The organism is Thalassotalea sp. G20_0, from assembly GCF_017744175.1.
Classification (GTDB): domain Bacteria; phylum Pseudomonadota; class Gammaproteobacteria; order Pseudomonadales; family Endozoicomonadaceae; genus Endozoicomonas.
In genome coordinates, this window is sequence record NZ_JAGHQV010000030.1 from 1 (window position 1) to 81,644 (window position 81,644).

Consider the following 81,644-nt stretch of genomic DNA (forward strand, 5'->3'; position numbering starts at 1 on the left):
AGAAGAGCGCTCAATACACGAGTTATTGCCAGTAACACGCCTGAGCTTTATGGGGGGAATGGTCCCGGATTCAGGTTGCTGTTGATGCGGTGGAAACGCTCCAGTGCCCGTTGTTGTCTGTTCAATCCGGCGACCTGCCATGCTCCGCTTTCTTTTGCGTTTGCGGCTGGTTGACGGCTCGTCTTTTCCAGCTTCAGTGGATGTTAACCGGGATACAGTATCTGCGGTTGCTGAGGAGGAGGGTGACTGCATGGTTTGTTTGGAGGTCCTCCCTGTTTCCAATTGGAGAATCGTTTGGGGATGACAACAATAGAGTACGACCTTGTCCGCCCGGTAAAGTTCCAGGCAACCGGTATCAGAGAAGTCTGACCTGTTTTGTCAGGCAGCCTGGCTGTGGGATGTATTACTGGATAGCGCACCGCTGCAGCTACTCCAGATGAATACACGTCAACTGCCACAGCCTGAAAACTGACGTATTCATAATTTCTGAAAACATAAGAGAGCCAGCAGCTTTCACTGCTAAGAAAAATCACTATCACTACCCTGAAAATTCTGGCTATCTTGCCAAATCATGATGTGTCAAAAGCTATCTTCTGTGCTTTAGCACCATGGGCAATGGTTTTAAATAAACTGTTCCAGCTATCAATTATTAACGTGAGAAAGAAGATTGAGGGGAACGTTATTGGCGTAGCGGAATTTATGAGTCGTGTTATTTTTCTCATCAATGACTTTGTGATGATGAACCAGGCCTTCGTCTTAAAGGGCATTCATAGCCTCAATAAGCGACTCATGGTTACCATCCTTGGCCACGATGATAAAGTGCCAGCCGTACTCTTTGATCAGAGAAATGGTAGGGTTGTCCGCATATAGGCCATCTAGTGCAGGAAAGCGCTAATACCAGTACACACAAAAATATGCTTTGATTCGCATCCTTTTTTTGAACAGTAGTAGCAAGGATGCCATCAAAGCATACCCAGCAGATTATTTTATCAGAACAACAACGTAACGCTCTGGAGCTCATTATTCGCCAACGGAAAAGCTCTCAATCCATAGTGCTCAGAGCCAAAATCATATTGGCAGGATCGGAAGGGAAAAGCCTTCTGGGGACAACAAAAGAACCAGATAGAGATATGGTTTTCGATTCTGGATAGGCGCTTTCTGAAACGAAACAGTTTTACATCGACCGAAGAGCTGAAGGCCCGTCTCTACCAGTTTGTGGACTTCTTTAATGAGAAAATGGCCAAGCCTTTTAAGTGGGCTTATAAAGGTCGACCATTACAGGTGTAATGTTGTATGGGTATTAGCGCTTGGCAGCAGTAGGAGGCTGACCGAGAATAGACTGCTCTACTACGGTGGCAGCAAATATGATTTCATTTGGTTAACTACTTACACTGATGGACATTAATAATTGGTCTTTCATCAATTTACCGCTGCACTGTTATTACATCAATGGTTCTGTGGGTTGTGAAATCTGAGAATGATGAACTTTTTTCGATATTAAGAGTCTCTAAAGGCAAAAGAGAAAAACTTATCAGGTGAATTTCATGCAAACAGCGAGACCAATAAATACAACGATTGTAACGCTTGAACCTCAGCTTATGGAAGCCAATGAGCAAATGGATAATCCAGAACCGGTATTTTGTCAGGTTCAGTTTTTGGGGCGAACGGTTTCAATGTCAAAAAAACAAGCTCTAAGTCATGCTTCTTGCCTGCCAGTTTGCCTGTCTACGGCCCTGTCGTTTTATTGTATTGACCCAAGTATTTTGTGCGGTTTGGGCAGTCTTGCCGTAGGCACTTTAATGGGTACCTGGGCTGGTAGTGTCGCCGAGGCGGTGTATCCTTGTCTGTGCCGGAATGTAACCGCCACTGCCCCATCATTGCATTTATCCATGGTTACCAGTCATACCCCTGAAGCGACTGGTAAACTCACCGAAACATTCTGTGAAGAAGGACCAATTGATTTCCCGGCAACGTTTCGGCACCCTACAGAACCGCCGCCAGCATATACTCCCGGAGAACTGCCAGCATATCCCCTCGGAGAACTGCCAGCATATACTCCCAGAGAACTGCCACCACCATACTGAGGGGATTGAATAACGTGGTGCTGAGAATCAGAAAATCTTATAAGTATTTCAATTAATTTTGATCTTCTGCCATTTCAACTTCAGAACCAGCTGCTGAGCAATGTCTCCGTTGCTCTGAGTGTTTTCTGTTTCCTCCCTAACTGTGAGATTGCAACGCCTTTTACCTTAATCTTGAACTTTTGTTTGAAGAGATTGTCTCTAACGCTTTCTAACTAATTTAGGTATTTATATTATGTATGGTGCTTCTACATCTCAGTTTTCAAGTCAGGGATTTGCTGAAGGTGCAAAAAAATGTGTTGGCTCTCAGGGTGATTCTGTTGCAGAAAGTCCGGGCGTGGCAGGTATTCAAGAGGGCGTATCAGCTTTTGGCAGGCTCGTCAAAAATGTCCTTGAACCAGTCAAAGACGTTATTAATCGAGTGAATCCTAAAAAAATTAACATGCTGGAAATTCTTGCCAGTATTGCCAGTGATGGAAAACCACCAAAAACAAATTTTGATCGAATTGTTTATGTGATTGAATCTGTACCTAATGAGAAGAGAGAGGTGGCATTGAATACATTAACCAGCATTTTTAAAGCGAATAGAGTGTTTGGTCAAAAAGAGGCTGAAGATATTAAGGCGCAGATAAGACCTCTCTTCGAGTCTCATGTTGATTTTGAAGTGCCTAATGAAATTAAGGCATCACAACAGCAACAAGAGCTATTGGCGCGACAGTGGACAAAAGAAAGATGTGAATTTTTGGGTGAATTAGAAAAATATGTCAGTGAATTAGAGCCTGAATGGTTTGAGGATAGAACCGTTGTTAATATGGATAAGGGGGCGTACACTGTCTCTATAGGTTACGGAGGCAAGGAAAAGACAACAGATTTATGTGTGCATATTCCAGAGGGGGCAATACCCGGGCTTACCCGTACTACTAAACCTGTGACATTCAAAGCAGGCGTTATGCATGGCACTACCATACAAAAGGAGGTTGGCTTACTTATCAGTTCACTTCGCAGCAAAGAACTTTCAAATGCTGAGTGTGCCAGGTTAGCGGATTATTCTACAACCAGAATTAGTATTTCCCTGGGGAGTGAATATCTATTTTCCCTGTATCTTTTACCCGAAGGTAAAGGAGTTAAGATGGAAATTCTGCAACCTGGAGAAAACAGACTGGACTTGCCAGCCAATAGTGATTTTAAGACTAACGTTCAGGTAAATATTGAGGATCAGAGAGTCTTCAGTGCTTTAAGCTATTGTCTTGGTAAGGGCGTTGAGTTCTGTGTTGATCCGATGATAAACCTGGATAACTTTCTGAAATATGAACTGATAACATTCAAGGGTGAAAAACAGGCATTCCTGGATTTGATGAGCCTGTTCCTGAATGCCAGATCTGCAGAAAATATTTCCCCTACCTCATTGATACCTCATTTTTAATAATTAAATCTGCGAAATCGAAAAAGCAGGTCATACTGATTACTCGGTTATACGATGAGGTCATATAAAATGCCACCGGTGACCAGTCAGCCTGCTGTAAAAGTGCCTCAATCTTGCAGGAGTAAAAAGCAGAAAGTCCGGGCTGCCGGAGCGTTAGCTTCCTCAGGTCATGGGCTTTCAGGTCGTTCAGGAAAACCTATTAGCACCAGAACAGTAGCATCATCGGCCAAACGAAACGCTATGAATCCAGAGCAGGCAAAGTTCAGAAAAATAGCAGTGCATACAGTAGATATATTGAACAATAAAGCGTTCAGGTTACATGGCAAAACAATAGATCTTGAAGCAACCATTGACCGGTGTATTGCCAATACCAGGTTCTATGCTGCCAGCGACGCCATTCCCCTTCAGCCCCCAGCAGATTACTTCAATCCCCGTACTGATATCCAGGTTATGCAGGAAACCTCTCTGGCAGCGTGTCACCGGCTTGCCAGGGAGAGAGGCAAAGACCGCGTGGCTTGCCTGAATTTTGCCTCTGCTGTTCAACCCGGGGGTATGTTCCGGGAAGGGACCAACACCCAGGAAGATAGCCTGGCAAGAGCCTCTGCACTGTTTGCTTCTCTGGACAGTGACACAGGAAGGCAGATGTACGTTTATAACAACCAATATCAGTACACCCATCGGGGGCTTTATTCTGATACGATCCTGTATTCACCGGATGTTCCAGTCTTTAAAGATGATAACGGCAATCCCGAAGAACCTTACCTGATCTCGTTTATCACTGCTGCGGCAGTGGACCTGCCTTATTGCAAAGGTATCCAGCAAAAGACTCTCCAGCAGACAATGTATACCCGTGCAAGAAAGATCCTGGCCGTCGCTGCCAATAATGGTGTGAAACATTTGATTCTTGGAGCCTGGGGCTGTGGGATCTTTGGCCATGATGCAGCTGATATTGCGCGGTTGTTTGCGTCTCTTTTGGCTGAGGATGACTTTAAAGAGCGGTTTGTCTCTGTGTCGTTTCCTATTACTGATCCGGAAATGCTGAAGGTATTTAAAGGCCATCTTTCGTGAACAGAGTATTAAAGCCCTGGTGTTACGCAAGTATGGGTTATCTTGTCAATGATCATGCCTCTTTATTTGGCATCGCATTTCGTGGACCCTGGTTTTATCAGTTTTCTTATGCATACACATCCACTGAATCCGGGTCTTTTACTCACGTGACCGGAAACAAAAGCAAATTTTGATTGTCTGAGCAAGCAAATAGTATCAGAGGTTTCAGGACTATGAATATTAAGGATGGCTGCCATGCTACGGCCGGTTTTTCATCGGCTGATCAAACCGGTAACAAAAAAAGAAAACGCCAGAAACCCGAAGCAAAACGCGAAACACCACTCCCACCCGAGTCTTCCGGCCAGACCACAAAGGGTAAAAAAACAAGAAAGATCACAGTACTTGAAAAAAGCACCGGGCCAGTGGCTACACAGTCGACCATTGTAAACACCTCCGAGCTGCTGAGCGAGCAGCAGATAAAGCGGAATGAGCAACTGATTGAAACGGCCCGGGCTGGCAACATTGATGACATTAAAGCATTGCTTGAACAGGGCGCAGATATCAATCTGCGTTGTGGGTATGACCACCCCATCGCCACCGCAGCCCGGGAGGGTCACCTTGACATGGTGCGCTACCTGCATAAGAAAGGCGCAATTACTGACCAATGTTTCCCTTCCCCGATCATAGAAGCAGCCCAAAATGGCCATGTTGATGTTGTAAGGTACCTGCATCGAGCCGGAGTCAGTGCAGATTCGTCCCAAAACGGCACATCCCTGATCGGTCATGCCATCATTGGGGGGCACATTGATGTAGTAAAGTATTTGATTAAACATGGTGTAGACGTCAATAGCTCTGACCAATACACAGATACCCCTATGTGCGAGGCGGCCGAATGGGGGCGCTTTGATATAGTGTCATTACTGGTTGACAAGGGGGCTGACATTGACGGTTGCAGAAAAGGTGCTCACACTCCGATCTACATAGCAGCCTGCAATGGCCACCGTGATATCGTGAAGTTTCTGGTTGCGCAGGGTGCCAACGTTAATGCGTTCCGCTCAGGCAGCAAAACGCCCATCTATGCTGCGGCCATGACCGGTGACCGGGAGCTGGTCAAATACTTCCTGGAACAGGGCGTGGATGTGAATGCCAACAGTACCGGCAGCGAGACCCCGGTCTGGGGGGCTGCCAATGCTGGCCACTATGATATGGTGCAGTACTTGCGCAGTGCAGGCGCAACCTTTGAAAAAAACAGCACAAAGTCTGAAACCCTGATCGCGGCAGCCGCCAGAGGTGGGCTTATGACACTGGTTCAGGAACTGCTGCAGGAGGGGGGGTATATCAGTACTCGTGATGACTACATTCCTCTGATCAATGATGCGAGGTTTTTCCACCACTATAAGCTGGAAGATTATCTGCGAGGACAGTTTGATCTTATGCCTGACCCACTTGGCCCCAGGCCAGGTAAAAAAAGAAAATCAAGTAAATATTAAGTGAGAATACAAAGTAGCGTATTCGAGCAACCATCCATTAATAATGCTGAATTGCTATCCTCCTCTTGGCAAAATAGTCAATAAATATATTGATTCCCTGTCTTTTATATTTTCCATTTCTATGTTTATTTTCTATGTTTATTTTGTATACAGATAACATGTGGAGACTTTATGAATATTGCAGGTGCAAGTCAAACGACATTGATCGACTATTTATCTTTAAAGGGTAGACGACAAATAATAGAGTCTGAAGATGATGGATCAGAAAAAGCTGCTGCTGTAAAGTTTCTTTCAAAGCTTGAATGCCTGTCATGTAAAGATGTATTTGAAAAACCGCTGTCTACTCGATGCTGTGACAAAATTTTATGCGCAGATTGTTACCTGTCATTTCCTGATCCAAAAAAATGTCCAATCCACAGGTTAGAGTTTTCAGGTTCAATTCAAGATGACTTAAAATGTCAAGATCGTTTAATTATCAATCAAATAGAAGAAAGTGTAGGCCTTTTTAAGGATATTCCATCGACCGAAACAAGTATCGATAAGCATAAAGGTAAGGTGCAGAATGATGCGATACAACTGATTAACTCCAGTACCACGCCAAGTACGGGTATAACCCGTCAGCCAGCCAGGCAAAACGAAATGGTGGAGAATGCTGGAGGCTATGATAATGTAAATTATTTGTCATCTTCAGAATCTGGTAATATTTCTTCTTCATTTGGCAATAGAGCCTTCAACTTTCAAGCTTCAGGCTCTTACTCTTTGAATTCTTTTCCTGACATTGGTATGAACTTCCGATCAGCTGGTAATCTTCTTCATGTAGTAGCCGGAGATGGTATCAATCTTAATGGAAGACAGATTCAAGGTTCAAATCTTGTTATTCATAATGGTGAGGTTGTGTCTGGTCACAATGTAACGGTTACAACTCCGGGCCGTCAAAGAACCCCTGTCAGGGAATATGATTTTAGAGAAGAAAATGTTGATTTTATTGATATACATACCAGACAGGGAGATATCCTTATCAAAGGACAATGCCCCGTAAACCGGCATCAGGTGTCAGTTATATCATCCAGAGAGCCAAGTCTCAGGAATAATAATCTTAACCTCAATTGTAATGAAAATGTTCAGTTGAGACTCCCGGAGTCATTTGTTGGTGGAATGCAATTACATACTAATATGGGGGATATTATTACCCATCGTAGCTACAGAATTAAATCCGGAGGAAGGCTTCACACCAATATGGGAGATATAAATGTTAAAGTCGATAGCTTGCTTGTCAATGCATGTGGAAGAACTAATATGGGGGGGAGTGTTGTAAATGTTCAGAATCATTATGTTCATTGGGGGCGTCAGGCGTTAAATTGTGAAAGCAATATGGGTAATGTTTATATATATGATCAGGGCTAAAAAAATTTCTTCTAAAAACTACAAATTACTCCAAATATTTTATACATTCTGTAACGATTCGGCTGTTTGTTTTTATCTTTCTTCTTCTTCAATGCTTTTTTCTTGTAGCCATTTCTTCCAGAAGTCCTTATTCCCACTATCTGCAAATCTACTGTTCTTTGACCATTCTTTATGTTGAGCCAGGAATTCGTTTATCATCTCGTCCACTTTTTTAGTATCTTCATCACTGCATGCTTCTGATTTTAAATTCATCATAAGAGTACTATTCGGTAGTGGGTATTCAAAATTACCATTAGTGTATAGCTCTTTGATCTGAGTTATCAGGCGAATAACTGTTGATAATTTTTTATTATTTGTTGCACCCTCTTTAATTTTTTCCAACTGGTTTTCTAATGGTTTGATTACCCTTTTGACTTTAATTCTTGCGTCAAATTGTAAACCTGCTATTGAATAGATTAGGCTTTTATCGGTGTTACGGGTAATTAATTCATCAAAGTCGTCAATGTTTTCCAAAATATCTGCAAGTTCAGCAGTAATGTTCATTTTCAGTGTTTCAATAAGATCAGATAACCGATCCAGTCGATCTTTATCGGGGATCAATTCTTCAGGATTGACAGCTTTCAGTTTTCTTATTCGGTCTTTTGCAAATCCAGTGTAGGGTAAAAAATTTGTGTAAAATGTATCTTTATGTTCTCTTAATTCTGAAAAAAAGCCGTCACTTCCCTCATATAAAACCAACTCGTCACTAATATGCAGTAAATCCAGAGCAGCAGGGTTGGAATTCAAGCACTGCCAAATAAATACAGGCAAAGAGCATATCATGGCATCGATATCTTTTTCTGTATTTTTTTCAAACCTGTGACACGTACTACGAATTTCCGGCTGATATTTTTTTGATAATCTTTTTGTATCCAAGTTAAAGTCGCAAAAACTTTTACCAGACCTGGTGTTTTTTGTAATTATATATAAATCAATATCGGAAGAAGCGGTTGTAGTACAGTGCATACTACTTCCATTAAAAGCAATTGCTACAACATCATGTATATTGATCGAATAAAAGTCTAAAAAACTGAAACTTTCAGGGTTTTGTCTACGTAATAGTGCTCTCATTTCACTTGAATAAGAGGAACAGTTATTTTTTAATTTGATGGTGCTGATTTCTCTTTGAATCAAACGGGTGTATCGTCGTATATGGTCAAGGGAGAGGTCAGTATCTTTTGGTTCAGAATCCATTAATTCAATACACATTCTTTTGGCCATTTCAAGTGTATTGGTATATTCCAAAGAGTTCGAGCTGTCAGGAATTTCTCTGTCTTTTTCAAAAAATGAAACAGATTTACTGCTAAATGCGGGTAGTAGATGCTTTTCTTTTATATGCTGTTTTAATTCGGCCTTTGATGGGAAAAGGTTATTACAAAAGCATTGAACTCCTGAAGGTGTCATATATCTGATCCTCAATATAATTACATCATTTCAAGATTGCAGAATATGCATCACATGTATTTATAGTCCAATTATCACAAAATTTACTGAGAGTTTAAGATGAATACATTAGTAATTAATGCACTGCGCCCAGAGTTTAACAGTTATCAGGATGACGAGATTCAAAATAACGCTGTTAAACTATGGAATCGGATATGTCGGGGTTATTCGCCCAGGTATCAACACATTAAAACGATTCTCACGGATAATTTGGTTGAATACTTTAACCAACATTTAACAGCTGATCACCTATCGATCAATCGTCTTGTTTTTCCTGTATCAGATGACAAGCTTAAAACTTTTCTATCACACTATGATGTCATTGAACAACGTCGGTCCGGTTGCTCCGATTATCTATCCGGACATAATTCACCTGAATCTGATTATGAAGAGGCTATTAGACAGCTGTACGATGGTGAAGAACAACCGACGGAGGTGAAAATTCTATTCGGTATCCAAGGAATGGGCAATGGTCATTTGACTCGCTCTCGTCTTCTTGCAAAATCATTGGCCGATCGTGGAGCCAAAGTTCAATATCTTGTTTCAGGTCGTCAGAAGAATAAACTTAACGATATGGAGGTATTTGGCAATTATTTACACCGCAATGGATTTACTTTTATATCGGAAAATGGCCGTTTGAATTTTTTTCAAACGTTAATACGTTTTATGCATGATAACCTTGGATTTATACGTGATGTCTGGAAGTTAAATGTGAAAGACTATGACCTTATTATCTCTGACTTTGAACCGGTCACGGCATGGGCTGGGTATTTAGCCAACAAGGCAGTTATTGGCTTTGGTCATCAGTATTCGTTTGACTACGATGTCCCCATATTGCAGAGATTTTCCATTTCAAGGTTAGCTGTGAAACTCTTTGCTCCGGCCACAGAAACTATCGGGCTTCATTGGGTTAGTTTTAACAATCAGCCCGTTTTGCCTCCGATCATCGACACAACAATGCAACCATGCCCGGATAAAAATCATCTTGTTGTCTATTTGCCCTTTGAAAATCAGGATAATGTTGCTCATTTATTGAATAAGTTTTCGGGATACCGTTTTAAAGTTTATGGTCCCAGGGCACCGGAGGTTGTTGGTAATGCGGAGTTTTTTCAAATGAGTGTAAAAGGTTTTAAAGAAAGTCTACAGTCATCCAGAGGGGTGATTTGTAATTGTGGATTTACGCTTATCGCTGAATGCATGCATATTGGATTGCCCATTCTGACTAAACCTCTCAAGGGACAAATAGAACAATTATTCAATGCCTATACACTTGAAAATCGACACCTGGCTGAAGTGTTCTATTGCCTGACTTATGAAAATCTGAAGCAATTTATAGAAACCGCCCGGCGTAAAGAGGCTAATCCATATCCCAATGTAGCGGATGCATTTGCCGACTGGGTTGTTTCTGGTCGTAAAGAGACGGTTGCTGAATTGTCTGAAAAGCTCTGGCAGAGTCAACGAGCTATTGCTGACATTCAGCAAGCGACATGAGAATTATGACATCGAAAAAAACGCAACCGATAAATGTAATAGCTGGCTTACGTTTCAAATATTTCCCTGATAAAAATCCTTCTGAGCCGTAGAGACTTTTTCCAGGTAACGCCTGCTTTCCCCTCGAGGGTGTTTCTGAGTCAGTGCCCAATATACCTGGTTTGGCTTCAGGTCATTGATTTTCTGTATGGCGCGATCACGGCTGTTGCGATCAAAGGTGGCGAAGACATTACCATCACCGCCATTATAGGCGGAGATGATCGTATATTTCCGTGACAGTGGATCACGGATCTGCTTCAGGTAATGATTTTCCAGCAGCGACAGATACGCTGTTCCGGTATCAATATTGTTATGGGGCTGGAAGAGCCAGTTTTTGCTGGGCTGGCCGGGCAGTTTTTTCACCTTGTCAAACACATCCCGACCCGCCGTTTTGGGTATGATCTGCATCAGGCCATAGGCATTTGACGAGCTGACGGCATAGGGGTTGAAGCTGCTTTCCGTGCGAATCACCGCGTAAATCAGGCTCTCTTCAACATCATAAATGCGGGCGTATTTGCGAACCAGGCTGGCGTATTGATATTGTCGTTGTGATAAGTGGTCTTCCACCAGTTCAAAGTCTACGGCGTAAATCCGTCCCTTTGGGGATCGCCGGGTGGTCAGCTGGTTTTGAATCAGGTAATCGGCATACCTCAAGGCGCGCCACTGCCAGCGGATGGGCTGCTTTTCATGATCCAGTACCTGTCCATACAGCATGGGTTGTTCACCAACGGGCACATCTCTGTCGCTGAACAGATCCACCTGATCAGGGGCATAGGGCGTCAGTAGAATAGCAGCAATCGCTTTTCTCAAGTCCGTGCGATCCAGGGTTTCCACATGAACCTTACCGGAGTCAAAATCAACAAATACCCGGGTTCGGTAGTGGTTGGTGTATTTCACATACTCTTTACTGCTGGCCTTTTTCTCATCCCCCCAGGCCACCCTGGCTTCCTTGATTAAGATGCGAACCAGTGCCTCAAAAGCAATGACGTCCTTTTCCCGGTCCATGCCAATGGCAATGGCATTACCGGCAGGGCCAAGCTCCTTCAGTGCCGCGTTAGTGACGTAATTGGCACCATGGCTATTGGCCTGCCCGGAAGAGCAACCGGTGATCAGAGGTGAGGATAATGCAGTCAATAAGATGAGGGTGCGAAGACGGGGCATTATGGCATCCATGTCGTTTATCGGTTCTGTGATTACTTTTCTGGATTTTGTAGCCGTCCGGTTCCTCTGCAATCGTTATTGCCGAATCGAATACACTAAAGCAGAAGTATTAATTTTGAGCTGGGGTTTTATCGCAAGGCATTTATAAGATATTGAAATGTTACAATGAAGTGAAATAAATCAATAAATTATTATATTTGTGGCACTGGTCGGGCATGGTTTGTCTGGAAGATACTGGTGGCCACACTTGGGCGTCCCCACCTGGAACATGGTTTCAATGAATTTGACGGGGTGTCGTGACTCCGCACTTCGTTCGTCCTGAGGCCTGTCGGAGAGCGGAAACTCCGGACTCTGATAGATCGTGCGAAGCACCCTTCGACTCCGCTCAGGGTGAACGGAGATTGTACTCGCCAAACTCATTGAAACTATGTATTAGGCGGCCCCACCTAGGCTGCCCCACCCATATTCACTCAGACACTATGCGCTATGGATTGGGAATTTCGCGGGTTTTATTCACCACCACCACAGCCACCATCACCGCCACCGCTTTCGCATCCGCCATGTCCACTGCTGTCGCATCCACCATGTCCACCATCGTAGTATCCACCGCAATAATCGCTACTCAACTGATTTGTGGCAAGTGCATGTGCACTGCCAGGATAATTAAGATGGAATCTCAAACCAAGGTCGGAAGTCAACTTCTTCACATTCACAGTCATGTGCGGCTGGTGAGTGATGACCACCCTGGAGTTAAGGGGGCGTGGATTTCGGTCACGATTGTCAGCGATATTAGTGTCGTCCCCTGGATTGTCATTGCGACAACAGGCAATGAATGCAGCGGCGACAGGGGTGGCTGAGGTGAGCCCGACTGTCGCACCCAGTCCGAAGCCGGTAGCAAATGCCTTGATCGTTTTAGCACCAGCAAGCAACGTAGTGATCCCACCGGCCGCACCACCTGCCAATACACAAACACCGGCTGTAAGCGGACAACAGGATTTGCATTCAGGGGGAAATAAATAGTGATCTATACGAGTTAATATTGGCCCCATAGTGTTTTCCTCCATCAGAATTTTATTGTTATAACTTTGCACCTCACTATATGACCTTATTTTTTCTAAAAAGTTTCAAAAACTGCCGTCCTCGCTACGGGCGGGCGCTATTCTCGAACAGCCTCTTAGCCGTTAAGCCCTTCAGAAGCGGCTTTGGCTTGAATCAGCTCGATTTTGTAACCGTCCGGATCTTCCACAAACGCTATTTCAGTGGTCCCCCCAAGCACCGGGCCCGGTTCCCGGGTAATTTTGCCGCCGGCCTTACGAATGGCATCACAGGTGGCATAAATATCATCAGCGCCCAGGGCAACATGACCAAAGGCGTTGCCAAGGTCGTACTGATCAGTGCCCCAGTTGTAGGTGAGTTCAATCACTGCCTGCTCAGACTCATCGGCATAGCCAACAAAAGCGAGGGTGTACTGGTACTGTTCGTTGTCGTGCTTTCTCAGCAGTTTCATGCCGAGAATTTCCGTATAAAACTCGATGGATCGATCCAGGTTGCCAACACGCAGCATGGTGTGAAGAAATCGCATTTCAGGCTCCTTCAGGTTGCAGATATAAGAAAATAGTGATCAGGGATGCTTGGGGCGTTCTGACAGTTTGGTGGTTTGTTTCTTTTTCAGTGGCTTGCCATCAATGGCAGCCTCTTTGATCTCAATGGTATAGGCGGTGCCTTTTTCTTCCTGCAACAGCTTTACCAGAAAGTAGTCATGGTTTTTGGCAAACCAGATCCAGGTGGCCCGTTCATCACTGTCTCTCTGTATTTTGACTCTAACGGTTTTCAGATTGCCAAGGTCCGTTTTTAATATCTCTTCGCCTTCGATGGTGAATGTGCGTTGATAGACTTCATCGTCATCGGCAACGTCATAGTTTAGCGGTTGGCCTTGGGCAGCTGCCAGATCCATACGCAGTTTCAACTGGTAACTCAGGTTGTCCAGGGTTTCCGGTTTCAGGTCCATCGACCACTGCCGGTCCCCCTGTTGCCAGTTGACCTTATTGCGGGACCAGTCAAAGGTGGCATATTCCGTTGGTTTGTTGCCCAGCCCCGTTCTTTGTTGCACGTATTGGCTGGCGATCAGTTGCAGACCTTTACTGGCAAAGTGGCTGGTCTCTTTCATCCCGAAAAATGCCGCATCGGCACTGAACTCAAGGGTCCAGGTGCCATCAGCATTTTGTCTCAGGGATCTTTCGCCGGAGCCGCCAAAGGGCATCCCCTTGATGGATGCTTTATAGGTTGCGGAGTATGGCTTAAGCGTGAAAGCGCCATCCGGTTTTTTCGTCTGGGAGGCGGCAAAGGCAGTATTGCCCACCAGCACCAGCACCAGGGTCAGGGCAAGTGCCGCTCTCAGAGCGCCCGGGCCATAGTTGCCGGGATGAGTTATTGGTTCTTTCATGCTCACTGTGTGGCGATGAAAAAGCGTATGAATCGGATTGATCATGCCAGTTCCAGGGCGTTTTCCTGCAGTTGGTAGCCCAGTGGGTCAATAGGGTGATCATCCAGTAGCACGTTGTCACCCTTCAGTTGCAGCCTGCCGGAGGTGATCAGATGTACGGCCAGGGGGTAAATCTGGTGCTCCATGGCCTGAACACGTTGTTTCAGACCCTCTTCATTATCGCCGGGCCCGACACTCATTGAAGCCTGAATGATATGGGCACCGCTGTCCAGTTCTGGTGTGACAAAGTGAACAGTACAGCCATGGCGGGGTTTTTTATCCGCAAGTACCCGACGATAGGTGCCAAGGCCTTTGTATTCCGGGAGCAGGGATGGGTGAACATTGATCAATCTGCCTGCGAATTTTTCCACAAACTCGGGGCTTAGAATTTTCATATAACCGGCCAGTACCACAAGGTCCGGCTCAAAGCGGTTAACCTCTTCTACCAGTCTCTGGTCAAAGGCACCCCGGGAGGAAAAGATTTTGTAGTCCAGGCCAAGGGCAGCCACTTTATGCTGTCTGGCCCTTTCCAGTCCGTAAGCCTCTGGTACGTTGCTGACGACCCCGACAATTTGATAACTGTAGTGATGTTCTTGATCCAGAAGTGCCTGAAGGTTACTGCCGTTGCCTGATAACAGAACGACAACTCGCTTTTTCTCGCTCACTGCTGTTTCCTGAATGCTTTCAATGGTTTTGTGATTGGAATCCGGTTGGCCAGAGTGACATGGCACCCGGGCCAGATATTGGTCAGGACGGTTATTGAAACACCACAGGATCGCTATCGCTGTCTGCGGATTCAATATGGCCGATAATGACGCTTTCCTCTCCCAGCGCTGCCAGACGCCTGATTGCCTGCTCCCGATGGCTTTGTGGGATGCAGAGCACCATACCGATACCACAGTTGAAGGTACGGTACAGTTCAAAGGTCTCAATATTGCCCTTTTCCTGCAGGAAACGAAAGATGGCCGGGATTTCCCAACTCTGCGTGTTGATCACCGCGCGACAGCCCTTGGGAATAACCCTTGGCAGATTCTCAGGCAAGCCGCCCCCGGTAATGTGGGCCATGGCGTGGATCGGCAGTTCCTTTTGCAGCTGCAGCAGTGATTTGACGTAAATGCGGGTTGGTGCCATCAGGTGTTCTGCCAGAGTCTTGCCTGCCAGCAGGGCGCTTAGGTCTGAACCGGCCACTTCCAGAACCTTGCGGATCAGTGAGTAACCGTTGGAGTGCGGTCCGCTGGATTTCAAACCGATTAACACATCACCAGGGGAGACTTTGCTGCCATCAATGATTTCAGACTTTTCAACCACGCCGACACAGAAACCTGCCAGATCGTAATCGTCACCCTGGTACATCCCGGGCATCTCTGCCGTTTCACCCCCGATCAGGGCGCAGCCAGACTGTTCGCAGCCTTTGCCAATCCCGGTGACCACGCGTTCAGCCACATCGATATTTAATTGGCCGGTGGCGTAATAGTCCAGAAAGAACAGCGGTTCAGCACCACAAACCAGCAGGTCGTTGACGCACATGGCCACCAGATCGATACCGATATGGTCATGCATCCCCAGGTCCATGGCCAGCTTCAGTTTGGTGCCCACGCCATCGGTCCCTGAAACCAGAACCGGTTCTTTATACCCGGCTGGCAGTTGGCACAGCGCTCCAAAACCGCCCAGGCCACCCATTACCTCAGGGCGGGAAGTGGCCTTTGCCACCTGTTTAATGCGCTCAACCAGAGCGTTGCCAGCGTCGATATCGACACCTGCATCCTTGTAACTCAGGGAGGTTCTGGAATCCGATTTGTTCATTGATATCAATCCGCTTGTTGCCAGAGCTTGTTACCACCGGCGGTGCCGACAGTGTTTTAATCCGGACTGTTCACTGACCGGGGGCGGTGTTCAGTCCAACACGGTTTGGGTGGATGAAGGCGGCTATTCTAGGAGGCTGCGGTATTTATCGCAATGCTGTTACCGAATTGTCGCTGATGTCTGGTGGTAATTTGGACCTTATTTCAGGTTAAGAAGTGATTACCATAGTGCGTTTTCAATGCCCGCAGTTGTCCAGACGTTGGCAAATACAGTATTTTTTGCCGGATTTATGGCAGAATGATGTTCATTTGATTTTTATGTACAGGATTTTATTGATGCCTGTGGCTAAGCGATGCAACGCTCTCCTGCAAAACCTGATCAGTCCACTGACCTTCTTGTCCGCTACTGAAGCCCGTTCAGCCGTTAAGGTGGCCGGTCTGGTGGTGGGTCTTCTGGTATTGTCCATATTGCCTGAAAATACCCATGCGGCCACGGTCAAAGGGTTATACAGTCAGGAAGTGCCAGTGTCCGGACAAGGTTACCAGGAGCGGGCTGATGCCATGTCCCAGGCTCTGGCAGAGGTGCTGGTGAAAGTGGCCGGACAACGTGAGGTGCTGGCCAACCGTGTGGTAAAAAGTGCACTGGCCAAGCCGGAAACTTACATTCGCAAGTTTGGTTTTCGCAGCTCTTCTGTCGATCAGGATTTCTCTTCCAACCGTCAGCAGTTTTTGCAGGCGGTATTTGATGAGCAGGCGATAAACCGCCTGCTGCGCAGCGCCGGTGTGGCCATCTGGGGACAGAGCAGACCATCGACACTGGTATGGCTGGCGGTGGAGAGCGGTGGGCAGCGCTCAATCGTCAATGCTTCAGGCGCTCTTCCAGCGGTGTTTGCTGAGAGCTTTCAGGGGCGGGGCTTGCCGTTGCTCTTTCCTTTGATGGACTTTGAAGATGCCGGGGCGATTTCAACCGTTGATGTATGGGGTGGCTTTACCCACAAATTGCAGGACGCTTCCCGGCGTTATGGTTCTGAATCGATTCTGACCGGGCGTTTATCCCGTGTTCTATCACCAGATGGTCTGGCGCAAAATGAACGCTACAATGGTCGGCTGACGCTGATATTCCGGGGAATGAGTCAGTCTGTGGCGGTTAATGGCCTGGATGCTGTTGCGGTGACACAGCTGGCCGCTGATCTGGTGGGGACAACCTTGTCCCGGCACTATGCCATTGATGCCTCCGATGCCAGTGGCAAGACTCTGCTGGTGGTTGAGAATGTTGCCAGTCTGGAAGATTATGCCGCCCTGAATAAATACCTTGAGCGGATGACCGCCATTCGTGATGTGTCCGTTCATCGGGTGGCAGGTTCAACGATTGAGTTGGAGCTGGTTATTGATGGCTCTGAAAGCCAGTTGGCCGATGCCCTGGCCCTGGGGCGAAACCTCCGGCCGGTTGCACCGGGTTCTGACTCTTCGGCAACTATGCGCTACAGTTGGTCCTACTGACAGGCTCCCAGGAGGCTGTCCGAGTATAGACTGCCCTACTGCGGTGGCAGCAAATTGGTCTAAAAAGTCGGAAATTTTTAGCAAATAGAACCACTATTCACTAAAAATTTCCGACTTTTTATCCTCAATTTTCTGCCATCCTCGCTACGGGCGCTATTCTCGGGCAGCCTCCAGGCTGTTTGCTGTCAGAGATACACTATGCGGTGGTCCATGTGATTAGTAGTGATAGTTCTTGCACAACCGGCTGGAGTTATTTGCGGTATCAAGGCAATACCCGGGATGCACAGGTTGCAGCTCCTGTAGCCAGAAATACCAAACCATTATCGTGTTTTAACCGATCGCTTTGGTCTCTGGAAAATACCCCGGCCTGCCTGGGCTTGAGCAATCGTTTTTCAGAGATTGGAGAACCGGTCAGAAGGTCGGTTTCCTTACCCGATTTGACCGCTTGCCCCTGTGAAAATAATGAGCCTTCCTGGTGTAGCAAAAAGATGATGCCAGCGCTTTTGCCGCAGGGGGAGGCAAAACAGTGGGGCAGGGAGTCTGAGTTAAATAGTGATGGAGGTAATGTTGCCGAATGTTTACTCACTGCTATCGAGAATAATGATAGCGAGGTGGTCCAATCCTTAATCCACGAGCCTCTTCTTGATTTTAATATGGAGGTAATCAGTAAAACTTCGCGTCGTTGGTGTACTCCTTTAATGCTGGCGATTGAAAGAAATTTCCTGGAGCTTGCCAAAATTTTACTCAAGGTTGAGACGGTTGAGATTAACAGGGGTTTGGGTTCGAATGCTTTACATGTGGCGGCACAAGAGGGTCATGCCGATGCTGTAGATCTGCTATTGCGTTCAGGGGCAGACGTTAATGCCCGGGATGTGAATGGCTGGACAAGCCTGATGAAAGCCTGCAAGACAAAAAATGAGGATATTGTCAGATTGCTGCTGGATTATCAGGCAGATGTGACATTGGTTAATCTGTTTGGATTATCGGCCCTCAATATACTGGTTAATGATTATGGTGCTGAGAGACCCGATCTATTGGTGTTGCTGATTGAACATGGGGCTCCTGTTGATCAATGCGACATGAATGCCTGGTTTCCGCTGATAATAGCCATCAAGAATGGGTGCTTGCAGTATATTCGAATTTTGCTGGGTGAAGGCTGGGAAAAAGCGACCTGTCAAAACGAAGGGCTGGTTTTTTTGTTTGCAGCTGTGTATGGGAATGAGTACGTACTCTGGTATTTGTACGACAAAATGCCGAAGAACTTTTTATCGTTTAAGGATGTCGATAAGTATTGCTCATTGCGAGGCGTTGATGTTTCTCATTACAAGACGGTATTAACCTTATTAAAAGAAAGGTATGGGGATCTTTTATCGCCTGAACTACCAAGAACTTTTTTTTCTCTGAAAAGCCAGTGTCGTCGAGTCATTCAACGACAGGTGTTGGATAGAGGTTTTGATCAGCTTCCCCTGTCGGCAAATTTGAAAAACTATTGCGCTCAGATTCAATTACCCATACTTGTGGATAACGAGGAAGAACTCCGGGCCTTTTACAGATCTGAATATGAAATTGAAGATCGTGAAGATGGGTCCCTGACATGGGGCAGTCTACCTCCGGTTGATTCGGTGGATTGGTTTCATAAAGAATCCTGGGGGTAGCTTATAGCCCCCTGCCCAAGGATGCGATAATTATGGTACTCTTGCACCACCTGTATGGAAACGACAAGGCCAGCAATCTTTGCCATGCCGGAGCAGCCGAAGAGAAAGACTGATACACTTTTGTTGTCCTGTTTTTGTCATACTCTTTTTCTGTTAACAAACAGCCCGTATAGTGTCATAGCGGTTGCAAAGCAGGGCTTAAGACAATTTATTGACCGGTCTATTGATATCAGTCAATACCGGTTGATAATTGAACGGTTTTATTGTGTTACTGTCTTTTGTAATGTTGCAGTTTCTGTTGTCAGTATCACACTACCTTTACGGATTTGATGTCCATTATGAGTTTGCCTGTGCAGCTACCGCTCAGTGTCCAGTTAAGAGACGATGCCACGTTCGCCAACTTCTACAGTGGGCGAAATGAGACGCTGGTCAATCTTCTGGATATGGATAGATCGGTTCCCGGCATCGAATCCGAGCAGTTTATTTTCCTCTACGGCCCCAAAGGGGTCGGCTGCAGCCATCTGCTTCAGGCGGCCTGTCATCAGGTGGACCGTCGCAGCGGGCGAAGTATTTATCTGCCCATGAAAGAGCTGGTTCACTACTCGCCAAAACTTCTGGAAGGTATTGAGCGGCTGCAGCTGGTGTGCCTTGACGATATTGGTGAGGTTGCTGGTATTGATGAGTGGGAAGAAGCGCTGTTTGATCTGTTTAACCGGCTTCGGGATTCCAGAACCCGGTTTCTGGTGGCGGCGGACAATCCTCCCAGGGCTCTGGGGATTCAACTTCAGGATCTGGTTTCCCGCCTGGGCTGGGGTATGGTATTTCAGGTGCACCCTCTGGATGATTGTGACAAAGTCGCAGCGCTTAAGCTTCGTGCTCATTACCGTGGCTTCGACCTGAGTGATGACGTTGCCCGCTTTATTATTCATCGTGGCTCCCGGGATATGGGCAACCTGTTTACCTTGTTGCATAAACTGGACAGTGCCTCTCTGCGCGCCAAGCGCAAGCTGACTATTCCATTTGTTAAGGAAGTCATGAGATGGTGACCATAAAATTCCGCATCTGGGGTGGTGAAAATCTTGGGGTTTGGTTGCTGCGGAATTTTTAGGGTTAAGGAGTGGTCATCAGGTTTGGAACTGGTCCATGTGGTTGAGAAAGGTTCGTGGTTTTCAGTTTGTTGCGCTTTTGGGGCTGCTTTTTCTGGGTGTTTTTTCTATTTCTGGGTGGTTGTGGTTTGCCCGGGTTTCTGATCGGGTTCTGAACAGCCTGAACCAGCAGACCGGGCAACGCTTGCCCGGTAAAGACATTACTTTTGATCCATGGCAGCGTCGACTGACCGGTAGTGATATTCGGGTGGAAGAGCAAGGGATTCAGTTTACTGCTCAAAAGGTCAGTGTCGTGTTGAACTATCGCCATTGGTGGGGGCCGTGGTTTGGTGAAAACGTTGAATCGTTAAGTGGGATTGAACTGGATAAGGTCAGCATTGCTATTGATCCGGAGTTGATTGCCTTCCCTCTGCCGAAGCACTTTCAAAGGCTGTCCATCAACCGTGGCAGCCTTTCCATCACCGGAATAGATCAGCCACTCTCTTTTGACCAGCTGACGCTGGTGAAAGAAGGGGAGGGCAGAATCAGAATTCATTCAGATAACCGTGATGGTGAGAACTGGAGCTTCTCTGGCGTTTATGAGGTCAGTAAAGGCTTGCTGGATGGTGAGGTGAGGCTGGTCGAACTGCCTTTGTCATCGCTTGTTAAGACTGTTCCCGTTGAAGTATTGGTAACGCTGAATAATGAACTGTCTGCCAGTGACCGTTTTTCAGGGACAGTAAGTGCAACATTGTCACTGTCCTGGGATAAGCTAAGCGGCCTGACCCTGAAGGGCAATGCGGAAGGACAAAGTGGGCAGCTCTTATTGTCAGGAATATCTGCCGATTGGCAGCAGTGGCATCTGAACAACCTGCAATTTCATGGCAATGATCCTGTGCAATCTACGGCAGAACTGGCTATTTCAGGTCTTGACCTGAGAGTGCCAGAAACACTGGCAGGAGAGTTTCCGGTTCAGTTAATGCCAACCTTACCTGTTGTCATTACTTCACTTGCTATTAACGACAGTCGTCTTGAACTGGCAAGCGGCTATTCGCCCTGGATATTTGAAAACATAAACGGAAGCGCAGATGTTATTTCGGGGAAAGAAACAGATTCCCGGATCTATCAGTTCAGTGCTGCACTGGCCAATATTGGGGATGTGCAGTTGAGTGGCCAATTATCCGGCTCTGGTAATGATTATGCATTTCAGCTCAACGATGCTCGACTTTCAGGTCCTTTAAAAAAGTATTCGGCTGTTGTCGGTTATGATATGCAGGGTAGCCAATTTGACTTGAGTTATAACAGTCAAAATCATACGGGTCAGCTTGATATTTCTGACTGGCAGGCAAAAAAGATCGCAAACAGCTTGCCGGTTTCATCCATCCATTTATTAAAAGCCCTGATAACGGATTCATCAGGTAGAGCGGCTATCCCGTTTTCCCTTGAGCCCGGTAAATCGAGATTAACAGAGCGTATCTATCGGGCGGTTGAGCAGCGTGTTATAACCATTGTCCAAACTCCCTTCGACTACCTTTCCCACACCACGGGTCATGCTCTTGAACCTGTGCTCTATCATGAAGCGGGTAAAGCGACATTAACAAAGCGATCACAAAAAAATCTGGTCAGCCTTAAGAAAGCGCTTATCGAGAGACCAGAGTTGAATGTGTTGATTAATGTGGGTGTTTCTGAATCCAGAGATTGGCCAGAACTCTCACGTTATGAACTGGAAAAGGCATTGCTGGAACTGTACGCAGCGACCAGTTCAGTGGAGCCTTCAGAGGTGATCACTATTCCACCCGGGGTGCGGGCATCGCTTGTGGAGCAAATGTATCTGGCTACCCGACGTCACCAGAAAATTCCTGAAGTGGGTGAGCAACCACCCGGGCAGAGGGTTCAGGAAGCCGAAAGCTGGTTACTGAAAAACTGGCCAAAGACGCCTGATCAACTGGAGAGCTTGCAAAAGGCCAGATACGACTACCTGAAAAGTGAAACTGGCACGGCGTCCGGGCATATTGAGTTGCAGTTATCATCAGGCCCGGACCGAAAAGGGGGCGAGCCTGTGTCGGTACTAACTCTCCACTAACCTGTTCGCCTGAGCCTGCCAGCGCACAAACATCATAGAAGTAATAAATAACAGTACGCTGAATCCGGTGATCAGCCAGCCCTGGGGTTGTTCCGGCCTGAACCAGGCATCAAGAACGCCACTGATAAAATAAAAGCAAAGGATAAAACAGAGCCAGGAGGCTGCTCTCAGGCCACGCTTCAAAAGGCCGGGAAGTGGCAACAGCAGTGGCAGTATCTGCAGGGCGGAGATACCAAAGATCGAACCCTGTGGCGGATTCAACCAACAGGTTTCTGCCAGCAGAGAGAGAATCAGGCCAGCATAGAGTGCCAGGCAGACTTGATAGATTTGGTTAGCTTTTTGCTGCATTGTTCTTGGTGTACAACTCTGGTTAAGGGGCCGATGGGAAAGTGATCAAGCTTATGTTGCTGGAGATGCCTGCAAATAGTCATCACTCACTTCCAGCTGGTATACGGTCTTTAATTGAACAAGACAATATTTCATTCTTTGGCGAGCCTGAAGATATAGAGCATCGGTCAGCTCATGATCCTTTTCCCATTGTTGGCGATCTGGCCATTGAGCATAACCGACCAGAATGTTTGGGTTATCTGAAGTGTGTAGTCTTGAGCCAAAGCTGCCGCAATTCTGGTAGACGGCTTTTGTCACTTCCAGCCATGCTTTGCGAAACTCAGTCTCTGTACCTTCTTTAATCTCAAATTCATAAACCGCTATGAACATGCCTGTGTCCTATCGCCAAGTATAACTGTTATTCTTTTGGCTATCTGTCAAGAATCTCAAGCACGGACTCAGGGGGGCGGCCAATTCTGGCTTTTTCGCCATTGACCACAATGGGGCGCTCAATCAACCTGGGAAACTCGCACATAACGTTGATCAGTTGCTCTTCCGTCAGGGATGGATCTTTGAGGTTATTATCCTTGAACTCCTGTTCTCCTTTACGAAGCAGATCCCGGGCATTGATGCCAAGTTTGCCCAGAATGGCTCTCAGCTGATCTGCATCCGGTGGGGTTTCCAGGTACAGTACCACCACAGGACTGATTCCCTGCTCTTCCAGAATGCTCAGGGTTTGACGGGATTTTGAACAGCGTGGATTGTGAAAAATAGTAATGCCCATGATGACCTTGCCTAGTGTATGTCACAGAACTATGGATATTTTCCGCAAAGCCTACCAATCTCTATGGATGCTCTGCAAATCATTTGTAATAGATGTCGGATGTATAGTCATGAAGTGGCATGATGCTACTACCCATGCGGTGCTGGACCTGAGGGAGAGATTATGTCTGTGATAAGAAAACTATCTGGCAGTATCATGGTGCTTCTGACCGTGATTTTGGCAGGGTGTGCATCCCAAAGCGTAGATTGGGACTATGATACTGAGCGTTCCCTGACAGGAATGAAGGCTTATCGCTGGATTGAGCCAAATCAGGAGTCCCAAAAGCTGGGATATCATTTTGAAGCCCTGATGGATCAGCGTGTTCACAATGCGGTGGATGGTGTACTGGCGGCTCGAGGGTTTCAACGGGTTGACTCAGATAAGGCCGCTGTCGATTTTCTGGTCAATTATATTGCCAGCCAGAAAACCCGCAGGGAAGAACGACAGGTGACCACTTCTTTCGGTTATGGTTTCAGCCCCTGGGGGCTCGGTGTCAGTACTGACAGCCGTGTACAGGAATATGAAGAAGGATCTCTGATTATTGATATTATTGACCCGGAGACCAGGCAGGTGGTCTGGCGTGGGCGCTCCGTGGGCAGAATTCAGGAAGGGCTTTCACCGGAACAGCGAACTGCAAGAATTAACGAGGCAGTGGCAAACATTCTGGAAGGGTTTCCAAGGCCGAAAAAGTAAACCTGTCTCTTTCAGCCTCTGAATTCGGTACACTTACCTCTTGTTTGACAGGGAGTTCATCATGGCACCGGTACTGCAATTCTGGTCATCCTTCCAGAGTTTTTTCACGACGGTTATTAAACGCTTTCTGGATAACCGCTGCATTGAAAATGCAGCGGCACTGACCTACACGACGCTGTTCGCCGTGGTGCCACTGATGACGGTCACCTACAGTATCCTGTCAGCGGTGCCCAGTCTTCAGGATGTTGGAGACACCATTCAGAACTTTATCTTTACCAGTTTTGTGCCTTCGACGGGGGAGATGGTTCAATCTTATCTGAACGATTTTTCCCAACAGGCAAGAAAATTAACCAGTATTGGTATTGCTTTCCTGCTGGTCACTTCTTTTCTAATGCTGAGAACCATTGATAAGGCATTGAATACTATCTGGCAGGTAGCGCATGTGCGCCGTGGCATGACCGGTTTCTTGCTGTACTGGGCCATCCTCAGCCTGGGGCCTGTGCTATTGAGTGCCGGGTTTCTTACGACTTCTTATCTGGCATCTTTCAAACTGGTTTCTCATACCACGGCCATGCTGGGCGCAGAGCAGTGGCTTTTGCGCCTTATGCCTGTTGTTCTCAGTACATTGGTTCTTACCCTGCTGTATACGGCGGTGCCCAACAGAAAGGTGCCGGTTCGTCATGCGCTGGCCGGTGCGGTTTTTGTTGCCATTCTGGTTGAACTGGCCAAGGCTGGCTTTACCTTATTTATTACTTTGTCGCCTACCTATCAGCTGATTTACGGTGCTTTTGCCGCTGTGCCTCTGTTTCTGCTCTGGGTGTATCTGAGCTGGCTGATGGTGCTGTTTGGTGCCGTGCTGGTTCGATCACTGGATCTTTATGGCAAACAGACCGGTAGTGAGCGGCCACACCCGTTAATCTCGATTTTATTAATCCTTAAGCAGTTGCAGGAGCAGTTTGAGCAGGGGCGGGGGTTGCATTACAGCGATGTGCGCAAACGTGATCTTCCGGTTTCTCTTGATGATTGGGAGAGTCATACCGCCCGACTGATGGCAATGGGGTTGATCAGCAAGAGCGATGACGGCGAATGGCTCCTTGCCAGGGATCTCAGACACATCAGTCTGTTTACTTTCTGTGAGCAGTTGCCCTGGCCGATGCCTCAGGATGAGCAGCTCCGGAATATTCTTATTGCTGATGATCCGAACTGGTTATCGGACTTGATTCAGAGGTTGCAGACAGTAAACAGTGCCCGCCTGGAAGCGCTGGATTGTTCGCTGGATCAATTACTGTCTAAATAGCGGGTATTGCTCTTGCCGGGCCTGATCTGAACAATCATTCATGGATCATCGTGGCTTGTGGTTCCCTGAGTCGGGCAGGGCTGCCTTTGGTCACCTTGATCAGGTGCGGTCTGTGGCTAATACTGAAGTGCGTGTAAGCCAGGGCTCCATGGAGCCCGGCGGATTGGCGTGGTTCTGGCTACTGCCGGGTCCGCTGATCTGGCTCGTGATACGGCCAGGGCGTTGGCAGGTAAAGCACAAATGAAGTGTGAATTAAACAGGGGCTGCATGACATAGTGCAGACTGCCCGATGAATGTTTTTCTGGAGGTATTCGTGAGGATAAAAAGAACATTGGAATGTTTTCTGGTGGTACTGTTGGGGGCTCTTGTGGCCTGTAGCAAACCAGTGACTTTTATGGATTTAAACGGGGATCCTGTTTCCCTTGCCAGTGATAATGATCAGTGGCTCGCGTTGAATTTCTGGGCAGAATGGTGTGACCCTTGCCGGGAGGAGATTCCTGAGCTGAATGAGCTGGCCAATGATGGTCAGGTAAGAGTGCTGGGCGTTGATTTTGACAGCAGTCAGGGGGATTCGCTAATCAATAAGGCAAAAGCACTGGATATCCGCTTTCCGGTACTTCAGGAGTCACCAATGACAGCGTTGAACGAGCCTCCTCCCCAAGTGTTACCCGCTACTTATATTATTTCACCGGAAGGCAAGGTGGTGACCAAACTGTTTGGACCACAGACCAGGAAAAGCCTTGAAGAGCAGATTAATAAGTTGAGTAAACACCAATTACAGGAAACCTCGTCCAATGGCTGATGTATGCAAAAGAGCCTTTGTTGAAGGCAGGGTGCAGGGTGTCTGGTTTCGGGGCTCAACCCAGGAGCGAGCCCGTCGTCTGGGCATCGGTGGCTGGGCAAGAAATCTGCCGGATGGCCGGGTTGAAGTGTTGATGTGTGGCTCAGAAGAAGCCGTTGCGAAGCTGGAGGAATGGCTTCATAGAGGACCGCCTCTGGCCAGGGTAGTTAATATTTCCATTGCCGAAGAGTCGCTGCAGGCGTTTGACTCGTTTACCACCGGTTAATTTACAACCCAGTGACGTTCCCAGTTGGTCAATACGCGCTCCGGATACCAGGTTTTGCCCAGGCTGCCATTATACCGGGCCAGAGCCCTGGTCAGATTGCCGTTCTCCTTCTCAAGGTAATAACTGAGAATGGTGCAGCCATAGCGCAGGTTGGTCTGGATGGTGATGAGGTTGTCCTTATCCCGGCCAATAACATTCTTCCAGAACGGCATAATCTGCATTAAACCCAGGGCACCAGCCGAAGACACAGCATACTGGTCAAAGGCAGACTCGGTATGAATCAGTGCCAGCACCAGCTCCGGTTGTAAATCTACTTTGGATGCTTCGAAGTGAATCATCCTGAGCACCTTGAGCCGAAGGTCCGGGTCTTTAATAAACCGGGCCAGACGGGCAGACATATCAACCAGCCAGACCTCGGCGTCAAAATGATCGTCAAAGCTGCTGGGTTGATCCAGTGAACGTGACAGTACTTCCTGTAAAATCGGATCGTGCCATTCCGCCTGACTGGCTGCTGGCATGACAAGAGCCATGACAAGGACGGCCACAACCCCCAAAGCCCGGAATAGGGCTTTGGGGTTGGCAGTTTTCAGCAAGCTACTTATAGCGGGTAAAAGGCTGTCAGCAGATAAAGTACCGTTAGCGTTTTGTGCGTTCTTTAAGCAGTTCGATAATTTCACTGAGCTTAATATCTTCTTTATCGTTTGCAGTCCGGTGCTTGTATTCCACCATGCCATCGGCCAGGCCCCGGTCACTCAGTACCACACGGTGTGGAATACCGATAAGCTCCATATCGGCAAACTTAACTCCGGGGCTGGCTTTTCTGTCGTCCATCAGCACTTCAAAGCCTGCTGTGGTCAGTTCCTGGTAAAGTTTTTCGGCCGCTTCACGGACTGCTTCGGATTTTTCGATCTTCAGAGGAACCAGGGCGATCTGGAAAGGTGCGATGGCTTCCGGCCAGATAATGCCGCGGTCATCGTAGTTCTGCTCAATGGCGGCGGCGGCGGTTCTGGATACACCGATGCCATAGCAGCCCATGGCCAGGGGAATGCTTTTGCCATTTTCACTGAGAACCGTGGCGTTCATGGATTCACTGTATTTGGTTCCCAGCTGGAAAATATGGCCAACTTCGATACCACGCTTGATAAACAGCTGTCCTTTACCGCAGGGGCTTGGGTCACCTTCCTGAATATTGCGCAGGTCTTCAACGCGGTTGAAGGTGCAGTCACGCTCCCAGTTGATGCCGAAGTAGTGCTTGCCTTCGATATTGGCACCGGCACCAAAGTTGGCCATTTTCGCTACGGTTCGATCAACAATCACCGGGATTGGGCAGTTAACCGGACCAAGTGAACCAGGGCTGGCACCCATGATGTTTTTAACTTCTTCTTCGGTGGCAAAGCGCAGTGGAGAAGCAACATCCGCAAGGTTTTCAGCCTTGACTTCGTTAAGCTCGTGATCACCACGGATCAACAGGGCAATGAACTCACTGTCAGCGTCTTCTGCAGCCGCAACAATCAGGGTCTTGATGGTTTTTTCAACAGGCAGGTTGAACTGTTCTACCAGCTGATCGATGGTCCGGGCATCCGGAGTGTCCACCAGTGTCATCGCTTCAGAGGGGGCAGGGCGGTCACCAGCAGGGGCAATGGCTTCTGCTTTCTCAATGTTGGCTGCGTAGTCGCTCTGGTCACTGAATACGATGGCGTCTTCACCGGACTCGGCCAGTACATGGAACTCCTGGGAACCACTGCCACCAATGGCACCACTGTCGGCCTGCACTGCACGGTATTCCAGACCCAGGCGGTCAAAGATACGGCAGTAGGTCACGTGCATATTCTGATACTCTCCCTGCAGACACGCTTCAGTTGCATGGAATGAATAGGCGTCTTTCATCAGGAATTCGCGGCCACGCATCAGGCCGAAACGTGGGCGACGCTCGTCACGGAATTTGGTCTGGATCTGGTACAGGTTGATCGGCAGCTGCTTATAGCTGTTCAACTCGTTACGGGCAATGTCGGTAATGACTTCTTCATGGGTTGGGCCAATCACAAAATCACGACCGTGGCGATCCTGAAAGCGCAGCAGTTCAGCGCCAAATTGATCCCAGCGACCGGTTTCCTGCCACAGTTCTGCTGGTTGAACGGCGGGCATCAGGGTTTCCAATGCGCCGGAGCGGTTCATCTCTTCACGGACAATGTTCTCTACTTTCTGCAGAACTCTAAGACCCAGGGGCAGCCAGGTATAGAGGCCGGATGCCAGTTTACGGATCATACCGGCACGCAACATCAGCTGGTGGCTGATGACCACGGCATCGGCAGGCGTCTCCTTTAGGGTTGGAATCAGATACTGACTGGTTCTCATGTGCTCATTTACCAGGCTGTTCAAAAAAAGGCTTGTCAAAATTTGACGTCAATTAATGCGCCATTTTAAGGCCAATCGGTTATTATACCAACCGCTGTTGCAAAATCCCCTGTTGTTGATTGGTTGTTCTGAAAAATTCCTTCTCTATTCTTATTCTCTGGATGGGCCGTGCCGTGAGTAGCTTTGAACTGGATCCCCAGCTGGCAAGAGACTGTGTGGTTATTGGTGATTTTCCTGTTTGTCGCCTTTTGCTAATGAACGATAGCCAGTATCCCTGGTTTATCCTGGTTCCCCGTATCCAGGGGGTAGAAGAGATTTATCAGTTGGATGAGGCGGCCCAGCAACAGCTGCTTTTTGAATCCTCATATCTGGCGGAAATGCTGCAGGTGCTTTTCTGTGCAGACAAGATGAATGTGGCCGCGCTGGGTAACGTGGTTCGACAGCTGCATGTGCATCATGTTGTCCGTTTCACGGCTGATGCTGCCTGGCCAGCGCCGGTCTGGGGCAGGCATCCAGCCCGACCTTATACGGATGAACAGCTCTCAGAGGTGATGCAAAAGCTGAAGAGGGGCATTACCGATATGTCTTCTTTCCAATGGGCTCAAACTGACAGGTAAGGTAAATTTGGAAGGCTGAAGCTCAAGGAGTAGACTGCGCACATTAATCTACTTCCAGTTGCTTGTAACTGATCTTTTTATGATGACTGGAAGTGATTTGGCTGGCTGCCTGTGGGAGTAACAAACGATGCAAGATGAACTGCTTGAGCTGCAAACCCAGTTGAGTTTTCAGGAAGATACGATTGCTCAATTGAATGAAGTGGTGACCCGGCAGCAGAAAGATATTGACCGGTTGACAGAAGCCATGGCGCAACTGAAAAAGCAATTTGAAGAGATGGTGGCTGAACAGTTGGAAAGCCAGGAAGAGTTACCTCCTCCCCACTATTGATGATTAGACGGCTCTGGATTCTTCTGGCCGGAATAACGCTTGCCAGCCAGAAGACCGGAATGCCTATCTTCCTTTTGGTGCGGCAATAACATCTTCCGCCTGAAGACCTTTGTCCCTTTCAACCACAATAAACTCAACCCGCTGTCCTTCACTCAGGGTTCGGTGTCCTTCACCACGTATGGCTCGATAATGGACAAAGACATCTTCACCCATATCACGGGTAATAAAGCCAAACCCTTTAGTGATATTGAACCATTTGACCGAGCCGGTTTCCCGTCCGGAGTCATCAAGCGGTTCAGCCGATGAGCCGGAACTGCCGGGCAGGTTGGCGATAACATGAAACAGGGTGCCGGTGCTGACTGAAAACAGCGTAATCTGGTCGAGAGTCACTCCAGAGATCATCAGGGTGTTGTTATAGGCGAAACCAACCGCTGCGCAGAGCGCTGAAAACAGCAGGATGGACCCGGCTATCTGCAGCCACCGTTGGAAGCCATTGCGCATGCTCAGGTAGGCTCCTGTCATTAAATTTAATGAAGCGGCCATCAGTAATAGTGCAACCACCGGGTTGGTTGGGTTGGCAGCGGCTGTTGACGGTTGGTAGAGGTTGGTCATGATGGCAATGACGAAAAAAAATGCCAGCAGGCCGGTTAAAAGATGAACTGTTTTTAAATGTTTCAAGGCATGTTCCCTTAATTTGTTATCAGTATCAGTTGAAAACATCGAGCCCTTCTACGCGTAAGCTTTTCAGAACCGCAAGCCATCCGTGAAAACAGAGTCTGGTGAAAAGCTGTCGTGCATTTTTAATCATGACCAGACAACATTGAGCCCGACAAACACATTGTGCAACTTATTATGATGGAACACATGGTTTCCCATATCAGTGTTAATGTACCTTTATGATGTTTATTTCTCAAATATTGACAGGCCTGCCTGACATTTAACATGAATCGGGACACTTCACGGACGGTGCAGGCAGGCGGGAAAGACCCTGTAAACAGCGCTATGGGCTTTCTGGTCGGTTGTTGGAAGGTTGGATTGACTCTGTTATTTGGGTGTGAATCTTTTGGTAAAAAATGCTCGACGTGGAAAAATACCGATATTATAGTGGTATTCAGTACCTTGAAAATCTACTGCTGCCGCCTTCTATTAAGCATAGTGTTCGTAATGATGTAGAAATGTTTAGAGGTTGTTAATAGATAACGTTGTACTCATGGAGTGATAAGGCAACTCTGGTAATGTCTTATTGAGAAAGGGAGGTACCAAATCCGCCTGGTGCTGTGGCAGATAATGCAGTCGCTGATGCCTGCCGTTAGCTGTTAAAAGCAGATCGCTTTAATCAGATAACAGTAGAAACATTAGCAAGCGCTCAATGCCCTCTTTAAAAGGGAAAGCCTAAAGGAAAGGCTTAAAAGGAATTTTCATCAGGAGAGTACGACTATGGCTGGGAAAAAAGCACCCGCAATCAAGGAAAAATACAGCAAAACCCAGATGCTGGCAGAAATTGCAGAAAATACCGGGCTTAGCAGAAAGCAGGTCAGTGCGGTAATGGATGAGCTGAGTGAACTGGTTGAGCGCCATATTAAAAAACGGGGGTGTGGTGAATTTACCTTGCCCGGTCTGTTAAAAATCGTGACCAAGAAAAAACCGGCGCAAAAAGCCAAAAAAGGTGTGCCAAACCCTTTCAAACCCGGCGAATTAATGGATGTGCCAGCCAAGCCTGCTTCTATTCAGGTGAAGGTAAGGCCATTGAAGAAGCTGAAGGAGTTTGCAGCATCTTAGGCAGTTTATAGGTAAAAGCTCATAAGAGCTGCAAAACCAAAGGAGCTTACCGGCTCCTTTTTTTATGGTTGCAATTTGATCAGGGTTGTAGAAAAATGATTTCTCGTTGCGAACAGGACGTATATCACCAAGGGGAACTGCTTATGTCAGTTGGTGGTAGTCGCAATAATAAACACAACACAAAGTACTCAGGGAGCATTCTGATTATGAAAACCCTCGCTAAAAGCGCACTGGGTGTAGCTGTTGCTACAGCTGTCGCCGCTACCTCTGTTCAGGCTTCTGAAGCAGTGACTATGGATCCGAGTCTGACGTTTACTTATAAGAACTACTACTGGAAAGAAAAAGCCAAAGATGATCGTGGCTATGATCGTAATGAATGGTCTCATGGTTTGGTAGCTGACTTTGACAGTGGTTATGTTAATGGTTTGGTTGGTGCGGTTGTTACCGCAGGTTATGCTGGTCCTTTGAAAATTAAAGAAGGACTTAACTATTCTGCTTCAAACGTTGCTGGCTCATATATAGATGCTGATATGGATGGAGATGATGACACATTAGTTGATTCTCACTCTATTTCAGGTTTTCAACAGGCTTACTTGAAAGCGAAGCATACTTTCAGTGGTGTCGATCTGGCGGGTACGGTCGGTGTTAAAAAGCGTAGTACAGAAACCTATGCTGACTCTGGCTCCCGTATCTTGGGTGCAAGTTCTACAGGTTACGATCTTTCTATTGGTTTTGAAGGCGCTGATCTGTATTTTACTGAAATTACTGGTTTTAGTGAGCGTAATGATTCTTCCTTCAGCAATGATCTGAGTGATGGAAATAACAACAAAGTTGATAATGTTCGAATCTTTGGTGGTAACTACAGCTATGAAGGTTTGGATCTTGTTGCTGAGTATGGCGAATCTAAAGAACTGATCAAGCAGCTCTTCCTGAAAGCAGGTTATAGCTTTGAGCTTGATGATATGAGCTCTGTAGATCTGGATGTTCGTTACGGTAAATCAAAAGCTAATGGCGATTTGGCTGATAATGAGCCTGAAATTGGGTCTGACTACAAAGCAAAGTATTACAACCTGAATGCTACTTATAATTATGGCAACGCTTACGTAGGTGTCGGCTACAACAAGACCAAAGATGGAGATTTCATTGACCAGTACGTAGACGGTAATAATGATAACTTCAACTCCAGCCTTGCTCAGTGGGAAGACTACTCTCTGGCAGGTGAAAAAGCTTACGTTGTTAGCGGGGGCTATAACTTTGCTGATCAGGGGCTTGCAGGCCTGAGCTTGGATGTCTGGTATGCCAAAGGGGATGATGCTAAAGAGATTAATGACTTCAAACGTCGTGAGTACGGTAGTTATATCTCTTATGCCTTTGATGGTTCTCTTGAGGGCTTGTCTCTTGCATGGTTGTACGTTAACTACCGCGCAGATGGAAGCGTAGATTCTCCTGCTGATGATTTCAGGCTGGGTACTTTGTATGACGAAGACATTAACCGTCTCTACCTGACTTACTCTGTCGCTGCATTTTAAGCAGTTAACTGCTTAAGTTGAAAAAAAGAGGGCAAATGCCCTCTTTTTTTGCTTAAAAATTAGTGAATCAATATTCCAGATGCCTTGTAATCAGAGTAGGTCAGTGCATACAAGTCTTTTATTATCTGAATTGCTTATTCCGGTGATAGCTTTATCAATGAGTTATTGTATGTTCTGAGGCCTCAGTCCATCTGTAAGTATCCACAAATTCCGTACGATTGATTTTTAATTCAGGTGCTGAGTGAAAAAAAGGTAGCACGGAATTTTATATAAACATTTGATTTGTAAAGTGATTGTGTCAGTTTTCAGCCTTGCTACCACTAATGATAAATAGGTATAAATATAAACTGGTTATAATGGAATAATACCTTACACAAATTTATCAGGGATGAGGCTTTTGAGGGTTATGGATAATAAGGCTGATCAGCCGTCCTCAGCGTCACTTTGGCTCGCTTATCTGGCTAAAGGTGGCACCATGAAAGAACTTCGCAATTTAGACCAATGTCAGCTTGATGCTATCTACAGGGTGGCTTTTGCCCAGTTTAATTCCGGGCATTATACCGATGCATTAAAGGTTTTCCGACATCTTTGTCTGCTTGATCATACCAGCTATTCCTATTTTCTTGGCCTGGGTTTGTCTCAGTATGAGCTTTCCCTTTTTGCCCAGGCTGCGGCAACGCTGGCTCATGGGGCAAAGCTTGATCAGAAGGATCCAAGGGCTTCTCTGATGATGGCTAAATGCTTTATTGAGATTGAGCGCTGGTCTCTGGCTCAGAAAGCCTTATCTGAGGCGGTGATAAGAGCAAGCCAGTCTGCCCGTTGGAAAGATGAGCTTCAGCAGGCGAAAAAATTGACCAGTTTTGTTCGTGGCAAATTGCAGTGAAGGTGTTTCAGGGATTGTTTGTTGTCCGGTAACGAATACCGGGCAGGGTGATTTTCAGGCGTCAGGGTCAGGGAGGGCGTTATTATGTCGAACACAGTTGGAGAACCGGGTGGTGTACAAACAGGAATAACGCCTGCTCCGGGCACACCGGGCAATGTTTCAGCAAATCCCGGGAATGGGGTAAGTAGTGGCTACAGTCCAGCAAATTCTGTCTCACAATCTGCCAGTTCCGGTCCGGACGGAAGTCAGGCGGGTGTCCATCTGAATGCTCCGTTAAATAGTGGCAGCAACGGTGTTGACTATCTGGCAAAATCCTTGCAGTCAAGGCTTGATTCGTTTCGTGCCATGATTGCCCAGAATAATGCCCTGACTCCTGGGGAGCTTGATCTTTCTGATACCCAGAACCTGCTGTTGTCCTTAAGAGGTGCGATTAATGACATTAAGGTACTTAATAGTGTGACAACCATTGAAATACGGGCTGCGGATCGACAGGCACAAGTCTCTCTTTCATCAGACATTAGTGCAATGAGAAAAACGATTGAGTCTACGCAGCATTCGATCAACAGCAAACGGGCAGAACGGGACAGGGCTCCTGATCATCAGAAGCCAGCGCTGGATGCTGAAATAGAAGTATTAAAAGGGAAGAAAATGGCCGCAGAGGTGCGACTGAATGCAAAACAGGCGCTGCTTTCGAGTTCTGATGATAATGCGGCCAGGGACCTGTCGGTCCCCCTGGTGAAGGCTATCAGTCCGGAATCTCTGGAATCCGGTGAAGAGCAGCTGGATGAACTTAAACATGAATTAAAAGTATTAGAAAAGCGTTTTGACAGTGACGAGGTTCGCTCCAGGCTGACCAGTCTTATTGCTGCTGACTATGACAGGGAGATCCTTCGGGTATCGGATCGTGACATTGAAAGTCGTCAGCCCCGGGGAGGAAAAGGCTCTCCTGAGGCATTGAAATCGCTGGTAAGCCCGGAGGTAGTTAATAGCCTGTTCAGTTTCTTTTCGGCTCGTGACACCTCTGCGCTGGACTCTGTGCGCAATCAGGCCGCTCCATCTGAGCAACAGTTAGCTGATGCGGCTGAAGGTCTGGCTCTGGTGCTGCGTGCAGAGCCTCCCGTGACAGCCCGTGAAAAAAATACCATCAATCGGTCATATCCTGGCGATAGTGCCAGTATTGAGGATGCCGATAATTCACAGGCTCCAATGCTGCGTGCAGAGCCACCAGTAACGGGCAATGATAAAAAGGGAACTGATCAGCCAAATCCTGACAATAGTCTTGAAAGCACTAAAAATGCACAGTCTCCGATACCCCCGGCAGAGCCACCAGTGACAGCCAGTGAAGAAAATCCCGTCGATCAGCCATATCTTGGCGACAGTCTCAGTCTTGAAGGGGCTAATAATCCACAGGCATTTACAATGCTCCTGTTAAAAGAGCGAATGGCGGATATGCAAGAGGCACTGGAAAAGAGATCGAATGGGGACATGGTTGATTCTGTTGGGACCAATCAACTTGCCCAGCTGCTTGAAGCAGAGCGAGAAGTCGAGACCATGGTTATCGAGGCGATCAGGGATCAGGAACGCTATGAGGCGGATATGCTCAAATCTCATCCGGTTTAAGAGGCAATATCGACGATAGACCAAAAAAGGATTCGGTGTTGTTCGTTCTATTTGATAAGCCGTACTGGTAACCAGTGCGGCTTTTTTTGTCTGGCAACGGCTGACTCTGCCGGTCTTTGGGGTATAATGGCCGTTTTTCTGCGAATCAGTAAACGTAAGCGCCCAAGTCAATGCGATATCCATGGTGCTTACTGTTGTAAGTAAAAGGGTAGGCTAGCGTCAATGCCGATCTATGAGTATCAGTGTGAGCAATGCTCCGAAGTGACTGAAGCGATTCAAAAATTCAGTGATGCACCGTTGAGTGATTGCCCTGTCTGTGGTCAGGCTGCACTGAAGAAGCTGTTAAGCGCACCGGCCTTCAGGCTGAAAGGTGGCGGTTGGTATGAAACCGACTTCAAAGGAGGCAGTAAGAAAAACCTGTCTTCCAGTGATAACCACTGTCCTGGCAAAGACAGCAAGAGTAGTTGTGCCGGTTGCCCTGCAACCAGTCAATAAAAGAGTTGCCCGGCAACCAGTGATTGATCCAAATCCTTTCAGCCCGGCTGTAGGGATGAAATCCAGTTGAATTCCTGATTTGAGGTATATTATGCGCAGCCATTATTGCGGCGAACTGAATCTTTCCCATGATGGGCAGGAAGTCACCCTCTGCGGTTGGGTACATCGCCGTCGTGATCACGGTGGCGTGATTTTCCTGGACCTGCGTGACCGTGAAGGCCTGGCTCAGGTGGTGGTCGACCCTGATACTGAAGAAGCGTTTGCACTGGCTGACAAGGTGCGTAGCGAATATGTCCTGAAAATCACCGGTATGGTTCGTCCCCGTCCTGAAGGCACCGTGAACAGCAATATGTCTACCGGTGAGATTGAGGTGCTGGGTAAGCAGGTGGAAATCCTTAACCAGGCCCAGACTCCGCCTTTCCAGATTGAAGGTTATACCGACGTGGGTGAAGATGTCCGCCTGCGTAACCGGGTCATTGATCTGCGTCGTCCTGAAATGCAGGAAAAGCTGATTATTCGCAGCAAAGCCACCGCTGTCGTGCGTCGCTTTATGGAAGAGCACGGCTTTCTGGATATTGAAACACCGATGCTGACCCGTGCAACTCCGGAGGGAGCCCGGGATTACCTGGTGCCCAGCCGCGTGCATCCGGGGCACTTCTACGCACTTCCCCAGTCTCCACAGCTGTTCAAACAGATGTTGATGGTGTCTGGTTTTGATCGTTACTACCAGATCGTCAAGTGTTTCCGTGATGAAGATCTGCGTGCTGACCGTCAGCCGGAATTTACCCAGATCGATATTGAGACATCCTTCCTGGATGAAGCTCAGATCATGGGCATCACTGAGTCCCTGATCAAAAAACTGTTCATGGAAGTGAAGAGCGTGGATCTCGGTGCTGAATTCCCACGCATGACCTATGCCGAAGCCATGAGCCGTTATGGTTCTGACAAGCCAGACCTGCGTATTCCCCTGGAGCTGGTGGATGTAGCAGACCTGATGGCTGGCGTTGACTTCAAGGTATTTAAAGGCCCGGCAGAAGATCCTAAAGGCCGTGTTGCCGCGCTGAAAGTGACCGGCGGTGCCGAGTTGAGCCGTAAGCAGATTGACGACTACACAAAGTTTGTCAGCATCTACGGTGCTAAAGGTCTGGCCTGGATCAAGGTGAATGAGCTGGAGAAAGGGGTTGAAGGCCTTCAGTCGCCAATCATCAAGTTTCTGGGTGATGATGTCACTATGAACATCATGTCCCGTATTGGTGCTGCCAATGGCGACATTGTCTTCTTTGGTGCGGATAAAGAAACGATTGTGAATGAGGCACTGGGTGCTTTGCGTTGCAAGGTGGGTGAAGATCTGAATCTTTATACCTGTGACTGGGCACCATTGTGGGTTGTTGACTTCCCGATGTTTGAAGAAACTGATAATGGTTCCCTGACTGCGCTGCACCATCCATTCACGGCACCAACCTGCTCTGCGCAAGAGCTGGAAGCTAATCCTTCTCAGGCACTGTCCCGTGCTTATGATATGGTTCTGAATGGCTATGAAGTGGGTGGTGGTTCCGTCCGTATTCATCGTCAGGAAATGCAGCAGGCGGTATTCCGTGTGCTGGACATCCAGGAAGAAGAGCAGCGTGAGAAGTTTGGCTTTCTGCTGGATTCCCTGAAGTACGGTGCGCCTCCTCACGGTGGCCTGGCATTCGGTCTGGACCGTCTGGTGATGCTGCTGTGTGGTACGACTAACATCCGTGAAGTGATTGCCTTCCCGAAAACCCAGTCAGCTTCCTGTTTGCTGACGCAGGCTCCGGGTGAAGTGGAAAGTCAGCAGCTTCGTGATCTGAATCTGCGCATTCGTCGCGATCCGGCATCTGCAACCAGTCACTGAATAATCGTGGCAGCCTCTCAGTGGAGCGGCTGCCAGCCAAGCGTTTAAATAGAGGTTTTTATGGCAGGTCATAGTAAATGGGCCAACATCAAACACCGTAAGGCTGCGCAGGACGCCAAGCGGGGCAAGATCTTTACCAAAATTATCCGAGAACTGACCGTTGCCGCAAAGCAGGGCGGCGGTAATGTTGAGGATAACCCGAAGCTGCGAGCGATCGTTGATAAAGCCCTGGCTGCCAATATGACCCGGGATACCATTAACCGCGCGATTGCTCGTGGTGCCGGTGGTGAAGATGATTCCAATATGGAAGAAGTCACCTATGAAGGCTACGGGGCCGGAGGTATCGCGGTTCTGGTTGAGTGCCTGACGGATAACCGCAACCGGACAGTGGCAGAAGTTCGTCATGCTTTTTCCAAGCATGGTGGTAACCTCGGAACCGATGGCTCCGTTGCTTATCTGTTCGAGCGTAAAGGTCAGATTTTCTTTGAAGAAGGTGTTGATGAAGAGCAGCTCATGGATGCGGCCCTGGAAGCCGGTGCTGAAGATATCGTCACTAATGATGATGGCTCAGTAGAAGTGCTGACCGAGTGGACTGAGTTTATGGCCGTCAAGGATGCTCTGGAAGCAGCGGGGCTCACTCCTGCGGGTGGTGAAGTCGCCATGATCGCTTCTACCCAGACAGAGCTTGACCTGGCAGGTGCCGAGAAAATCATGAAGCTGATTGATCGTCTGGAAGATCTGGATGATGTTCAGAATGTCTATACCAATGCGGACATTCCTGCAGAAGTCATGGAGCAACTGGGCTGAGTCCGGGTTGTGTTAACTGAAAGCCCGGATTGCTCCGGGTTTTACGGACTCGTTCCCACAGTCCGAGGCTGTCGCGAAAGCCTTACTATAAGAAATTGAAGGGACGCAAGACTAAAGCTGGTCGATGGCTGGCAAGCATTGCACAAAGAGTCCCTGGGTTTATGGTTCACTGGCAGATACGTCAGAAACTTTCTCCGGTCATTATCCCCATAATGAGTTTTTACTGGCTTTTTTTCTCTTCCTTTTTCTATTTTTTGGTTTAACTGTTTGTTCTTCTAAATATTCTTCCGCGGTAAAGTAACAGTCCTCTGAGAATTGCTCTCCTTCATCGGCAGTAACGTATGCCTCATCGTCTGTCCCCCCGCCGCTATTAAGTGACACAGAGCCATGGGGCTCTGGCAGGACTGCTAACTTTGTCTTTATTTGATCAATAACGATTTTCATTGAATTCTGGTTATCAAGCTTGTTCACCGGGATTTCAATGACATCAAATCCTAATTTTTGCAGCAGGGCGATTTTAAGCAAAGTCGAACCATTCCTGGTTTTGAAATCACCACTCACGTAATGAAAAGGTCCCTGAACATCGATAACCATGTTGTAATCTGGCAGTCGCAGGTCAACCGGAGGTAATGAGTTCAGACTCTTTTCTTCTTCAATCTTCAACGACGGAAAGCTTGATTGGAGGTGATCGCGGAAGGTGGATTGGGATTGTGAAATGATTGTTTGGTAATGGGGGATCACCGGACACGTTCTCCCTAGCCAACTTGCAGCCATGGCAATGATGTATTGATCATCTGTATTGCCTGAGGATGTATTTTCCAGGCGAGAAAATAGTTCACCTATGTGCTTTTCAAGCGAGTTTTTATCACTGCTACCTGTGTCCAGATGAAATCTGGCACAGAATACCATTACTCCCCAGAGAGACATCAATATATCATGCTCAGAGAGTTGAGGGTTTTCACTGATTCTCTCGACAAGAGAATCGAACATTGATTTTACCACTTTCAGCTCAATAGCCTCACCCAGTTTTGCCAGGGACCACAGCAGGTTGGCGACTTCCTGTGGCTTGAAATGGTCTTTCTCTTCCTTTGATTCGGCTTTGGTTAGCACATGGGGCAACAGCGCAGCCATAACCTCTTTGAGCTTCGGTGTTTTCTCCAGCTTCAGCCCATTGCCCATCAGTTTCGCCAGGGCCCACAGCAGGTTGGTGGTACCTTGATTGTTGAAGTGGTCTTTCTCTTCTTTTGATTCGGCTTTGATTTCCACATGGGACAACAGCGAGGCTACGGCCTCTTTGAGCTTCGGTGTCTTCTCCAGCTCCAGTCCGTTGTCCACCAGTTTCGCCACAGCCCACAGCAGGTTGGCGACTTCCTGTGGCTTGAAGTGGTCTTTCTCTTCTTTTGATTCGGCTTTGATTTTCACATGTGGCAATAGTGCGACCACGGCCTCTTTGAGCTTCGGTGTTTTCTCCAGCTCCAGCCCATTGTCCGCCAGTTTCGCCAAGGCCCACAGCAAGTTGGCGACACCCTGTGGCTTGAATTGGTCTTTCTCTTCTTTTGATTCGGCTTTGGTTTCCACATGGGGCAACAGCGCGGCCACGGCCTCTTTCAGCTTCGGTGTCTTCTCCAACTCCAGCCCATTGTCCACCAGTTTCGCCACGGCCCACAGCAGGTTGGCGACTTCCTGTGGCTTGAAGTGGTCTTTCTCTTCTTTTGATTCGGCTTTGGTTTCCACATGGGGTAACAGCGCGGCCACGGCCTCTTTGAGCTTCGGTGTCTTCTTCAGCTCCAGGCCATTGTCCACCAGTTTCGCCACGGCCCATAGCATGTTGGCGACATCCTGTGGCTTGAAGAGTCCTTTATCTTCTTTTGTTTCGGCTTTGGTTTTCACATGGCGCAAAAGTGCGGCCACGGCCTCTATGAGCTTCGGTACCTTCTCCAGCTCCAGGCCATTGTCCACCAGTTTTGCCACGGACCACAGCAGGTTGGTGATACCTTGAGTGTTGAAGTGGTCTTTCTCGTCTTTTGATTCGGCTTTGGTTTTCACATGGGACAACAGAGCGGCCACGGCCTCTTTGAGCTTCGGTGTTTTCTCCAGCTCCAGCCCGTTGTCCACCAGTTTCGCCACGGCCCACAGCAGGTTGGCGACTTCCTGTGGCTTGAAGTGTTCTTTCTCTTCTTTTGATTCTGCTTTGGTTTCCACATTGGGCAACAGCGCGGCCACGGCCTCTTTGAGCTTCGGTGTTTTCTCCAGCTCTAGCCCATTGTCCGCCAGTTTCGCCAAAGACCAAAGCAGGTTGGCGATATGCTGAGGAATGAAGCGGTCTTTCTCTTTTTTTGATTCGGCTTTGGTTTTCACATGGTGCAACAGCGCGGCTACGGCCTCTTTGAGCATCGGTGTTTTCTCCAGCTCCAGCCCGTTGTCCACCAGTTTCGCCACGGACCACAGCAGGTTGGTGATACCTTGAGTGTTGAAGTGGTCTTTCTCGTCTTTTGATTCGGCTTTGGTTTTCACATGGGGCAACAGAGCGGCCACGGCCTCTTTGAGCTTCGGCGTTTTCTCCAGCTCCAGCCCGTTGTCCACCAGTTTCGCCACGGACCACAGCAGGTTGGTGATACCTTGAGTGTTGAAGTGGTCTTTCTCGTCTTTTGATTCGGCTTTGGCTTTCACATGGGGCAACAGAGCGGCCACGGCCTCTTTGAGCTTCGGTGTTTTCTCCAGCTCCAGCCCGTTGTCCACCAGTTTCGCCACAGACCACAGCAGGTTGGCGATACCTTGGGTGTTGAAGTGGTCTTTCTCGTCTTTTGATTCGGCTTTGGTTTTCACATGGGGCAACAGCGCGGCTACGACCTCTTTGAGCTTCGCTGTCTTCTCCAGCCCGTTGTTCACCAGTTTCGCCAGGGCCCACAGCAGGTTGGTAATATGCTGAGGAGTAAAGTGGTCTTTCTCTTCTTTTGATTCGGCTTTGGTTTTCACATGGGGCAACAGTGCGGCTACGGCCTCTTTGAGCTTCGCTGTCTTCTCCAGCCCGTTGTCCACCAGTTTCGCCACAGCCCATAGCAGGTTGGCGATACCTTGTGTATCAATAGTCCTTACTTCAGGTTTTTGGTTGCACTGTATTGTTACTGCATCAAGTAAAGTTGACAGTAAAGCAGCTTGAGTTTCCTTTCCCAACTCATCCATGTATTTATGAGGGGTCAAAACACCCGCTGAAGTAAAGGAATGAAGCGTTGTCGTCAGGCTTCGCCAGGTCCACCCGGGTGTCGCTTTAAAATCGTGCAACAATGGTATCAGTTGGCTTTGTTCACTATGATTTAAAGGTCGTTTTGACGCCAGTGTGTATTGTTTAATTGAACTGGCAAATTGACTGTGCTTTCTACCATCATAGCGATCACCATAACGAGCAGATATCCTCACCAGGCAATTCATTTTTTCGTGTGTAATGAGAGCATTAAAATCATAAACAGGTTTTACTGAATGTCTTGGTGGATAGTGAGAGGAGCATGCGTCAGAAGTATGATAAAATGCATTACACCTTGGGATATAGGGGAGTGGAGTATTCACCTGTCTGACTGTGCTATGCTGATATCGCCCACTCCTTGAAGCATTGGTATGACCATCCGGTGGTTTATAATTATTACCTGATGTCGTGTATTTCCAACTTATACCAGCAGCGCCTCTATCCATAATTATATTTCATTAATTCATAAAAAATATAAAAAGTAGACTACTGTCCTGTATATAGTTCATCTTGCTGAAATGTCTATAAACTCTTGTTTAATTGGTGCTTGCGACGAATTTTATAGATTAAATTCGGAATTCTCTTGTTGTATGTACTTCCTTTGGTTTTGAGTGCCGAAGCCCTAAAACTTTCTCCGGTTATTATCCCCATAATGAGTTTTTACTGGCTTTTTTCTCTTCCTTTTTCGCTTTTTGGTTTACCTGTTTGCTCTTCTAAATTATTGCGCGGTAAAGTAACAGTCATCTGAGAACTGCCCTCCTTCATCGGCTGTAACGTATGCCTTATCTGCTGACCCCTCGCGCTGAAGTGACACAAGGCAATGGGCCTCTGGCGGGGTGGCTAACCTTGTCTTTATTTGATCAATAATGGGTTTTTAGACCAATTTGCTGCCATCCTCGCTACGGGCGCTATTCTCGAGCCTCCTAGCCAAAAACAATTATCAGGGAGCCTCAGGCTTCCATTAAAGATTAAAGGCCAGTGTGATTAGAAACAGCACCACAGTGACACTGGCAATGGTCAGTAATGTTTTCATTTGATTATTCATCTGGCAAGCTGACTCCCCAAAACCCACGTTCAAGAGTAAGTCGCAATCGCTGAGTTTCGTAGCCTATTTGGGTAATGTCGTGTTTCAAAATTGTAATGCTGGAAACGTGTATGTATATACAGTATTCTTTTTAACGACAGGTTTGGAACAGAAATGGAATGGCCATATTGTTGGGGATTGATCCCGGGTCCAGGATTACCGGGTATGGAATCATTGAGGAAATCGGCTCCCAATGTAAATACGTGGCATCGGGCTGTATCCGAATTCAGGATGGGCCACTACCAGAAAGACTTGCCCAAATTTTTCAGGGTATCAATACGGTGATTGAAATGTACAGCCCGCAATCTGTCGGAATTGAGCAGGTGTTTATGGCCCGCAATGCCGACTCTGCCCTGAAGCTTGGGCAGGCCCGTGGCGCGGCGATTGTTGCCGCGGTAAATCATGGGCTTGACGTTTCAGAGTACTCGGCACGACAGGTGAAACAGGCGGTGGTGGGTAAGGGCTCTGCGGAAAAGTCCCAGGTACAGCACATGATTACTTCAATTCTGAAGTTGGATAAAACCCCTCAGGCCGATGCCGCCGATGCGTTAGCAGTGGCATTGTGTCACTCCCACACACGGGCAAGTCTGGTGCGAATGGCCGGTGCAACGGGTAGAAGAAATCGTCGGTTATTAAGTAGTTAAGTCGCTAGAAGAGATACTGAATATGATAGGCAGACTTCGCGGTATTTTGCTGGAAAAAAAAGCCCCATACCTGCTGATTGAGGCAGGGGGTGTGGGCTATGAAGTTGAAGCGCCGATGTCGGTGTTTTACCGTCTGCCAGAGGTTGGTGTTGAGACAACACTTTATACGCACTTTGTCGTTAGAGAAGATGCGCAGCTGCTCTATGGCTTCAGCGACGCCCGGGAGAGAGAGCTGTTCCGTACCCTGATTAAAGTGAATGGGGTGGGTCCGAAACTGGGCCTGACACTGCTCTCCGGAATAGAAGCGTCTGTATTTGTACGTTGTGTTCATGATGGCGACAGTTCTACCCTGGTGAAATTACCAGGGGTTGGTAAGAAAACTGCGGAACGCCTGATTGTGGAGTTAAAAGATAAACTGTCAAAATGGGATAGCGCAGCTGCGCAATTTGATGGTTTGACTGGAACGCCCCTGGGGCAGGCCCTGGAAAAACAGGCCGCTGATACTGAACAGGAAGCCGTCAGTGCCCTGGTTGCCCTGGGCTATAAGCCTCAGGAAGCCAGCAAGGTGATTGGGCGGATTAAAGTAGAAGGTCTGTCCAGTGAAGAACTGATCAGGCAGGCTTTAAGAAGTATGATTTAACATCATTCCCGGGAAAAATTATGATCGAAGCGGATCGCTTAATATCAGCCAGTGAACGCCCGAGCGAGGAGGCCCAGGATCGGGCCATTCGACCCGTCCGGTTGCTTGAGTATACCGGGCAGCCAAAAGTCAGGGAGCAGATGGAGATATTTATCCAGGCGGCCCGAAAGCGTGGTGATGCTTTGGATCATACGTTGATATTTGGTCCGCCCGGGCTGGGCAAGACAACGCTTTCCCATATTGTTGCCAATGAAATGGGCAGTAATATCCGTTCGACTTCCGGGCCTGTGATTGAAAAGGCCGGAGACCTTGCCGCCCTGCTCACGAACCTTGAGCCTAATGACATCCTGTTTATTGATGAGATCCATCGTCTCAGCCCGGCCGTTGAAGAAGTGCTCTATCCAGCCATGGAAGATTATCAGTTGGATATTATGATTGGTGAGGGTCCTGCGGCACGTTCGATTAAACTGGATCTGCCACCCTTTACCCTCGTGGGCGCGACCACCCGTGCAGGGCTGCTGACTTCACCTTTAAGGGATCGGTTTGGCATTGTTCAACGGCTTGAGTTCTACAATGTGGCGGATCTCAGTACCATTGTGCTCCGTTCTGCTGGTATTCTCGGAGTGCAGATGAATAGCGAGGCGGCCAATGAAGTTGCCCGCCGTTCAAGAGGCACACCCCGTATAGCCAACCGACTGCTGCGAAGAGTCAGGGATTACGCGGAAGTAAAAGGCGATGGTTCGGTAACCCGTGAACTGGCAGACGCTGCCCTGAATATGCTGGATGTGGACGCCAGCGGTTTTGATCATATGGACCGTCGACTGTTGCTGGCCATGATTGAAAAGTTTGATGGCGGTCCAGTGGGCGTTGACAACCTTGCCGCAGCCATCAGTGAAGAGCGGGACACCATTGAAGATGTGCTTGAACCCTACCTGATTCAACAGGGTTATATAATGAGAACACCCAGAGGCAGGGTATTAACTAAGAGCGCTTATCTACATTTTGGCTATGATTACCCTTAGGGGCTGTTCAGGTCGTATTATGAACTAGACTTCAGTTCATGCTCGGAGGACCTGTCAGTCCTCTTTTTTTATCCTTACGGCATTTGGAAATATCGTAACAGGAGTACCCTGATACCCTCAGTATGCAACTAAACTTCAACAGGCCACAGTCCGGCCCTATCTAAACAGACAGGATGTATAATATGCTCCCATTTGGAACGCCTGAAACTTCCTACGGGAGGCAGGTACGCTCGAATATTGATAGACCAGAGTCAGAGTATCCATCAGGAGAGGTACAAACTGCTGCCGGTATCAAAAGACGTGTTATCCCTTTTGCAGTAGCCGAACAGGTCTTCAAGGAGAACCTGATAGAAGGATTGATTAATCACAATGGAATGGGGAGACTGGCAGGGGTAAAAGACAGGGGATGTCGCCTGGTTGAGCGTCCTGAGTTAATTCAGTGGTTAACGACTGAAGCTGCACAAAGTCGTTTATCGGCACCTGATGTCATTTGGCCTCACAGGGGGATCAAGAGACCGAAATCAGATTACAGCACTCTCAGTCAACTTGAAGACCTGGCCGTGTTGATGGGGTTTGCGAAAAGTTTAGGGTTCACCCGTCATTCAGTTCAGGATGGCAACGCACCATTATGTAGAGATCTTCATCCGGTCATGGAGAAATTTGTTGCGTTGTTCGACAGCAACAATCTCGCGTTGAATTCTTATTATGAGGTGAGCTTTTATGCAAGGGATGATGTAGATAAACTGTATTTACACCTGAAACATTCACATGCGGTGACGCTGTTAACCCCTGATATTATTCCCGATCATGAGGATCCCTTTGGTCGCCATGACTTTGATCGGGTTACACACCCTGAACCAATGTATAGTCCTGATGGTATCTACATTGAACTGGATGGTGCTGAGGGTGACAGGGCGTTTTCAGGATTGATTAATCGAGTAAGACTGCTGGATCCATTCGAGGAAAAATCCAGCATGAATTTCCTGATTCGCTTTCGGGAAAATATTCCTGAGGATCAAATTATTTCTGAAATTGCCAGCTATCGGCTGGTCACTGGAAGTGAAGACAGGAATCAACTGTATTTTTCCAGCAGTGTCCCTGTAACAACTCTGAAAAAAGGGGAATTATTTATTGAGTTGCAAGCCCCGTTTATTAACTGTCCTGAACCCGATCTTGATGAAATATTTGATGTCGAAAAGGAGTGCAAATCAACCAGGGATAAGCTGAAAAGAAATCCGGATGGCAGTATAAACAATAAAACCAACAGGGATCTTCTGCGCCAGAAGTCGATACCCATTGTCAGAAATACCAGGAAGACTACACCTGAGAAAAATGGCTTTGTTGGTGAATATCTTGGTTCAGGAATTGCACAACGTGTTTTTATCCATGCAGAGTTTAACAAATTAGCAGCAAAAGAAATCATGCGCAGCATGAACCGCCCTACCTCTGCAACAACCATCAGGACACTGGGTAGTACACAGATAATATGCTCATGTGTAATGACAGACCCCCAGCTGGGAAAAAATGGAGAAATCAAGTTTGCACTGAGTCCTATAGAATACATAGCTGTTCCGTATCGGGAGGGTACTATTGATGCTGATCAGGTTTATGAATTTGATTTTCCAGAAAAGAATGTTTCCTATGGTGTCGCTGCTTCTAATTATCCAGTGACGGTCAGGAGGATAAGAAACAGTGCATCAGAGTCCGATGCTTTCAATAACCTTGATTACCTGCCCGTCCTGCCCAGAGAAGATTGCGATGAACCGGTCTTGTCCGACCACCATTACAGGATGGAAGCAATGGATGTTAATGGCGATTCAATGAAGCCGGAGTTTTATGAACAGGACCAGGTGACAGTGTTAGGATTACAGAGGAAATACGATCAGGAAGAGATGGTTGAATATATATTGAAAGATCCTGATGAAAAACCTGAGGTTAAATTTGAAATCATTAAAGGCATTCTGGATTTGATAGACAGGTGTGACCGATTTAACAAGATGATCGAGGAGAAAGGCAATGGCTGGGTAATCAAATGTGTTATTGATGGTAATTTTGCAAATTTTGCCTATGACCGGAAGAAACATCAGCTTATTTATCTTGATGTTGCCCCGGCAACGGTTACCATCGATGGACAGATTTTGCCGGGGAATCAATTTATGATGGAATGGATTAAGGAGCGCCATGACTTTATTTCCAAAATGTCTGAAGATCCACAGATGTCAAAATTGTTTGTGCTGGTGATGCTGACCAATGATCTTCGTCAACTTGAAAAAATACAATCCAGACTGGTAAGAGAGTCGGTCAGTCATGATTCACATAAAGAGGAAACCTCTTCCCTGCGGGACGTGGTCAGCAAAGTGTCCTCTTTGCTGGCGGAAGATGATCGGTTTTTATCCTGGTGTGCCTGCCATTTTTTCTCAGGCTCTGAAATGACTATGGAAAGCCTCAGTTATAATGAAGACGCGTCTTCAGGGGGGCAGTTTTCTCAAGTTGTATCGAGTTTATTTGAACGGTATATACAAAAACCCCTGGTTGATTTTGATCAATATGTAGATAAGACTGATCCGGCTGAATCGGAAAAGATAAAATCATTACCCTTATCAAGAAGAATGGAGTTGCTTCGACAGTTGTCTGATGTGGCCTTTGGATACATGAAGCGAATAAAAAAGAGTCTGGCGGAGAAATCATCGAAGAAGTTGAATGGCAATGGTATTGGTGACCACAAAGAAGATATCTTATCCAAAATTGAATGCGAAACAATGATGAATAAGGCTATAAAAGGTGATGTTATTCATTTCTTTCCAACTACTTGCCCTAAAGAGGATATGTTTAATGAATCTGCTTTTGCCTGGCTAAAAAAATGGGAAGATGTTCATAGCTATAAACCCATAGAGGGTGGAAGCGTTGATAGTGTTTTGGGATTAAGTCATCAGTTATTGCTGGATGCCGAGTTTGACGAAGCCAGTGATTCTCTAATGATCACCATACCTTGCTTTCAACGACTGGTCAGAAGGATTTATGGTAAAAAAGTGGATGTGCTCCTGGTTGAGCCTTTTCATGGGCGTGATAAGAAGTTTCGAACGGCTTTATATCAGTGGCGGTCTATGTGTCAGGATAAATCTCTTCGCCTGGAAGAATGCACAGGGGTTGAGGCATTTCATGATACTCTGGAGAATTTGACAATGGACACAATGGTACTTGTTAATCGTCAACCGGAGCATTCCTATCTGATTGGCAATGTCAGTGAAAACCCATGGTCCAGTATTTTCGTCAAGGACAAAGGAGAGCAGGGCAGTAAGCTAAATTGCTCATTACCAGTTACCTATATGCCATGCCAGGATGGTTATGAAAAATTATTTTTTGAAAAAGTGCTTCGTGGTTTGAAAGAATTATACGAAATCAGAAAAGAAATAAGTCTGGGAAATGAAAATAATGAGAACCTTTCTGATGAAGATTTCCTTAAGAAGCTCGTCGTATGGCTCCCGGGCAGCTGTGCGGAAACCAGGAAGGTAGAACGGGATGTTGAGCGTGTCTTTATCAAAATGAACTTGTCGTCCAGTATTATGACTCGATTAAAGCCATGGCTTCGTGGTTATGTCGATATGATACAAGATGAATTTGGTCGGGAACACTCTCCAAGAGTGTACATGATGATGCCACTACCTTCAGAAGATACCAGAGAGTATGCTCGTTGGATGCTACGTCTCACGAAGGATAGAAATGGCAATGACATATCATTCATGAACTTTACCAGTGAGCTTACCATGAATATGCTTCAGGAGAAGATTAAGGCAAGGATTAATGAAACCTCATCCTCCAAACCGGACTTTATGTTTATCGAGGGAGGGTATGGGTACAGGTCGGGGCATTTTCTACTGCATGATACGCCAGTCGTCAGAGTATGCAGTGGTTATGATGAGGGCTTTTTCAAAGCAATAGACCGCATTGGTTCTGTGGAAGATCTATCCTTGAAGTCAGTATCTGTCAGTATACCATATACTTCCCTTATCAACGGGGACTCCATCAGCAGGAGTTCTATGGAGTGCCTTAATGACCCCCATGGGAGATTCTATAGTGATCGATAATGCGGGGCATGTTGGATGATGGTTGTCTGATAAACACGGCTGCAGTACCTATGAAATATTTCCGGATGTAATATGGTGTTATGGCTACATCTATCCGTCAGAAGATTACGCTGTTTAATCTGCTACCAGCGATAGTGTTCTACAGTATCATTACGTTTGTTTTTCTATATTTTACCTTTCGGACTGCCTCTGAGGAAATCGGCAGAAGGCATCTCAATGAGACGTTGCGATATGCAGCATCCGTAGATACAAGAATGAGTAAAGTGATCCTGGCTGGCAAGGCCTTATCCCTGTCTGCCAGTGATATTTCTTATCATGACCTTTCTGCAAAAGTTATTTCAATATTCAGAGATATGCCCTATGTGAAATCGGTATCCATTGTCGATTTTGAAAAGAAAGGCGGGGTGTTGATAAAAAGTAAAGAGTCTGTTTACTTTGATTGGATGGTGAAGAAATTTGTTTCTGGAGATCAAGGCTCAGATTACTCCATTCCTGATCAAATCTATTTATCAATCAACAATAATTTAGAGTATGACTGGTATGTTAATACTGAATTAACCGGGCCGGTATTTTATACCAGCTTTCTGGTCAGGGTGTCGGATGATAACCATCGGACCCGCTTTCTAAGGCTCGATCTGGATGCCGCCAAACTGGTCAATATGCCGATAAACCTGGATTTTCGGGTTCGCCTGATTATTGCCGACCCTTTCGGACACATTGTGTACGCCAATGGCATATCGCTACTGAAGTACAGAACCATTGAAAAATTCTCACGGCTTGGGCCTTGTGAGGGCAGTGGTGAACTCTATTTTCCCTCAGATAATGGCGGTTCGTTCAGGCATTTACTTTACAGCCCGATTAAACCTTCCAGGCCTGATCAACCGTGCGGTTTTATGAAGGATGTTTTGCACAATGTTGTTAAGGAGGGCAGGCTGGTCAGTGTCCGTATTCTAACCAGGGGCAGCTACAAGTGGTCGGCAGCTGTGCCTGTTAAATCCACCGGTTGGTTTTTCAGCTATAGCATCATGGAAACTGACATCATGAAGCCGGTGTATAAACAGGCCTTTTTAAGCGCAAGCCTGATTGGTCTGGCCATGGTGTTAGCCATTATATGCTTATGGGGTGTGTCTGGCAGGATTACGCGTCCCCTGAATGAATTAAAGCGTGAAATGAATACCTTTGGTTTTCTGCCCAGTGACTCAAGTGATAATTTCCAGGATTCAAAGGATGAGGCGGTTAGCCTGAACCGGAGCTTTATCCGGTTAAAGGAACGACTGTTAAACCGGGAAGAAGCTTTGCAAAAAGCCCGGGCACAAAATATGGCCAGCCTTGTCCAGCAGCTAAGAGGACGTTATTTCTATTTTCATCTGGCCACTTCGGGGGATATTACCTATGTCAGTCCATCAATAACTTCAGTACTGGGTTTCGACGAAGACGAGTTTTCTGGAAAAATTCAGGGTTTCTTAACGGATTCGGTGATTAACGATACCTTCAGAAGCGTCCTGAAGCAGTTGCCAAAAGGGGTTTGGCAGGAAACATTTGAACTGGAATTTTTCCATAAAGACGGTTCCATACGCTGTATTGAAGTGGGTTGTGCGGGGCACGCCAATAAAAGCTCTCTCACCCAGAAAAACACCGGTCAACAGCTGGATAGCATTGAGTGTATGGGAAATGATATTACCCATCTTGTTCGTGATACGGAAAAATTCAAGGCATTGATAGCCGGTTCGCCGGATGCCATTGTTATCACCGATACGGCGGGTGTCATCACCCTGGTCAACCCCAGGGTCGAAGATCTCTTTCGTTATCATGAGTGTGATTTACTGGGCCTGCCATTAGCGCTGTTAATTGATCCTGAGTACCGGTCAGATCTGATGCTGCTGAAGGAGCTCGACTCCGATGACATCGATAGCCATTGCCTGGAGGCATGGCTTTCCCGTGGGGTTGATAAGTATGGCCATGGATTTCCAGTGGAAATATCCAGCAACGTGCTGACCACAGCCGATGGTTTGCTGATCTCCATCGTTTTTCGTGACATTACCCAGAGAAAACGGATCGAAGGCGAGCTGCTGAAGGCGAAAGAAACGGCCGAAAAGGCCAGTCAGGCAAAATCTTTATTCCTGTCACATATCAGCCATGAACTGAGAACCCCGCTTAATGGCGTCCTTGGCTATGCCCAGCTGCTGTTGGCTGACAGTGATGTTCCTGATAAATACCGGGAAAGTCTGTCATCCCTTGAGGCCTGTGGTTTGCATCTTTTGACCATGATTAATGACATTCTCGATATCACCAAGATTGAAAGCGGCATTGTGAGAACCCGGGTGGTGCCTTTTAATATCCAGGTGACGCTGGATATGGTGTTTGCCAATTTTCGCGAAACTGCGAAAGTCAAAGGCCTGAACTTGCTGCTGGATATTCTGCCCAATGTGGAGCTGGAGATCGTTGCTGATAATGTCAAACTGCGCCAGGTGTTGATCAATCTGGTTGGCAATGCCGTCAAGTTTACTGACTCTGGCAGTGTCTATCTAAAGGTGTTTGTCAAAGGTGAAAAGCTTCAATTTGAAGTCCTTGATAGTGGCGTGGGCATTGTCCCATCGGATTTGGCGCAGCTGTTTCAGCCATTCACCCAGCTAAAGAAAGGGCAGGAATGTGGCGGTGCCGGTTTGGGGCTGTCTATCAGTTATCGTCTGGTGGAAGCTATGGGGGGAGAGCTTCAGGCTGAGAGTGAACCAGGCAAAGGGAGTCGTTTTTATTTTAGTATTCCCTATCAGGTTAGCCACGGGGAAAGCAGAAACGTGTTAGCCGACTCGCCCCCGGGAAACGGCGGAGCTGATTTACAGCCAGAGCACTTTAATCAACATCAAATTCTGGTGGTTGACGATAGCATTAATAATAGAGATATGTTGGTAAAGGCGCTTAAGTCTAAGTCTTTTCATGTTGAGGCAGCAGAGGGAGGGTTGGAAGCGGTGGAAAAATGCAGAACCACTCGCTACGACCTTATTTTGATGGATCTTAGAATGCCCGGCCTGGATGGCTTTGATGCTGCCAGGGCGATTCACCGTATCGGCCGACACCCATCCATTAAGATTATGGCCGTATCTGCCAGTGTGTCAGAACAGGCGAGAGTACAAATTGCAGATTCCGGTTTTTGTGGTTTTATTGCCAAACCCGTGCGCTTTGATGAACTGTTTAATTGTATTTATGACCATTTGGAAAATGATAACGGCTTGTCTCCTGATTTGCCGCTCTCCGGCGTTTGTCAGAAGGAAATGGTCACTGCTTTGCAGCGCCTGCTTGAGATCGGTGACCTGAAAACACTGGAAGAAAAAGCCGAAGGGTGGTCTGTGCAGCCGGGTTATGGCAACGTCCCTGAAAAAGTTATTGAACTGTGTAAGCTGCTGGACGTTATGGGGCTGGAGACACTCTGTAACGCTTTAGTGGAACATTCTGGCTCATAGCTTCATTGTGAACTGTGCAAAAGCGTAGTTGGGGTTTCTGTCCTTCTGTAGGGTGTCTGTAAATCTGATTTGATCTCCCTCACTGACGTGTTATCAAACAGTTATTCTCGGGATAAGATTACCCGGCTTTGATTGACCTTTATCGGGTGGTTCTGATCCCCATTGTGGTTTTTGGTGTTATGATCAGTCCTTTTTCGACTTCATAATTGATGGGTAGAGAGGTTGTCGGTGGCAGAAAGCATGTCTCTATGGGCTCTGGTGGGTAACGCCAGTTGGATTGTGCTACTGGTATTATTGTTACTGGTAGCTGCATCGGTTGTTTCATGGATGATAATTTTCCAGCGGGGAATCCTGCTGAGAAATGCGCAGCAGGCTATGATTGCCTTTGAGGATCGTTTCTGGTCGGGAATGGATCTGATTCTGCTGTACAAGGAAGTGCAACAAAATGAACAACCCGGCTCAGGGGTGGAGCACATTTTTAAAGCCGGTTTTGCCGAGTTTACCCGCCTGCGAAACCAGGGGACTGTTGATCCTGATGCGGTTATGGAAGGTGCTCAGCGGGCCATGAGGGTGGCCATTTCCAGGGAGCAGGAGCGCCTGGAAGGGAACCTTCCCTTTCTTGCCAGTGTTGGATCTACCTGCCCTTATCTTGGTCTTTTTGGCACGGTTGTCGGTATTATGAACTCTTTCCGGGGGCTGGCGGTGGTTCAGCAGCCAACCCTGGCTTCGGTTGCACCGGGCATTGCCGAGGCTTTGCTGACCACTGCTGTCGGCCTGGTTGCCGCTATTCCGGCGGTTGTCGCCTATAACCGCTATGCTTCAAGGGTTGAAGCCCTGGTGTCCAATTACGAGATATTTGCGGATGAGTTTTCCAGTATCCTTCACCGTAAAGTTTACAGCCGGACATAAAGGGATCTTACCGAAATGTCACCGATGATAAGTGGGGCAAAGATAAGAAATCGTCGTAAACCCATGTCTGAAATAAACATGGTGCCGTTTATCGATATCATGATGGTGCTACTGGTCGCTTTTATGATCACTGCGCCCATGATGACCCAGGGCGTGAAAGTTGAGCTGCCCAAAACCAGTAGCGATAATATTGCCCAGCCAGAAGATAAAGAAGTCCTGGTCATCTCTATCAAGGCGGATGGCAGTTATTATATGGACGTCGGATCTGACCATGACAAAGCCGTGAATCTTTCGTCCCTGACAGAGAAAGTCAGCAAGGTCGTGAGTGCCAGACCCGGTATTCAAGTATTGATTCAAGGAGACACCAACGTTGCTTATGGATCAGTAGTTCAATTAATGGCTGGCCTGCAAAACTCAGGTATCAGTCATGTTGGGCTGGTCACTGATCCGGTGGCGGTTGGCATGGAAGAGCGGTAGATGAAGAGATGGTTTAATATTGCTTTTCCAGCCTTTATAGCGAGGGTGACCGAAGGTTATGGGTTTGCTGTAGCCCTCTCTCTGATGCTTCATCTCATGATGTTTGGTGTGCTTTTAGTCAACTGGAGTGCCGACGCCCATCCAAAAATAGCACCACCAGTGCCCATCAGCGCAGCATTGGTATCGTTGCCTGAACCGGCGGCAAAACCGCAAACCGTTAGGAAACCTGCGCAGAATCATATGGAACAAAAGCGCAAAGAAGAGGCAAAAAGGCGGGCGGAAGCCAAGAGAATAGCAGAGGCAAAGCGCAAAAAAGCGGAACAGCAGCGAAAGGAGCAGGAGCGGCAGAAAGCCCTGGCCTTGAAGCGGGAAGAGGAAAGAAAAAAAGATGAGCTTCGCAAAAAGGAAGAAGCTGCCCGGGAACGTCAGGAGCTGGAGAGGCGTCAGCGGGAAAAGGAGCAAAAGCGCAAAGAGCAGCAAGCGCTTGAGCAAGCCATGGCAATGGAACAGCAGGCTTTGGCAGCTGCTCAGCAGCTTGAGCATGACCAGCTGTTGCAAGCACAATATGCCGAGCTGATTAAAAGCCTGACCTCCCGTTATTGGAGCAGGCCTCCCAGTGCACGAAATAATATGGTGGCAGAAATTCGAATCAGTCTTTCTCCCTTTGGGGATGTGCTGGATATTACTATGCTGAAGTCCAGTGGTAATGATGAGTTTGATCGCTCCGTTATTCAGGCTATACGCCGAGCGTCGCCCTTTTCGGAGCTGAAGGATCTTGAGCGGCGAATTTTTGAACAACACTTCCGACGAATCACCTTCCGATTCAGGCCCGAGGATCTGGTTAAATGAGGCACTTATTCAAAACCTGTTTATTATTTTACTGTCTGCTCTGGGGAATGAGTGCTCAGGCAGAGCTTGTTATTGAGGTCACCCAGGGAAATGACCAGGCTGTGTCCATGGCAGTTTCCCCCTTCAGCTGGACAGGGGGGAAAGTGTTGCCGGAAGACCCGGCGGCAATCATTGATAACGATTTGAAACTCAGCGGCCTGTTCAAGGCGCTGCCAAGAACCAGTATGCTCAGCTTCCCGGCCAGTGAGCCGGAAGTTTATTATCGTGACTGGAGGTTGCTTGGGGCTTCTTACCTGGTAACAGGGCAGGTGACCCTCAGGGACAAAGCTTACACCATGAACTATCAGCTTTATGATGTTGTCAGGGGAAAGCGCATTGCCAAGGGGGGATTTACCGGAAACAGTGCCCAGCTTCGGGAGATGGCCCATCGCATCAGCGATGTTGTCTATGAAAAGATCACGGGCCTGAAGGGCGATTTTTCCACCCGGATTCTCTACGTAACCGCCCAGAGGCATGACGCTGAAAGAACCGATTACCAACTAAATTATGCCGATGCGGATGGTAAACGTAACAGGAAGGTGTTCAGCTCCAGCGAGCCTATTTTATCGCCCAGCTGGTCGCCAGATGGAACAAGGGTTACCTATGTCTCCTTCGAGCAGGGTCGCCCTGCCATTTATATGCAGGAACTGGCAACGGGCATTCGCAAGAAACTGACCGGTTTTAAAGGGCTGAATAACTCTCCGGTATGGGCACCGAACGGTAAATCCATTGCCATGGTGCTTTCCAAAGATGGTAATCCGGACATTTATATTCTTGACCTGGCAACGAATAAAATCAGTAATGTCTCGACTCACTACGCCATAGACACTGAACCAGACTGGATGCCAGATGGTAACAGTATCGTGTTTACCTCAAACCGGGGTGGGAGTCCTCAGGTCTATCAGCAGGAGGTCAGCCGTAAAAGTGATGGTGAATTTATCACAACAGGTAAGCCCCGTCGTCTAACCTTTGAAGGGCGGTTCAATGCCCGGGCCAAGGTCTTTCCCGATGGTAAGTCGCTGGCTCTGGTGCATAAAGGGGAGGGAGCCGCCGACTTTAATATCGCGGTGCTCGACCTGGATACCGATAGACTGCGGCTGCTGACGTCATCCAGACTGGAAGATTCTCCCAGTATTGCCCCGGGTGGGCGCAGACTGATCTATTCTGTACAGGGTGGCAAGAATGGCGAGCTGGGTATTGTTTCTGCTGATGGGCGGGTGAAACAGCGATTGCCTTCTGCCAAGGGTGATGTCCGGGAGCCTGCATGGGGCCCGGCTATTGAGCTCAGGTAACGTAAAGGCAGGGTGACCGTTCTACAGTCCTGTGAAGCAGAGCGTAGACAGTCACTTTTGCCCTGCCGATTTTCCGACTTGCTGCTATGCTCGTTTAAACTGCTTTTTTCCGGTAGCCCTTTCTCTGAGGAAACCTCATCATCCCTTGCTATTCGGGCTAGTCGGGTGACTTCAGTTCTGATAGTGTACTGCACAAATCTTTGTAATCCCGTAGAGAATGATTGGAGTTAAAAATGCAAATCGCCAATGTTGTTAAAGCGGCTTCTATGGCTGTAGCCGCTCTCTGGCTGGCAGGGTGTGCTTCCAAGAAAGAGCCAACCACAGCAGAAATCCAGCCGCCGGTTGTTACTGTTGAAGAAGAGGTGCTGGTTGAAGTTCAGCCTGTTCTGGATCCTGCAGTTCAGGCAGTGATTGACAGTGGTCGAATTGATGAGTCTCCGGAAGAGATTCAGGAGCTTCTGGAGAAAAACACCTATTTCTTCCCATTTGACAGCGCCAGGCTGGATAATGATGCATACAAGGCTCTGGATGTGCATGCTGCCTACCTGACTTCTGATATGGGTTACATGAAAAATATCGTCATTCAGGGTCATACTGATGAGCGTGGTACCCGCACTTACAACCTGGCCCTGGGTGAGCGTCGTGGCAAAGCGGTGATGGATTACCTGGCCGCTAAAGGTGTAGCAGCGAACCGTATTGAAGTGATCAGCTTTGGCTTTGAGAAGCCTCTGGATCCTGAGCACAGTGAAAGTGCGTGGTCTTTGAACCGTCGTGCGGTAATTGTTACTGAGTAAGCAATAATACCAGTCATATTCCTGATGCTCTCCCGGAAAGGGCTTGCTGACTTGCTGAAAAGCAGCCCGGTGAGAAAGCCTCCTGGAATATGACTGGTATCATTATTTCGTCCGGGGGATGAATGCGTAGAGGAAACACTAACCCAAAGCTGATGGCGATGCTGGCTTTTCCAGTGTTGCTTGCTGGTGCTCTGAATGGCGTGGCAATTGCCGCCGCCCCGGTGGAAGAACCCAGGCCTCTGGGGCTTTTAGCTGAATCTCAGACGGTTGTCAGTCAGATCTCAGATGATCCTGTTGTGATTTCATCCTCATCGGATAGCGATTCTGATTTCAATGGTACAGCACACCTGCTGAATACAATTGATCAGCTTCGACAGGAAATGATGGAAATGCGCGGGCAGCTGGAAGAGCAGGCCTTTCGCATTGAGCAACTGCAGCAGGAAGGTCGGGACAGGTATCTTGACCTTGATGATCGAATCTCTCGATTGAAAGATCAGTCCGGGAAAGTACCAGTACCCCCGGCCCCAGTTGCCAACTTAAAGCCACCAATAGTGAGCGCACCAGTGGCAGAGGCGGCAGACAAAAACAATCAATCGGCCTTGAAAGCCGAGGAAGCAGCTTACCAGTCGGCATTTGCCCTGATTCGCTCCAAACAGTTTGATAAAGCGAAAAACGCACTTCAGGAACAGCTGAAAACCTATCCTGAAGGCCGTTACGCAGACAATGCCCACTATTGGCTGGGTGAAGTTGATATGGCTCAAGGGCATTACGATGCCGCCAAAGTCTCCTTCCAGATCATTTTGAATGAGTTTCCAAAAAGTCCAAAAGTTCCGGATGCCAGCTATAAGCTTGGGCGAGTGCATGACTTGCTCGGCAATCAGAAAGAGGCAAAGAGACTCCTTGAACTGGTTGTTCAGCAATATCCTGATAGCTCGGCAGCCAGGCTTTCCGATACTTATTTGAGAACCATGGGCGATTCCTGAGATCTGATGGCAGTCATCCTCAATGCTGAGAATTACCGAGATATTTTACTCATTGCAGGGCGAGACCAGAACCACCGGGTTGCCTACGGTATTTGTGCGCTTAACCGGCTGTCCCCTCCGTTGTCGCTGGTGTGATACGGAGTATGCCTTTAAGGGGGGAGAGTTATTATCCGCTGAAGAAATCCTGCAGAGAGTATCAGAATATAACCCCGGATATGTCACCGTGACGGGAGGTGAGCCACTGGCCCAGAAAGCATGCCATGGGTTGCTGAGTCTTCTGGCTGACCAGGGTTATGAGGTTTCTCTTGAAACCAGTGGGGCAATCAGCCTCTCTGAGGTTGACGCCAGGGTGGTCAAGGTAATGGATTTGAAGCCTCCAGCCTCAGGCGAGTCCCATCGTAACCTGTATGAAAATATCGGTTTTCTGAACAGACAAGACCAGTTGAAATTTGTGATTGCTGATCGTGAGGATTATGAATGGTCTGTCTCCAAATTGATCCAATACGACCTGGCGAACAGGGTTTCCGATGTTCTTTTTTCTCCGGTCAGTGGCACCATGTCTGCCCGGGTATTGGCGGGTTGGATCCTTGAAGACAGGCTGCCGGTGAGATTTCAATTACAGCTTCACCGGATGATCTGGGGTGATCAGCCGGGTGTCTAGGAGGCTGTCCGAGAATAGCGCCCGTAGCGAGGATGGCAGAAAATTGAGGATAAAAATTCCGTTTTGTGAGGTGAATAGCGGGGCTATTTGCCGAACAAAACGGAATTTTTAGACCAATTTGCTGCCACCGCAGTAGGGCAGTCTATTCTCGGTCAGCCTCCTAGCCCGGATATTTCATAAAAAAGGTGTTGCAGATGAACAGAGCAGTAGTCCTATTATCCGGAGGTTTGGATTCGGCCACCGTTCTGGCAATGGCTTCAGAACAGGGGTTTGAATGTTACTCGGTCAGTTTTGATTATGGGCAACGCCATCGTGTTGAGCTTGAGGCTTCCCGCAAGGTGGCTGAGGCTCTGGGGGTTAGTGAACACAAGGTGTTAAAGCTGGGGTTGACTGATATAGGCGGTTCAGCGCTGACCGATGATGATATTGCAGTCCCGGATTTCGACGATCCCCTCAAGGAGGCCCAGAGCCAGGTTCCGGTCACTTATGTTCCTGCAAGGAATACGGTTTTTCTCTCTCTTGCCCTTGGTTGGGCAGAAGTACTGGGGGCTCGTGATATTTTTATTGGTGCCAATATCGTAGATTACTCGAATTATCCTGACTGTCGCCCGGAGTACCTGAAAGCATTTGAAGATATGGCGAATCTTGCCACACGGGCTGGTGTTGAAGGTGATCTTTTTCGGATCAGGGCACCACTGCTGAATTTAACCAAGTCTGAAATAATATCTGAAGGTGTCAGGCTGGGGGTGGATTATGGTATGACCGTCTCTTGCTACCAGGCCGATGAATACGGCGCAGCCTGCGGTGTTTGTGATAGTTGCTGTTACCGGCGAAAGGGGTTTCTTGAAGCAGGGGTCGAGGACCCGACGACTTATCGCATTGCGGTTTAACTCGAATCACTTGTAAAACGAATTCTGGCGCGTATAATTTCGCTGATTGGGTCGTTAGCTCAGTTGGTAGAGCAGTTGGCTTTTAACCAATTGGTCGTAGGTTCGAATCCTACACGACCCACCACTTCCTGCCAAACCCTCTTGTTTACCTCTTCACCATAATTATTAATAGTGCTGATGCTGTGTTAGAATACTTGCCACATTTTTTTTAGAAAATGGCGGTGTGAAAATAGTGCGGAGCTGGACTTCCTGCCATTGTGGGGATAGCGGCAACGTCATATTTTCGGCTTATGGCTGATTGAAAGAGGAAGTTGCAGACACTTACCTGCCATGAAACAGTTCATCCTGGAAGGGTAAAGTGCTTTGCCGGATGCAAGCTTTATGAATGCAGTGATAGACAGAGAGCTCGTTCAGGGCCATTTGCAGAAGGCTCCATTAGCGGTGGATCCGGTTGCGAAGGAAGCCAAAAAAAACAGAATCAAACAGCTCCTGAAAGAGAGGGGAGCGGTTCTGGTTGCCCACTATTATACAGATCCTGTCGTTCAGGAACTGGCTGATGAGACCGGTGGCTTTATTGCCGACTCATTGGAAATGGCACGCTTTGGTGCCCGGCACGATGCCAAAACGCTGATCGTGGCTGGTGTTCGTTTTATGGGGGAAACCGCTAAAATTCTCAGCCCGGAAAAGCGGGTTCTGATGCCGACCCTCGAAGCAGAGTGTTCCCTTGACCTGGGCTGCCCTGTAGAAGAATTTTCCGCTTTTTGTGATCAACACCCTGACCGGGAAGTTGTCGTCTATGCCAATACGTCTGCTGCCGTAAAAGCACGGGCAGACTGGGTAGTAACCTCCAGCTGTGCGCTTGATATCATCGAAGATCTTGATGCCCAGGGTAAAGCCATTATCTGGGGGCCGGATAAATACCTTGGCAGCTATATTCAAAAAAATACCGGTGCCGATATGCTGCTCTGGGACAGTAGCTGTATTGTCCATGAAGAGTTCAAGGCGAAAGGTATTGAAGACCTGAAACGTGTTTATCCTGATGCTGCCGTGCTGGTTCATCCGGAGTCCCCTGACTCAGTGGTTGAGATTGCTGATGTGGTGGGATCGACGAGTCAGTTATTGAAAGCTTCTCAGGACATGCCCAACAGCGCATTCATTGTGGCTACGGACCGTGGGATTTTCTATAAAATGCAGCAGGCTTCACCTGAGAAACGTTTTATAGAGGCTCCCACCGCAGGCAGTGGTGCCACGTGCCGCAGTTGTGCCCATTGCCCATGGATGGCAATGAATACCCTTGATGCTCTGCTGGAATGTCTGGAAGCTCCAGGTGACCTGAATGTCATTGAGGTCAGTGATGAGTTGCGGGGTAAGGCACTGAAGCCCTTACAACGCATGTTGGACTTTACAGCGGCCGGTTAACATTAATTATCTTCCCGGTTTCTGATCAGGTCGTCTGAGAATGGACGGCCTCCCGAGACAGTATTATAAGCTCTTCCCGTTTCTACCCATGTAATTTATCAAAGTGGCTTGTAAATTATGTGATTCAGCTTCCGACCCAGGTGTAAACCCTGCATAGAGTTCCAGCGGCGTACCTCCTTTATAGAAATAGAAAGATTTGTTAAGCAGGTGCTGCTTGAACATATAAAAAGTGTTGTGAGATTTTGTCTCTATGTACCAAAAAAATTTGTTAATGCTGGCTTTGCCTTTATACAAATTGCCACCATTGTCGATAAGTTTGAACATTGTCAGCTGGTGGCCCTCTAAAGCGGCAAAATGCATGGGAGTCGCTTTGCCATTCCGCCGACCGGTGCTTAGGTCTATCCTGGCGTTGCGTTTTATCAGATGGTCGATCATTTCCAGGTTGCCAGACCAGGCAGCCAGGTGGAGCAGCCGAATGCCGCCTGTAATGATTGGCTTATTGACATCTGGAACGGCACTGATCAGCATGCTGATAATATCGTTATTGCCTTGCTTAAAGGCCTTATAAAAATAGGAGCTGGCGATGTTATGATAAAATCTTTTGACATTGGCTCCAGCCGATAATAGTACCCTCATTGTATCGATATCTTCGATTTCCATGCTTTTCTGTAGCGCTGTCAGGCCATCCGGGTAAAGCAAGTCCAGGTAAAGTGAGTCCGGGTAAAGCGAATTCGGGCAAGGCGAGTCCGGGTTAGCTTTACCCTCTTTGCAGAGAATCTCTACTGATTTCGATTGTCTGTTCTTCACTGCCCAGTGTAGCGCTTCTTGTTTTTCTATTCTGGCATCGGGAAAAGTTGCACACAGATAAGATAAAACTCTCTTATTACCCGATATGGCCGCCCTTGCAAAAGGATTTAAGGCAGGATTTTCGCCTGCACCCGTTGTTGTCAGGCGCATAAACGTCGAAGAAGGCACAGCTTGTGCCAGATGGTTGATGACCTTTGCATTATCGTTTGAGCATGCCCGCAGGAATAACGACTGAAAATCCTCCACGCTGATTTCCTGTCCATCATCCAGAGGTAATTTGAATGGTAATTGGGGAAAGGGCAAGGATGATTCAGAGGCATTTTCAGACGTCGTGTCATCGTCATCTAAATCGATATCAAGGCAGGGCGTGTAGGCCGCCTCCCTGGCAAAAGGAGAAAGCCGGACAATTCTCTGGAAGAGGGTCTGGATAAAAGATTCATGGGGTTGGACGGTGGGGAGATTTCCTGTAGGTGTTGTTTCGCGAACGCGCTTACCGTTGAAATTGACTCGAATGGTCTCCGGGTGTGTTCCAGAGGGGGGATTCGAACCAGGATTGCTATCTGTTCTGCGGTTAGCTGTTCTGGGATTTAATGTAAAGCTAAACTCGAATGTATATGTCCTGTAGGTTGATGGATTAGTATAGGAGAACATGGGCATTATTAGAGTCCTTCTTAAATTATTTACCTGGTCAATGTTTATCTGACCGTTTAGATAGCAGATAGTTCCCGGGGATGACGTGAACCTGATAATTATTTTGAGGTCAAACGGCGTTTCATAGTCCAGCTACAGGGCTTTATTTTGAAAGCAGCAGCATCACACAATTCTCACCTAAAGCCTGCTACCGGCCTTGTGAAATGTTCTTAAATGTCAATTTCTGCAATTGCACCAATATTTCGGTGCCTCTCTCGCTGATCTGACGAAAACAGGGATCTGTGCTTTGCAGCTTCTCCCAGGAAAACGGGGTGGCCAGCCGGGTCATACTCAACGGCCAGGCCGGATGAGGGGGGGGTGAATGCTTAATGATGCTTTGGTGAAGATAATCCCGGGCTCGCAGACGTCGTAATGCTAACTTCTGGATAATGGGTTCAAGTACGCAATGCAAATTACTATCGGTATTCTTGTTTAGCAAAATCAGTTCACTTATCAGATGACTCCAAGTGTAGAGTTGGCAGAATTTTTTGTTGGCCTTTACTAAAAAATCAGAAACAGCCTGTTCTGTCGGGGATAAGGGCGCAGGAAGCTGTTGCCATAACGTCTTATAAGTTTCAAGCTCCAGGCAAAGGGCTGATGAAGCATATTGCTTTTTGTAAACTTCAGTCGCTTCCTTCAGTTTTTCTTTAAATTTCGTGAAGGCTAATAATGATTCTGGAGGTTCCAGCCTCTTCCGTGATTCGAGGGCTGTGGAAACCCAGAGAGCTGAATCATTGATCATTTCTCCCAGCTTTCTGTTGTTTTCCCGATGGATGATTTCAGTTACTTCACGATAGGATACAAACAAAGGGCCTGTTTTTTGCCTGTCATGGTGGTCGAGCACAAACGTCCGAACATAGGGGCAGGACCGATCCCTACTATTAGCCACCTTCGATCTGCTCTCATGCACCGGGTCCGCAATAAAATACATTTGGTGAGCCCTGACATTGCCCTCAGCATCAATCACCTGTACCAGTGGTTTGCCGCGATAGAGAGTATTCAAACAACCAGGGTCGTGCAGTCTCCAGCCGGACAGCTGGCCCTTTGTCAGATAAGTTCTGAGTATATTCTCATCCTCAATGGGGTTTTCGGTTTTTTTTTGGCGAACCTCGGTTGTCCTGGGCGAGGCAAAACGTGAGTTTTTCATACAAAAAGCGCAGGTTAGTCGTTCATCAAACTCTGTTACTTCCGGAGCTGCGGCCTGAGCTTGCAGCACGGCACCGTGTGCATGACAAGGATAGTTTCCGGAAAAAAACAGGCCTTCATCAACATAGTGGCTGAGCAGCTCGGGGTTCTCCAATAACAGGCGACATAACTCCGATTCACTGTGGTGCTCGGTAAAAGTCTGGTATCGCTCCTCCACGGTGTTGGGTAGTGAGTAGCGGCCAGGGTGCCAATGATTTTCATGATTGGTTATCGCTTTCTCTCCGGGAGAGGCGATCTCTTTATACCAACGTGCTTGATATTTGGCGCGTTTCTCGTTCGGGTCTGCCATGGCATCTACTCTGCGGGTTACATCGAGCCAGCTTCGTACAACCCAGATATCCCGCTCCTGGAGCGTCCTGATCATCTGATCCAAACCCGGCGGATAGCCACTGTGCTGATCAACAAGATAAAGACGCTTGCCAGGATTCAGCGGGATGACTGTGTAACCCGGACCATTACAGGTAAGAAGAAAAAAACCAACGGCATCTGACGCAAGTTTTGCCTCCAGATAATCTCCCGGTTGATTGTCATGGAGATTTGGCTTTTTTAGAGGTATCGGTTTATGTCTGGGGTCTTGCTCCAGTTTGGCACTGGCCGGACAGCTGGCAAAATTACCATGCTGGTCCATTAGATGGTGGATTTCCGGATCAGATTTCGGTACGCATCGAACGAGCATATTCGACCCCAGGCTCATACTTTAATAAACGTTAGTGGTCATTGCATAGACTTTTTTTTCATTGGATGGTTCCACACTCTTTGCCGTATAAATTCCAGAGTCTGGCGATAATATTGTCTAATTAACGGGTAAAGCTTTTGCAGCTATATTCGTGCGTCTTCCGGATGAAAAATATTGCATTTCTCTTTATCGGGGCAGAGATCGAACAGAGTTATATAACTTGAATTCATTATTTCATACTCGGAAATGAACTCCAGAGTTGTTAACGGTCAGAGGTTCTATGAACGATAAGATTGGTGATAATGCTAATTTTTTCCCTCACCACTGCGGTGGGACAATTCCGTGTCACAATGAGGCAGGAGAAAAAACTGCAGAGAGGGTTTCGGTTGTTCCCCCGGAACAGGTGTCGCCTTTATTGGCCTTACCAAATGAAACCCTGATTAAAATTGCTGACAACCTGAGTTTCGTTGATTGGAGAAGCCTGGATTTGACCAGCAGGCGGTTAAATACACTTTTTAACACCGAAGAACGGCTGAAAATCCTATTCGCTCGATATTATGGATCTCCCTCTGAAGCCTATAGAAGAATAATTGAAAACAGGGGTATACCTGCTGTTCCAAACAATGAAATCAAGAACCCTTTTTTACGACTTGCTCATGGAAGATACGTAAGCAATGAGTACCTGGCTTCCCTTGGAAATGATGCCTCGCAAACATGTGTGATGACGCTGTCTGGGCACACTGCCGAGGTGAGATCAGTCACGCAGTTAAACGATGGGCGGCTGGCTACCTGCTCTGCTGACAGGACCATAAAGATATGGGATCTGAGCATGCCCGATGGACAGCGATGTGTGAGGACGCTGACTGGACATACTGGCAGAGTGAACTCAGTTACGCAATTGCCTGATGGGCGGCTGGTTTCATGCTCTGATGACGAGACCGTAAAGGTGTGGGATCTGAACAAGCTTGATGAGGATCCATGCGTGGCGACGTTGAAAGGGCATTACCTCCACGTGCACTCAGTTACGCCATTGGCCGGTGGGTGGCTGGCTTCCTGCGCTACTGACAAAACCATAAAGGTGTGGGATCTGAGTAAGCCTGACGGGAAGCAATGCGTGGCGACGCTGCGTGGGCATACCAAGGGGGTGAGTTCGGTCACGCAATTGCCTAATGGGCTGCTGGCCTCCGGCGCTGGTGACCAAACCGTAAAGGTGTGGGATCTAAGCAAACTTGATGATGAGCCATGTGTGGCGACGCTCAGTGGGCATACCCGCTGGGTGGAATCTGTCGCGGCATTTGACGATGGGCTGATTGCCTCTTGCTCTCTTGACAAGACCGTAAAGGTTTGGGATCTCAGCAAGCCTGACGGGCAGCAATGCGTGGCGACGCTGAATGGGCATACCAACTGGGTGAGATCTGTCACGGTATTGGTTGATGGTCGGCTGGCTTCCTGTGCTGGTGACTATCACGATGACATACTTGGTGACGGCTCTGGTGACAAGAGCATAAAGGTGTGGGATCTGAGCATGCCCGATGGGCAGCAATGTGTGGCGTCGCTCACTGGGCATAACTATTGGGTGAACTCAGTCACGCAATTGACCAATGGGATGCTGGCTTCCTGCTCTGAAGACAGGACCGTAAGGGTGTGGGATATCAAGGGGGGGGGATGCTTGTCCAGGCTGAATGGGCGTGCTGACGGAGTGAACTTAGTCATGGCAATGGCCGATGTGCGGCGGGATTCCTGCTCCTCCCCCTCTAAGGAAGAAAAATCGTTGCCTGATAATAAAAAAAATACCAAAGGTATCTGAGTAAAAGTTGTCGTGTAGGGCCGCCAGTTCTCGGACAGCCTCCTGGAGTCCCTGAAATTTTTCAGGGCCAGGCAGGAGCGTCTTCTGGTTTAAATTGATTATGAATTTCTCATTTTCTGGCGATAGTTTTGCATATCCGTCAGCTTTTGCTGAAGTTTTGATTTGAGCGAGAAGTTATCTCCTGACATCTTTAATGCATACTGCAGGTGTCTGATAGCATCGTCCAGATTGCCATTCAGAAAGAAGTACTCAGCCCTTGACTGATGCAGGCCGACAATATCCTCTGCCAGCCCCTGAACTTCCGCCAGCTCAAACCAGATGTCCGGGTCGTCCGGGCGGAGGCGGCTGAGTTTCTGCAGCTCATCCCGGGCACTGGCATAATCCTGTTGTTGCAGCAGAATTTCTGCCCGAGTGGCCAGCAGCGGGTAGCTTTGTGGGTTGGTGTTCAGTGCCTGGTCGATGCGTTTAAGGCCCTGGCTGGCTTTTCCGGACCCGGCTTGTACCAGGGACTGGGTCATAATCAGGTAAGGGTTATCAGGGTATTGTTGCAGCAAAAGTTTTATCTGCTGCTCTGCTACCGTGAAGTTTCGGGTTTTCATGCTGGCCAGCACCAAACCATATCGAGTGGGAGCCAGGCTGGCTGCTGATGTGGCGGTTAATCCGGACTCTAATTCCTTGTTCAGCTGTCTGGCCATTTCATGATGGTTGTTGCTGTTCAGGACGGCAGCACGTACTCGCATGAATTGGTAGTTTTGTGAGCCTTTCATGGTTTTTAACTGCTGGTCTGACATCTGGTCAGCCCGGGCCCGGGAGTCTGCGATACGGTTTTCTGTCACCGGGTGTGTCAGCAGGAATTCCGGAGGACGGCTGCCGTAGCGGCTGGCTTTGTTCATTTGTTCAAAGATTTCAGGCATGGCCTGTGGGTCAAAGCCCGCCCTGGCAAGGGTGGTGATGCCGATATTATCCGCTTCCCGTTCAAACTGGCGACTGAAACGAAGCCGTGCACTTTGCATTCCTGCCACCGTTGAGGTCAGTGCTGCGGCACCGGCATCTCCCCCTGCGGTGGCCATGATCAGTATGGACCCAAGAATGGCGGCGGCATTGGGGATGCTTTTGTTCCGCGCCTCTTCAACATTGCGGGCGTAGTGACGCTGGCTCAAGTGTGCCAGTTCGTGTGCCAGAACGGCGGCAAACTGTGCTTCAGTTTCGGCATTGAGAAACAGGCCGGTGTTGACGCCAACGATGCCGCCCGGGGCAGCAAAAGCATTCAGGACCGGGCTGTCAATCACCAGTGGGACCAGCCGGTGATCTTGCAGTTGGCTGGCAGCGGCCAGTCGGAAGATAAGGTTTTCCAGGTAGTCTTTCAGTTGCGGGTCAGAAACTATGGGGGTTTGATTGCGCAGGGCTTTTAACCATGACCGTCCAAGCTCGTGCTCTTCCTGTTGGGAAATAATACCCGAAGTACTGTCACCAAGGATCGGCAGGTTGAGGTTGCTGCTCATGGTGACGCTGGAGTAGGTCGACAGTAAAGTGGTCAGTGCTGTGGCTAAGATAAATACTGACAAAAAGCCCGCTCGTTTCATAGAATATCCATACCCGTGTTTTCTACAGTACACTTTATCACGAATCTGTTTATGGTTGAGCAATATAAGTAGTCATAATAGTGGTTGTTCATAGACGGGATATTTCCTCTTTTAACCAGTTGCCCGCTAAAGTGCTTAAACAGTTTTGACGTTTACACTGTCGTTGATATTAATGTTAGGTATTTATACTGTTGCAGCCTGTAAAGAATGAGTCGTTATTATGGATGTTGATCAGGAGCTTGATCTTAAAGGTATGAACTGTCCACTGCCACTGCTGAAGGCCAAACAGGCACTCAGTCGATTGCAGTCAGGTCAGGTTATCAGAGTGTATGCGACGGATCCCGGTTCGGTCAGGGATTTTGCCAGCTTTGCTAATATCAGCGGGCATATCCTGCTGGCCAGTGAAGAAGAGCACGGCGTTTATATCCATACATTGCAGCATAAGTAGTAAGGGATTTGCGTTGAATAATGAATCTTGAGTCAGTTGAATAACTAACGGAGCATTTGATGCTGAATGTAATTAAGGGATGGCTGCACAGCTATCTCTCGGATCAGGAAGCGATTGTTCTTCTGATCCTATTGCTGGTTGGCTTTGTTGTTGTGCTGACCATGGGGAAAATGCTGGCACCGGCATTGGCCGCTTTGATTTTTGCGTTTCTGATGCAAGGTCTGGTGAACTGGCTTGAGCGGCAGCGAATGCCTCATCTTCTGGCCGTTAACCTGGTTTTTATCGGATTCCTTGCCGCGTTGTTGCTGGTGATTTTTGTGGTGGTGCCATTGGTTTGGGAACAGGTGACTCATCTGTTAAATGCCATGCCAGGCATGGTTCGTCAGGGGCAGGCGTTGCTGGTGAGTTTGCCTGATTTATACCCGGGCTTTGTTTCTGAGCACCAGGTTAGCCTGTTGGTCACAACCATTAATAAGCACCTGGCTGACTTTGGTCAGTGGGCATTGTCTTTTTCGCTGTCCAAGCTCCCCGGTATCGTTGCTCTTCTGGTCTACCTGATTCTGGTGCCTATCCTGGTTTTCTTTTTTCTCAAGGATAAAGAGGTTTTGCTGGGTTGGATGACCGGTATTCTCCCTCGCCGTCGCAGGTTGATTGACCAAGTTGCTGATGAGATGAATGACCAGATTGCCAACTATATCCGGGGGAAGGCGATAGAAATTGTTATTGTCGGGGGGGTCAGTTATGTGCTGTTTGCCCTGTTAGGGTTAAGCTATTCTGCGCTTCTGGCGGTGATAGTCGGTTTCTCGGTGGTTGTGCCCTATATCGGGGCGACTGTGGTGACGATTCCCGTTGCCTTAATTGGTTTTTTCCAATGGGGATTGGATGATCAGTTTGTTATTTTGATGGTGGGCTATGGGATCATTCAGGCGCTGGATGGTAATGTTCTGGTGCCGTTGCTTTTCTCTGAAGCGGTGAACCTTCATCCTGTTGCCATTATCATTGCCGTTCTGGTGTTTGGCGGCTTGTGGGGGTTCTGGGGGATCTTCTTTGCCATTCCCCTGGCAACCTTGTTAAAGGCGGTAATGAATGCCTGGCCGACAGTGGCGGATGTGGAGTTAAGTTAAAGACAACTGCTGAAAAAGCGGGCAAGGCCCACTTTTTCAGTTCGCAAGAGAACGTTTTTATTACTCCTTTTTATTACTCCTCTTCATTGCTGTTGTCACTGCTATCGGTCTGCGCCTGAGTGTCTACCATTTGTGCGGCCTGCAGAACATCTTCAACATGCCCTTTAATGCGAACCTTTCGCCACTCGTGTTGCAGTACACCATTACTGTCGATCAGGAAGGTGCTGCGTTCGATACCCATATACTCCTTGCCATACATCTGCTTTAACTTGATGACGTCAAACAATTTGCAGAGCGTTTCATCTTTATCTGAGATCAGCTCAAAAGGGAACTCGTATTTGGCCCGGAAGTTTTCATGAGCCTTGATGCCATCTTTGGATACGCCAAAGACCAGCGTGTCTGACTCTTGAAATTGGCTGTAATGATCTCTGAAGGCCTGTCCTTCACTGGTACAGCCAGGGGTATTGTCTTTTGGGTAGAAAAACAGGACGACTTTACGGCCTTTGAGTTCAGAGAGTTTGACCGTCGTGTCACTGGTCGCTTGGGCGGTAAAGTCAGGAACGGGTTGGCCCAGAGTTACGCTCATGTTTTATCCTTAGTCGCTCTCATTAGTCATTATTAATTTCAGGGGAGTTAGTTTAAACCATCACTGAAAAAAAGGCAGGCCTAAAAGGTATTCAAATATTTTAAGCTTTTTCTCTTATTCGACTTCAGTTTTTCAACAAAGTTCAACAAACAGCCAGGCCGGGATGGATTTCGGCCTTGTGAATGTAAAAGGGCGTTAGTAACATTACGCAAGATTCTGCCTTTAGGAGTGAACTGATGATTACCGGGAGCCTGGTGGCTATTGTTACCCCCATGTATGGCAATGGTGAGCTGGACTGGGAGAGTATGCATGCCCTTGTAGAGCATCATATTGACCAGGGGACGGATGGGATCGTGGTGGTGGGTACCACGGGTGAGTCAGCCACTCTGACGGTGCAGGAACATTGCGAAGCCATAAAACGGATGGTGGACCAGGTGAATGGCCGGATTCCCGTGATTGCCGGTACCGGGGCAAACTCAACCGCAGAGGCCGTCCACCTGACGGCGGAAGCCAAGGCATTGGGCGTGGATGCCTGTTTGCTGGTGACCCCTTATTACAACAAGCCGACTCAGGAAGGGCTTTACCTTCATTACAAAACGGTGGCTGAATCGGTGGCGATTCCCCAGATCCTCTATAATGTTCCCGGCCGAACGGCGGTGGATATGCTGCCGGAAACCATTGGTCGCCTGAGTCAGCTGGACAATATTGTCGGCGTTAAGGAAGCCACGGGCATTGTTGAGCGTGGCCAACAGATCCGGGCGTTGTGTGGTGAAGACTTTGCCATCTACTCCGGTGATGATGCTACCGGTATGGAGCTGATGCTCCAGGGGGCAAATGGCGTTATCTCAGTGGTCAATAATGTTGCACCAAAGATTATGCATGAATTGTGTGTTGCTGCCACGGCGGGCGATCGCAGTACAGCGGAAGCGCTTAATGCCCGGATTGAAGCATTGAGCAGTCAGCTCTTTCTGGAAGCCAATCCGATTCCAGTAAAATGGGCATTAAAGGAGATGGGGGTGATCAAGGACGGTATTCGTTTACCATTGACGCCCCTTTCGGAGTGTTATCACTCCGATGTTAGAAGTGCACTGCAAAAGGCGGGGTTGATTTGATGGTTCCGGGTCAAAGGATCAGTGAGTTGCAAAGGTATGCCCGGTTGGGCCTGTCTGTAGTGATCAGCGCATTGGTGCTGACAGGTTGTGCCAATCCTTTTGGCCAGCAGGGGTATCTGCGGGATCGTGCCGGAGACTACACCGAGGCGCAGACCGCTAAACCCATCATCTTGCCGGAGGGAACCCGGGCCAGGGAGCTGGGGGATATTCTGGTGATTCCAGAGGCTGGCCTGACTGACCAGAAACTGCCACGGGCGTTTGAAGTTCCAAGGCCTTCCCAGCGATTGATGTTGAAAGAAGGTGATCATTACAGCCTTGAACGCAATGGTAGCCAGGAATGGTTGTCCGTTGATCGTGAACCCGGTGAAGTGTGGCCCGGTGTGCTGGGCTACATTGAAAAGCTGGAGGAAGAGCAGGGTGTTGGCATTGCCAGCACAGAGTTTGCCAAAGGCGTTGTTGAAACCCGGTGGCAGGACTTTGGCAAGGATAAAGATCACGGTGTGATGTACCGGACATTCGGTAAGTTATTGGGTGCTGATGATCTTGAGCCGATGGAAGAACGCTTTCGCTTTGAGGTTCGCAATGGCCTGAAAGGCGGGACCACGGAGGTTTATGTCTATCATCAGGGACGGCCATTGGCTAAAAAAGGGAAACCGGCTCCGGTTCCTGAGAGCTGGGATAACCTGGGAGAGCCAAGCAGGCGGAAAGCGAATGATGTGCTGGCCGAGATGCTGGTTTACCTGGCACGGGATGATGTTCAGTCATCGGTTTCTCTCCAGGCTCAGGGGCTGGATATTGCTTCAGTCACGGAAGCGGGCCGCGATGGTAATGGTAATCCGGTGCTGACAGTACGTGGGCTGTCCTATGCCCGTGTCTGGGACTCTGTTGCCAATGCTATGGATAACGCTGGACTGAAGGTTGTTGATCGTAACCGTTCCGCCGGGCTCTTCTATCTTGCTGACAGTGTTCCACAACTGGATCAGGAGCAGCAGAAAAAGAGCTTCTGGTCAGGTTGGTTCAGTGATGATCAAGACACCGAAGTGTCTGATGAGCAGAAAACGCTGACGGTCAGGGTGAGTAATTACTCTGAGGCGGTTCAGCTTTCTGTAGAAAAGGATGTGAATACCTCAGCGCCTGCAGATGTCAGTCAGAGACTGCTCAAGGTGATTCAGGACAACCTTCAATAAATAAAGCAGGCGTAAGCCTGCTTTATTACATTTATCCTTGAACGCCCATTCTTGAACGAAAGTAAATTCTTTTGATGGTTATCTGGAATCGATCAAACCATACTCCTTATCCAGAATCTCAATAATCTCGGCCTTGGGGTTGTCAGAGAGTTTGAGAGGCTTTCCGGTAATCTTTTCAGCAATCGCTGTGTAGGTTCTGGAAAGGTCCATCAATGCGCTTTCCGGCAGTGCATGATCTCTGGCAAGGGCTTCCCGCTCCGGCATTCGCTCTTTATTCAGCAGGATATCAGGCTCAGGGAAGTGATTAAGCAGAAACTGCCGGAAGCTCTCTTTTGAATTTTCAATCACCTGACCTTGACGATACGCTTCACCGTCCCAAATCCTGGAGGAGTCCGGCGTGCCAACCTCATCCATATAAATCAGCTTTTCCTGTCCACGGGCATCGGTGACGTAACCAAACTCAAATTTGGTATCGACAAATATCTGGTCAAGGGCTGTCAGGGACCGGCTGATAACCGTGAAGCCTTCCTGAAGCAGGGTTTCGTAGCGGTCAATATCTTTTGGATGTCGGAAATTGAAAGCCCTGTAATTATCTTCCAGGTCCTTACGGGTAATATTGACGTCATCCGCTTCAGGCACTCCGGGAATGCCTGTTAATACGCCCTTGGTTGATGGGGTAATCAGTAGCCCCGGCAGTGGTTGATCTTTCTCCAGTCCTTCCGGAAGTCGTATACCGCAGAACTCGCGCTCACCTTTGCTGTAGGCCCGCCACATTGAGCCGGTAATATATTGACGGCCGATGGCTTCAATCATTACCGGTTGCGCTTTCTGGACAATCCAGACCAGTGGATGAGGAATAGCCAGGATATGGCTGTCCGCCAGGCCATGTTGCTTGAAGAGATTGAACCAATGGTTAGAGATCGCATTCAGCGCAGCACCTTTGCCGGGGACACCGTCCAGCCCCCCTTCACCATGCCAGATACAGTCAAAGGCACTGATTCGGTCAGAAATAACCATAATGGCCAGTGGTGCATCGGCAGCGACATCATAGCCTTGTTCGTTGATCAGCCGCCGGCTGTCAGCTTCACTAAGCCAGTAAACGGAGCGTACCTTGCCGGAGTGAATAGGGAGGTCGGTGCGAATCGGGAGATCGTTGTTAACGGCCAGGACCTTATCAGCAAGACTCATTGCGGCTACCTGTTCTGTATTCTGTTTGGTAATGTCGATTTATCACCCATGATGGTGATACAGCTCTACCCGGCGCAAGGGGTGACCGTGGAGGTACGGGTCGAAATCATAGCAAATAACCCATGTTCTCTGTACAGGAAAAAGAAGCAAAACAACTCAGCAGATCGGGAATCTGCCCAGAGCCTGGATCGGGTTCATTAATAACTGTTTGTTATTTAGACATCGTCCCGGAGTTTTCGGCAGATGGCTCATGGCTCTTGTTCGAGGGGGCTGGAAAAATTTTTTATGCACAAATGTCAAGCGATTGACGTGTATTTTTTTTTGCTGCCATAAGTGACTGATTTTGTAAGTACTTATTCTAAGTGCATGAAAAATAAAGAAAAAAAATAGATCAAAAAATAACCAGTTTAATAAAGGGGTAGTAAACATCGGTCTTTGTGACGGGTTGTGAGTGATCATCCACAAACTTATCCACAGATTCTGTGGGTAAAGTAATGTTGGCAGTACCGGATTTAGGCCTGGTTATACAAAGTACTGTTAATTCCAAGATATTCTTAAAGAAAAAGTTTGTGCTGCCGGGTCTATTCTCCGGTGGCTTGCAGCGAAGTGTTTAATCACATTGCTTCAGGCGAAACCTGAGCGTAAAAAAACAGCGGGTCAAAAATGCCGACAAAGGCCTTATCGTCAGTTGAAAGTACCATTATTATTCCCTCATCGTTTAGTGGTCATTTCAAGGTGACAAATGTGATGAATGAGCAAAGCTTCGTGGTGGATGTAACAGAAGCGAATATTCAGGAAGTGCTCCAGCAATCCGCCGATCATCCCGTGCTTCTTTATATAGGTATGCAGAGTGATCCGGCCTGCTCAGCGCAACTGGGTGTTCTGGAAGCGCTGGCTACCGCTTATCAGGGCAAGCTGATACTGGCGAAAGTGGCCGCAGAAACCGAGCAGATGCTGGCGCAGCAGCTGGTGAGTCAACTGCAGGTAAGAGCGTTACCCGGACAGGTGGTTTTGCACCAGGGAAGACCGGTTAAGGTGTTCAGTGGGCCCCAGTCAGAAGAGCAGCTGCGTGAAGTGCTGGATCCGTTGACCATGAGTCCGGCAGACATGATTCGTCAGCAGGTTGAAGCGCTGATGGCTGAAGGCGAAGCTGGCCAGGCTTTGGAGTTGCTGCAGAATATTTTGCAGGATGAGCCTGATAACCATGCCCTGCAAGTGTTGCAGGTGAACCTGCTGCTGGAGCTGGGACGTATCGACGAAGCCCGGCAGTTGATGGCGGTGCTCCCCGCAGATGCAGAAGGCATTGCCCAACCGAAAGCGAAACTGGCTTTCTACGAAATGGTTGTGGATGCCCCTGCCCGGAATGAATTGGAAGCCCGGCTGGCGGACAATGACAATGATCATGAGGCTCGCTACCAGCTGGCGATCCGATTGGTAATTGCTGACCAGAATGAAGAGGCGCTGGAGAATTTGCTGACGATTGTTCGTCGGGACCGTGAATTCCGTGAAGACGGTGCCAGGCTGCTGATGTTGCAGGTGTTTGATCAGCTGGGGCAGGGTAATCCAATCGCCAAGCGTTATCGCGGCAAGCTGTTTGGTTTAATGCACTGATTTTGTCTCACCAAATCTTGATCCTCCACTCGCATTCCCGGACTCAGTCTCCTGGAATGCTCGTGCTATCTTTTCTGAACTTTATATTGATCCTGTGGTCAAAAAAGTAAGAGAGCCATTTTTTCACCCGGACTGGTGTCGAGATAGCAGCTGAATCAGGAGGTCAATAATGAATTGTTTGTACGATGGAGCAGCTGCAATCGGCAGTGCTGTCGCTTACGTCCTGAAACAACCTTTGCGCCTGATCAGCTATTTTTGTGGCCGAGTTGTAGCGGGATTATCAGCAGTCAAAAAAAAACTGTTTGGCACCGTCGGGGAAAGTCAGCCATCCGCCACTGACCTGAGCCAACGGTCGGTTTCAATACCAATGGCTGGCCAGTCTCCTGTGACGGGCGAGCCATCGGTAATGGTCGAGAATACTGACCGCTCAAAACCTGCTGCCGGTCACGATGCTAATCTGAAGCCTGATCCCGGGTCACCGGTTAATTTCCCCCAGTGCATCAACATAGGGTTTCTGGGTGCCAGCAGCGGAGGGAAATCGGCTTTGATTAATCTTCTGCGTGATGTGGATGTTAATGCGACCGACGCAGCCCGGGAAACCGTTGTTCGCTCCAAGCAACGGGATACCAAGCGCTACCGGCTAAATAAGACACCTGTTTATTTGTGTGAACTACCAGAGATCAAGGCAGATTATAACCCGGAGGCAATGGCCAATCGTTCAGGCCTCCTCGCCTATGATGCGGTGATTGTTCCTCATTGTTTCAACACCGTACGTTCTGATGCTCTTGCTACTATGATAAGTCAGGTGAAAGAAGCGGGTATCCCACTCTATTTCGTTTACACCAAAATGGATAACGCTATTGCGAGTATTCGCAGTGAAGAAAGAAAGTCGAGTCCCTCTTTTTATCAGGATCTTGCTACCGGGGTTAAGGCGCAGATAAAGCGTAATTTCCAACACGCCATCGGATCAGATTTCAGCGATGACAATATTTTTATCAGCGGCTTCCCTTCCGACAGCAGAGAATTTGATGTGCCACAACTAAAACAGCTTCTCGGTAACGTCCAGAAGAGAGCAGGGAATGGTTGAGGGGTGGCGCTTTTGCTACGTGGCAGCGTTAGCTGTCGTCAAAACCAGCAGGCAATTCACAGGCAAAAATCATCAAGCGCACAGAGGGAAACTCTCTAACCGTCGTGCGCTTTTCAGGTCAACCGCTTAAACGGTCTCTTTTTCCGGGATTTCCACCGAGAAGCTGGCCACCTCCTGTCTTTCCAGTGCTTCTTCGCTTATTCCGCCAAGGTTTTCCACCAGTTCATCCAGCATTTGTTGCAGCGTCAGCGTCATGATGGCGAAGTCAGCGTCAAACTGTTCGGCCGCTGTTTCAGCGTTGACTTCATCAAGCTGTTCCTGAACGGAGTCGGTGAACTTCAGTTTGCGAATGACCAGGTCATCACCCAGCACAAAGCTCAGGGCATCATTCCAAATCAGCGCCATTTTGCTGACCTGCTTGCCTGCCTGAAGGTGAACCTCAACCTCTTCACCAATCAATTCCTGTTTACTGACTCTTACCTGTCCCCCTTCATCGCCGGGCTCACGCAGCTCACACTCATCACCGAGCACCAGCTTGTCAGGCATGGGGATCTCCTGGGCCAGCCAGCGTGTCATGGCATGGGATGGCATGTTTTTCAGTGGCGGGTTAATAATCGGCAGACTGCCAAGGCATTCACGCAGACAGGAAGTCAGCTCTTCAGCTTTCTTGAATGAAGAGGCATCCACCACCAGCCAGCCTTTTGCCGGATCAATATACGCAAAGGTGTTCTGGCTTCGGCTGAATGCTTTGGGCAGCAGTTCCATCAGTACATCGTCTTTTAATGCTTTTTTCTCTTTGCTGAAAACCTGGCGGTCCTGTTCTTGTTCAATCTGTTCAACTTTTTCTTCCAGTGCTTCATTGATCACGCTGGCGGGAAGAATTTTCTCTTCCTTGCGGGCAGTGATCATAACGAACCCATTGCCGGCATGGGTCAGCAGTTCACCCTGTTTGCCCAACGGAGGAACCCAGCCATAGGTGCTCATATCCTGACTGCCGCAGCTGCGAAAGCGTTTCTGGCGGAGTTGCTCTTCAAGATCGTCAACGGACGTTTTGAATGGCTGGGTAAACCGGTAAAAGATAAGATTTTTAAACCACATGATCGTTTCAGAATCCTGATTGGTCGGAAGTTTGGCCGCTTTCCATATTGTCCCATCCCTGTTGTCCCATATAGTCGGGCTGAACTTCCGGGTATGGGCTCAAGGCCGCGATGGAAAGGCACATGTTAACAAAACCTGACCGTAAATTAGTTATTGATGTTGATAAAGAAACAGAGGGTATAAAAAAAAGTTTTTAATAACTGTTGCGTATCAACAGGTTAGCTGCTTATAATTCGCCGCGTTGTTGAGAGGGGCTCTCGGGAAGCTTGAGAGAGCACAGCAAAGTTCTCAACAATCTCTTTGATTAAGATTCAGGGTGATTAGCTCAGCTGGGAGAGCATCTGCCTTACAAGCAGAGGGTCGGCGGTTCGATCCCGTCATCACCCACCAGCTAGAAACTAGTATCTAGAGATTAGAGACTAGACAGCGGACCGGTAGTTCAGTCGGTTAGAATGCCGGCCTGTCACGCCGGAGGTCGCGGGTTCGAGTCCCGTCCGGTCCGCCATTTCTATTGCGTTGTTGGTTTTTTTACAAGTCCTGAGTGGGGCTTGATATCGGGGAGAGTTCTGGTAAAGTCACCCTCCCTTAGTACTGGTGACAGTGCTGAGATGATTGGAAAAGTTTCAGCGGACCGGTAGTTCAGTCGGTTAGAATGCCGGCCTGTCACGCCGGAGGTCGCGGGTTCGAGTCCCGTCCGGTCCGCCATTTTATTCCTGCGTTGAGAAGCAGGTAAACAAAGTAAACAATTTGGGTGATTAGCTCAGCTGGGAGAGCATCTGCCTTACAAGCAGAGGGTCGGCGGTTCGATCCCGTCATCACCCACCAGCTAGAAACTAGTATCTAGAGACTAGAAACTAGATAGCGGACCGGTAGTTCAGTCGGTTAGAATGCCGGCCTGTCACGCCGGAGGTCGCGGGTTCGAGTCCCGTCCGGTCCGCCATTTTATTTCTGCGCTGAGAAGCAGGTAAACAGAGTAAACAATTTGGGTGATTAGCTCAGCTGGGAGAGCATCTGCCTTACAAGCAGAGGGTCGGCGGTTCGATCCCGTCATCACCCACCAGCTAGTATCTAGAGACTAGAAACTAGATAGCGGACCGGTAGTTCAGTTGGTTAGAATGCCGGCCTGTCACGCCGGAGGTCGCGGGTTCGAGTCCCGTCCGGTCCGCCATTTTATTCCTGCGCTGAGAAGCAGGTAAACAGATAAACAATTTGGGTGATTAGCTCAGCTGGGAGAGCATCTGCCTTACAAGCAGAGGGTCGGCGGTTCGATCCCGTCATCACCCACCAGCTAGAAACTAGTATCTTGAAGCTAGAGACTAGGTAGCGGACCGGTAGTTCAGTCGGTTAGAATGCCGGCCTGTCACGCCGGAGGTCGCGGGTTCGAGTCCCGTCCGGTCCGCCATATTTTCAAGCCCTTACGATACCTGTCGTAAGGGTTTTGTCGTTTATAGGCCCTGTAAACAAAGGGTTAAACGGATGATGCTGTGGTTTGTAGGCTTTCGTTTTTAAAGCTATTTTTCCCCGTTTTTCTGACTTTTCTCTCTCCTCTCTGAAAAACCGTGGTCCGAGCCCTTCGACGAACCACAGCGTTTAACTGTTTGATTATATTATGCTTTCGCTGTTGTTCAGAGTGTCGCGTTTTTGTGAGTTCGCGGCTGTTCCGGCGGTAGGGGCTCGGGACTGGATTCGAAACACTCGCTTTCCTATAAACGATAATTTTCGTCCTGACGTTTCACCCGATAGTTGTTTTTATTATGCTGCTCTTTTTGAAGCATATGTATCAAATGCTTTCATGAGGAAATTTATAATAATGAAGTGGATTGATGAGTTTTGTGACAGTGTTTGGTCGGCTTTATTTCTTTGTGGAATTATATTTCTAACAGGTATGCTCTTTGGAGCAGGGATAAACAGTCAAACGTTTATTATAACAGCCGGGAGTATTGGTTCTTTCTTGGCTGGGACAGGCACTATAGCTGCGCTGTATTTTGCAAAAATCACCATAGAGCTGTCTTTCACCACCCCTATCAGGAATAAACCGATTCGTAAGAAATGCCTAAAATTTGGATAATCGTCCACTGCTTTTCCTTCAAACCGACCACATGCTGTTCCTGATTATTGACCGTTAATACATTAATACCCTGAAAGCAGAAGAAGACCCATCTTGCTGTTGGATTCTGGCAGGGCTTCTTTTTCTGGCTTGGAAACACACGACTCTGCTTTTTCAGTTCGTGCCTTATTCTGTGCTGGATAGCAGCATAGACCATCAGGCAGAGTGTCATCACCATCAACAGCGCTTCAATGCGCTCCGGTTTTTTCAGATAGAGTGAAGAGACCAGAAAGTCCGGGCTTTTCAGGAAACGAAAGCCGCCTTCTACTTGTTGTTGCGACTTGTAGGTAGATAACAGCTCACCGGCATGCAGACGGTTCTGATCCAGCTCATTGGTGCTCAGGATAAAGTAGCCCAATGAGGCCTGTGCATGCTCCTTTTTCTCGCAGGCAACAAAACATACGCCATGGACAAAATATTCGAAGTGATCAGGTTTACTGTCTGACGGTGGACGCCCCTTGCCTGAATAGCAGCGTTTGCGGATAACTTCAGGTTCCGCTCCACTCTGGCAGAGCTTCGATTGTTTCTGCCATAAGGCAAAAGCCTGCAATGCATCGTCTTCGCAAAGAAAAGCCTTTTTACGCAGCTTTTCCAGATCACGAGCCTCTTTCAGTGACTGTTTCTCCATCTTTCTTATCAGCGATTTCTGCTCGCTCAGTCGACGCTTTTTATTGAGAAACAAGAACCATCGTTGTTGAACATCTCCATAGGTGGAAGGCACTTGTGCAAAGTAATAATCCTCGTAGCCTTCAACAGGCTTCAGCGATACAGCAGACGCTTTGCCGACCAGTTGCTTTGCATCCTTGATATTCAAAGGCACCCGGGAGATAAACCGCTGTTTTTGATCATCAAGCAACTGAAGGGTTTCAGCAACGTACAGGGCGGCATCAGCGACCAGGTAGCGGCTATTCAAAGCCGCCCTGAAACACGACAGATGGTTTTTGATAATCTCCTGAAAGCAGGTTTTATCGTTCACATTACCGCTGGCAGGCGCCATGAACACAGGAATACCGGCCTCATTCCCGGTCATTAACTGCAAGACCACCTGGTTCAGGTCAGGCCGGTGGTCGCGGCTGTAACCGCGACAGATATGGATGCACTTCAAGTCATCAGGGTCGTCATTACTGTTGTAGTCACCATCCACATGAAAGCTGGTGCCGTCCAGATTTAATGCCTTGCAGGGCAGCTTCAGATGATTAACGACCTTAACAGCAAGGTGCAGATACAAGTCACTGACGCCAGCGTCGTAAAGGCTGTCGAGGGCTCGCCCCAGTACCTTGTCGTTCAAATGTTCAGCCTGGATGCCTTCGTCAATGAGCCGATCGATCGGCCTGTCCTCATAACAATCAGGAAACATATACAGAGTCTGTCCTGTAAAGCCCAGCCCATTGATGATCATTGCGACCACAGCCTGTCCAATCGTGACATTACGTACATCGGAGTCATTGGTTATGCGCGCAGCAATATATTCGGCTATCTTTAGTTCCCGGCACATCGCAGCAACTAAGCCAAGGTGGTTCAGGCTTTTGAACTGGTATTGAAAAGGTGGCAAAACAATATCCCTGAATATCTGATCAGTCCTTTGACAACAGGTTTCAGGAAAATATCAATTGGTGTGGTGAAAGACAGACTTATACCTGAATCTTGCCATTAAGGTCGTCAACCATCTAAATCTGCCCTGCAAGGCATTAAACCTAGACGGCACCAGTCTTCATACAGACGGTGTCTATAACAGTAATGAAAACCCTGATGACTTGAACTGCATCCATATCTGCCGCGGCTACAGCCGTGACCACCGGCCTGACCTGAATCAGGTTGTCTTGCAGCTAATCACCGAAAATGAGGCGGGTATCCCCGTGTTTATGGCACCTGCGAGCGGTAATGTAAACGACAAGACTTGCTTTCAGGAAATTATCAAAAATCATTTGTCGTGTTTTAAGGCGGCTTTGAATAACCGTTATCTGGTCGCAGATGCAGCCATGTACGTTGCTAAAACCCTCCAGTTGCTTGATAAGCAAAAACAGCTGTTTATCTCCCGGGTGCCGCTGAATATCAAGGATGCCAGGGAGCTGGTCAGCAAAGCGCCTGCCATGGCACTGGAGCCTGTTGAAGGCTATGA

Annotated in this window: 70 protein-coding genes and 10 tRNA genes; 58 read left to right on the top strand and 22 right to left on the bottom strand. The window is 48.0% G+C overall.

Features of this window, described 5'->3' with window-relative positions:
- A partial coding sequence (locus J7438_RS16790; protein WP_209277462.1) for a hypothetical protein occupies window positions 1-252 on the bottom strand: 252 nt, incomplete at its 3' end.
- A 324-nt stretch (window positions 253-576) separates the two neighbouring features.
- On the opposite strand from J7438_RS16790, the gene J7438_RS16795 reads away from it, so the two are divergent.
- From J7438_RS16795 to J7438_RS16815, 5 genes are all read left to right on the top strand, one after another.
- Window positions 577-870: a hypothetical protein gene (locus J7438_RS16795; protein WP_209277463.1), complete on the top strand. Its 294-nt coding sequence runs from the start codon at window positions 577-579 to the stop codon at window positions 868-870.
- A gap of 1,446 nt (window positions 871-2,316) precedes the next feature.
- A complete protein-coding gene (locus J7438_RS16800; RefSeq protein WP_209277464.1) occupies window positions 2,317-3,504 on the top strand; it encodes a hypothetical protein in 1,188 nt (395 codons plus the stop codon).
- A 276-nt stretch (window positions 3,505-3,780) separates the two neighbouring features.
- Window positions 3,781-4,572, top strand: coding sequence for a TIGR02452 family protein (locus tag J7438_RS16805; protein ID WP_209277465.1), 792 nt, complete (start codon window positions 3,781-3,783; stop codon window positions 4,570-4,572).
- Window positions 4,573-4,784: 212 nt separating this feature from the next.
- Complete coding sequence (locus J7438_RS16810; protein ID WP_209277466.1) at window positions 4,785-6,041, top strand: ankyrin repeat domain-containing protein; 1,257 nt, start codon at window positions 4,785-4,787, stop codon at window positions 6,039-6,041.
- Between the two features lie 171 nt (window positions 6,042-6,212).
- Entirely contained in the window at window positions 6,213-7,445 is a 1,233-nt protein-coding gene (locus J7438_RS16815) for an RING finger protein (protein WP_209277467.1), read from the top strand.
- A 72-nt stretch (window positions 7,446-7,517) separates the two neighbouring features.
- Here J7438_RS16815 and J7438_RS16820 read toward each other — a convergent pair whose 3' ends face one another.
- Window positions 7,518-8,888: a hypothetical protein gene (locus J7438_RS16820; RefSeq protein ID WP_209277468.1), complete on the bottom strand. Its 1,371-nt coding sequence runs from the start codon at window positions 8,886-8,888 to the stop codon at window positions 7,518-7,520.
- Between the two features lie 99 nt (window positions 8,889-8,987).
- Here J7438_RS16820 and J7438_RS16825 point away from each other — a divergent pair, with 99 nt between their 5' ends.
- Window positions 8,988-10,418: a glycosyltransferase family protein gene (locus tag J7438_RS16825; RefSeq protein ID WP_209277469.1), complete on the top strand. Its 1,431-nt coding sequence runs from the start codon at window positions 8,988-8,990 to the stop codon at window positions 10,416-10,418.
- Between the two features lie 54 nt (window positions 10,419-10,472).
- Here the strand turns inward: J7438_RS16825 and mltC are convergent, their stop codons facing one another.
- Together mltC and J7438_RS27830 are read right to left on the bottom strand one after the other, a co-directional pair.
- A complete protein-coding gene (mltC, locus tag J7438_RS16830) occupies window positions 10,473-11,630 on the bottom strand; it encodes a membrane-bound lytic murein transglycosylase MltC (protein ID WP_209277470.1) in 1,158 nt (385 codons plus the stop codon).
- A gap of 472 nt (window positions 11,631-12,102) precedes the next feature.
- The gene (locus J7438_RS27830) at window positions 12,103-12,225 is read right to left on the bottom strand and encodes a hypothetical protein (RefSeq protein ID WP_286196652.1); all 123 of its coding nucleotides are present in this window, start codon (window positions 12,223-12,225) and stop codon (window positions 12,103-12,105) included.
- A gap of 61 nt (window positions 12,226-12,286) precedes the next feature.
- Here J7438_RS27830 and J7438_RS16835 point away from each other — a divergent pair, with 61 nt between their 5' ends.
- Window positions 12,287-12,475: a hypothetical protein gene (locus J7438_RS16835; RefSeq protein ID WP_209277471.1), complete on the top strand. Its 189-nt coding sequence runs from the start codon at window positions 12,287-12,289 to the stop codon at window positions 12,473-12,475.
- Window positions 12,476-12,792: 317 nt separating this feature from the next.
- Here the strand turns inward: J7438_RS16835 and gloA are convergent, their stop codons facing one another.
- From gloA to purM, 4 genes are read right to left on the bottom strand one after another with little or no spacing between them, the layout of a single operon-like run.
- Entirely contained in the window at window positions 12,793-13,200 is a 408-nt protein-coding gene (gene gloA / locus J7438_RS16840) for a lactoylglutathione lyase (protein ID WP_163372178.1), read from the bottom strand.
- Window positions 13,201-13,239: 39 nt separating this feature from the next.
- Complete coding sequence (locus J7438_RS16845; protein WP_209277472.1) at window positions 13,240-14,106, bottom strand: DUF3108 domain-containing protein; 867 nt, start codon at window positions 14,104-14,106, stop codon at window positions 13,240-13,242.
- The gene (gene purN / locus J7438_RS16850; RefSeq protein ID WP_209277473.1) at window positions 14,103-14,900 is read right to left on the bottom strand and encodes a phosphoribosylglycinamide formyltransferase; all 798 of its coding nucleotides are present in this window, start codon (window positions 14,898-14,900) and stop codon (window positions 14,103-14,105) included. The genes J7438_RS16845 and purN overlap by 4 nt, the downstream gene beginning before the upstream one ends.
- The gene (purM, locus tag J7438_RS16855) at window positions 14,857-15,903 is read right to left on the bottom strand and encodes a phosphoribosylformylglycinamidine cyclo-ligase (RefSeq protein WP_209277474.1); all 1,047 of its coding nucleotides are present in this window, start codon (window positions 15,901-15,903) and stop codon (window positions 14,857-14,859) included. The genes purN and purM overlap by 44 nt, the downstream gene beginning before the upstream one ends.
- A 335-nt stretch (window positions 15,904-16,238) precedes the next feature.
- On the opposite strand from purM, the gene J7438_RS16860 reads away from it, so the two are divergent.
- The 4 genes from J7438_RS16860 to J7438_RS16875 all read left to right on the top strand — a co-directional run bounded on the left by J7438_RS16860 (window position 16,239) and on the right by J7438_RS16875 (window position 22,225).
- Entirely contained in the window at window positions 16,239-17,402 is a 1,164-nt protein-coding gene (locus J7438_RS16860; RefSeq protein ID WP_209277475.1) for a DUF2066 domain-containing protein, read from the top strand.
- Window positions 17,403-17,779: 377 nt separating this feature from the next.
- Window positions 17,780-19,057 carry an ankyrin repeat and SOCS box protein gene (locus tag J7438_RS16865; RefSeq protein WP_209277476.1) on the top strand — a complete coding sequence of 426 codons (1,278 nt, stop codon included), beginning with the start codon at window positions 17,780-17,782 and terminating at the stop codon, window positions 19,055-19,057.
- Window positions 19,058-19,386: 329 nt separating this feature from the next.
- Complete coding sequence (gene hda / locus J7438_RS16870; RefSeq protein WP_286196653.1) at window positions 19,387-20,103, top strand: DnaA regulatory inactivator Hda; 717 nt, start codon at window positions 19,387-19,389, stop codon at window positions 20,101-20,103.
- Window positions 20,104-20,206: 103 nt separating this feature from the next.
- A complete protein-coding gene (locus J7438_RS16875) occupies window positions 20,207-22,225 on the top strand; it encodes a DUF748 domain-containing protein (RefSeq protein ID WP_209277477.1) in 2,019 nt (672 codons plus the stop codon).
- Here J7438_RS16875 and J7438_RS16880 read toward each other — a convergent pair.
- Genes J7438_RS16880 through arsC form a run of 3 tightly spaced genes read right to left on the bottom strand, consistent with a single transcriptional unit; the run spans window position 22,211 to window position 23,339 of the window.
- Window positions 22,211-22,573: a DUF2069 domain-containing protein gene (locus J7438_RS16880; RefSeq protein WP_209277478.1), complete on the bottom strand. Its 363-nt coding sequence runs from the start codon at window positions 22,571-22,573 to the stop codon at window positions 22,211-22,213. The genes J7438_RS16875 and J7438_RS16880 overlap by 15 nt on opposite strands.
- Before the next feature lie 51 nt (window positions 22,574-22,624).
- Window positions 22,625-22,942 (bottom strand): antibiotic biosynthesis monooxygenase, encoded by a 318-nt coding sequence (locus J7438_RS16885; protein WP_209277479.1) that lies wholly within the window; start codon window positions 22,940-22,942, stop codon window positions 22,625-22,627.
- 40 nt (window positions 22,943-22,982) lie between these two features.
- The gene (gene arsC / locus J7438_RS16890; RefSeq protein ID WP_209277511.1) at window positions 22,983-23,339 is read right to left on the bottom strand and encodes an arsenate reductase (glutaredoxin); all 357 of its coding nucleotides are present in this window, start codon (window positions 23,337-23,339) and stop codon (window positions 22,983-22,985) included.
- Between the two features lie 159 nt (window positions 23,340-23,498).
- On the opposite strand from arsC, the gene J7438_RS16895 reads away from it, so the two are divergent.
- From J7438_RS16895 to J7438_RS16915, 5 genes are all read left to right on the top strand, one after another.
- A complete protein-coding gene (locus tag J7438_RS16895) occupies window positions 23,499-24,068 on the top strand; it encodes a DUF4136 domain-containing protein (RefSeq protein WP_209277480.1) in 570 nt (189 codons plus the stop codon).
- Between the two features lie 61 nt (window positions 24,069-24,129).
- Complete coding sequence (locus J7438_RS16900) at window positions 24,130-25,365, top strand: YihY family inner membrane protein (protein ID WP_209277481.1); 1,236 nt, start codon at window positions 24,130-24,132, stop codon at window positions 25,363-25,365.
- A gap of 168 nt (window positions 25,366-25,533) precedes the next feature.
- Window positions 25,534-25,641, top strand: coding sequence for a hypothetical protein (locus J7438_RS28390; protein WP_353620149.1), 108 nt, complete (start codon window positions 25,534-25,536; stop codon window positions 25,639-25,641).
- A gap of 13 nt (window positions 25,642-25,654) precedes the next feature.
- Window positions 25,655-26,167, top strand: a complete 513-nt coding sequence (locus J7438_RS16910) for a TlpA family protein disulfide reductase (RefSeq protein WP_209277482.1) — start codon at window positions 25,655-25,657, stop codon at window positions 26,165-26,167.
- Window positions 26,160-26,432 carry an acylphosphatase gene (locus J7438_RS16915; RefSeq protein WP_209202666.1) on the top strand — a complete coding sequence of 91 codons (273 nt, stop codon included), beginning with the start codon at window positions 26,160-26,162 and terminating at the stop codon, window positions 26,430-26,432. Before J7438_RS16910 ends, J7438_RS16915 begins: the two co-directional genes overlap by 8 nt.
- Here J7438_RS16915 and J7438_RS28395 read toward each other — a convergent pair.
- On the bottom strand, window positions 26,429-27,109 hold the full coding sequence (locus J7438_RS28395) for a lytic transglycosylase domain-containing protein (RefSeq protein ID WP_209277483.1): 681 nt from the start codon (window positions 27,107-27,109) through the stop codon (window positions 26,429-26,431). The genes J7438_RS16915 and J7438_RS28395 overlap by 4 nt on opposite strands.
- Window positions 27,069-28,787 carry a proline--tRNA ligase gene (locus J7438_RS16925; RefSeq protein WP_209277512.1) on the bottom strand — a complete coding sequence of 573 codons (1,719 nt, stop codon included), beginning with the start codon at window positions 28,785-28,787 and terminating at the stop codon, window positions 27,069-27,071. Before J7438_RS16925 ends, J7438_RS28395 begins: the two co-directional genes overlap by 41 nt.
- 173 nt (window positions 28,788-28,960) lie before the next feature.
- On the opposite strand from J7438_RS16925, the gene J7438_RS16930 reads away from it, so the two are divergent.
- Window positions 28,961-29,404: an HIT domain-containing protein gene (locus J7438_RS16930; RefSeq protein ID WP_503003914.1), complete on the top strand. Its 444-nt coding sequence runs from the start codon at window positions 28,961-28,963 to the stop codon at window positions 29,402-29,404.
- A 127-nt stretch (window positions 29,405-29,531) separates the two neighbouring features.
- Entirely contained in the window at window positions 29,532-29,732 is a 201-nt protein-coding gene (locus J7438_RS16935) for a SlyX family protein (RefSeq protein WP_209202664.1), read from the top strand.
- A gap of 63 nt (window positions 29,733-29,795) precedes the next feature.
- Here J7438_RS16935 and J7438_RS16940 read toward each other — a convergent pair whose 3' ends face one another.
- Window positions 29,796-30,056 (bottom strand): cold-shock protein, encoded by a 261-nt coding sequence (locus J7438_RS16940; protein WP_286196658.1) that lies wholly within the window; start codon window positions 30,054-30,056, stop codon window positions 29,796-29,798.
- A gap of 1,113 nt (window positions 30,057-31,169) precedes the next feature.
- Here J7438_RS16940 and J7438_RS16945 point away from each other — a divergent pair.
- From J7438_RS16945 to J7438_RS16975, 7 genes are all read left to right on the top strand, one after another.
- A complete protein-coding gene (locus J7438_RS16945; RefSeq protein ID WP_101746367.1) occupies window positions 31,170-31,511 on the top strand; it encodes an HU family DNA-binding protein in 342 nt (113 codons plus the stop codon).
- A 206-nt stretch (window positions 31,512-31,717) separates the two neighbouring features.
- Complete coding sequence (locus tag J7438_RS16950; protein ID WP_209277484.1) at window positions 31,718-33,040, top strand: OprD family outer membrane porin; 1,323 nt, start codon at window positions 31,718-31,720, stop codon at window positions 33,038-33,040.
- Window positions 33,041-33,446: 406 nt separating this feature from the next.
- Window positions 33,447-33,923, top strand: a complete 477-nt coding sequence (locus J7438_RS16955; RefSeq protein ID WP_209277485.1) for a SycD/LcrH family type III secretion system chaperone — start codon at window positions 33,447-33,449, stop codon at window positions 33,921-33,923.
- A gap of 84 nt (window positions 33,924-34,007) precedes the next feature.
- Window positions 34,008-35,543 (top strand): hypothetical protein, encoded by a 1,536-nt coding sequence (locus J7438_RS16960; RefSeq protein ID WP_209277486.1) that lies wholly within the window; start codon window positions 34,008-34,010, stop codon window positions 35,541-35,543.
- Window positions 35,544-35,765: 222 nt separating this feature from the next.
- Entirely contained in the window at window positions 35,766-36,038 is a 273-nt protein-coding gene (locus tag J7438_RS16965) for an FmdB family zinc ribbon protein (RefSeq protein WP_209202659.1), read from the top strand.
- Window positions 36,039-36,129: 91 nt separating this feature from the next.
- Window positions 36,130-37,914, top strand: coding sequence for an aspartate--tRNA ligase (gene aspS, locus J7438_RS16970; RefSeq protein ID WP_209277487.1), 1,785 nt, complete (start codon window positions 36,130-36,132; stop codon window positions 37,912-37,914).
- A 60-nt stretch (window positions 37,915-37,974) separates the two neighbouring features.
- Window positions 37,975-38,721, top strand: a complete 747-nt coding sequence (locus J7438_RS16975; protein ID WP_209202657.1) for a YebC/PmpR family DNA-binding transcriptional regulator — start codon at window positions 37,975-37,977, stop codon at window positions 38,719-38,721.
- Between the two features lie 201 nt (window positions 38,722-38,922).
- Here the strand turns inward: J7438_RS16975 and J7438_RS16980 are convergent, their stop codons facing one another.
- Window positions 38,923-42,408 (bottom strand): RAP domain-containing protein, encoded by a 3,486-nt coding sequence (locus J7438_RS16980; RefSeq protein WP_209277488.1) that lies wholly within the window; start codon window positions 42,406-42,408, stop codon window positions 38,923-38,925.
- Between the two features lie 757 nt (window positions 42,409-43,165).
- On the opposite strand from J7438_RS16980, the gene ruvC reads away from it, so the two are divergent.
- The 15 genes from ruvC (at window position 43,166) to nadA (ending at window position 61,208) form a co-directional block, all read left to right on the top strand.
- Window positions 43,166-43,690 (top strand): crossover junction endodeoxyribonuclease RuvC, encoded by a 525-nt coding sequence (ruvC, locus tag J7438_RS16985; protein ID WP_209202655.1) that lies wholly within the window; start codon window positions 43,166-43,168, stop codon window positions 43,688-43,690.
- Window positions 43,691-43,712: 22 nt separating this feature from the next.
- Window positions 43,713-44,330 (top strand): Holliday junction branch migration protein RuvA, encoded by a 618-nt coding sequence (gene ruvA / locus J7438_RS16990; protein WP_209277489.1) that lies wholly within the window; start codon window positions 43,713-43,715, stop codon window positions 44,328-44,330.
- A gap of 20 nt (window positions 44,331-44,350) precedes the next feature.
- Window positions 44,351-45,352: a Holliday junction branch migration DNA helicase RuvB gene (gene ruvB, locus J7438_RS16995; protein ID WP_209277490.1), complete on the top strand. Its 1,002-nt coding sequence runs from the start codon at window positions 44,351-44,353 to the stop codon at window positions 45,350-45,352.
- Between the two features lie 173 nt (window positions 45,353-45,525).
- Entirely contained in the window at window positions 45,526-49,437 is a 3,912-nt protein-coding gene (locus J7438_RS17000; RefSeq protein ID WP_209277491.1) for a hypothetical protein, read from the top strand.
- A gap of 254 nt (window positions 49,438-49,691) precedes the next feature.
- Window positions 49,692-52,895 (top strand): ATP-binding protein, encoded by a 3,204-nt coding sequence (locus J7438_RS17005; protein WP_209277492.1) that lies wholly within the window; start codon window positions 49,692-49,694, stop codon window positions 52,893-52,895.
- 228 nt (window positions 52,896-53,123) lie between these two features.
- Window positions 53,124-53,804, top strand: coding sequence for a protein TolQ (tolQ, locus tag J7438_RS17010; protein WP_503003915.1), 681 nt, complete (start codon window positions 53,124-53,126; stop codon window positions 53,802-53,804).
- Between the two features lie 15 nt (window positions 53,805-53,819).
- Window positions 53,820-54,281, top strand: a complete 462-nt coding sequence (tolR, locus tag J7438_RS17015; RefSeq protein ID WP_286196655.1) for a protein TolR — start codon at window positions 53,820-53,822, stop codon at window positions 54,279-54,281.
- Window positions 54,282-55,130 carry a cell envelope integrity protein TolA gene (gene tolA, locus J7438_RS17020; protein WP_209202649.1) on the top strand — a complete coding sequence of 283 codons (849 nt, stop codon included), beginning with the start codon at window positions 54,282-54,284 and terminating at the stop codon, window positions 55,128-55,130. It begins immediately after the preceding gene.
- Window positions 55,127-56,461 (top strand): Tol-Pal system beta propeller repeat protein TolB, encoded by a 1,335-nt coding sequence (gene tolB / locus J7438_RS17025; protein ID WP_286196656.1) that lies wholly within the window; start codon window positions 55,127-55,129, stop codon window positions 56,459-56,461. The genes tolA and tolB overlap by 4 nt, the downstream gene beginning before the upstream one ends.
- A gap of 233 nt (window positions 56,462-56,694) precedes the next feature.
- The gene (locus J7438_RS17030; protein WP_209202645.1) at window positions 56,695-57,255 is read left to right on the top strand and encodes an OmpA family protein; all 561 of its coding nucleotides are present in this window, start codon (window positions 56,695-56,697) and stop codon (window positions 57,253-57,255) included.
- 122 nt (window positions 57,256-57,377) lie between these two features.
- Window positions 57,378-58,238 carry a tol-pal system protein YbgF gene (gene ybgF, locus J7438_RS17035; RefSeq protein WP_209277493.1) on the top strand — a complete coding sequence of 287 codons (861 nt, stop codon included), beginning with the start codon at window positions 57,378-57,380 and terminating at the stop codon, window positions 58,236-58,238.
- 22 nt (window positions 58,239-58,260) lie between these two features.
- Window positions 58,261-58,899: a 7-carboxy-7-deazaguanine synthase QueE gene (gene queE, locus J7438_RS17040; protein ID WP_209277494.1), complete on the top strand. Its 639-nt coding sequence runs from the start codon at window positions 58,261-58,263 to the stop codon at window positions 58,897-58,899.
- 194 nt (window positions 58,900-59,093) lie between these two features.
- Window positions 59,094-59,789, top strand: coding sequence for a 7-cyano-7-deazaguanine synthase QueC (queC, locus tag J7438_RS17045; RefSeq protein WP_209277495.1), 696 nt, complete (start codon window positions 59,094-59,096; stop codon window positions 59,787-59,789).
- A 48-nt stretch (window positions 59,790-59,837) separates the two neighbouring features.
- Window positions 59,838-59,913, top strand: a tRNA-Lys gene (locus J7438_RS17050).
- Window positions 59,914-60,170: 257 nt separating this feature from the next.
- Window positions 60,171-61,208: a quinolinate synthase NadA gene (nadA, locus tag J7438_RS17055; RefSeq protein WP_209277496.1), complete on the top strand. Its 1,038-nt coding sequence runs from the start codon at window positions 60,171-60,173 to the stop codon at window positions 61,206-61,208.
- Between the two features lie 63 nt (window positions 61,209-61,271).
- Here nadA and J7438_RS17060 read toward each other — a convergent pair whose 3' ends face one another.
- Together J7438_RS17060 and J7438_RS17065 are read right to left on the bottom strand one after the other, a co-directional pair.
- Window positions 61,272-62,666, bottom strand: a complete 1,395-nt coding sequence (locus tag J7438_RS17060; RefSeq protein WP_209277497.1) for an ankyrin repeat domain-containing protein — start codon at window positions 62,664-62,666, stop codon at window positions 61,272-61,274.
- Between the two features lie 187 nt (window positions 62,667-62,853).
- A complete protein-coding gene (locus J7438_RS17065; protein WP_209277498.1) occupies window positions 62,854-64,587 on the bottom strand; it encodes a hypothetical protein in 1,734 nt (577 codons plus the stop codon).
- A gap of 721 nt (window positions 64,588-65,308) precedes the next feature.
- On the opposite strand from J7438_RS17065, the gene J7438_RS17070 reads away from it, so the two are divergent.
- A complete protein-coding gene (locus J7438_RS17070) occupies window positions 65,309-66,394 on the top strand; it encodes a WD40 repeat domain-containing protein (RefSeq protein ID WP_353620151.1) in 1,086 nt (361 codons plus the stop codon).
- A 98-nt stretch (window positions 66,395-66,492) separates the two neighbouring features.
- Here the strand turns inward: J7438_RS17070 and J7438_RS17075 are convergent, their stop codons facing one another.
- A complete protein-coding gene (locus tag J7438_RS17075) occupies window positions 66,493-67,959 on the bottom strand; it encodes a M48 family metalloprotease (RefSeq protein WP_209277500.1) in 1,467 nt (488 codons plus the stop codon).
- A 238-nt stretch (window positions 67,960-68,197) separates the two neighbouring features.
- Between J7438_RS17075 and J7438_RS17080 the strand changes: the two genes are divergently transcribed.
- A complete protein-coding gene (locus J7438_RS17080) occupies window positions 68,198-68,425 on the top strand; it encodes a sulfurtransferase TusA family protein (protein ID WP_209202629.1) in 228 nt (75 codons plus the stop codon).
- Between the two features lie 59 nt (window positions 68,426-68,484).
- Window positions 68,485-69,549, top strand: a complete 1,065-nt coding sequence (locus tag J7438_RS17085; RefSeq protein WP_209277501.1) for an AI-2E family transporter — start codon at window positions 68,485-68,487, stop codon at window positions 69,547-69,549.
- Between the two features lie 73 nt (window positions 69,550-69,622).
- Here the strand turns inward: J7438_RS17085 and J7438_RS17090 are convergent, their stop codons facing one another.
- Window positions 69,623-70,135, bottom strand: coding sequence for a peroxiredoxin (locus J7438_RS17090; RefSeq protein WP_209202625.1), 513 nt, complete (start codon window positions 70,133-70,135; stop codon window positions 69,623-69,625).
- Between the two features lie 236 nt (window positions 70,136-70,371).
- Between J7438_RS17090 and dapA the strand changes: the two genes are divergently transcribed.
- On the top strand, window positions 70,372-71,247 hold the full coding sequence (dapA, locus tag J7438_RS17095; RefSeq protein WP_209277502.1) for a 4-hydroxy-tetrahydrodipicolinate synthase: 876 nt from the start codon (window positions 70,372-70,374) through the stop codon (window positions 71,245-71,247).
- On the top strand, window positions 71,247-72,434 hold the full coding sequence (gene bamC, locus J7438_RS17100; RefSeq protein WP_209277503.1) for an NlpB/DapX family lipoprotein: 1,188 nt from the start codon (window positions 71,247-71,249) through the stop codon (window positions 72,432-72,434). The genes dapA and bamC overlap by 1 nt, the downstream gene beginning before the upstream one ends.
- 78 nt (window positions 72,435-72,512) lie before the next feature.
- On the opposite strand, the gene J7438_RS17105 is transcribed toward bamC, so the two are convergent.
- Window positions 72,513-73,622, bottom strand: a complete 1,110-nt coding sequence (locus J7438_RS17105) for a phosphoribosylaminoimidazolesuccinocarboxamide synthase (protein ID WP_209277504.1) — start codon at window positions 73,620-73,622, stop codon at window positions 72,513-72,515.
- A gap of 122 nt (window positions 73,623-73,744) precedes the next feature.
- On the opposite strand from J7438_RS17105, the gene J7438_RS17110 reads away from it, so the two are divergent.
- The 3 genes from J7438_RS17110 to J7438_RS17120 all read left to right on the top strand — a co-directional run bounded on the left by J7438_RS17110 (window position 73,745) and on the right by J7438_RS17120 (window position 76,320).
- On the top strand, window positions 73,745-73,930 hold the full coding sequence (locus J7438_RS17110; protein ID WP_209277505.1) for a hypothetical protein: 186 nt from the start codon (window positions 73,745-73,747) through the stop codon (window positions 73,928-73,930).
- Window positions 73,931-74,369: 439 nt separating this feature from the next.
- Window positions 74,370-75,233 (top strand): tetratricopeptide repeat protein, encoded by an 864-nt coding sequence (locus J7438_RS17115; protein ID WP_209277506.1) that lies wholly within the window; start codon window positions 74,370-74,372, stop codon window positions 75,231-75,233.
- Between the two features lie 169 nt (window positions 75,234-75,402).
- Entirely contained in the window at window positions 75,403-76,320 is a 918-nt protein-coding gene (locus tag J7438_RS17120) for a P-loop NTPase family protein (protein ID WP_209277507.1), read from the top strand.
- A gap of 126 nt (window positions 76,321-76,446) precedes the next feature.
- Here J7438_RS17120 and rdgC read toward each other — a convergent pair whose 3' ends face one another.
- Entirely contained in the window at window positions 76,447-77,418 is a 972-nt protein-coding gene (gene rdgC, locus J7438_RS17125) for a recombination-associated protein RdgC (RefSeq protein WP_209277508.1), read from the bottom strand.
- Window positions 77,419-77,732: 314 nt separating this feature from the next.
- Here rdgC and J7438_RS17130 point away from each other — a divergent pair.
- The 9 genes from J7438_RS17130 to J7438_RS17170 all read left to right on the top strand — a co-directional run bounded on the left by J7438_RS17130 (window position 77,733) and on the right by J7438_RS17170 (window position 78,820).
- Window positions 77,733-77,808 (top strand) — tRNA-Val (locus tag J7438_RS17130).
- A 38-nt stretch (window positions 77,809-77,846) separates the two neighbouring features.
- A tRNA-Asp gene (locus J7438_RS17135) sits at window positions 77,847-77,923 on the top strand.
- Between the two features lie 123 nt (window positions 77,924-78,046).
- Window positions 78,047-78,123, top strand: a tRNA-Asp gene (locus tag J7438_RS17140).
- Window positions 78,124-78,167: 44 nt separating this feature from the next.
- Window positions 78,168-78,243 (top strand) — tRNA-Val (locus J7438_RS17145).
- A 38-nt stretch (window positions 78,244-78,281) separates the two neighbouring features.
- Window positions 78,282-78,358 (top strand) — tRNA-Asp (locus tag J7438_RS17150).
- Between the two features lie 44 nt (window positions 78,359-78,402).
- Window positions 78,403-78,478 (top strand) — tRNA-Val (locus J7438_RS17155).
- A 31-nt stretch (window positions 78,479-78,509) separates the two neighbouring features.
- Window positions 78,510-78,586: transfer RNA gene (locus J7438_RS17160), tRNA-Asp, on the top strand.
- Window positions 78,587-78,629: 43 nt separating this feature from the next.
- Window positions 78,630-78,705: transfer RNA gene (locus J7438_RS17165), tRNA-Val, on the top strand.
- A 38-nt stretch (window positions 78,706-78,743) separates the two neighbouring features.
- A tRNA-Asp gene (locus tag J7438_RS17170) sits at window positions 78,744-78,820 on the top strand.
- Between the two features lie 622 nt (window positions 78,821-79,442).
- Here J7438_RS17170 and J7438_RS17175 read toward each other — a convergent pair.
- Complete coding sequence (locus tag J7438_RS17175; protein WP_209277509.1) at window positions 79,443-81,077, bottom strand: IS1634 family transposase; 1,635 nt, start codon at window positions 81,075-81,077, stop codon at window positions 79,443-79,445.
- Between the two features lie 121 nt (window positions 81,078-81,198).
- On the opposite strand from J7438_RS17175, the gene J7438_RS17180 reads away from it, so the two are divergent.
- On the top strand, window positions 81,199-81,644 hold a 446-nt coding region (locus tag J7438_RS17180; protein ID WP_286196661.1), incomplete at its 3' end, for an IS1634 family transposase.

Coding starts and splice junctions, on each gene's coding strand:
- J7438_RS16860 (WP_209277475.1), top strand. CDS start 16,239: ATGCCTGTGGCTAAGCGATGCAACGCTCTCCTGCAAAACCTGATCAGT.
- J7438_RS17105 (WP_209277504.1), bottom strand. CDS start 73,622: ATGAGTCTTGCTGATAAGGTCCTGGCCGTTAACAACGATCTCCCGATT.
- J7438_RS16955 (WP_209277485.1), top strand. CDS start 33,447: ATGGATAATAAGGCTGATCAGCCGTCCTCAGCGTCACTTTGGCTCGCT.
- J7438_RS17090 (WP_209202625.1), bottom strand. CDS start 70,135: ATGAGCGTAACTCTGGGCCAACCCGTTCCTGACTTTACCGCCCAAGCG.
- J7438_RS17085 (WP_209277501.1), top strand. CDS start 68,485: ATGCTGAATGTAATTAAGGGATGGCTGCACAGCTATCTCTCGGATCAG.
- J7438_RS16880 (WP_209277478.1), bottom strand. CDS start 22,573: ATGCAGCAAAAAGCTAACCAAATCTATCAAGTCTGCCTGGCACTCTAT.
- J7438_RS16845 (WP_209277472.1), bottom strand. CDS start 14,106: ATGATCAATCCGATTCATACGCTTTTTCATCGCCACACAGTGAGCATG.
- J7438_RS16800 (WP_209277464.1), top strand. CDS start 2,317: ATGTATGGTGCTTCTACATCTCAGTTTTCAAGTCAGGGATTTGCTGAA.
- J7438_RS17005 (WP_209277492.1), top strand. CDS start 49,692: ATGAGTAAAGTGATCCTGGCTGGCAAGGCCTTATCCCTGTCTGCCAGT.
- J7438_RS17060 (WP_209277497.1), bottom strand. CDS start 62,666: ATGTTCTCCTATACTAATCCATCAACCTACAGGACATATACATTCGAG.
- J7438_RS17030 (WP_209202645.1), top strand. CDS start 56,695: ATGCAAATCGCCAATGTTGTTAAAGCGGCTTCTATGGCTGTAGCCGCT.
- ruvA (WP_209277489.1), top strand. CDS start 43,713: ATGATAGGCAGACTTCGCGGTATTTTGCTGGAAAAAAAAGCCCCATAC.
- J7438_RS16835 (WP_209277471.1), top strand. CDS start 12,287: ATGGAATCTCAAACCAAGGTCGGAAGTCAACTTCTTCACATTCACAGT.
- J7438_RS16965 (WP_209202659.1), top strand. CDS start 35,766: ATGCCGATCTATGAGTATCAGTGTGAGCAATGCTCCGAAGTGACTGAA.
- J7438_RS16975 (WP_209202657.1), top strand. CDS start 37,975: ATGGCAGGTCATAGTAAATGGGCCAACATCAAACACCGTAAGGCTGCG.
- dapA (WP_209277502.1), top strand. CDS start 70,372: ATGATTACCGGGAGCCTGGTGGCTATTGTTACCCCCATGTATGGCAAT.
- tolR (WP_286196655.1), top strand. CDS start 53,820: ATGTCACCGATGATAAGTGGGGCAAAGATAAGAAATCGTCGTAAACCC.
- J7438_RS16945 (WP_101746367.1), top strand. CDS start 31,170: ATGGCTGGGAAAAAAGCACCCGCAATCAAGGAAAAATACAGCAAAACC.
- J7438_RS16950 (WP_209277484.1), top strand. CDS start 31,718: ATGAAAACCCTCGCTAAAAGCGCACTGGGTGTAGCTGTTGCTACAGCT.
- J7438_RS16825 (WP_209277469.1), top strand. CDS start 8,988: ATGAATACATTAGTAATTAATGCACTGCGCCCAGAGTTTAACAGTTAT.
- rdgC (WP_209277508.1), bottom strand. CDS start 77,418: ATGTGGTTTAAAAATCTTATCTTTTACCGGTTTACCCAGCCATTCAAA.
- J7438_RS17115 (WP_209277506.1), top strand. CDS start 74,370: ATGAATGAGCAAAGCTTCGTGGTGGATGTAACAGAAGCGAATATTCAG.
- mltC (WP_209277470.1), bottom strand. CDS start 11,630: ATGGATGCCATAATGCCCCGTCTTCGCACCCTCATCTTATTGACTGCA.
- hda (WP_286196653.1), top strand. CDS start 19,387: ATGTCCATTATGAGTTTGCCTGTGCAGCTACCGCTCAGTGTCCAGTTA.
- J7438_RS17000 (WP_209277491.1), top strand. CDS start 45,526: ATGTATAATATGCTCCCATTTGGAACGCCTGAAACTTCCTACGGGAGG.
- J7438_RS16810 (WP_209277466.1), top strand. CDS start 4,785: ATGAATATTAAGGATGGCTGCCATGCTACGGCCGGTTTTTCATCGGCT.
- J7438_RS16935 (WP_209202664.1), top strand. CDS start 29,532: ATGCAAGATGAACTGCTTGAGCTGCAAACCCAGTTGAGTTTTCAGGAA.
- J7438_RS17120 (WP_209277507.1), top strand. CDS start 75,403: ATGAATTGTTTGTACGATGGAGCAGCTGCAATCGGCAGTGCTGTCGCT.
- gloA (WP_163372178.1), bottom strand. CDS start 13,200: ATGCGATTTCTTCACACCATGCTGCGTGTTGGCAACCTGGATCGATCC.
- ybgF (WP_209277493.1), top strand. CDS start 57,378: ATGCGTAGAGGAAACACTAACCCAAAGCTGATGGCGATGCTGGCTTTT.
- J7438_RS16915 (WP_209202666.1), top strand. CDS start 26,160: ATGGCTGATGTATGCAAAAGAGCCTTTGTTGAAGGCAGGGTGCAGGGT.
- nadA (WP_209277496.1), top strand. CDS start 60,171: ATGAATGCAGTGATAGACAGAGAGCTCGTTCAGGGCCATTTGCAGAAG.
- J7438_RS17070 (WP_353620151.1), top strand. CDS start 65,309: ATGACGCTGTCTGGGCACACTGCCGAGGTGAGATCAGTCACGCAGTTA.
- J7438_RS16980 (WP_209277488.1), bottom strand. CDS start 42,408: ATGGATAGAGGCGCTGCTGGTATAAGTTGGAAATACACGACATCAGGT.
- queC (WP_209277495.1), top strand. CDS start 59,094: ATGAACAGAGCAGTAGTCCTATTATCCGGAGGTTTGGATTCGGCCACC.
- ruvC (WP_209202655.1), top strand. CDS start 43,166: ATGGCCATATTGTTGGGGATTGATCCCGGGTCCAGGATTACCGGGTAT.
- J7438_RS16910 (WP_209277482.1), top strand. CDS start 25,655: ATGAATGTTTTTCTGGAGGTATTCGTGAGGATAAAAAGAACATTGGAA.
- J7438_RS17110 (WP_209277505.1), top strand. CDS start 73,745: ATGTTCTCTGTACAGGAAAAAGAAGCAAAACAACTCAGCAGATCGGGA.
- ruvB (WP_209277490.1), top strand. CDS start 44,351: ATGATCGAAGCGGATCGCTTAATATCAGCCAGTGAACGCCCGAGCGAG.
- J7438_RS16815 (WP_209277467.1), top strand. CDS start 6,213: ATGAATATTGCAGGTGCAAGTCAAACGACATTGATCGACTATTTATCT.
- J7438_RS16925 (WP_209277512.1), bottom strand. CDS start 28,787: ATGAGAACCAGTCAGTATCTGATTCCAACCCTAAAGGAGACGCCTGCC.
- J7438_RS16885 (WP_209277479.1), bottom strand. CDS start 22,942: ATGTTCATAGCGGTTTATGAATTTGAGATTAAAGAAGGTACAGAGACT.
- bamC (WP_209277503.1), top strand. CDS start 71,247: ATGGTTCCGGGTCAAAGGATCAGTGAGTTGCAAAGGTATGCCCGGTTG.
- tolA (WP_209202649.1), top strand. CDS start 54,282: ATGAAGAGATGGTTTAATATTGCTTTTCCAGCCTTTATAGCGAGGGTG.
- J7438_RS16960 (WP_209277486.1), top strand. CDS start 34,008: ATGTCGAACACAGTTGGAGAACCGGGTGGTGTACAAACAGGAATAACG.
- J7438_RS16895 (WP_209277480.1), top strand. CDS start 23,499: ATGTCTGTGATAAGAAAACTATCTGGCAGTATCATGGTGCTTCTGACC.
- queE (WP_209277494.1), top strand. CDS start 58,261: ATGCTGAGAATTACCGAGATATTTTACTCATTGCAGGGCGAGACCAGA.
- J7438_RS17065 (WP_209277498.1), bottom strand. CDS start 64,587: ATGCTCGTTCGATGCGTACCGAAATCTGATCCGGAAATCCACCATCTA.
- tolB (WP_286196656.1), top strand. CDS start 55,127: ATGAGGCACTTATTCAAAACCTGTTTATTATTTTACTGTCTGCTCTGG.
- J7438_RS16900 (WP_209277481.1), top strand. CDS start 24,130: ATGGCACCGGTACTGCAATTCTGGTCATCCTTCCAGAGTTTTTTCACG.
- J7438_RS16820 (WP_209277468.1), bottom strand. CDS start 8,888: ATGACACCTTCAGGAGTTCAATGCTTTTGTAATAACCTTTTCCCATCA.
- J7438_RS17080 (WP_209202629.1), top strand. CDS start 68,198: ATGGATGTTGATCAGGAGCTTGATCTTAAAGGTATGAACTGTCCACTG.
- purM (WP_209277474.1), bottom strand. CDS start 15,903: ATGAACAAATCGGATTCCAGAACCTCCCTGAGTTACAAGGATGCAGGT.
- aspS (WP_209277487.1), top strand. CDS start 36,130: ATGCGCAGCCATTATTGCGGCGAACTGAATCTTTCCCATGATGGGCAG.